General features: G+C 51.5%; 106 protein-coding genes, 3 tRNA genes and 3 rRNA genes (1 of these 112 running past the window's edge). 47 read left to right on the top strand and 65 right to left on the bottom strand.

The window, feature by feature from the left end:
- Window positions 1-136: the beginning of an SCP2 domain-containing protein gene (locus ACJHWK_RS04230; protein ID WP_001306019.1), read on the bottom strand. The gene continues 389 nt to the left of window position 1, outside the view; the window shows 136 of its 525 coding nt (coding positions 1-136); it begins with the start codon at window positions 134-136; its stop codon lies beyond the left edge, outside the window.
- A gap of 208 nt (window positions 137-344) precedes the next feature.
- Between ACJHWK_RS04230 and ACJHWK_RS04225 the strand changes: the two genes are divergently transcribed.
- The 3 genes from ACJHWK_RS04225 (at window position 345) to ACJHWK_RS04215 (ending at window position 3,315) form a co-directional block, all read left to right on the top strand.
- Entirely contained in the window at window positions 345-1,340 is a 996-nt protein-coding gene (locus ACJHWK_RS04225) for a peptidase U32 family protein (RefSeq protein ID WP_001298771.1), read from the top strand.
- An 8-nt stretch (window positions 1,341-1,348) separates the two neighbouring features.
- The gene (locus tag ACJHWK_RS04220) at window positions 1,349-2,227 is read left to right on the top strand and encodes a U32 family peptidase (protein ID WP_020233277.1); all 879 of its coding nucleotides are present in this window, start codon (window positions 1,349-1,351) and stop codon (window positions 2,225-2,227) included.
- 80 nt (window positions 2,228-2,307) lie between these two features.
- A complete protein-coding gene (locus ACJHWK_RS04215) occupies window positions 2,308-3,315 on the top strand; it encodes a luciferase-like monooxygenase (protein WP_000130415.1) in 1,008 nt (335 codons plus the stop codon).
- A gap of 117 nt (window positions 3,316-3,432) precedes the next feature.
- Here the strand turns inward: ACJHWK_RS04215 and mtr are convergent, their stop codons facing one another.
- The 12 genes from mtr to ACJHWK_RS04155 form a co-directional block, all read right to left on the bottom strand.
- Window positions 3,433-4,677 (bottom strand): tryptophan permease, encoded by a 1,245-nt coding sequence (gene mtr / locus ACJHWK_RS04210; protein WP_170886169.1) that lies wholly within the window; start codon window positions 4,675-4,677, stop codon window positions 3,433-3,435.
- A gap of 153 nt (window positions 4,678-4,830) precedes the next feature.
- Window positions 4,831-6,720 carry an ATP-dependent RNA helicase DeaD gene (gene deaD, locus ACJHWK_RS04205; protein ID WP_001295553.1) on the bottom strand — a complete coding sequence of 630 codons (1,890 nt, stop codon included), beginning with the start codon at window positions 6,718-6,720 and terminating at the stop codon, window positions 4,831-4,833.
- Complete coding sequence (gene yrbN / locus ACJHWK_RS04200; protein ID WP_010723222.1) at window positions 6,713-6,793, bottom strand: protein YrbN; 81 nt, start codon at window positions 6,791-6,793, stop codon at window positions 6,713-6,715. The genes deaD and yrbN overlap by 8 nt, the downstream gene beginning before the upstream one ends.
- A gap of 106 nt (window positions 6,794-6,899) precedes the next feature.
- Window positions 6,900-7,784: a lipoprotein NlpI gene (nlpI, locus tag ACJHWK_RS04195; protein ID WP_000802080.1), complete on the bottom strand. Its 885-nt coding sequence runs from the start codon at window positions 7,782-7,784 to the stop codon at window positions 6,900-6,902.
- 108 nt (window positions 7,785-7,892) lie between these two features.
- Complete coding sequence (gene pnp, locus ACJHWK_RS04190) at window positions 7,893-10,028, bottom strand: polyribonucleotide nucleotidyltransferase (protein ID WP_001298330.1); 2,136 nt, start codon at window positions 10,026-10,028, stop codon at window positions 7,893-7,895.
- Between the two features lie 246 nt (window positions 10,029-10,274).
- Entirely contained in the window at window positions 10,275-10,544 is a 270-nt protein-coding gene (gene rpsO / locus ACJHWK_RS04185; RefSeq protein WP_000059466.1) for a 30S ribosomal protein S15, read from the bottom strand.
- 148 nt (window positions 10,545-10,692) lie between these two features.
- Window positions 10,693-11,637 (bottom strand): tRNA pseudouridine(55) synthase TruB, encoded by a 945-nt coding sequence (gene truB, locus ACJHWK_RS04180; RefSeq protein ID WP_001521393.1) that lies wholly within the window; start codon window positions 11,635-11,637, stop codon window positions 10,693-10,695.
- The gene (rbfA, locus tag ACJHWK_RS04175) at window positions 11,637-12,038 is read right to left on the bottom strand and encodes a 30S ribosome-binding factor RbfA (RefSeq protein WP_001040205.1); all 402 of its coding nucleotides are present in this window, start codon (window positions 12,036-12,038) and stop codon (window positions 11,637-11,639) included. Before rbfA ends, truB begins: the two co-directional genes overlap by 1 nt.
- A 158-nt stretch (window positions 12,039-12,196) precedes the next feature.
- Window positions 12,197-14,869: a translation initiation factor IF-2 gene (gene infB / locus ACJHWK_RS04170; protein WP_000133044.1), complete on the bottom strand. Its 2,673-nt coding sequence runs from the start codon at window positions 14,867-14,869 to the stop codon at window positions 12,197-12,199.
- 24 nt (window positions 14,870-14,893) lie between these two features.
- Window positions 14,894-16,381: a transcription termination factor NusA gene (gene nusA / locus ACJHWK_RS04165; RefSeq protein ID WP_001031055.1), complete on the bottom strand. Its 1,488-nt coding sequence runs from the start codon at window positions 16,379-16,381 to the stop codon at window positions 14,894-14,896.
- A 27-nt stretch (window positions 16,382-16,408) separates the two neighbouring features.
- Complete coding sequence (gene rimP / locus ACJHWK_RS04160) at window positions 16,409-16,861, bottom strand: ribosome maturation factor RimP (RefSeq protein ID WP_001300397.1); 453 nt, start codon at window positions 16,859-16,861, stop codon at window positions 16,409-16,411.
- A 206-nt stretch (window positions 16,862-17,067) separates the two neighbouring features.
- Window positions 17,068-17,144, bottom strand: a tRNA-Met gene (locus ACJHWK_RS04155).
- Window positions 17,145-17,491: 347 nt separating this feature from the next.
- Between ACJHWK_RS04155 and argG the strand changes: the two genes are divergently transcribed.
- Complete coding sequence (gene argG / locus ACJHWK_RS04150; RefSeq protein WP_000207680.1) at window positions 17,492-18,835, top strand: argininosuccinate synthase; 1,344 nt, start codon at window positions 17,492-17,494, stop codon at window positions 18,833-18,835.
- Between the two features lie 7 nt (window positions 18,836-18,842).
- Here the strand turns inward: argG and ACJHWK_RS04145 are convergent, their stop codons facing one another.
- The 7 genes from ACJHWK_RS04145 to rlmE all read right to left on the bottom strand — a co-directional run bounded on the left by ACJHWK_RS04145 (window position 18,843) and on the right by rlmE (window position 26,517).
- Complete coding sequence (locus tag ACJHWK_RS04145) at window positions 18,843-20,468, bottom strand: phosphoethanolamine transferase (protein ID WP_001445829.1); 1,626 nt, start codon at window positions 20,466-20,468, stop codon at window positions 18,843-18,845.
- Between the two features lie 456 nt (window positions 20,469-20,924).
- A tRNA-Leu gene (locus ACJHWK_RS04140) sits at window positions 20,925-21,011 on the bottom strand.
- Between the two features lie 14 nt (window positions 21,012-21,025).
- Window positions 21,026-21,358, bottom strand: coding sequence for a preprotein translocase subunit SecG (gene secG, locus ACJHWK_RS04135; protein ID WP_001295556.1), 333 nt, complete (start codon window positions 21,356-21,358; stop codon window positions 21,026-21,028).
- 227 nt (window positions 21,359-21,585) lie between these two features.
- Window positions 21,586-22,923, bottom strand: a complete 1,338-nt coding sequence (gene glmM, locus ACJHWK_RS04130; protein ID WP_000071137.1) for a phosphoglucosamine mutase — start codon at window positions 22,921-22,923, stop codon at window positions 21,586-21,588.
- Window positions 22,916-23,764, bottom strand: coding sequence for a dihydropteroate synthase (gene folP, locus ACJHWK_RS04125; protein ID WP_001603854.1), 849 nt, complete (start codon window positions 23,762-23,764; stop codon window positions 22,916-22,918). Before folP ends, glmM begins: the two co-directional genes overlap by 8 nt.
- Window positions 23,765-23,853: 89 nt before the next feature.
- Window positions 23,854-25,788 carry an ATP-dependent zinc metalloprotease FtsH gene (gene ftsH / locus ACJHWK_RS04120; protein WP_001107467.1) on the bottom strand — a complete coding sequence of 645 codons (1,935 nt, stop codon included), beginning with the start codon at window positions 25,786-25,788 and terminating at the stop codon, window positions 23,854-23,856.
- 99 nt (window positions 25,789-25,887) lie between these two features.
- Complete coding sequence (rlmE, locus tag ACJHWK_RS04115; RefSeq protein ID WP_000145975.1) at window positions 25,888-26,517, bottom strand: 23S rRNA (uridine(2552)-2'-O)-methyltransferase RlmE; 630 nt, start codon at window positions 26,515-26,517, stop codon at window positions 25,888-25,890.
- 125 nt (window positions 26,518-26,642) lie between these two features.
- On the opposite strand from rlmE, the gene yhbY reads away from it, so the two are divergent.
- Window positions 26,643-26,936, top strand: a complete 294-nt coding sequence (gene yhbY / locus ACJHWK_RS04110; RefSeq protein ID WP_001054420.1) for a ribosome assembly RNA-binding protein YhbY — start codon at window positions 26,643-26,645, stop codon at window positions 26,934-26,936.
- A 155-nt stretch (window positions 26,937-27,091) separates the two neighbouring features.
- Here yhbY and greA read toward each other — a convergent pair whose 3' ends face one another.
- Entirely contained in the window at window positions 27,092-27,568 is a 477-nt protein-coding gene (gene greA, locus ACJHWK_RS04105) for a transcription elongation factor GreA (RefSeq protein ID WP_001148001.1), read from the bottom strand.
- A 247-nt stretch (window positions 27,569-27,815) separates the two neighbouring features.
- On the opposite strand from greA, the gene dacB reads away from it, so the two are divergent.
- Entirely contained in the window at window positions 27,816-29,249 is a 1,434-nt protein-coding gene (dacB, locus tag ACJHWK_RS04100; RefSeq protein WP_001212619.1) for a serine-type D-Ala-D-Ala carboxypeptidase, read from the top strand.
- Between the two features lie 39 nt (window positions 29,250-29,288).
- On the opposite strand, the gene cgtA is transcribed toward dacB, so the two are convergent.
- From cgtA to rplU, 4 genes are all read right to left on the bottom strand, one after another.
- Window positions 29,289-30,461 (bottom strand): Obg family GTPase CgtA, encoded by a 1,173-nt coding sequence (cgtA, locus tag ACJHWK_RS04095; protein ID WP_000673561.1) that lies wholly within the window; start codon window positions 30,459-30,461, stop codon window positions 29,289-29,291.
- Window positions 30,462-30,476: 15 nt separating this feature from the next.
- Window positions 30,477-31,442, bottom strand: a complete 966-nt coding sequence (locus ACJHWK_RS04090) for a DMT family transporter (RefSeq protein ID WP_000813037.1) — start codon at window positions 31,440-31,442, stop codon at window positions 30,477-30,479.
- A gap of 126 nt (window positions 31,443-31,568) precedes the next feature.
- Window positions 31,569-31,826: a 50S ribosomal protein L27 gene (gene rpmA, locus ACJHWK_RS04085; protein WP_000940595.1), complete on the bottom strand. Its 258-nt coding sequence runs from the start codon at window positions 31,824-31,826 to the stop codon at window positions 31,569-31,571.
- Between the two features lie 20 nt (window positions 31,827-31,846).
- Window positions 31,847-32,158: a 50S ribosomal protein L21 gene (gene rplU / locus ACJHWK_RS04080; RefSeq protein ID WP_000271401.1), complete on the bottom strand. Its 312-nt coding sequence runs from the start codon at window positions 32,156-32,158 to the stop codon at window positions 31,847-31,849.
- A gap of 258 nt (window positions 32,159-32,416) precedes the next feature.
- Between rplU and ispB the strand changes: the two genes are divergently transcribed.
- Both ispB and sfsB read left to right on the top strand, forming a co-directional pair.
- Window positions 32,417-33,388 carry an octaprenyl diphosphate synthase gene (gene ispB, locus ACJHWK_RS04075; RefSeq protein WP_001047336.1) on the top strand — a complete coding sequence of 324 codons (972 nt, stop codon included), beginning with the start codon at window positions 32,417-32,419 and terminating at the stop codon, window positions 33,386-33,388.
- A gap of 227 nt (window positions 33,389-33,615) precedes the next feature.
- On the top strand, window positions 33,616-33,894 hold the full coding sequence (gene sfsB / locus ACJHWK_RS04070) for a DNA-binding transcriptional regulator SfsB (protein WP_000445407.1): 279 nt from the start codon (window positions 33,616-33,618) through the stop codon (window positions 33,892-33,894).
- A gap of 47 nt (window positions 33,895-33,941) precedes the next feature.
- Here sfsB and murA read toward each other — a convergent pair whose 3' ends face one another.
- The 7 genes from murA to mlaF all read right to left on the bottom strand — a co-directional run bounded on the left by murA (window position 33,942) and on the right by mlaF (window position 38,772).
- A complete protein-coding gene (murA, locus tag ACJHWK_RS04065; RefSeq protein WP_000357259.1) occupies window positions 33,942-35,201 on the bottom strand; it encodes a UDP-N-acetylglucosamine 1-carboxyvinyltransferase in 1,260 nt (419 codons plus the stop codon).
- Window positions 35,202-35,255: 54 nt separating this feature from the next.
- Window positions 35,256-35,510: a BolA family iron metabolism protein IbaG gene (gene ibaG, locus ACJHWK_RS04060; RefSeq protein ID WP_000429656.1), complete on the bottom strand. Its 255-nt coding sequence runs from the start codon at window positions 35,508-35,510 to the stop codon at window positions 35,256-35,258.
- Between the two features lie 159 nt (window positions 35,511-35,669).
- Window positions 35,670-35,963, bottom strand: a complete 294-nt coding sequence (mlaB, locus tag ACJHWK_RS04055) for a lipid asymmetry maintenance protein MlaB (RefSeq protein ID WP_000004488.1) — start codon at window positions 35,961-35,963, stop codon at window positions 35,670-35,672.
- Entirely contained in the window at window positions 35,963-36,598 is a 636-nt protein-coding gene (mlaC, locus tag ACJHWK_RS04050; protein WP_000476487.1) for a phospholipid-binding protein MlaC, read from the bottom strand. The genes mlaB and mlaC overlap by 1 nt, the downstream gene beginning before the upstream one ends.
- A gap of 18 nt (window positions 36,599-36,616) precedes the next feature.
- Window positions 36,617-37,168, bottom strand: coding sequence for an outer membrane lipid asymmetry maintenance protein MlaD (gene mlaD / locus ACJHWK_RS04045; RefSeq protein ID WP_001296448.1), 552 nt, complete (start codon window positions 37,166-37,168; stop codon window positions 36,617-36,619).
- 4 nt (window positions 37,169-37,172) lie between these two features.
- Window positions 37,173-37,955, bottom strand: coding sequence for a lipid asymmetry maintenance ABC transporter permease subunit MlaE (mlaE, locus tag ACJHWK_RS04040; protein ID WP_000925795.1), 783 nt, complete (start codon window positions 37,953-37,955; stop codon window positions 37,173-37,175).
- 7 nt (window positions 37,956-37,962) lie between these two features.
- Window positions 37,963-38,772, bottom strand: coding sequence for a phospholipid ABC transporter ATP-binding protein MlaF (gene mlaF, locus ACJHWK_RS04035; RefSeq protein WP_000438245.1), 810 nt, complete (start codon window positions 38,770-38,772; stop codon window positions 37,963-37,965).
- Window positions 38,773-38,981: 209 nt separating this feature from the next.
- Here mlaF and ACJHWK_RS04030 point away from each other — a divergent pair, with 209 nt between their 5' ends.
- The 12 genes from ACJHWK_RS04030 (at window position 38,982) to yrbL (ending at window position 47,790) form a co-directional block, all read left to right on the top strand.
- Window positions 38,982-39,959 (top strand): calcium/sodium antiporter, encoded by a 978-nt coding sequence (locus tag ACJHWK_RS04030; protein WP_000922873.1) that lies wholly within the window; start codon window positions 38,982-38,984, stop codon window positions 39,957-39,959.
- A 13-nt stretch (window positions 39,960-39,972) separates the two neighbouring features.
- On the top strand, window positions 39,973-40,959 hold the full coding sequence (gene kdsD, locus ACJHWK_RS04025) for an arabinose-5-phosphate isomerase KdsD (protein ID WP_001295557.1): 987 nt from the start codon (window positions 39,973-39,975) through the stop codon (window positions 40,957-40,959).
- Window positions 40,960-40,979: 20 nt separating this feature from the next.
- On the top strand, window positions 40,980-41,546 hold the full coding sequence (gene kdsC / locus ACJHWK_RS04020; RefSeq protein ID WP_000030006.1) for a 3-deoxy-manno-octulosonate-8-phosphatase KdsC: 567 nt from the start codon (window positions 40,980-40,982) through the stop codon (window positions 41,544-41,546).
- Window positions 41,543-42,118 (top strand): LPS export ABC transporter periplasmic protein LptC, encoded by a 576-nt coding sequence (lptC, locus tag ACJHWK_RS04015; RefSeq protein WP_000030537.1) that lies wholly within the window; start codon window positions 41,543-41,545, stop codon window positions 42,116-42,118. The genes kdsC and lptC overlap by 4 nt, the downstream gene beginning before the upstream one ends.
- Window positions 42,087-42,644: a lipopolysaccharide ABC transporter substrate-binding protein LptA gene (gene lptA, locus ACJHWK_RS04010; RefSeq protein WP_000669785.1), complete on the top strand. Its 558-nt coding sequence runs from the start codon at window positions 42,087-42,089 to the stop codon at window positions 42,642-42,644. Before lptC ends, lptA begins: the two co-directional genes overlap by 32 nt.
- A gap of 6 nt (window positions 42,645-42,650) precedes the next feature.
- Complete coding sequence (lptB, locus tag ACJHWK_RS04005; RefSeq protein WP_000224099.1) at window positions 42,651-43,376, top strand: LPS export ABC transporter ATP-binding protein; 726 nt, start codon at window positions 42,651-42,653, stop codon at window positions 43,374-43,376.
- 47 nt (window positions 43,377-43,423) lie between these two features.
- Window positions 43,424-44,857, top strand: coding sequence for an RNA polymerase factor sigma-54 (gene rpoN / locus ACJHWK_RS04000; protein ID WP_000809051.1), 1,434 nt, complete (start codon window positions 43,424-43,426; stop codon window positions 44,855-44,857).
- A 22-nt stretch (window positions 44,858-44,879) separates the two neighbouring features.
- Window positions 44,880-45,167, top strand: a complete 288-nt coding sequence (hpf, locus tag ACJHWK_RS03995) for a ribosome hibernation promoting factor (protein ID WP_001176599.1) — start codon at window positions 44,880-44,882, stop codon at window positions 45,165-45,167.
- A 117-nt stretch (window positions 45,168-45,284) separates the two neighbouring features.
- Window positions 45,285-45,776, top strand: coding sequence for a PTS IIA-like nitrogen regulatory protein PtsN (gene ptsN / locus ACJHWK_RS03990; protein WP_000183676.1), 492 nt, complete (start codon window positions 45,285-45,287; stop codon window positions 45,774-45,776).
- Window positions 45,777-45,821: 45 nt separating this feature from the next.
- A complete protein-coding gene (gene rapZ, locus ACJHWK_RS03985) occupies window positions 45,822-46,676 on the top strand; it encodes an RNase adapter RapZ (RefSeq protein ID WP_000243741.1) in 855 nt (284 codons plus the stop codon).
- The gene (npr, locus tag ACJHWK_RS03980) at window positions 46,673-46,945 is read left to right on the top strand and encodes a PTS phosphocarrier protein NPr (protein WP_000216791.1); all 273 of its coding nucleotides are present in this window, start codon (window positions 46,673-46,675) and stop codon (window positions 46,943-46,945) included. Before rapZ ends, npr begins: the two co-directional genes overlap by 4 nt.
- Window positions 46,946-47,157: 212 nt before the next feature.
- Window positions 47,158-47,790, top strand: coding sequence for a PhoP regulatory network protein YrbL (yrbL, locus tag ACJHWK_RS03975; RefSeq protein ID WP_000620396.1), 633 nt, complete (start codon window positions 47,158-47,160; stop codon window positions 47,788-47,790).
- Here the strand turns inward: yrbL and mtgA are convergent.
- The 4 genes from mtgA to ACJHWK_RS03955 form a co-directional block, all read right to left on the bottom strand.
- Window positions 47,787-48,515 (bottom strand): monofunctional biosynthetic peptidoglycan transglycosylase, encoded by a 729-nt coding sequence (gene mtgA / locus ACJHWK_RS03970; RefSeq protein WP_020233285.1) that lies wholly within the window; start codon window positions 48,513-48,515, stop codon window positions 47,787-47,789. The two genes, yrbL and mtgA, sit on opposite strands and share 4 nt — an antisense overlap.
- Window positions 48,512-49,165 (bottom strand): isoprenoid biosynthesis glyoxalase ElbB, encoded by a 654-nt coding sequence (elbB, locus tag ACJHWK_RS03965; protein WP_001300411.1) that lies wholly within the window; start codon window positions 49,163-49,165, stop codon window positions 48,512-48,514. Before elbB ends, mtgA begins: the two co-directional genes overlap by 4 nt.
- A 229-nt stretch (window positions 49,166-49,394) precedes the next feature.
- On the bottom strand, window positions 49,395-51,731 hold the full coding sequence (gene arcB / locus ACJHWK_RS03960) for an aerobic respiration two-component sensor histidine kinase ArcB (protein WP_020233286.1): 2,337 nt from the start codon (window positions 51,729-51,731) through the stop codon (window positions 49,395-49,397).
- A gap of 95 nt (window positions 51,732-51,826) precedes the next feature.
- A complete protein-coding gene (locus ACJHWK_RS03955; RefSeq protein WP_001521402.1) occupies window positions 51,827-52,756 on the bottom strand; it encodes a TIGR01212 family radical SAM protein in 930 nt (309 codons plus the stop codon).
- Between the two features lie 674 nt (window positions 52,757-53,430).
- On the opposite strand from ACJHWK_RS03955, the gene gltB reads away from it, so the two are divergent.
- The 3 genes from gltB to ACJHWK_RS03940 all read left to right on the top strand — a co-directional run bounded on the left by gltB (window position 53,431) and on the right by ACJHWK_RS03940 (window position 60,618).
- Window positions 53,431-57,891: a glutamate synthase large subunit gene (gene gltB / locus ACJHWK_RS03950; RefSeq protein WP_000965039.1), complete on the top strand. Its 4,461-nt coding sequence runs from the start codon at window positions 53,431-53,433 to the stop codon at window positions 57,889-57,891.
- A 12-nt stretch (window positions 57,892-57,903) separates the two neighbouring features.
- Window positions 57,904-59,322, top strand: a complete 1,419-nt coding sequence (gene gltD, locus ACJHWK_RS03945; RefSeq protein WP_001521405.1) for a glutamate synthase subunit GltD — start codon at window positions 57,904-57,906, stop codon at window positions 59,320-59,322.
- Window positions 59,323-59,505: 183 nt separating this feature from the next.
- The gene (locus ACJHWK_RS03940; RefSeq protein WP_001521407.1) at window positions 59,506-60,618 is read left to right on the top strand and encodes a YhcG family protein; all 1,113 of its coding nucleotides are present in this window, start codon (window positions 59,506-59,508) and stop codon (window positions 60,616-60,618) included.
- A gap of 59 nt (window positions 60,619-60,677) precedes the next feature.
- On the opposite strand, the gene nanQ is transcribed toward ACJHWK_RS03940, so the two are convergent.
- The 6 genes from nanQ to nanR all read right to left on the bottom strand — a co-directional run bounded on the left by nanQ (window position 60,678) and on the right by nanR (window position 66,153).
- A complete protein-coding gene (nanQ, locus tag ACJHWK_RS03935) occupies window positions 60,678-61,142 on the bottom strand; it encodes an N-acetylneuraminate anomerase (RefSeq protein ID WP_000979887.1) in 465 nt (154 codons plus the stop codon).
- The gene (gene nanK, locus ACJHWK_RS03930) at window positions 61,139-62,014 is read right to left on the bottom strand and encodes an N-acetylmannosamine kinase (RefSeq protein ID WP_000209000.1); all 876 of its coding nucleotides are present in this window, start codon (window positions 62,012-62,014) and stop codon (window positions 61,139-61,141) included. The genes nanQ and nanK overlap by 4 nt, the downstream gene beginning before the upstream one ends.
- Complete coding sequence (locus ACJHWK_RS03925; protein ID WP_000054239.1) at window positions 62,011-62,700, bottom strand: N-acetylmannosamine-6-phosphate 2-epimerase; 690 nt, start codon at window positions 62,698-62,700, stop codon at window positions 62,011-62,013. Before ACJHWK_RS03925 ends, nanK begins: the two co-directional genes overlap by 4 nt.
- A gap of 47 nt (window positions 62,701-62,747) precedes the next feature.
- Window positions 62,748-64,238, bottom strand: coding sequence for a sialic acid transporter NanT (nanT, locus tag ACJHWK_RS03920; protein WP_001521408.1), 1,491 nt, complete (start codon window positions 64,236-64,238; stop codon window positions 62,748-62,750).
- A gap of 108 nt (window positions 64,239-64,346) precedes the next feature.
- Window positions 64,347-65,240 carry an N-acetylneuraminate lyase gene (gene nanA / locus ACJHWK_RS03915; protein ID WP_000224714.1) on the bottom strand — a complete coding sequence of 298 codons (894 nt, stop codon included), beginning with the start codon at window positions 65,238-65,240 and terminating at the stop codon, window positions 64,347-64,349.
- A 121-nt stretch (window positions 65,241-65,361) separates the two neighbouring features.
- Window positions 65,362-66,153 (bottom strand): transcriptional regulator NanR, encoded by a 792-nt coding sequence (gene nanR, locus ACJHWK_RS03910; RefSeq protein WP_000523844.1) that lies wholly within the window; start codon window positions 66,151-66,153, stop codon window positions 65,362-65,364.
- 379 nt (window positions 66,154-66,532) lie between these two features.
- On the opposite strand from nanR, the gene dcuC reads away from it, so the two are divergent.
- On the top strand, window positions 66,533-67,900 hold the full coding sequence (dcuC, locus tag ACJHWK_RS03905) for an anaerobic C4-dicarboxylate transporter DcuC (RefSeq protein ID WP_000466989.1): 1,368 nt from the start codon (window positions 66,533-66,535) through the stop codon (window positions 67,898-67,900).
- 43 nt (window positions 67,901-67,943) lie between these two features.
- Here the strand turns inward: dcuC and sspB are convergent, their stop codons facing one another.
- The 5 genes from sspB to zapE form a co-directional block, all read right to left on the bottom strand.
- Window positions 67,944-68,441, bottom strand: a complete 498-nt coding sequence (gene sspB, locus ACJHWK_RS03900) for a ClpXP protease specificity-enhancing factor (protein ID WP_000366126.1) — start codon at window positions 68,439-68,441, stop codon at window positions 67,944-67,946.
- A gap of 5 nt (window positions 68,442-68,446) precedes the next feature.
- Complete coding sequence (gene sspA, locus ACJHWK_RS03895) at window positions 68,447-69,085, bottom strand: stringent starvation protein SspA (protein ID WP_000257293.1); 639 nt, start codon at window positions 69,083-69,085, stop codon at window positions 68,447-68,449.
- A 394-nt stretch (window positions 69,086-69,479) separates the two neighbouring features.
- The gene (gene rpsI, locus ACJHWK_RS03890; protein ID WP_000829818.1) at window positions 69,480-69,872 is read right to left on the bottom strand and encodes a 30S ribosomal protein S9; all 393 of its coding nucleotides are present in this window, start codon (window positions 69,870-69,872) and stop codon (window positions 69,480-69,482) included.
- A 15-nt stretch (window positions 69,873-69,887) separates the two neighbouring features.
- Complete coding sequence (rplM, locus tag ACJHWK_RS03885) at window positions 69,888-70,316, bottom strand: 50S ribosomal protein L13 (protein ID WP_000847559.1); 429 nt, start codon at window positions 70,314-70,316, stop codon at window positions 69,888-69,890.
- Between the two features lie 218 nt (window positions 70,317-70,534).
- Window positions 70,535-71,662 (bottom strand): cell division protein ZapE, encoded by a 1,128-nt coding sequence (zapE, locus tag ACJHWK_RS03880; protein WP_001521409.1) that lies wholly within the window; start codon window positions 71,660-71,662, stop codon window positions 70,535-70,537.
- Between the two features lie 193 nt (window positions 71,663-71,855).
- Here zapE and zapG point away from each other — a divergent pair, with 193 nt between their 5' ends.
- The 3 genes from zapG to degS all read left to right on the top strand — a co-directional run bounded on the left by zapG (window position 71,856) and on the right by degS (window position 74,932).
- Entirely contained in the window at window positions 71,856-72,254 is a 399-nt protein-coding gene (gene zapG / locus ACJHWK_RS03875) for a Z-ring associated protein ZapG (RefSeq protein WP_001295270.1), read from the top strand.
- A 153-nt stretch (window positions 72,255-72,407) separates the two neighbouring features.
- A complete protein-coding gene (gene degQ / locus ACJHWK_RS03870; protein ID WP_001295271.1) occupies window positions 72,408-73,775 on the top strand; it encodes a serine endoprotease DegQ in 1,368 nt (455 codons plus the stop codon).
- A gap of 89 nt (window positions 73,776-73,864) precedes the next feature.
- Window positions 73,865-74,932: an outer membrane-stress sensor serine endopeptidase DegS gene (gene degS, locus ACJHWK_RS03865; protein ID WP_000497723.1), complete on the top strand. Its 1,068-nt coding sequence runs from the start codon at window positions 73,865-73,867 to the stop codon at window positions 74,930-74,932.
- A 62-nt stretch (window positions 74,933-74,994) separates the two neighbouring features.
- On the opposite strand, the gene mdh is transcribed toward degS, so the two are convergent.
- Window positions 74,995-75,933, bottom strand: coding sequence for a malate dehydrogenase (gene mdh, locus ACJHWK_RS03860; protein WP_001521411.1), 939 nt, complete (start codon window positions 75,931-75,933; stop codon window positions 74,995-74,997).
- 434 nt (window positions 75,934-76,367) lie between these two features.
- On the opposite strand from mdh, the gene argR reads away from it, so the two are divergent.
- Window positions 76,368-76,838, top strand: a complete 471-nt coding sequence (gene argR, locus ACJHWK_RS03855; protein WP_001257846.1) for a transcriptional regulator ArgR — start codon at window positions 76,368-76,370, stop codon at window positions 76,836-76,838.
- Between the two features lie 364 nt (window positions 76,839-77,202).
- On the top strand, window positions 77,203-77,466 hold the full coding sequence (gene yhcN, locus ACJHWK_RS03850) for a peroxide/acid stress response protein YhcN (RefSeq protein WP_000695690.1): 264 nt from the start codon (window positions 77,203-77,205) through the stop codon (window positions 77,464-77,466).
- Between the two features lie 55 nt (window positions 77,467-77,521).
- Here the strand turns inward: yhcN and ACJHWK_RS03845 are convergent, their stop codons facing one another.
- The 4 genes from ACJHWK_RS03845 to aaeX form a co-directional block, all read right to left on the bottom strand.
- Window positions 77,522-77,794 (bottom strand): barstar family protein, encoded by a 273-nt coding sequence (locus ACJHWK_RS03845; protein ID WP_001029005.1) that lies wholly within the window; start codon window positions 77,792-77,794, stop codon window positions 77,522-77,524.
- Between the two features lie 91 nt (window positions 77,795-77,885).
- Window positions 77,886-79,853, bottom strand: a complete 1,968-nt coding sequence (aaeB, locus tag ACJHWK_RS03840; RefSeq protein ID WP_001521412.1) for a p-hydroxybenzoic acid efflux pump subunit AaeB — start codon at window positions 79,851-79,853, stop codon at window positions 77,886-77,888.
- Window positions 79,854-79,858: 5 nt separating this feature from the next.
- Window positions 79,859-80,791, bottom strand: coding sequence for a p-hydroxybenzoic acid efflux pump subunit AaeA (aaeA, locus tag ACJHWK_RS03835; RefSeq protein WP_000854033.1), 933 nt, complete (start codon window positions 80,789-80,791; stop codon window positions 79,859-79,861).
- Between the two features lie 7 nt (window positions 80,792-80,798).
- Window positions 80,799-81,002 (bottom strand): p-hydroxybenzoic acid efflux pump operon protein AaeX, encoded by a 204-nt coding sequence (aaeX, locus tag ACJHWK_RS03830; RefSeq protein WP_000051841.1) that lies wholly within the window; start codon window positions 81,000-81,002, stop codon window positions 80,799-80,801.
- 182 nt (window positions 81,003-81,184) lie between these two features.
- On the opposite strand from aaeX, the gene aaeR reads away from it, so the two are divergent.
- Window positions 81,185-82,114 (top strand): HTH-type transcriptional activator AaeR, encoded by a 930-nt coding sequence (gene aaeR / locus ACJHWK_RS03825; RefSeq protein WP_000440317.1) that lies wholly within the window; start codon window positions 81,185-81,187, stop codon window positions 82,112-82,114.
- A gap of 127 nt (window positions 82,115-82,241) precedes the next feature.
- Here aaeR and tldD read toward each other — a convergent pair whose 3' ends face one another.
- The 8 genes from tldD to csrD form a co-directional block, all read right to left on the bottom strand.
- Window positions 82,242-83,687, bottom strand: a complete 1,446-nt coding sequence (gene tldD, locus ACJHWK_RS03820; protein WP_000055909.1) for a metalloprotease TldD — start codon at window positions 83,685-83,687, stop codon at window positions 82,242-82,244.
- Window positions 83,688-83,842: 155 nt separating this feature from the next.
- Window positions 83,843-87,643, bottom strand: a complete 3,801-nt coding sequence (gene yhdP, locus ACJHWK_RS03815) for an AsmA2 domain-containing protein YhdP (RefSeq protein ID WP_001521413.1) — start codon at window positions 87,641-87,643, stop codon at window positions 83,843-83,845.
- Window positions 87,644-87,710: 67 nt separating this feature from the next.
- A complete protein-coding gene (rng, locus tag ACJHWK_RS03810; protein WP_000123197.1) occupies window positions 87,711-89,180 on the bottom strand; it encodes a ribonuclease G in 1,470 nt (489 codons plus the stop codon).
- Entirely contained in the window at window positions 89,170-89,763 is a 594-nt protein-coding gene (yhdE, locus tag ACJHWK_RS03805) for a nucleoside triphosphate pyrophosphatase YhdE (protein WP_000203103.1), read from the bottom strand. Before yhdE ends, rng begins: the two co-directional genes overlap by 11 nt.
- 8 nt (window positions 89,764-89,771) lie before the next feature.
- Complete coding sequence (gene mreD, locus ACJHWK_RS03800) at window positions 89,772-90,260, bottom strand: rod shape-determining protein MreD (protein ID WP_000179409.1); 489 nt, start codon at window positions 90,258-90,260, stop codon at window positions 89,772-89,774.
- A complete protein-coding gene (gene mreC / locus ACJHWK_RS03795) occupies window positions 90,260-91,363 on the bottom strand; it encodes a rod shape-determining protein MreC (RefSeq protein ID WP_000802511.1) in 1,104 nt (367 codons plus the stop codon). The genes mreD and mreC overlap by 1 nt, the downstream gene beginning before the upstream one ends.
- A gap of 65 nt (window positions 91,364-91,428) precedes the next feature.
- Window positions 91,429-92,472 (bottom strand): rod shape-determining protein MreB, encoded by a 1,044-nt coding sequence (mreB, locus tag ACJHWK_RS03790; RefSeq protein WP_000913396.1) that lies wholly within the window; start codon window positions 92,470-92,472, stop codon window positions 91,429-91,431.
- 304 nt (window positions 92,473-92,776) lie between these two features.
- Window positions 92,777-94,717 (bottom strand): RNase E specificity factor CsrD, encoded by a 1,941-nt coding sequence (gene csrD / locus ACJHWK_RS03785; protein WP_001521414.1) that lies wholly within the window; start codon window positions 94,715-94,717, stop codon window positions 92,777-92,779.
- Between the two features lie 151 nt (window positions 94,718-94,868).
- On the opposite strand from csrD, the gene ACJHWK_RS03780 reads away from it, so the two are divergent.
- The 10 genes from ACJHWK_RS03780 (at window position 94,869) to ACJHWK_RS03735 (ending at window position 104,185) form a co-directional block, all read left to right on the top strand.
- The gene (locus ACJHWK_RS03780) at window positions 94,869-95,843 is read left to right on the top strand and encodes an MDR family oxidoreductase (protein ID WP_001148473.1); all 975 of its coding nucleotides are present in this window, start codon (window positions 94,869-94,871) and stop codon (window positions 95,841-95,843) included.
- A gap of 977 nt (window positions 95,844-96,820) precedes the next feature.
- The gene (gene accB / locus ACJHWK_RS03775) at window positions 96,821-97,291 is read left to right on the top strand and encodes an acetyl-CoA carboxylase biotin carboxyl carrier protein (protein ID WP_000354622.1); all 471 of its coding nucleotides are present in this window, start codon (window positions 96,821-96,823) and stop codon (window positions 97,289-97,291) included.
- A gap of 10 nt (window positions 97,292-97,301) precedes the next feature.
- Window positions 97,302-98,651 (top strand): acetyl-CoA carboxylase biotin carboxylase subunit, encoded by a 1,350-nt coding sequence (accC, locus tag ACJHWK_RS03770; protein ID WP_000884639.1) that lies wholly within the window; start codon window positions 97,302-97,304, stop codon window positions 98,649-98,651.
- A gap of 108 nt (window positions 98,652-98,759) precedes the next feature.
- Window positions 98,760-99,002 carry a YhdT family protein gene (locus ACJHWK_RS03765; RefSeq protein WP_000381170.1) on the top strand — a complete coding sequence of 81 codons (243 nt, stop codon included), beginning with the start codon at window positions 98,760-98,762 and terminating at the stop codon, window positions 99,000-99,002.
- Window positions 98,992-100,443 (top strand): sodium/pantothenate symporter, encoded by a 1,452-nt coding sequence (gene panF, locus ACJHWK_RS03760; protein ID WP_001521415.1) that lies wholly within the window; start codon window positions 98,992-98,994, stop codon window positions 100,441-100,443. Before ACJHWK_RS03765 ends, panF begins: the two co-directional genes overlap by 11 nt.
- 11 nt (window positions 100,444-100,454) lie before the next feature.
- Window positions 100,455-101,336, top strand: coding sequence for a 50S ribosomal protein L11 methyltransferase (gene prmA, locus ACJHWK_RS03755; protein ID WP_001145827.1), 882 nt, complete (start codon window positions 100,455-100,457; stop codon window positions 101,334-101,336).
- A gap of 328 nt (window positions 101,337-101,664) precedes the next feature.
- On the top strand, window positions 101,665-102,630 hold the full coding sequence (gene dusB / locus ACJHWK_RS03750) for a tRNA dihydrouridine synthase DusB (protein ID WP_001219652.1): 966 nt from the start codon (window positions 101,665-101,667) through the stop codon (window positions 102,628-102,630).
- A 25-nt stretch (window positions 102,631-102,655) separates the two neighbouring features.
- Window positions 102,656-102,952, top strand: a complete 297-nt coding sequence (fis, locus tag ACJHWK_RS03745) for a DNA-binding transcriptional regulator Fis (RefSeq protein ID WP_000462905.1) — start codon at window positions 102,656-102,658, stop codon at window positions 102,950-102,952.
- Between the two features lie 85 nt (window positions 102,953-103,037).
- Window positions 103,038-103,922 (top strand): adenine-specific DNA-methyltransferase, encoded by an 885-nt coding sequence (gene yhdJ, locus ACJHWK_RS03740; protein WP_001258942.1) that lies wholly within the window; start codon window positions 103,038-103,040, stop codon window positions 103,920-103,922.
- Between the two features lie 83 nt (window positions 103,923-104,005).
- Window positions 104,006-104,185: a DUF2556 family protein gene (locus tag ACJHWK_RS03735; protein WP_001295275.1), complete on the top strand. Its 180-nt coding sequence runs from the start codon at window positions 104,006-104,008 to the stop codon at window positions 104,183-104,185.
- A gap of 2 nt (window positions 104,186-104,187) precedes the next feature.
- On the opposite strand, the gene acrS is transcribed toward ACJHWK_RS03735, so the two are convergent.
- Window positions 104,188-104,850, bottom strand: a complete 663-nt coding sequence (acrS, locus tag ACJHWK_RS03730) for a multidrug efflux transporter transcriptional repressor AcrS (RefSeq protein ID WP_001521417.1) — start codon at window positions 104,848-104,850, stop codon at window positions 104,188-104,190.
- A gap of 398 nt (window positions 104,851-105,248) precedes the next feature.
- Here acrS and acrE point away from each other — a divergent pair, with 398 nt between their 5' ends.
- The 7 genes from acrE to ACJHWK_RS03695 all read left to right on the top strand — a co-directional run bounded on the left by acrE (window position 105,249) and on the right by ACJHWK_RS03695 (window position 114,580).
- The gene (gene acrE, locus ACJHWK_RS03725; protein ID WP_000160348.1) at window positions 105,249-106,406 is read left to right on the top strand and encodes a multidrug efflux RND transporter periplasmic adaptor subunit AcrE; all 1,158 of its coding nucleotides are present in this window, start codon (window positions 105,249-105,251) and stop codon (window positions 106,404-106,406) included.
- 11 nt (window positions 106,407-106,417) lie between these two features.
- Window positions 106,418-109,522 (top strand): multidrug efflux RND transporter permease subunit AcrF, encoded by a 3,105-nt coding sequence (gene acrF / locus ACJHWK_RS03720; RefSeq protein ID WP_001521419.1) that lies wholly within the window; start codon window positions 106,418-106,420, stop codon window positions 109,520-109,522.
- Window positions 109,523-109,774: 252 nt separating this feature from the next.
- On the top strand, window positions 109,775-109,996 hold the full coding sequence (locus ACJHWK_RS03715; protein ID WP_000825639.1) for a membrane protein: 222 nt from the start codon (window positions 109,775-109,777) through the stop codon (window positions 109,994-109,996).
- 430 nt (window positions 109,997-110,426) lie between these two features.
- Window positions 110,427-111,452 carry an amino acid ABC transporter substrate-binding protein gene (locus ACJHWK_RS03710; protein WP_410234795.1) on the top strand — a complete coding sequence of 342 codons (1,026 nt, stop codon included), beginning with the start codon at window positions 110,427-110,429 and terminating at the stop codon, window positions 111,450-111,452.
- A 67-nt stretch (window positions 111,453-111,519) separates the two neighbouring features.
- Window positions 111,520-112,701, top strand: a complete 1,182-nt coding sequence (locus tag ACJHWK_RS03705; protein WP_000019674.1) for an amino acid ABC transporter permease — start codon at window positions 111,520-111,522, stop codon at window positions 112,699-112,701.
- Window positions 112,702-112,710: 9 nt separating this feature from the next.
- A complete protein-coding gene (locus ACJHWK_RS03700) occupies window positions 112,711-113,814 on the top strand; it encodes an amino acid ABC transporter permease (protein WP_001308990.1) in 1,104 nt (367 codons plus the stop codon).
- Between the two features lie 7 nt (window positions 113,815-113,821).
- The gene (locus ACJHWK_RS03695; RefSeq protein ID WP_000078344.1) at window positions 113,822-114,580 is read left to right on the top strand and encodes an amino acid ABC transporter ATP-binding protein; all 759 of its coding nucleotides are present in this window, start codon (window positions 113,822-113,824) and stop codon (window positions 114,578-114,580) included.
- 230 nt (window positions 114,581-114,810) lie between these two features.
- On the opposite strand, the gene rrf (ACJHWK_RS03690) is transcribed toward ACJHWK_RS03695, so the two are convergent.
- The 4 genes from rrf (ACJHWK_RS03690) to ACJHWK_RS03675 form a co-directional block, all read right to left on the bottom strand.
- Window positions 114,811-114,926: ribosomal RNA gene (rrf, locus tag ACJHWK_RS03690) — 5S ribosomal RNA — on the bottom strand.
- A gap of 39 nt (window positions 114,927-114,965) precedes the next feature.
- Window positions 114,966-115,041 (bottom strand) — tRNA-Thr (locus tag ACJHWK_RS03685).
- A 14-nt stretch (window positions 115,042-115,055) separates the two neighbouring features.
- A 5S ribosomal RNA gene (rrf, locus tag ACJHWK_RS03680) occupies window positions 115,056-115,171 on the bottom strand.
- 94 nt (window positions 115,172-115,265) lie between these two features.
- A 23S ribosomal RNA gene (locus ACJHWK_RS03675) occupies window positions 115,266-115,343 on the bottom strand; the annotation flags it as partial.

Raw genomic sequence — 115,343 nt, 5'->3', positions numbered from 1 at the left:
CCAGCGCCTGACGGAATTGCCAGCTTAAGACCTGCTCAAGAACCTGGCGTTTTAGCGCAAATGGCGTCAGTTTTACCGGTACACTCAACAGAGATGGCCCCAAATGCACAATACGGGAACGCAGTTTATCCAACACGAGTTTTACTCCCTGTTTCAACAATCATCCTATTTTGCCATATCAGAAAAATAACATAGCGGTATAAATCAACAATTCCATATGAAATTGCTGCTACCACCAATACAACTTTAACTGCCTTAAATCAAAAATTGTCGCAGCAAGGTTAACTAAAATCCCAGTTCGTTAACATTTTTGCGCTTTGATAGCGCAACCTTCAGGAAAAATTATGGAGCTGCTCTGCCCTGCCGGAAATCTCCCGGCGCTTAAGGCGGCCATCGAAAACGGCGCAGATGCTGTTTATATCGGGCTAAAAGATGATACTAATGCCCGTCACTTCGCCGGCCTTAACTTTACCGAGAAAAAATTGCAGGAAGCGGTGAGTTTTGTCCATCAACATCGCCGCAAACTTCACATCGCGATTAACACTTTTGCGCATCCGGACGGTTACGCCCGCTGGCAGCGCGCCGTGGATATGGCGGCGCAGCTGGGTGCCGACGCGCTGATCCTCGCCGACCTCGCCATGCTGGAGTACGCCGCCGAGCGTTACCCGCATATTGAACGTCACGTATCGGTGCAGGCTTCGGCGACCAATGAAGAGGCGATTAACTTTTATCATCGCCATTTTGACGTTGCACGCGTGGTGCTGCCGCGCGTGTTGTCGATTCATCAGGTGAAACAACTGGCGCGGGTCACGCCTGTACCACTGGAAGTATTCGCTTTCGGCAGCCTGTGCATTATGTCGGAAGGCCGTTGCTATCTGTCGTCGTATCTGACGGGTGAGTCGCCCAACACTGTGGGTGCGTGTTCTCCGGCCCGTTTCGTGCGCTGGCAGCAAACGCCGCAGGGGCTGGAATCCCGCCTGAACGAAGTGCTGATCGACCGTTATCAGGACGGCGAAAACGCAGGTTATCCGACGCTGTGTAAAGGGCGTTATCTGGTGGACGGCGAGCGCTATCACGCGCTGGAAGAACCCACCAGTCTCAATACCCTGGAACTGCTGCCGGAGTTAATGGCGGCGAATATCGCTTCGGTGAAAATTGAAGGCCGCCAGCGTAGCCCGGCGTATGTCAGCCAGGTGGCAAAAGTCTGGCGTCAGGCTATCGACCGTTGTAAGGCCGATCCGCAAAACTTCATACCGCAAAGCGCGTGGATGGAGACGCTCGGGTCGATGTCCGAAGGCACGCAGACCACCCTTGGCGCGTATCACCGTAAATGGCAGTGAGAAGAGCAATGAAATATTCCTTAGGGCCAGTGCTGTGGTACTGGCCAAAAGAGACGCTGGAAGAATTTTATCAGCAGGCCGCCACCAGCAGCGCCGACGTGATTTATCTTGGTGAAGCGGTCTGTAGCAAGCGCCGGGCAACCAAAGTTGGCGACTGGCTGGAGATGGCAAAATCGCTCGCCGGAAGTGGTAAGCAGATTGTGCTCTCCACGCTGGCGCTGGTGCAGGCATCCTCCGAACTGGGCGAACTGAAACGCTATGTTGAGAACGGTGAGTTTCTGATTGAAGCCAGCGATCTCGGCGTGGTGAATATGTGCGCTGAACGCAAACTGCCGTTCGTCGCCGGGCACGCGCTGAACTGCTACAACGCGGTGACACTGAAAATATTGCTCAAACAGGGCATGATGCGCTGGTGTATGCCGGTGGAGCTATCCCGCGACTGGCTGGTGAATCTGCTTAATCAGTGCGATGAGCTGGGCATTCGCAACCAGTTTGAAGTGGAAGTCCTGAGCTACGGTCATCTGCCGCTGGCCTACTCCGCCCGCTGCTTTACCGCGCGTTCGGAAGACCGCCCGAAAGATGAGTGTGAAACCTGCTGCATTAAGTATCCGAACGGGCGCAACGTGCTATCGCAGGAAAACCAACAAGTGTTTGTACTCAATGGCATTCAGACCATGAGCGGCTACGTTTACAACCTCGGTAACGAGCTGACATCCATGCAGGGGCTGGTCGATGTGGTCCGCCTGTCACCGCAGGGTACTGACACTTTCGCGATGCTCGACGCCTTCCGCGCTAATGAAAATGGCGCGGCACCACTGCCGTTGACGGCAAACAGCGATTGTAACGGCTACTGGCGGCGGCTGGCCGGGCTGGAGCTGCAAGCGTAAGTATATAGCTCACTTTGTTAACAACTTTAACTACTCTTTAATGCAGTATTAAAGATTAATCGGTAACAAAGTGAGCTGTTATGACTGATAAAACCATTCCGTTTTCGCTACTCGATCTGGCCCCTATTCCCGAAGGTTCTTCAGCGCGAGAAGCGTTCTCCCACTCTCTCGACCTCGCCCGTCTGGCTGAAAAGCGCGGCTATCATCGCTACTGGCTGGCTGAACACCACAATATGACCGGTATTGCCAGTGCTGCAACATCAGTATTGATTGGCTATCTGGCGGCGAATACCACTACGCTGCATCTGGGGTCTGGCGGCGTGATGTTGCCTAATCACTCACCATTGGTGATCGCCGAACAGTTCGGCACGCTTAATACGCTCTATCCGGGGCGAATCGATTTGGGGCTGGGTCGTGCTCCGGGTAGTGACCAGCGAACCATGATGGCTCTACGTCGTCATATGAGCGGCGATATTGATAATTTCCCCCGCGATGTCGCGGAGCTGGTGGACTGGTTTGACGCCCGCGATCCCAATCCGCATGTGCGCCCGGTACCGGGCTATGGCGAGAAAATCCCCGTGTGGTTGTTAGGCTCCAGCCTTTACAGCGCGCAACTGGCGGCGCAGCTTGGTCTGCCGTTTGCGTTTGCCTCACACTTCGCGCCGGATATGTTGTTCCAGGCGCTGCATCTTTATCGCAGCAACTTCAAACCGTCGGCACGGCTGGAAAAACCGTATGCGATGGTGTGCATCAATATTATCGCCGCCGACAGCAACCGCGACGCTGAATTTCTCTTTACCTCAATGCAGCAAGCCTTTGTGAAGCTGCGCCGTGGCGAAACCGGGCAACTACCGCCGCCGATTCAAAATATGGATCAGTTCTGGTCACCGTCCGAGCAGTATGGCGTGCAGCAGGCGCTGAGTATGTCGCTGGTGGGTGATAAAGCGAAAGTGCGTCATGGCTTGCAGTCGATCCTGCGCGAAACCGACGCCGATGAGATTATGGTTAACGGGCAGATTTTCGACCACCAGGCGCGCCTGCATTCGTTTGAACTGGCGATGGATGTTAAGGAAGAGTTGTTGGGATAGTGTGTCTTAACGCGGGAAGCCTTATCCGAGCTGGCAACGCTGTCCTACGTAGGACTGATAAGCGAAGCGCATCAAGCATTGTGTAGGCAGCAGAAATGTCGGATAAGGCACCGCTGATTACTGATACACCGGCAGCAAATTAAAGCTCGATAAAATATGCACCAGTGCGTTGCCGACGCCAAATACCAGAATCAGCGCAATCATCGGCTTGCCGCCCCAGACGCGGAATTTCGGGCTGCCAAAGCGTTTACGCGATGCGCGGGCCAACAGCGCCGGTACAATTGCCGCCCAGATAGTAGCTGCTAAGCCAGCATAGCCAATGGCGTACAGGAATCCGTTCGGGAACAGAAGTCCCCCAACAACAGGCGGGGCAAAGGTCAGCAACGCTGTTTTCAAGCGGCCCATAGCCGAGTCATCGAAACCAAACAGATCTGCCAGATAGTCAAACAAACCCAGCGTTACGCCGAGGAACGAACTCGCTACCGCAAAGTTTGAGAAGACGACCAGCAGCAGATCCAGGCTACGGCTGTTCAGCACGCCGCTTAACGCCTGTACCAGCACATCAATATTACCGCCCTTCTCGGCGATGCCGATAAACTCCGGACGAGGGATGTTGCCCATCGTCGCCAGCAACCAGATGGTATACAGCGCCAGCGCCATCAGCGTACCGTACACCAGGCATTTCACGATGGTTTTCGGATCTTTGCCGTAATACTTCATCAGGCTCGGCACGTTACCGTGATAACCAAACGATGCCAGACAGAATGGCAGTGTCATCAGCAGATACGGCGCATAAGACGCATTGCTTTCGACGACGTTGAACAATGTCGCAGGCTGTACATGCCCCAGCAGGCTGCCGAAGGTGAGGAAGAAAGTAATGACTTTCGCCCCCAGCACAATTGCTGTCATCCGGCTGACAGCTTTCGTACTCAACCACACCACGAACGCTACCAGCAGTGCAAAACCAAATCCAGCTGCCCGTGCAGGGACGTTCAGCGACATCTCCGCGAAGGTGTGATGCAGAATCGAACCGCTGGCAGAAATATAGGCGTAAGTCAGGATATAGAGCACAAAGGCAATGGAAATGCCGTTGACTACGTTCCAGCCTTTGCCCAGCAAATCTTTGGTGATGGTGTCAAAGCTAGAACCGATTCGATAATTCAGGTTAGCTTCCAGAATCATCAAGCCGGAATGCAGCATACAGAACCAGGTAAAGATCAGCGCCGCCATTGACCAGAAGAACCACGCCCCGGACATGACCACAGGCAGAGAAAACATCCCTGCGCCAATAATGGTGCCGCCGATGATCACCACGCCGCCAAGCAGCGACGGTGACGTTTGGGTGGTGGTTAGTGTTGCCATGAGGGCTTCTCTCCAGTGAAAAATAGTGCGACTGCGTTGTTATGCACTGCACTGTACCAGTACACGAGTACAAAAGACAGAAAAAAAGCCCCGATGGTAAAAATCGGGGCTGTATATATTATTTTACAGATTGTGTTCGCTGTTTAGCGAAGATTACGCATCACCACCGAAACGACGACGACCGGTAGAGTCATCACGACGCGGAGCGCGGCCTTCACGACGTTCGCCGCTAAAACGACGACCATCACCACGACCACCTTCACGGCGTTCACCGCTGAAGTTACGACCGCCTTCACGACGTTCGCCACCGAAACCACGACCACCGCCACGACGCTCACCGCCAGTATGCGGCTGTGCATCGCCCAGTAACTGCATGTTCATCGGCTTGTTGAGAATGCGAGTGCGCGTAAAGTGTTGCAGCACTTCACCCGGCATACCTTTCGGCAGTTCGATGGTGGAGTGAGAAGCAAACAGCTTGATGTTACCAATGTAACGGCTGCTGATGTCACCTTCGTTAGCAATCGCGCCAACGATATGACGAACTTCAACACCATCATCGCGGCCCACTTCAATGCGGTACAGCTGCATATCGCCAACATCACGACGTTCACGACGCGGACGATCTTCACGGTCACCACGCGGGCCACGGTCGTTACGATCGCGCGGACCACGATCATCACGGTCACGGAATTCACGTTTCGGACGCATCGGCGCATCTGGCGGAACAATCAGAGTACGTTCACCCTGTGCCATTTTCAGCAGTGCGGCGGCCAGAGTTTCGAGATCCAGCTCTTCACCTTCTGCCGTCGGCTGAATTTTGCTCAGCAGTGCACGGTATTGATCCAGATCGCTGCTTTCCAGCTGCTGCTGTACTTTAGCGGCGAATTTTTCCAGACGACGTTTGCCCAGCAGTTCTGCGTTCGGCAGTTCAACTTCCGGAATGGTCAGCTTCATGGTGCGTTCAATGTTACGCAGCAGACGACGCTCACGGTTCTCAACGAACAGCAGCGCACGGCCAGCACGGCCCGCACGACCGGTACGACCGATACGGTGAACGTAAGACTCAGAATCCATCGGGATATCGTAGTTAACCACCAGGCTGATACGCTCAACGTCCAGGCCACGGGCCGCAACGTCGGTCGCAATCAGGATGTCCAGACGACCGTCTTTCAGGCGTTCCAGAGTCTGTTCACGCAGCGCCTGGTTCATGTCACCGTTCAGCGCGGCGCTGTTGTAGCCGTTACGCTCAAGAGCTTCAGCCACTTCCAGAGTCGCATTTTTGGTACGAACGAAGATAATCGCCGCATCAAAATCTTCCGCTTCCAGGAAACGTACCAGTGCTTCGTTTTTACGCATACCCCAGACAGTCCAGTAGCTCTGGCTGATGTCAGGACGGGTAGTCACGCTGGACTGAATGCGCACTTCCTGCGGCTCTTTCATAAAGCGGCGGGTAATGCGACGAATCGCTTCCGGCATGGTTGCAGAGAACAGAGCGGTCTGATGACCTTCCGGGATCTGCGCCATAATGGTTTCAACGTCTTCGATGAAGCCCATGCGCAGCATTTCGTCAGCTTCATCCAGAACCAGACCGCTCAGTTTAGAGAGGTCCAGAGTGCCACGTTTCAGGTGGTCCAGCAGACGGCCCGGAGTACCGACAACGATCTGCGGCCCCTGACGCAGGGCGCGTAATTGCACGTCATAACGCTGGCCGCCGTACAGGGCAACCACGTTTACGCCGCGCATGTGTTTAGAGAAATCCGTCATTGCTTCAGCAACCTGTACCGCCAGTTCGCGGGTCGGTGCCAGCACCAGAATCTGTGGTGCTTTCAGCTCAGGATCAAGATTCTGCAGCAGAGGTAAAGAGAATGCTGCAGTTTTTCCGCTCCCCGTCTGGGCCATACCCAGAACGTCGCGGCCATTCAGCAGATGTGGAATACACTCTGCCTGAATTGGAGATGGTTTTTCGTAACCCAGATCGTTAAGGGCTTCAAGGATAGGAGCCTTCAGGCCCAGATCTGCAAAAGTGGTTTCGAATTCAGCCATGTAGTACGTGTGCCTCAAAATTAATGGCGGCCAGTCTACATAACTCATCATGAAATTGATCAGCAATTTTCATTGAAAAGTGTGAACCGGCTCAAAGTAGGTGTATTAACGAACAACAACGCCCTCACCCGTTAAGGTGATGGCAATCAAAAAAGATTACGGGCTGATGTGTACGTCAGCTATTGCTGGTCCGATTCTGCCAGGTCATCTTGGTCCTGGCCCAGGAGCGATAATTCCAACAATGCGTATCGGTGCTCAACAAAGTTATGAACGTTGTTGGCAACCGCCAGTTTGAACAGTGCCGTGGCGCTGTCCAAATCCCCCAGACTTAGGTAGTACTTACCTAAATAGAAGTTGGTTTCACTGAGATGCTCAGCGAGCGAGGTGTTATCCGTTGCGTCCGCCTTGAGCCTTTCCATTAACGTTTGTTCGCTAATGTTGCCCAGGTAGAACTCGACAATGTTCCATCCCCACTGTTCCTTATCCGATTTTTCGAAGTGCTGTTTCAACACTTCTTTAGCCTGCTTCTCATCGAGCTTCTGCTCGGCGAGATAAAGCCACAGACTACGGAAAGGATCATTGGGATCGTCTTGATAAAACGCCAGCAGATCATCTTGCGCTAACTTGTCACGACCGCCGTAATATAATGCGATCCCGCGATTCAAGTGCGCGTAGTTGTAAGTTGGATCAAGCTCAAGTACAGAATCAAACGCTTCATAGGCAGCATCAAAATTGCCTGCCTGCGTTAAATATATGCCTAAGTAATTGAATACTTCAGGCATATCCGGTCGGATTGCCAGCGCTTGCGAAAAATCGTTACGCGCTAATGCCCTCAGACCGAGACTATCATACAACACTCCGCGCTCATATAAAAGCTGTGCGCGTTCGTCATCGGTTAAAGCCCGACTGGCAAGGATTTGTTCCATACGTGCCAGAATCACTTCCTGCTGTAAAGTCGGTTGCAATGGTACCGCGAGGACTTCACTTTTACGCCAGGAAGTATTACTGCATCCTGCAAGCGTAAGTGCTGTCGCAACGAAACACCAGCGCAAAAAAGGCTTCATTTCCCACTCCCGAAGACCACGGTTGAATGAACGTCCTGTTCCCGGTTGCTAACAAGGCGTCCTGCCCGGTTAAAAGCCCCCCGCCGCAGCGGAGGGCAAATGGCAACCTTACTCGCCCTGTTCAGCAGCCGGAGCTTCCGGTGCTGCAGCAGGTTGAGACTGCTCAGTCGCTTCTTTAATGCTCAGACGGATACGGCCCTGGCGATCAACTTCCAGAACTTTCACCGGTACTTCCTGACCCATCTGCAGGTAATCGGTCACTTTCTCAACGCGTTTGTCAGCGATCTGAGAGATGTGTACCAGACCTTCTTTACCGCCGCCGATGGCAACAAATGCGCCAAAGTCAACGATACGGGTCACTTTACCATTGTAGACGCGGCCCACTTCGATTTCTGCAGTGATCTCTTCGATACGACGAATAGCATGTTTCGCTTTCTCGCCGTCGGTCGCTGCGATCTTCACAGTACCGTCATCTTCGATTTCGATGGTGGTGCCAGTTTCTTCGGTCAGGGCACGGATAACAGAGCCGCCTTTACCGATAACGTCTTTGATCTTGTCCGGGTTGATCTTGATGGTATGGATACGCGGAGCGAACTCAGAGATATCGCCACGTGGCGCGTTGATTGCCTGTTCCATTACGCCCAGGATATGCAGACGCGCACCTTTAGCCTGATTCAGCGCAACCTGCATGATCTCTTTGGTGATACCTTCAATTTTGATATCCATCTGCAGTGCAGAGATACCGTCGCGGGAACCCGCAACTTTGAAGTCCATATCGCCCAGGTGATCTTCGTCGCCCAAAATGTCAGACAGTACAACGTAGTTGTCGCCTTCTTTCACCAGACCCATTGCGATACCCGCAACAGCAGCTTTGATTGGCACACCTGCGTCCATCAGCGCCAGGGACGCGCCGCACACGGAAGCCATAGAAGAAGAACCGTTGGATTCGGTGATTTCAGACACCACACGTACGGTGTACGGGAATTTGTCCATATCCGGCATGACTGCCAGCACACCGCGCTTCGCCAGACGACCGTGACCAATTTCACGACGTTTCGGAGAACCGACCATGCCGGTTTCGCCTACGGAGTACGGAGGGAAGTTGTAGTGGAACAGGAAGGTGTCAGTACGTTCGCCCATCAGTTCATCAAGAACCTGCGCGTCACGTGCAGTACCCAGCGTTGCGGTAACCAGCGCCTGGGTTTCACCACGGGTGAACAGCGCAGAACCGTGAGTACGCGGCAGCACGCCAGTACGCACATCCAGACCACGAATCATATCTTTTTCACGACCGTCGATACGCGGTTCGCCTGCCAGTACGCGGCTACGAACAACGTTTTTCTCGATAGCGTGCAGAATTTCACCCAGTTCGTTTTCGTCCAGGGTTTCATCTTCAGCAAGCAGCGTCGCGATGGTTTCAGATTTGATGACATCAACCTGCGCATAACGCTCTTGTTTGTCGGTGATGCGGTAAGCATCGCTCAGACGAGCTTCAGCCAGTGCAGCAACGCGCGCGTTCAGCGCTTCGTTTACCGGCTCCGGCTGCCAGTCCCAACGCGGTTTACCGGCTTCTTTCACCAGTTCATTGATGTTCTGAATAACAACCTGCTGTTGTTCATGACCGAACACTACTGCGCCCAGCATCTGGTCTTCGCTCAGCAGTTCAGCTTCAGATTCAACCATCAGTACAGCGGCTTCAGTACCGGCAACAACCAGATCCAGTTTGCTCTCTTTCAGCTCGTCCTGAGTCGGGTTCAGTACGTACTGGTCATTGATGTAACCTACGCGGGCAGCACCAATCGGACCATTGAACGGAATACCAGACAGAGACAGTGCTGCGGAAGCACCAATCATCGCGACGATATCCGGGTTAACCTGCGGGTTAACAGAAACCACGGTGGCGATAACCTGAACTTCGTTGACGAAGCCTTCCGGGAACAGCGGGCGAATCGGGCGGTCAATCAGACGCGCGATCAGGGTTTCGCCTTCGCTTGGGCGGCCTTCACGACGGAAGAAGCTACCCGGGATACGACCAGCAGCGTAGGTACGCTCCTGATAGTTAACGGTCAGTGGGAAGAAGTCCTGACCTGGTTTGGCTTTTTTCTGTCCAACAACGGTAACGAATACCGCGGTGTCATCCATGCTAACCATAACAGCGGCAGTAGCCTGACGAGCCATCATGCCGGTTTCCAGAGTCACGGTGTGTTGGCCGTACTGGAATTTACGAACGATCGGATTAAGCAATGTAATATCCTTTCTCTTTCTTAGACAGTACCTTACGGCACTGGTGTTAATACCCGATCTTCTGCGCATCCTCGCGACTAATGACAACCCTAACCCAGCCCAATGTGGGTAAAGCCTCTCATTAGCCGCGCGAACCTCTGCAACGGAAGATCATTCATAGCAACAATACATTAGTTTCCAGTGAATTGCTGCCGTCAGCTTGAAAAAAGGGGCCTCTCAGGCCCCCTTTTCTGAAACTCGCAAGAATTAGCGACGCAGACCCAGGCGCTCGATGAGCTGGGTGTAACGTGCTACGTCTTTACGTTTCAGGTAGTCGAGCAGTTTACGACGCTGAGAAACCATGCGCAGCAGACCACGACGGCTGTGGTGATCTTTTTTGTGCTCTGCAAAGTGGCCCTGCAGGTGGTTGATCTGTGCAGTCAGCAGTGCTACCTGAACTTCGGTAGAACCGGTGTCGTTTGCGTCACGACCAAACTCAGAAACGATTTTAGCTGTTGCTTCAGTACTTAGAGACATTTTAAAACTCCAAAGTATATAGAATGAAAGGACGCCGATCTCTAATTCAGCGATCCCAGTGTACGTTACGCAAAGTGTTAAACAATTTACGCGACGTTAAGCGGCAGTATTCTACTCGTAGCGACCTGTTATCGCAAGACGGTTAACATTACGCCGGGTATTCAACCACCAGGCGACGAGGCGCGACGCGGCCTTCATCGTCAATTTCGCCCATACCGATAAACTTGCCGTTCTCACCTTCTGTAACGCGAACCAGTCCTTCCAGCGGCGCACCGGATGTACGAACCGGGTTACCATTTTTGAAGTAAACAGAAGACGTTAACGGAAGATTCACCACCGGGTAGTCCGAAGCTGGACTGTCCATTGGCATCAGTAATGGATCAAGTAACTCCGCGGCTGGAATATCCTGCTGTTCGGCTTGTTCAACCAGTTCACGCAGATGTTCCAGGGTCACCATCCGTTCAACCGGATATTTACTTACCGCCAGACGACGCAGGTAAATAACATGCGCGCCACAACCGAGTTTTTCACCCAGGTCATCAATGATGGTGCGGATATAGGTCCCTTTAGAGCAATGAACTTCCAGCTCCAGTTCATTGCCTTCATGGCGAATAAACAGCAATTCATAAACGGTAATCGGGCGTGCTTCACGCGGAACTTCAATGCCCTGACGCGCATATTCGTACAGTTTTTTGCCCTGGTATTTCAGTGCTGAATACATCGATGGGATCTGTTCGATATCGCCACGGAAAGTATCCAGTGCCGCCGCCAGTTGCTCTGTGTCAAAGGTTACCGGACGTTCTTCAACGATTTGTCCATCGGCGTCAGACGTATCGGTACGCTGTCCAAGACGCGCAATCACCCGATAGCGTTTGTCGGAGTCCAGCAGATACTGGGAAAACTTCGTCGCTTCCCCGAGGCAAATTGGCAACATGCCAGTTGCCAGCGGGTCCAGCGCACCGGTATGCCCGGCACGGTTGGCGTTATAAATCCGTTTCACTTTTTGCAGCGCATCATTGCTGGACATACCCTGCGGTTTATCCAGCAACAAAACGCCGTTAATGTCGCGACCGCGACGACGAGGACGACTCATTAGTCCTCCTTGCTGTCGTCCGGGTTAACACGACGTTCTTCGTCATGTTTGACCACGCTGGTCACCAGGTTTGACATGCGCATCCCTTCAACTAGCGAGTTGTCGTAGAAGAAGGTCAGTTCCGGCACGATACGCAGGCGCATCGCTTTCCCCAGCAGGCTGCGGATGAAACCAGAAGCTTCCTGCAACGCTTTGATGCCCGCTTTAACCGCGTCTTCATCTTTGTCGTTGAGGAACGTTACATATACTTTGGCATACGCCAGGTCGCGAGACATTTCGACACCGGAAACGGTGGTCATCATGCCCAGACGAGGATCTTTAATTTCACGCTGCAGGATGAGAGCGATCTCTTTTTGCATTTCCTGCGCTACGCGCTGCGGGCGACCAAATTCTTTCGCCATAATAAATTCTCCTGACAAAAAAGGGGCCATAGCCCCTTTTAAAATTAATCTCAGGTGGAAAGGGCTGTGTAGGCCTGATAAGACGCGCGAGCGCCGCATCAGGCAACGGCTGCCGGATGCGGCGTAAAAGCCTTATCCGGCCTACAACCCAGACAACCTTAAGCGATGGTACGTTGGATTTCGATGATTTCGAATACTTCGATCACATCGCCAGTGCGGACGTCGTTGTAGTTCTTAACGCCGATACCACATTCCATACCGTTACGGACTTCGTTAACGTCATCTTTGAAGCGGCGCAGGGACTCCAGCTCGCCTTCGTAGATAACCACGTTGTCGCGCAGAACGCGGATCGGGTTGTGACGTTTAACCACACCTTCGGTAACCATACAACCTGCGATGGCACCAAATTTCGGTGATTTGAATACGTCACGAACTTCCGCCAGACCGATAATCTGTTGTTTCAGTTCCGGAGACAGCATACCGCTCATTGCCGCTTTCACTTCGTCGATCAGGTTATAGATGACGGAGTAGTAACGCAGATCCAGGCTTTCCGCTTCAATCACTTTACGTGCAGAGGCATCAGCACGTACGTTGAAGCCAACCAGGATGGCGTTGGACGCCGCAGCCAGGGTAGCGTCGGTTTCGGTGATACCACCTACGCCAGAACCGATGATCTTCACTTTAACTTCGTCAGTAGACAGTTTCAGCAAGGAGTCGGAGATAGCTTCCACAGAACCCTGTACGTCTGCCTTCAGGACGATATTCACTTCGTGAACTTCGCCTTCGGTCATGTTGGCGAACATGTTCTCGAGTTTAGATTTCTGCTGACGCGCCAGTTTAACTTCGCGGAATTTACCCTGACGATAGAGTGCAACTTCACGCGCTTTCTTCTCGTCACGTACAACGGTAACTTCATCACCCGCAGCCGGAACGCCGGACAGGCCGAGGATTTCCACCGGAATGGACGGACCCGCTTCCAGCACTTCCTGACCCAGTTCGTTACGCATCGCACGAACACGACCGTATTCGAAGCCACACAGAACGATATCGCCCTTGTGCAGAGTACCTTCACGTACCAGAACGGTAGCAACCGGACCACGACCTTTATCGAGGAAGGATTCGATAACCGCACCGCTCGCCATGCCTTTACGTACCGCTTTCAGTTCCAGAACTTCCGCCTGCAGCAGGATAGCGTCCAGCAGCTCATCGATACCAGTACCCGCTTTCGCAGACACATGTACGAACTGGCTTTCACCGCCCCACTCTTCCGGCAGGATGCCGTACTGGGAGAGTTCGTTCTTAACGCGATCCGGATCGGCTTCTGGTTTATCGATCTTGTTCACTGCAACCACCACCGGAACCTGCGCCGCTTTCGCGTGCTGGATTGCTTCGATGGTCTGCGGCATTACGCCGTCGTCGGCAGCAACAACCAGGACTACGATGTCCGTTGCCTGCGCACCACGAGCACGCATTGAAGTAAACGCGGCGTGCCCCGGGGTGTCCAGGAAGGTGATCATGCCGTTTTCAGTTTCAACGTGGTATGCACCAATGTGCTGGGTAATGCCGCCCGCTTCGCCAGAGGCCACTTTCGTTGAACGAATGTAGTCCAGCAGAGAGGTTTTACCGTGGTCAACGTGACCCATGATGGTCACAACCGGCGCGCGCGGTTCCGCCGCTGCCCCCGTGTCACGGTCGCTCATTACCGCTTCTTCCAGCTCGTTTTCACGACGCAGGATAACTTTGTGGCCCATCTCTTCAGCAACCAGCTGTGCGGTTTCCTGATCGATAACCTGGTTGATGGTTGCCATTGCGCCCAGTTTCATCATCGCTTTGATGACCTGAGAGCCTTTAACAGCCATCTTGTTCGCCAGTTCGCCAACGGTGATGGTTTCGCCGATCACAACGTCACGGTTAACGGCCTGAGCAGGCTTCTGGAAGCCTTGCTGCAGCGAAGAACCTTTACGTTTTCCGCCTTTACCGCCACGTACTGCTGCGCGTGCTTCTTCACGATCAGCTTTTGATTCAGCGTGTTTGTTGCCTTTCTTCGGACGCGCAGCTTTCGCGTTACGACCACGGCCACGGCCGCCTTCGACTTCACGATCGCTTTCGTCTTCTGCCTGGCGAGCATGTTGAGAAGTAGTGACGTGATAATCGCTGGAATCTTCAGTCGGTTCCGCGTTATCAGTCCATTTGTTTTCTTCCGCCATACGACGTGCTTCTTCAGCAACGCGACGTGCTTCTTCTTCGAGTTTACGACGCGCTTCTTCTTCGGCTTTACGCTTGAGCTCTGCAGCTTCCTGCTCACGGCGGGCTTTTTCAGCCTGGGCGTTTTTAGTCATATCGTCTTGTTGATTGCTCACTTTGTCTTTTTCCGCAGCTTCACGTTTCGCTTGTTCAGCAGCTTCACGCTTAGCTTGTTCTGCGGCCTCACGTTCAGCTTTTTGTTGCGCCTCACGTTTGGCCGATTCTTCTGCCTCACGACGGGCTTGCTCTTCCGCTTCACGCTGCGCTTGCTCTTCCGCAGCAAGGCGTTCAGCCTCTTGCGGATCGCGTTTCACAAAGGTGCGTTTCTTGCGGACTTCGATTTGTACCGATTTGCTTTTTCCACCGGTACCAGGAATGTTAAGGGTGCTGCGTGTTTTACGTTGCAGCGTCAATTTGTCCGGGCCTGAATTTTTCTGATTCAGGTGGTCAATCAAAGTCTGTTTCTCTTGTGCGGACACAGAGTCGTCAGCAGACTTCCGGATACCTGCATCAGCAAATTGCTGTACCAGGCGTTCCACGGAGGTCTGTCGCTCTGCGGCCAGCGTTTTAATCGTTACATCTGTCATGCTGTTCCTTCCTGCTACAGTTTATTACGCTTCGTCACCGAACCAGCAAATATTACGGGCAGCCATAATCAGTGCTCCGGCTTTTTCGTCGGTCAACCCTTCGATATCAGCCAGATCATCAATGCCCTGTTCGGCGAGATCTTCCAGCGTACAAACGCCACGGGCGGCCAGTTTGAATGCCAAATCACGATCTATCCCTTCAAGGTTCAGCAGATCGTCAGCCGGTTTGTTATCACCGAGGCTTTCTTCCTGGGCCTGTGCAATGGTGGCCAGTGCATTTTTAGCACGCTCGCGCAGTGCTTCAACGGTCGGCTCATCAAGGCCTTCGATTTCCAACAGCTCTTTCATCGGCACATAGGCCAGTTCTTCCAGCGTCGAGAAGCCTTCTTCTACCAGAACAGTCGCGAAGTCTTCGTCGATGTCGAGATATTTGGTGAAGGTGTCGATCGCTGCGTGCGCTTCCGCCTGATGCTTAGCCTGCAGGTCGTCAACGGTCATCACGTTGAGTTCCCAACCGCTCAGCTGCGAAGCCAGACGCACGTTCTGACCATTACGGCCAATCGCCTGCGCCAGGTTACCGGCTTCAACGGCGATATCCATGGTGTGTTTATCTTCATCCACCACGATAGAAGCAACGTCTGCCGGTGCCATTGCGTTAATCACGAACTGCGCCGGGTTATCATCCCACAGGACGATATCGATACGCTCGCCGCCCAGTTCAGTAGAAACCGCCTGAACACGTGCGCCACGCATACCTACGCAAGCACCTACCGGATCGATACGTTTATCGTTGGTTTTCACCGCGATTTTCGCACGAGAACCCGGGTCGCGAGCCGCTGCTTTAATTTCAATCACTTCTTCGCCGATTTCTGGCACTTCAATACGGAACAGTTCGATCAGCATTTCCGGCTTGGAACGAGTGACGAACAATTGCGCACCACGCGCTTCCGGGCGAACGGAATAGAGCACGCCACGAACACGGTCGCCAGGGCGGAAGTTTTCACGCGGCAGCATATCTTCGCGCAGGATCACGGCTTCAGCGTTGTTGCCCAGATCCAGAGAGATGTTGTCGCGGTTTACTTTTTTCACCACGCCGGTGATGATTTCACCTTCATGTTCACGGAACTGATCAACCACCATCGCACGTTCGGCTTCACGCACTTTCTGCACGATAACCTGTTTTGCCGTCTGGGTGGTGATACGGTCAAAGGTAACAGACTCAATCTGATCTTCAACGTAATCGCCCAGATTCAGGCTTTCATCTTCATAACGTGCGGCTTCAAGGGTGATTTCCTTGGTCGGCTGGGTGACTTCATCAACAACTAACCAGCGACGGAAGGTGTCAAAATCACCGCTTTTGCGATCGATCTGTACGCGGACGTCGATCTCTTGTTCATATTTTTTCTTTGTTGCTGTCGCCAGCGCGCTTTCCAATGCTTCGAAAATCTTCTCGCGAGGTAGCGCCTTTTCATTGGATACGGCTTCAACTACAGCCAAAATTTCTTTGTTCATCGCGGGCTTTTCACCTCATCCAGACTATTAAAAGTGGGGAACCAGGTTCGCCTTCTGGATATTACTCAGCGCGAACACTTCATCTTTACCTTCGACGGTAACTGTGATCATTTCACCGTCTACCGCTTTGATAACGCCCTGCCATTTACGACGGTTTTGTACCGCCATGCGGAGAACCAGAGTCACCTCTTCTCCGACGAAACGGGCGTAGTGTTCAGCCGTGAACAGTGGGCGATCGAGACCCGGTGAGGAGACTTCCAGGTTATAAGCAACGGTGATGGGATCTTCAACATCCAGCACAGCACTTACCTGGTGGCTCACATCAGCACAATCATCAACATTGATGCCATCTTCACTATCAATATAGATGCGCAGTGTGGATGTGCGACCGCGAATAAATTCGATGCCAACCAGTTCAAAACCCAGGGCCTCAACTGGCGCAGTAATCATCTCTGTTAATTTTTGCTCTAATGTGGACAAGCCCACCCCCAAGACATAAAAAAAGGGCCTAAAGCCCAGTTATTCTGTAGTCAGATAACAAAAAACCCCGATAAATCGGGGCTTTATATAACTGAACCCTATAACCGCAACTGCGGTCTGGAGCACTTTCCAGAAGGATTTTTTCAAATCCCACTACGAAGGCCGAAGTCTTCACAGTATATTTGAAAAAGGACTCTAAGGGAAAGTGGTTGCGGGGGCCGGATTTGAACCGACGACCTTCGGGTTATGAGCCCGACGAGCTACCAGGCTGCTCCACCCCGCGCCTGAAACGTGGCAAATTCTACTCGTTTTGGGTAAAAAATGCAAATACTGCTGGGATTTGGTGTACCGAGACGGGACGTAAAATCTGCAGGCATTATAGTGATCCATGCCACATTTTGTCAACGTTTATTGCTAATCACGTGAATGAATATCCGGTTCACTTTCATTTGTTGAATACTTTTGCCTTCTCCTGCTCTCCCTTAAGCGCATTATTTTACAAAAAACACACTAAACTCTTCCTGTCTCCGATAAAAGATGATTAAATGAAAACTCATTTATTTTGCATAAAAATTCAGTGAGAGCGGAAATCCAGGCTCATCATCAGTTAATTAAGCAGGGTGTTATTTTATGACGACGATTCTCAAGCATCTCCCGGTAGGTCAACGTATTGGTATCGCTTTTTCCGGCGGTCTGGACACCAGTGCCGCACTGCTGTGGATGCGACAAAAGGGAGCGGTTCCTTATGCATATACTGCAAATCTGGGCCAGCCAGACGAAGAGGATTATGATGCGATCCCTCGTCGTGCCATGGAATACGGCGCGGAGAACGCACGTCTGATCGACTGCCGCAAACAACTGGTGGCCGAAGGTATTGCCGCTATTCAGTGTGGCGCATTTCATAACACCACCGGCGGCCTGACCTATTTCAACACGACGCCGCTGGGCCGCGCCGTGACTGGTACCATGCTGGTTGCTGCCATGAAAGAAGATGGCGTGAATATCTGGGGTGACGGTAGCACCTATAAAGGAAACGATATCGAACGTTTCTATCGTTACGGTCTGCTGACCAATGCTGAACTGCAGATTTACAAACCGTGGCTTGATACTGACTTTATTGATGAACTGGGCGGCCGTCATGAGATGTCTGAATTTATGATTGCCTGCGGTTTCGACTACAAAATGTCTGTCGAAAAAGCCTACTCCACGGACTCCAACATGCTTGGTGCAACGCATGAAGCGAAGGATCTGGAATACCTCAACTCCAGCGTCAAAATCGTCAATCCAATTATGGGCGTGAAGTTTTGGGATGAGAGCGTGAAAATCCCGGCAGAAGAAGTCACAGTACGCTTTGAGCAAGGTCATCCGGTGGCGCTGAACGGTAAAACCTTTAGCGACGACGTAGAAATGATGCTGGAAGCTAACCGCATCGGCGGTCGTCACGGCCTGGGCATGAGCGACCAGATTGAAAACCGTATCATCGAAGCAAAAAGCCGCGGCATTTATGAAGCCCCTGGGATGGCACTGCTGCACATTGCGTATGAACGTTTGTTGACCGGTATTCACAACGAAGACACCATTGAGCAGTATCACGCGCATGGTCGTCAGTTGGGCCGTCTGCTGTACCAGGGACGTTGGTTTGACTCCCAGGCGCTGATGCTGCGGGACTCTCTGCAACGCTGGGTTGCCAGCCAGATCACTGGTGAAGTTACTCTGGAGCTGCGCCGCGGGAACGATTATTCAATCCTGAATACCGTCTCAGAGAACCTGACCTACAAGCCAGAGCGTCTGACGATGGAAAAAGGCGACTCGGTGTTCTCGCCAGATGATCGTATCGGTCAATTGACCATGCGTAACCTGGATATCACCGATACCCGCGAGAAACTTTTCGGTTATGCCAAAACTGGCCTCCTCTCCTCCTCTGCCGCTTCAGGCGTGCCGCAGGTGGAGAATCTGGAAAATAAAGGCCAGTAATTCGACATCAACCCTGCCCTTCAGGGGTGGGGTTACCTTGCTTATCCTCTGTAAACTCCTTTCTGAGCATCACATAATCGAAAACATCATGGTTTGCATCCACAACCCGTGAGTCTCCTTTATAGTGTGCAATCACTTCCTCCAGCGTTTTCGGCTGTTCCGGCTTTGTTACCCCCATCCACGCATTAATAAGGTAATTATTGTACGCAGTGGAAAAGATATCGTTTTCCGTTGTACGATCAACGCCATCCCCAAGAACGGGGCTATACCAGATAAACATCGGGACATGATATGCCTGCTGGCTGGCCTCCCTGCCTCCATGAAAATAGACGTTCTTCTTCGTAGGGTCGCGTTCCAGGCCGTGGTCGGCAAAATACATGACCGAGGCGCGGCGATCTTTTAATAATTCAAAAATCTGACCTAGCAAACTATCTGTGTAATGAATGGAGTTGTCATAGCAGGCATCCTGATCGTCCTGCGGTTGAAACACGGCGCTGGATTGCGGATAGGCGCTACAAGCCGGTTCATGGCTTCCATTTAAATGAAGAACAATCAGTTTCTTTTGCTGCGTCTTTTGCTGTAACGCTTGCGATAAATGCGGCAACAACAATTCATCAAATCCTCTGACATAGACTGTTTCCATGGCGCGCATGGCGATACTGGTAACTGCTGTACCATTCTGCCGAAAAGCGGATTGCGAGCTTAGCCAGAAAGTCTGAAATCCTGCTTGATTAGCCATATTAATAATGTTGTCCGGGTAATTATGAATGTCATGACTCAAAACAGAATCAGCAGTTAAAGAAAGGGGAACCGACAGCGCAGTGTAAGGTGCACCGCTTATTGCTTGATTAAACAGTTTGATCTGTTTTCTTTGTGCTTCGACTTGCGGTGTCGTAGAGCGTGTGTATCCATACAAAGACATATTGTCGACACGTACAGACTCCCCCACAATCAACACGTAGGTATCAATACCTGTATCCCTGACTGATAATTGAAAATATGGCACCGTGTTTGCAATTGAGAGTAATCTTTGATGCTCTTTCGCTGCTAAAGCAAAATAATTGAGATTGAAAAACGGCGTATAGGTAGCAAATCGCGACGCTAGTATATATGGACTGAACGCTTTTTTATTTTTTGCATCTTTATAAGCAAATTGACAAGCGGAAAATAAACTGCCCGAAATGACAATCAGCAATAATATTCCTGTCACTTTTTTCGTCGGCAAGGAAACATCATATTTTATTATTACTGCCAAAAAAAGAAGGGATAAAAAGGCAAAAGCACATAGATAAGGGATATACATCCCCAGCATTTTGACAACTTCATCCGGATCACTCTGCAGCACACTAATCGCAAATCCATCATTGAAAGTTGTACCAAAGGTACACCATGAATAGAGGCTAATACTCATGTCTGCCGCTGTCAGTAACACAAATGGTGCGGCAACAAGCAGGCGAAGCGGAAGGGATGATATACGTTTAACAACCAGGATGGTCAGAACGAAGAACAGCAATCGCTGAACCATATGCGCTCCGGAAGAGGCGACTAAGTTCGTAATACCAAAAACAATAACACAAAGATACAACAACCAATGAGATTTAAAACTTCTAACAAATTTGTTGAATACTGTCATCCAGAAATCCAAGTTCACAACCAATATAAACAATTATCAACAATGTTCAATTTTATATCAGACATGTTTTTCAACTCTGATCCATATCAGACCGAAACACTGTTAGTTTTTTCTTTTTAAATGATGCGGCCATTGTTCTCAGTAATTAAATAACATTATCAATGCGTCTCTAAACATTACGCAGAACGTAGCCATCAGTAGTTATACTGACAGGAGCAGGATGGTTTATCGAGAAGTAAACATATCCGTATTCGTACCGGAACTGGAGTTGACACAATAAAGTGCCAATTATGTCAGCAGAAGGGAAAAGTTTATAACTAAGGCGTACCGGCACCATCGTTTCAAAGTACCAGCTACGAGTAAAGCAACTGGACGAGATACAGATACCTGACAACCATTCCTCAGATCAGGACCAAAACGAAAAAAGACGCTTTTCAGCGTCTCTTTTCTGGAATTTGGTACCGAGGACGGGACTTGAACCCGTAAGCCCTATTGGGCACTACCACCTCAAGGTAGCGTGTCTACCAATTCCACCACCTCGGCACGGATACTACTTTTTAGTTCGGGATATCGCTGGTCGGCTTAGCCGGAGCAGCTGGCTGAGTTTGTTCGGTTTTGGCCGGCGCACTCAGGTTTTCCCATTCGCTACCTTTATTGGTTTTGTTGCTATTGATGTTACCCAGTACCAGACTGATGATGAAGAATAACGTTGCCAGCAGCGCCGTCATGCGGGTCATGAAGTTACCAGAACCACTTGAACCAAACAGCGTAGCGGAAGCGCCTGCTCCGAAGGAGGCTCCCATATCAGCGCCTTTACCTTGCTGCAGCATGATCAGACCAACAAGGCCAATTGCCACAATAAGGAAAACTACCAAAAGAGCTTCGTACATAATCAACCTGTTCCTTGCGGAGTTGCCGCGTACCAATGCTTCAACCAATAAAGCGGGAGTTTTTAATCTTTCCCACTGAAGCGGGTGTGAATACTAACCAAAGCGAATGACCTTCGCAAGGGCAATTTTATCGCATTGTATCAACTGCGGAAAAAAACAGCAAAACCGATGTGTTCGCCGAGAAAAAAGGCGACAATCGCCGCCTTTTTAGCCAGTCATCTAACGCTTTAAACGGCTTTTACTGCATCGGCGATACGGTGTGCAAATTCAGTTACCTGCGCTTCGTCTTCACCTTCTACCATCACGCGAATTAACGGCTCGGTGCCAGATTTACGCAGCAAAACGCGTCCACGGCTACCCAGCGCCGCTTCAACTTCTGCGGTCACAGCTTTGACTGATTCATGCTCCAGCGGATCGCCGCTACCTGCGGTGTAACGCACGTTAACCAGAATCTGCGGGAACATTTTCATGCCGCTGCAAAGGTCGTGCAGGCTCATATGATTACGTGCCATCGCCGCCAGCACCTGCAAGCCAGCAACGATGCCGTCACCGGTAGTGGTTTTATCCAGCAGGATCACATGACCGGAGTTCTCTGCACCGATACGCCAGCCTTTCTCCTGCATTTTTTCCAGTACGTAGCGGTCACCCACTTTCGCGCGCGCAAATGGAATACCTAACTGTTTCAGCGCCAGTTCAAGCCCCATGTTGCTCATCAATGTACCCACCGCGCCACCACGCAGCTGGCCCTGACGAAGACCTTCACGCGCGATGATATACATGATCTGATCGCCATCGACTTTATTGCCTTCATGGTCAACCATAATCACGCGATCGCCGTCGCCGTCGAAGGCAATACCGAGATCCGCTTTTTCAGCCAGCACACGAGCCTGGAGCGCGCGAACGTCGGTAGCCCCCACTTCGGCATTGATGTTTACACCGTTCGGCTCACAACCGATAGCGATAACGTTCGCCCCCAGTTCGCGCAGCACGTTCGGCGCGATGTGATAAGTCGCACCGTTTGCGCAATCCACCACAATCTTCAGTTCACTGAGGCTAAGTTCGTTCGGGAACGTGGCTTTGCAAAACTCGATATAGCGACCCGCAGCATCAACGATACGGCTGGCTTTACCCAGTTCTGCCGAATCAACACAGCTGATCTCTTTTTCCATTTCCGCTTCGATGGCTTCTTCAACTGCATCCGGCAGCTTAGTACCGTCAATAGAAAAGAATTTAATGCCGTTATCGTAGAATGGGTTATGCGATGCAGAAATTACAATCCCGGCCTCTGCGCGGAAGGTACGCGTCAGATAAGCCACGGCAGGTGTAGGCATCGGGCCTGTAAAGAGTGCGGAAAGGCCCGCAGCCGCCAGACCCGCTTCCAGTGCTGACTCCAGCATATAGCCAGAAATACGCGTGTCTTTACCAATAATGATCTTACGGGAGCCGTGGCGCGCCAGCACTTTACCCGCGGCCCAACCCAGCTTAAGCACAAAATCAGGGGTGATCGGCGCATCCCCTACACGACCACGAATCCCATCGGTACCGAAATATTTACGATTACTCATAGCGTTTGTTTTCCTTTGCAGACAGAGTGGCTTCCACCACCCGCATCGCTTCTACGGTTTCTTTGACGTCATGAACACGAATGATATGCGCGCCTTGCATAGCGGCAATGACCGCACAAGCCAGACTACCGCTCAGACGCTCAGATGGCCCCACGTTCAGCAATTGCCCAATCATCGATTTTCGTGACATACCCACCAACAGCGGCAGGTTGAAATGATGAAATTCAGCCAGGCGCGCCAGTAATGAATAGTTATGGGAGAGATTTTTACCGAAACCGAATCCGGGGTCGAGCAACAATTTCTCTTTTGCGATACCCGCCTGCTCGCAACGTGCTATTTGCTCAATAAAGTAGCGATTCACTTCTGCAAAGACATCGTCATACTTCGGGGCTTCCTGCATGGTTTTTGGATTTCCCTGCATATGCATCAGACAAACCGGTAAACCGGTTTCTGCAGCCGCCTCCAGAGCGCCAGGTTCGGAAAGGGAGCGGATATCGTTAATAATGTGAGCGCCAACTTTCGCTGACTCACGGATGACTTCTGGTTTGGATGTATCTACCGAGATCCAGACTTCGAAGCGTTGAGCAATTGCCTCAACCACAGGAATAACACGTTGCAACTCTTCTTCAACGCTAACTTCCGCCGCCCCTGGGCGCGTGGACTCACCACCAACGTCAATGATCGTCGCGCCAGCGTTGATCATCAGATTCGCATGTTTCACCGCATCTATCAGCGAGTTATGCGTGCCGCCATCCGAAAAGGAATCAGGCGTGACGTTGAGGATCCCCATTACGTGAGGATGGCTAAGGTCCAGTGAAGTGCCCTGGGCATAGAGTTTCATGGTGTTATCCCTAGTATGAATTGATAAGAAAAAACCCCGGAGCACGCCCCGGGGTTTTCGGTACAAATACAGTCATCTGATGCGGGAACTTACTTGTCGCCTAACTGCTCTGACATGGTGTTACCCGGGTTCGGCGTACGCGGTTCATCAACCGGACGTGGAGCCTTTGGACTACCATTGTCGCCAGAATTGTTAGAAGCGCCTGGTTCTTCCCAGCCCGCTGGCGGACGTACATCGCGACGTGCCATCAGGTCATCAATCTGCGGTGCGTCGATAGTCTCATATTTCATGAGAGCATCTTTCATCGCATGCAGAATATCCATATTGTCGGTCAGAAGCTGACGCGCACGATTATAGTTACGCTCAATCAGTGCTTTCACTTCCTGGTCGATGATACGTGCAGTTTCATCGGACATATGTTTCGCTTTCGCTACGCTACGGCCGAGGAACACTTCACCTTCTTCTTCCGCGTACAGCAGTGGACCCAATTTCTCAGAGAAGCCCCACTGAGTCACCATGTTACGTGCCAGGTTGGTCGCAACTTTAATATCGTTGGACGCACCGGTAGAAACATGTTCCGGCCCGTAGATGATCTCTTCTGCCAGACGACCACCGTACAGCGTAGAAATCTGGCTTTCCAGTTTCTGACGGCTGGCGCTGATTGCGTCGCCCTCAGGCAAGAAGAAAGTCACACCCAGCGCACGACCGCGTGGGATAATCGTCACTTTGTGCACCGGATCGTGTTCCGGCACCAGGCGACCGATAATCGCGTGACCCGCTTCGTGGTAAGCCGTCGATTCTTTCTGCGCTTCCGTCATCACCATGGAGCGACGTTCCGCACCCATCATGATTTTGTCTTTCGCTTTCTCGAACTCAACCATCGACACAACGCGTTTGTTGCCACGAGCAGCGAACAGTGCCGCTTCGTTCACCAGGTTCGCCAGGTCAGCACCGGAGAAACCTGGAGTACCACGGGCAATGATTGCCGCGTCGATATCGGGTGCCAATGGTACACGACGCATGTGAACTTTCAGGATCTGCTCACGACCGCGAACATCTGGCAAGCCAACCACAACCTGACGGTCGAAACGGCCAGGACGCAGCAGCGCCGGGTCGAGAACGTCCGGACGGTTAGTTGCGGCGATAACGATGATACCTTCGTTACCTTCGAAGCCATCCATCTCAACCAGCATCTGGTTCAGAGTCTGTTCACGTTCATCGTGACCACCGCCCAGGCCTGCGCCACGCTGGCGGCCTACGGCGTCGATTTCATCGATAAAGATGATACACGGTGCCGCTTTCTTCGCCTGTTCGAACATGTCACGAACACGGGATGCACCCACACCGACGAACATTTCGACGAAGTCAGAACCGGAGATAGTAAAGAACGGAACTTTCGCTTCGCCTGCAATCGCTTTCGCCAGCAGCGTTTTACCGGTACCCGGAGGACCGACCATCAGAACGCCTTTCGGGATCTTACCGCCGAGTTTCTGGAAGCGGCTCGGCTCGCGCAGATACTCAACCAGTTCAGCAACTTCTTCTTTTGCTTCGTCGCAGCCCGCAACGTCAGCAAAGGTCGTTTTGATCTGATCTTCAGTCAGCATGCGCGCTTTGCTCTTACCAAACGACATGGCACCTTTGCCACCGCCGCCTTGCATTTGACGCATGAAGAAGATCCAGACACCAATCAGCAACAGCATCGGGAACCAGGAGATGAAGATAGAAGCCAGCAGGCTTGGTTCTTCAGGCGGTTCACCGACAACCTTGACGTTCTTGGTCAACAGGTTATCCAGTAATTTCGGATCCTGAACCGGAATGTAAGTGGTATAACGGTTACTATCTTTCTTGGTAACGTTGATTTCACGTCCGTTGATACGCGCTTCACGAACCTGGTCGTTATTGACCTCTTGTAGGAAGGTAGAGTAATCCACCTTACGGCCATTAGACTCGCTGGGCCCAAAGCTCTGGAATACTGACATCAGCACAACGGCAATGACCAGCCAGAGTATTAGGTTTTTCGCCATGTCACTCAAGGGATTAACCTCTTATTACAACTGTGTTAAAAACAGCGTCAGGATACTCTATATCCAGCATCTTTCAAACTTTCGTCTGAAATCTCCCGGTTAGGGTTTACGCCCGGTCGCTACAATATACACTTCCCGCGAACGTGCACGAGAAGAGTCCGGCTTACGAACTTTGACCTTCGTAAACAGGGAGCGAATTTCCCTTAGATACTCATCGAAACCTTCGCCCTGGAACACCTTCACTACAAAACTGCCACCTGGCGCTAATACATCACGACACATTTCTAGCGCCAGTTCCACCAGATACATGGCACGGGGGATATCCACCGCCGGTGTTCCGCTCATGTTTGGTGCCATATCGGACATGACAACCTGGACTTTGCTGTCGCCAACGCGCTCCAGCAGTGCTTTCATCACCAGTTCATCACGAAAATCGCCCTGAAGAAAGTCCACACCAACGATAGGATCCATAGGTAAAAGATCGCAAGCGATGATGCGGCCTTTGCCGCCAATTTGGGTGACCACATATTGTGACCAACCACCCGGAGCAGCACCAAGGTCGACAACCGTCATTCCCGGTTTAAAGAGTTTGTCACTTTGCTGTATTTCATCAAGTTTAAACCAGGCACGGGAACGTAACCCCTTTTTCTGTGCCTGTTGAACATATTTATCGCTAAAGTGTTCCTGAAGCCAGCGGCTGGAGCTGGCAGAACGCTTCTTACCTGTCATTTAACTTTCCCATGGGGATAACTCATCGTAACCAATTGCGTAAATTTTTACGCGCCTATTTGGTGATATATGGGAGATGGCGGTAGAATGACCCGTTTTCAATCCCAACGTAAGCAAAAAATACGATGAATCTGAGTACTAAACAAAAACAGCACCTGAAAGGTCTGGCACATCCGCTCAAGCCAGTTGTTCTGCTTGGCAGTAATGGTTTGACCGAAGGGGTGCTGGCCGAGATTGAACAAGCGTTAGAGCACCATGAACTCATCAAGGTGAAAATCGCCACCGAAGATCGCGAAACTAAAACCTTGATCGTGGAAGCTATCGTGCGCGAAACCGGCGCCTGTAATGTACAGGTCATCGGTAAAACGCTGGTGCTTTATCGCCCAACTAAAGAACGTAAAATCTCGCTGCCACGCTAAGATTATCCTAAAGTTACACACATTTGCTGTGTAAAACGAGGGGTTTTCCGCAGGCAGGAGAGCAAAATGCCACGCTCTGTTCGTTGATAAAAGGCCGCATAGCGGCCTTTTTCCTTTCTTTACAATACATCAACATCTTGAGTATTGGGTAATTCTTACAGGTATTCCACCTTAATTACTTCAAATTCTACTTCGCCGCCCGGCGTTTTGATGACCACAACATCATCTTCTTCTTTGCCGATCAGGCCACGAGCAATAGGCGAGTTTACAGAAATCAGGTTTTGTTTAAAGTCAGCTTCGTCATCGCCAACGATGCGATAAGTCTGTTCTTCGTCAGAATCGAGATTCAGCACCGTTACGGTAGCACCAAAAATAACGCGCCCATTGTTGGGCATTTTGGTGACATCAATCACCTGCGCGTTCGACAGCTTGGCTTCGATGTCTTTGATACGGCCTTCGCAGAAGCCCTGCTGTTCACGAGCTGCGTGGTATTCGGCGTTTTCTTTCAGGTCGCCATGCTCACGCGCTTCCGCGATAGCAGCAATGATTTCAGGACGGCGCACAGATTTCAGAAAATCCAGCTCTTCGCGTAATTTTTCAGCGCCGCGTAAGGTCATCGGAATAGCTTGCATTTGTTATACCTCTTGAATATTCCTGATGGGGCAAGTCTTCACCCACCCCGGCTGTTCGGCCTGCCCGGCATAACTCCTCACCGGGACCAGAAGCAAAAAAATACCGACCCGGGTACAAGTCCCAGGTCAGCTACAATTCACATTTTGATAGTCATTTTACCCTGAAGTTCCCGAAGGGTCATCGTTTACTTTATAGGGCGTTGCGCCGTAGTATGACGGCTCGATTCCAGGTTGTTAGCGCGAGATTATGCGATTTTCCAGATTTATCATCGGATTGACCAGCTGTATAGCGTTCAGTGTTCAGGCCGCAAATGTTGATGAGTATATTACTCAACTCCCCGCTGGTGCCAACCTTGCCCTGATGGTGCAAAAAGTCGGCGCGTCGGCCCCCGCTATTGATTACCACAGTCAGCAGATGGCGCTGCCCGCCAGTACGCAGAAAGTGATTACAGCGCTAGCGGCGTTGATTCAACTCGGCCCCGATTTTCGTTTTACCACGACGCTTGAAACCAAAGGTAATGTGGAAAACGGCGTACTTAAGGGTGACTTAGTGGCGCGATTTGGTGCCGATCCGACGTTAAAACGTCAGGATATTCGCAATATGGTCGCGACTTTGAAAAAATCTGGCGTCAACCAAATCGATGGCAATGTGTTGATAGATACCTCCATTTTCGCCAGCCACGATAAAGCCCCCGGCTGGCCATGGAATGACATGACACAATGCTTTAGCGCTCCGCCTGCCGCCGCCATAGTTGACCGCAACTGTTTCTCCGTCTCGCTCTACAGTGCCCCAAAACCTGGTGATATGGCTTTTATACGCGTGGCATCTTATTACCCCGTTACGATGTTCAGCCAGGTACGCACCCTCCCCCGTGGTTCTGCCGAAGCGCAATACTGCGAACTGGATGTCGTACCAGGCGACCTGAACCGCTTTACGCTGACGGGATGCCTGCCGCAACGTTCTGAGCCGCTCCCGTTGGCTTTTGCCGTGCAGGATGGAGCCAGCTATGCCGGGGCAATTCTGAAAGATGAGTTAAAACAGGCGGGTATCACCTGGAGCGGAACACTGCTGCGCCAGACTCAGGTTAACGAACCTGGAACGGTAGTTGCCAGTAAACAGTCGGCCCCGCTGCACGATCTGCTTAAGATTATGCTGAAAAAGTCGGACAACATGATCGCCGATACGGTTTTCCGCATGATAGGCCATGCGCGCTTCAATGTGCCTGGAACATGGCGGGCCGGGTCGGACGCCGTGCGTCAGATCCTGCGCCAGCAAGCCGGTGTCGATATTGGAAACACCATTATTGCCGATGGTTCAGGGCTTTCGCGGCATAACCTGATTGCCCCCGCCACCATGATGCAGGTGCTGCAATACATTGCCCAACACGACAATGAACTTAACTTTATCTCCATGCTGCCGCTGGCGGGCTATGACGGCTCTTTGCAGTACCGTGCAGGTCTGCATCAGGCGGGCGTGGATGGCAAAGTCTCAGCGAAAACCGGTTCGTTGCAGGGGGTATATAACCTGGCGGGATTCATTACCACAGCGAGCGGGCAACGAATGGCATTTGTACAATATCTTTCTGGCTATGCAGTAGAACCCGCGGATCAGCGTAATCGCCGTATTCCGTTAGTGCGTTTTGAAAGCCGTTTGTACAAAGATATTTATCAGAACAATTAGTCAAAAAGAAACCCCGGCGCATGGCCGGGGTTTTGCTGATTAACGCTTGTAAATGAACTCAACGCCTTCTTCGTCGTCTTCGTCCCAATCGTCATCCCAGTCTTCATCATCCTCTTCAGCAATCTCTTCAAGCTGCTGGCGGTGATAATCATCCCACATGAATTCGACTTTCTCTGGCTGTTTCGCTTCTTCAGCCTGCACGACCGGGTTTTCAATGATAAAGGTCATCACATCCCAGCAGAGATCTTTCACGCCCAGTCCGCTCGCCGCAGAGATCAGATAATATTTATCTTCCCAGCCCAACGCTTCAGCGATCGCTTTCGCTTTCTCTTCGGCTTCTGCCTTATCCAGCAGATCGATCTTGTTGAAGACTAACCAACGCGGTTTCGCCGCCAGATCCTGGCTGTATTTTTCCAGCTCGCTGATAATAATACGCGCGTTTTCAACCGGATCGGTGCCGTCAATCGGATCGATATCGATGAGGTGCAACAGGACGCGGCAACGTTCCAGGTGCTTCAGGAAGCGAATGCCCAGACCTGCGCCTTCCGCAGCGCCTTCAATCAGTCCTGGAATATCGGCAACAACGAAGCTCTTTTCGTTGTCCATTCGTACCACACCCAGACTTGGCACCAGAGTGGTAAACGGATAATCCGCCACTTTCGGTTTAGCCGCCGATACCGCGCGAATAAAGGTCGATTTACCCGCGTTTGGCATCCCCAACATACCGACGTCAGCCAGCAGCATCAGCTCCAGCAGCAGCTCACGCTTATCGCCCGGCGTACCGTTAGTTTTCTGCCGTGGTGTACGGTTAACTGACGATTTGAAACGGGTATTGCCCAGACCGTGCCAGCCGCCCTTGGCAACCAGCAGACGCTGACCGTGTTTGGTCATATCGCCCATGGTTTCACCGGTACCCTGGTCGATAACACGCGTACCTACCGGCACTTTAATCGTCACGTCTTTACCGCGCTTACCGGTACAGTCGCGGCTTGCGCCATTCTGACCACGCTCTGCGCGGAAAGATTTTTCAAAACGATAATCGATAAGCGTGTTCAGGTTCTCGTCGGCTTCCATCCATACGTCACCGCCGTCACCGCCGTCGCCGCCATCCGGGCCGCCTTTCGGAATATACTTTTCGCGGCGGAAGCTCACGCAACCATTACCGCCATCACCTGCAACGACCAGAATCGATGCTTCATCAACAAACTTCATTTTATTCTCCGTAAATCATTCGCCTGCGCGGGGTTGCGATACCACCGTTGTATGCTTACGTAATCCGCCCCAAATACGATGACCAATGGCGGAATACATCGCGCCCGCAACCACGACAAACGCACCGAGATAACCTAAAAGGTTTAACATCGGTCTGGCGAAGAAATCGGGCCAGGCCAGTGATAAAAGATCTGAAAAAAACAGCGTAAACAGTGGGGTGAGCGTAATGATCGCGCTCACCTGCGCTGCCTGCCAGCGAGCCATCGCTTCCGCCAGGGCGCCATATCCTACCAATGTATTCAGTCCGCAAAAAATTAAACATGCGAGCTGCCAGTGGCTAAGCTGCGCTATCACTCCAGGCTTTGCCAGAGGGAAGAGCGCAATTGTACATAAAGTGTACAGTAAAAACAGAATCTGCGGTGAGGCCAGCCGACGCAATAAAACCTTTTGCGCCACGCCATAACTCACCCAAACCGTCGCAGCACCGACCCCAAAGATAACTCCCCAGGTGTAATCGGTGAGCTTTGTAAATATCTCGACCAGACTGGTGTTAAAAAACATCACCAGGCCGCTCAGGAGCATCAATGCCCCTACAACCTGAGTGCTGCGCATTTTCTCTTTCAGGATAAATACGCTGGCAACCATCATGCCAACTGGCGAGAGTTGCCCAATCACCTGCGAAGCGGTCGGACTCAGGTATTGCAAGGATGAGCTGAACAGGATGAAGTTCCCAAACAGCCCGGCGGTCGCCACTGCCAACAAAATCAACCAGCGTGGCTTACGAAACACGCGTAATGGCGGCAACCTCTTCTTCACCGCAAGAATGGCACCAAGGCCAATACTCGCCATCAAGAAACGGTAAAACACGATTGTCGGAGGTTCCATCACCTCCAGCACCTGCTTCATTGCGATTGGCAACGCCCCCCAGCAAATTGCTGTGGTGAGCGCCAAAAGAATGCCAATGCCTGCCTGCTGCTTCATACCGTATTCCCTGCAAAGCGCATTTGCGAATTAACGTCGCACCATGCGCATTTTTACCGGTTATCGAATGTAAAAAGCCCCGCAACGTGTTGCGGGGCTTTCATCCGTTACCAGGACGCGAAAAACTTATTCAGCTTCGATGCTGATAAATTTACGGTTTTTCGGGCCTTTAACTTCGAATTTCACTTTACCGTCTGCTTTAGCAAACAGAGTGTGGTCACGACCGCAACCTACGTTAGCGCCAGCGTGGAATTTGGTACCACGTTGACGAACGATGATGCTACCCGCCAGAACGGATTCGCCACCGAAACGCTTAACGCCCAGGCGTTTAGCTTCTGAATCGCGACCGTTACGTGTGGAGCCGCCAGCCTTTTTATGTGCCATTTGAAATCTCTCCTCAGGTCTTAGGCGCTGATGCCAGTAATTTTCACATCAGTGAACCACTGACGATGGCCCTGCTGCTTACGATAGTGTTTACGACGACGAAACTTAACGATTTTAACTTTCTCGCCACGACCGTGAGCAACAACTTCAGCTTTGATTACGCCGCCATCAACGAAAGGAACGCCGATTTTGACTTCTTCACCGTTTGCGATCATCAGCACTTCAGCGAACTCAACAGTTTCGCCAGTTGCGATGTCCAGCTTTTCCAGGCGAACGGTCTGACCTTCGCTTACTCGGTGTTGTTTACCACCACTTTGGAAAACCGCGTACATATAAAACTCCGCTTCCGCGCACACCTTTTCAATGATTCAGAGTGCGCTATAAATATTCACAATAGGGCGCGAATATTACGCAAAACGCACGCCTTTGACAAGTGCTACAGTCAATACACGAAGAAAAAAAACACAACTTGTACGGTAACGTTTATCTGTGCCATTTTTTCAGTACAATCACCCTATATTCCTAACCATAAACCCTAAGTTGCCTTTGTTCACAGTAAGGTAATCGGGGCGAAAAGCCCGGCTTTTGCGATGAATTTAGAAAAAATCAATGAGTTAACCGCGCAAGATATGGCGGGTGTTAATGCGGCAATCCTTGAGCAGCTTAATTCCGACGTCCAACTGATCAATCAGTTAGGCTATTACATCGTCAGCGGCGGCGGTAAACGTATTCGTCCGATGATTGCTGTACTGGCTGCACGAGCTGTTGGCTATGAGGGAAATGCGCATGTCACCATTGCTGCCCTGATCGAGTTTATCCACACGGCGACTCTGCTGCACGACGACGTTGTGGATGAATCAGATATGCGCAGGGGTAAAGCTACCGCCAACGCCGCATTTGGCAATGCCGCCAGCGTGCTGGTAGGCGATTTTATTTATACCCGCGCGTTCCAGATGATGACCAGCCTCGGCTCGCTCAAAGTGCTGGAAGTCATGTCAGAAGCCGTAAACGTCATCGCAGAAGGTGAAGTTCTGCAACTGATGAACGTTAACGATCCGGACATCACTGAAGAAAACTACATGCGCGTTATCTATAGCAAAACCGCGCGTCTGTTTGAGGCTGCCGCGCAGTGTTCCGGTATTCTGGCTGGCTGTACGCCGGAGGAGGAGAAAGGCCTGCAGGATTATGGGCGCTATCTCGGCACTGCTTTCCAGTTGATCGACGATTTACTCGATTACAATGCCGATGGCGAACAGTTAGGTAAAAACGTCGGCGACGATCTGAACGAAGGTAAACCGACGCTGCCGCTGCTGCATGCAATGCATCATGGCACACCAGAACAGGCACAGATGATTCGTACCGCCATCGAACAGGGTAACGGTCGCCATCTTCTGGAACCGGTTCTGGAAGCAATGAACGCTTGTGGATCTCTTGAATGGACGCGTCAGCGTGCCGAGGAAGAAGCAGACAAAGCCATCGCAGCGTTACAGGTGCTCCCGGACACCCCGTGGCGAGAAGCACTCATCGGCCTCGCGCACATCGCTGTTCAACGCGATCGTTAATCCCCTCCCCGCATCCCGCGCAGTGCGTGGGATGATTCCAATAAGTTCCATAAAAACACTTATTCAGCTCTATAGCACCTGAAAAATAGGGCTGTACATCTTTATATATTCTGAATATTCACACTCTTTACAGGAACTTTTTAGAGCAATAGGCCATCAGGAGTATAGTGATGCTCGACAGAAGAAGTGTTCTGAATGAAAGCGACTAACTTAAGGAGTGAGGAAAGATGGAAAGTAATTTCATTGACTGGCATCCCGCTGACATCATTGCGGGTTTGCGCAAGAAGGGAACGTCAATGGCGGCGGAATCTCGCAGAAATGGTTTGAGTTCCTCAACGCTGGCGAACGCATTATCGCGCCCCTGGCCGAAAGGAGAGATGATTATTGCGAAAGCCCTGGGAACTGACCCCTGGATTATCTGGCCATCTCGCTACCATGATCCGCAGACCCATGAGTTTATCGACAGAACACAGTTGATGCGTAGCTACACTAAACCGAAAAAATGAGTGGTCTGGCGGTAGCCCCGCGAACGGGGCTGCCAGCTCTCAGACAATTACTCGCCTTTCACACGCTCAATATTTGCACCTAAAGCGCGCAGTTTGTCTTCAATGCGTTCGTAGCCACGATCGATGTGATAAATACGATCAACTACCGTCGTCCCTTCCGCAATACAGCCAGCCAGCACCAGGCTTGCTGATGCACGCAGATCGGTTGCCATAACCTGTGCGCCAGAAAGTTTTTCAACACCGTGACAAATAACGGTATTGCTTTCGATTTCGGCGTGCGCGCCCATACGGCTCAGCTCTGGCACATGCATAAAGCGGTTTTCAAAGACCGTTTCGGTGATGAAGCCGGTCCCTTCTGCCACCAGGTTCAACAGCGTGAACTGGGCCTGCATATCGGTCGGGAATGCCGGATGCGGCGCGGTACGTACGTTAACAGCCTTCGGACGTTTGCCATGCATATCCAGGCTAATCCAGTCTTCGCCGACTTCGATGTCTGCTCCAGCGTCACGCAGTTTCGCCAGCACGGCGTCGAGAGTATCTGGCTGCGCGTTACGGCAGATAATTTTGCCGCGAGAGATCGCCGCCGCCACCAGGAAAGTACCGGTTTCGATACGATCCGGTAGCACGCGATAGACACCGCCGCCTAAACGTTCCACACCTTCGATGACGATACGATCGGTGCCCTGACCGCTAATTTTCGCACCCAGCGTAATCAGGAAGTTCGCAGTATCGACGATTTCCGGTTCACGCGCTGCGTTTTCAATAATCGTGGTGCCTTCCGCCAGGGTTGCAGCACACATGATGGTCACCGTTGCGCCAACGCTGACTTTATCCATCACGATATGTGCGCCTTTCAGACGACCATCGACGGAAGCTTTAACGTAACCTTCTTCCAGTTTGATGGTCGCGCCTAATTGTTCGAGGCCAGAAATGTGTAGATCAACCGGACGTGCACCGATCGTACAACCGCCAGGCAGTGAAACTTGCCCCTGACCAAAGCGCGCTACCAGCGGCCCCAGTGCCCAGATAGAAGCACGCATGGTTTTAACCAGATCGTAAGGTGCGCAGAATACATTAACGTCGCGGGCATCAATATGCACAGAACCATTACGTTCTACTTTCGCACCCAGCTGGCTTAGCAGCTTCATTGATGTATCGACGTCTTTCAGTTTCGGGACGTTCTGGATCTCTACCGGTTCTTCCGCCAGTAGTGCGGCAAAAAGGATAGGCAGAGCAGCATTTTTAGCGCCGGAAATTGTGACTTCGCCCTGGAGCTTCGTTGGCCCCTGAACACGAAATTTATCCATTTAGTTTGTTCTCAGTTAACAATTCATATCCGCTACCGGCGAATCGCCCATAGCTCAAAAGCCGTTCAGTTTGCGATCGCGCGCCCACTCCGCAGGGGTATACGCTTTGATCGACACAGCATGAATGCGGTTATCCGCAATATATTCCATCAGCGGGCCATAGACCGTCTGCTGTTTTTTAACCCGACTCATGCCGTCAAACAACTCACCCACGGCAATAACCTGAAAGTGGCTGCCATCGCCGGAAACGTGGACTTCCTGGAGGGAGAGAGCGTTCATCAACACGCTCTGAATTTCATTATTTTCCATGGGATCTTCAATCATCAGTTAATAAACCAGCGAAACATCTTAGAGCAAAGTTGCGCTGGCATAAATAAGCAAAAAGCCTCGCTGATAAATCAGACAAGGCTCGACTTGCAGGCAGGTTTGCCGGACAGGCGGTTAACGCCATATCCGGCCTGAAAAAATTTAACGAGGCAGAACATCAGCAGGCAAATTATACAATTTCGCCAGGGTATACACTTTATCGTTTACCCCCTGAAGCGTCACGTTGTTGCCCTGCTTTTTCGCCAGATCGATAAGATGGAGCAGCAGTGCCAGTCCACCCGTATCCACGCGGGACACACGGCTAAGATCGATGCAGGTAATCCCCTTCACCGCTTCCTCACGCATTTCCCAAAGCGGTAGCAGAACGTCCTGATCCAGCTCTCCGGATAGCGCCAGCGTGTCACCCGTCTGCATCCAGCTCAGTGACTCGCTCATTATTTTTTCTCTTCCAGAGTGATTTTCTGTTGAGAAATCGATTTCAGTTGCGCAGTCAGGCCGTCGATACCTTTGGTACGCAGCAGCGTTCCCCACTCGTTTTGTTTGGTGGTGATCATACTGACGCCTTCAGCAATCATGTCGTAAGCCTGCCAGTTGCCCGTCTGGGAGTTTTTACGCCACTGGAAGTCCAGACGCACCGGCGGGCGACCATTCGGGTCAATAATGGTAACGCGAATAGGCACAATGGTTTTATCACCCAGCGGCTGTTCTGGCGCAATCTGATAGGTTTGACCGTGATACATCGCCAGCGCCTGACCGTAAGCCTGCTTCAGGTACTCACGGAAAGCGGCAAAGTAGGCTTCACGTTGAGCTGGGGTCGCACTCTTGTAATACTGGCCCAGCACCAGCGCACCGGCGTATTTCACCTGTACGTATGGCAGCAGTTCCTGATCGACAATGGTACGCAGATAATCCGGGTTGGCCCGAATTTGCGGTTGCTCATTCTTCAGGCGATCGAACGTTTTCTGCGCCGCCTCGTCCATCAGCTTATACGGATTGGTCTGGTCTGCCGCGGTTGCCGCACTCAGCGGTGCAATCACCAGCAAAGCGACCATCATTAAACGTTTAAACATGCGTCGGTTCTCCTGAAATTATTTCGTTGTACCCACAGGTTCAGTGGTTTCATTATTACCTGGCGCAGCAGCTGGCGCATCGCCACTATTCTTATTGTCATCGCCTTTACTACCGTAAAGGAACTGACCAATAAGATCTTCCAGCACCATCGCAGACTTGGTGTCCTGAATTGTATCGCCATCCTTCAGGATAGCAGTCCCCAGTTCCGGGTCTTCAAAACCGACGTTTAATGCCAGATATTGTTCCCCCAGCAGGCCGGAAGTACGAATGCTCAGCGAACTGGTATCAGGAATGTGGTTATAACGTTGTTCAATTTCCAGCGTTACGCGCGGCAGATAGGTTTTCGGGTCCAGCGTAATATCCGCCACCCGGCCCACAACAACACCACCAATGCTGACCGGAGAGCGCGCTTTCAGGCCGCCAATGTTATCGAACGTCGCATAAAGCGTGTAGGTCGGTTCAGTACGTATGGACGTCACGTTCGCCGCCTTCAGGCAAACAAACAGCGCCGCCAGTAGTGCTGCTAATAAAAAGATACCCACCCAAATTTCATTTTTTTTCGTTTGCATGAACTCAATTCCCAAACATCAATGCGGTCAGCACAAAATCCAGCCCCAGAACAGCCAGAGACGAGTGGACAACGGTGCGAGTGGTTGCCCGGCTAATCCCGGCAGACGTCGGGATGGCGTCGTAGCCGTTAAACAACGAAATCCACGTCACCGTGATGGCGAACACCACGCTCTTAATCAGACAGTTGACCAGATCCATACGCCAGTCGACGGCATTTTGCATTGCCGACCAGAAGAACCCGCTATCAATGCCTTTCCAACTGACGCCGACCAGAGATCCGCCCCAGATCCCCACGGCGACGAAAATAACCGTCAACAGTGGTAATGAAATAACCCCAGCCCAGAAACGGGGAGAAATAACCCGACGCAGCGGATCCACCGCCATCATCTCCATACTGGAGAGTTGCTCTGTAGCGCGCATCAGGCCGATTTCTGCGGTTAGCGCCGAACCAGCACGCCCGGCAAACAACAACGCGGCAACCACCGGCCCCAGTTCACGCAGTAGCGATAACGCCACCAGCATACCCAGACTGGTTTCCGCACTATAAGTGGTCAGAACCAGATAACCTTGCAGCCCCAACACCATTCCGATGAACACGCCAGAAACTACAATAATCAGCATCGACAGGACGCCGACATTATAGAGCTGGCGCACCAGCAGCGGCGCATGTTTGCGAAATTCCGGTTTGCCGACCAGCGCATTGAATAACATTAACCCGGCCCGCCCGAACGTTCTCAGGGTTTTAATCCCTTTATGTCCGAGCGACGCCAGCGCATTTAACAGCATGAGTGGCTTAACTCCCTGGTAAAAGATCAGCGTGATAATCGCCGGCAGGATAGCGGAACGGAACAGGCCCGTCAGCTATCCCGTCCAGAAACTGACGTACGCGTGGATCAGGATTCGCCTGCAACGCCTGGGCACTGCCATGAGCGACAATTTTTTTGTCCGCCAGGATCCAGGCGTGATCGGCAATACTTAACACTTCCGGCACATCGTGAGAAACCACCACACAAGTCACACCCAGCGCGCTGTTCAGCTCAGAAATCAGCTTCACCAGTACGCCCATGGTGATGGGATCTTGCCCAACAAAGGGTTCATCAAACATGATGAGATCCGGCTCCAGCGCAATCGCACGCGCCAGCGCTGCACGCCGCGCCATCCCACCGGAAAGTTCAGAAGGCATTAGTTTAGCCGCTCCACGCAGCCCCACGGCCTCCAGCTTCATCATCACCGTACTATGCAACAATGGCGCGGGAAGTTGAGTATGTTCGCGCAGTGGATAGGCGACGTTGTCAAATACGTTCATATCAGTGAACAACGCCCCGGACTGAAATAACATGCTCATCCGTTTGCGCACTGTATACAGGCGCGAACGAGACATCGCCGGAATATTCTCACCATCGAAAAGAATCTCACCATGATCTGGTGCGATTTGCCCGCCAATCAGACGGAGTAGCGTCGTTTTACCGATGCCCGATGGCCCCATGATCGCCGTGATCTTCCCTCGCGGCACGGTCAGGGAAATATTATCGAAGATGCAGCGATTGCCACGCGTAAAACTGACATCGCGCATATCGACTAAATTCGCCACAGACTGCTCCATAATTCACCCTTCGTCTTGCGTTGATTTTCTAAGCATGGCGCTCAATTTAACCTTGAACCCAACATATTTACAGAATATTACCCGCCGTGGTTAGCGAAAGCTGGCATTTGTTTTACTTTTTAGCCGCATAAAGTCAAAATTAAGAATCCGTTACGGCTTTCTGAAAATCTTCAGCGGACCGGCGAGTATACCTGAAGAAAGGACGTTAGATGCTTTTAGCTACGGCACTGTTAATTGTTGGTTTACTTTTGGTCGTTTACAGTGCCGACCGCCTGGTTTTTGCCGCGTCTATTCTTTGCCGAACCTTTGGCATCCCGCCGCTGATCATCGGCATGACGGTGGTCAGTATTGGTACATCGTTACCAGAAATCATCGTCTCGCTTGCCGCGTCTCTGCACGAACAACGCGATTTAGCCGTTGGTACAGCCCTCGGCTCAAACATTATCAATATATTGCTGATCCTCGGTCTGGCTGCGCTGGTTCGTCCTTTTACCGTCCATTCTGATGTTCTACGCCGTGAATTACCCTTAATGTTGTTGGTCAGCGTGGTGGCCGGTTCCGTACTCTATGACGGACAACTTAGTCGCAGCGATGGTATCTTTCTCCTCTTTCTGGCTGTGCTATGGCTGCTGTTCATTGTTAAACTTGCACGTCAGGCTGAACGTCAGGGGACTGACAGCCTGACCAGAGAGCAGCTTGCAGAGCTGCCTCGTGACGGCGGATTGCCCGTCGCGTTTTTATGGCTCGGCATTGCGCTTATCATCATGCCAGTGGCCACGCGGATGGTGGTTGATAACGCCACGGTGCTGGCGAATTACTTTGCCATCAGCGAGTTGACGATGGGTCTGACGGCAATTGCTATCGGAACCAGCCTGCCGGAACTGGCAACCGCAATAGCGGGGGTTCGCAAAGGTGAAAACGACATTGCTGTCGGAAATATCATTGGCGCAAACATTTTTAATATTGTCATCGTGTTGGGTTTACCCGCGCTGATAACGCCAGGAGAGATTGATCCACTGGCGTACAGTCGTGACTACAGCGTGATGTTGCTGGTGAGCATTATTTTTGCGTTGCTGTGCTGGCGGCGCTCCCCGCAATCGGGCCGTGGTGTAGGGGTATTATTAACAGGCGGATTTATCGTATGGCTGGCGATGTTGTACTGGTTATCGCCAATACTCGTTGAATAACTGGAAACGCATTATGTCGCACGTAGAGTTACAACCGGGTTTTGACTTTCAGCAAGCAGGTAAAGAAGTCCTGGCGATTGAACGTGAATGCCTGGCGGAGCTTGATCAATACATCAATCAGAATTTCACGCTTGCCTGTGAAAAGATGTTCTGGTGTAAAGGGAAAGTTGTCGTCATGGGGATGGGGAAATCGGGGCATATTGGGCGCAAAATGGCGGCAACGTTTGCCAGCACCGGTACACCTTCATTTTTCGTCCATCCTGGTGAAGCCGCGCATGGTGATTTAGGCATGGTCACCCCACAGGATGTGGTGATTGCTATCTCTAACTCAGGTGAATCCAGCGAAATCACGGCCTTAATTCCAGTGCTTAAGCGTCTTCACGTACCGTTAATCTGCATCACCGGTCGCCCGGAGAGCAGCATGGCGCGCGCCGCAGATGTGCATCTGTGTGTTAAAGTAGCGAAAGAAGCCTGTCCGTTAGGGCTGGCACCGACCAGCAGCACCACCGCCACGCTGGTTATGGGCGATGCCCTCGCTGTCGCGCTGTTAAAAGCACGCGGCTTTACTGCTGAAGATTTTGCGCTCTCACATCCAGGCGGCGCACTGGGTCGTAAACTTCTGCTGCGCGTAAACGATATTATGCATACGGGCGATGAGATCCCGCATGTTAAGAAAACGGCCAGTCTGCGTGACGCATTGCTGGAAGTTACCCGCAAAAATCTTGGTATGACTGTCATTTGCGATGACAATATGATGATTGAAGGCATCTTTACCGACGGTGATTTACGCCGTGTCTTCGATATGGGCGTGGATGTTCGTCAGTTAAGTATTGCCGATGTGATGACGCCGGGGGGAATACGTGTGCGCCCTGGCATTCTGGCCGTTGAGGCACTGAACTTAATGCAGTCCCGCCATATCACCTCCGTGATGGTTGCCGATGGCGACCATTTACTCGGTGTGTTACATATGCATGATTTACTGCGTGCAGGCGTAGTGTAAAGATTCAAGGATAAACAACAATGAGCAAAGCAGGTGCGTCGCTTGCGACCTGTTACGGCCCTGTCAGCGCCGACGTTATAGCAAAAGCAGAGAACATTCGTCTGCTGATCCTCGATGTCGATGGCGTACTGTCAGATGGCCTGATTTATATGGGCAATAATGGCGAAGAGCTGAAAGCGTTCAATGTTCGTGACGGTTATGGCATTCGTTGTGCGCTCACCTCTGATATTGAAGTCGCTATCATTACCGGGCGAAAGGCTAAACTGGTAGAAGATCGTTGTGCCACATTGGGGATCACTCACTTGTATCAGGGGCAGTCAAACAAACTGATCGCCTTTAGCGATTTGCTGGAAAAACTGGCGATTGCCCCGGAAAATGTGGCTTATGTCGGCGATGATCTCATCGACTGGCCGGTAATGGAAAAAGTGGGTTTAAGCGTCGCCGTGGCCGATGCGCATCCACTGTTGCTCCCGCGCGCCGATTACGTGACGCGCATTGCTGGCGGTCGTGGTGCAGTGCGTGAAGTTTGCGACTTATTACTCCTGGCGCAGGGCAAACTGGATGAAGCCAAAGGGCAATCGATATGAGTAAAGCCAGACGTTGGGTTATCATTGTGCTATCACTGGCGGTTCTGGTGATGATCGGCATTAATATGGCCGAAAAAGACGATACCGCCCAGGTGGTCGTCAACAACAATGATCCCACCTATAAAAGCGAGCATACGGACACGCTCGTCTATAACCCAGAAGGGGCACTAAGCTATCGATTGATTGCTCAACATGTTGAATATTATTCCGATCAGGCCGTTTCGTGGTTTACGCAGCCGGTACTTACCACGTTTGATAAGGATAAAATCCCGACATGGTCCGTAAAAGCAGATAAAGCCAAGCTGACCAATGACCGGATGCTCTATTTATATGGACACGTTGAAGTCAACGCACTTGTGCCGGACTCTCAACTTCGCAGAATCACGACGGATAACGCGCAGATCAATCTGGTGACGCAGGATGTTACCTCTGAAGACCTCGTCACGTTATACGGAACAACATTTAACTCCAGCGGTCTGAAAATGCGCGGCAACTTACGCAGCAAGAACGCCGAGCTGATTGAAAAGGTTAGAACATCCTATGAAATTCAAAACAAACAAACTCAGCCTTAATCTTGTGCTTGCCAGCTCACTTCTGGCCGCCAGCATTCCGGCATTTGCCGTAACCGGAGACACTGATCAGCCGATCCACATTGAATCGGACCAGCAATCTCTTGATATGCAAGGCAACGTGGTTACCTTTACCGGTAATGTCATCGTCACCCAGGGCACCATCAAAATTAATGCCGACAAAGTGGTCGTTACCCGGCCGGGCGGCGAACAAGGTAAAGAAGTGATTGACGGCTACGGTAAACCGGCAACGTTCTACCAGATGCAGGACAATGGTAAACCCGTTGAAGGTCACGCTTCCCAGATGCACTACGAACTGGCAAAAGATTTTGTCGTTCTGACGGGTAATGCTTATCTGCAGCAGGTCGATAGCAACATTAAGGGCGATAAGATCACTTACCTGGTGAAAGAGCAGAAAATGCAGGCTTTCAGCGACAAAGGTAAGCGCGTAACCACCGTTCTGGTGCCGTCGCAGCTGCAGGACAAAAACAACAAAGGCCAGACCCCGGCACAGAAGAAGGGTAATTAATTCGTTATGGCAACATTAACTGCAAAGAACCTTGCAAAAGCCTATAAAGGCCGTCGCGTGGTAGAAGACGTCAGCCTGACCGTCAACTCCGGGGAAATTGTCGGTCTGCTGGGGCCAAACGGTGCCGGTAAGACCACCACTTTCTACATGGTTGTAGGCATTGTGCCGCGCGATGCGGGCAACATCATTATTGATGATGACGATATCAGTCTGCTGCCTCTGCATGCACGCGCGCGCCGCGGTATCGGCTATCTGCCACAGGAAGCCTCCATTTTCCGTCGCCTCAGCGTTTACGATAACCTGATGGCGGTACTGCAAATTCGTGACGACTTGTCTGCTGAACAACGTGAAGACCGCGCGAACGAGCTGATGGAAGAGTTTCACATTGAGCACCTGCGTGACAGCATGGGGCAGTCACTCTCCGGGGGTGAACGTCGCCGTGTAGAAATTGCCCGCGCACTGGCTGCGAATCCGAAATTTATTCTGCTCGACGAACCGTTTGCCGGGGTTGACCCGATCTCGGTTATCGACATTAAACGCATCATTGAGCACCTGCGCGACAGCGGCCTGGGCGTACTGATCACTGACCACAACGTGCGTGAAACACTGGCGGTTTGTGAACGCGCTTATATCGTCAGTCAGGGGCATTTGATCGCCCACGGCACGCCTACGGAAATCTTACAAGACGAACACGTTAAGCGTGTATACCTTGGGGAAGACTTCAGACTCTGATAGGGTAGAAGTTTGCGACGTTTTAGCAGGAGAGTACGATTCTGAACATGAAGCAAGGTTTGCAACTCAGGCTTAGCCAACAACTGGCGATGACGCCACAGCTCCAACAGGCAATTCGTCTGTTGCAGTTGTCGACGCTGGAACTTCAGCAGGAGCTACAGCAGGCGCTGGAGAGTAATCCGCTGCTTGAGCAAATCGACACTCATGAAGAAATCGACACCCGCGAAACGCAAGACAGTGAAACGCTGGACACCGCCGACGCGCTCGAACAAAAAGAGATGCCGGAAGAGCTGCCGCTCGATGCCAGTTGGGACACCATTTACACCGCTGGTACACCATCCGGCACCAGCGGTGACTACATTGACGACGAGCTGCCGGTCTATCAGGGCGAAACGACGCAGACCTTGCAGGATTACCTGATGTGGCAGGTCGAGTTGACACCGTTTTCTGACACTGACCGCGCTATTGCTACCTCTATCGTCGATGCCGTTGATGACACCGGTTATCTGACTGTCCCACTGGAAGATATTCTCGAAAGTATGGGCGATGAAGAGATTGACATCGACGAAGTTGAAGCCGTCCTTAAGCGGATCCAACGGTTTGATCCGGTCGGTGTGGCAGCAAAAGATCTGCGTGACTGTCTGCTGATCCAACTCTCCCAATTCGATAAAACCACGCCATGGCTGGAAGAGGCCAGACTGATCATTAGCGATCATCTCGATCTGTTAGCCAATCACGACTTCCGCACTTTAATGCGCGTCACGCGTCTGAAAGAAGATGTGCTGAAAGAAGCCGTCAATCTGATCCAGTCGCTCGATCCGCGCCCCGGGCAGTCGATCCAGACGGGCGAACCTGAGTATGTCATTCCAGATGTGCTGGTGCGTAAGCATAACGGTCACTGGACGGTAGAACTCAACAGTGACAGCATTCCGCGTCTGCAAATCAACCAGCACTACGCCTCGATGTGCAATAACGCGCGCAACGATGGTGACAGCCAGTTTATCCGCAGCAATCTGCAGGATGCCAAATGGTTGATCAAGAGTCTGGAAAGCCGTAACGATACGCTACTGCGCGTGAGTCGCTGTATCGTTGAACAGCAGCAAGCCTTCTTTGAGCAAGGCGAAGAATATATGAAACCGATGGTACTGGCCGATATCGCCCAGGCTGTCGAAATGCATGAATCGACGATATCTCGCGTGACCACGCAAAAATACCTGCATAGTCCACGAGGCATTTTTGAACTGAAGTATTTCTTTTCCAGTCACGTCAATACCGAGGGCGGCGGCGAAGCTTCCTCCACGGCGATTCGTGCGCTGGTTAAGAAATTAATCGCGGCGGAAAACCCAGCGAAACCGTTGAGCGACAGCAAGTTAACCTCTTTGCTGTCGGAACAAGGTATCATGGTGGCACGCCGCACTGTTGCGAAGTACCGAGAGTCTTTATCCATTCCGCCGTCAAACCAGCGTAAACAGCTCGTTTGACCCAACCGATAAGGAAGACACTATGCAGCTCAACATTACCGGAAATAACGTCGAGATCACCGAGGCACTGCGCGAATTTGTTACAGCCAAATTTGCCAAACTTGAGCAATATTTTGACCGAATCAACCAGGTCTATGTTGTTCTGAAAGTGGAGAAAGTCACCCACACCTCAGATGCAACACTGCATGTAAACGGTGGTGAAATTCATGCCAGCGCGGAAGGTCAGGACATGTACGCTGCCATTGATGGCTTAATTGATAAGCTGGCACGCCAGTTGACCAAACATAAAGATAAACTGAAACAACACTAATTGTCCGGGCAATTAGCATGTGCATGGCGGCCTGTTGTGCGGCACAACGGGCCATTTGTACGGTTAATGCTCCGAGCCTGTTCCACTGTTTGAGTGGGCAGGTTCTTAGGTGAAATTATGACAAATAATGATACAACTCTACAGCTTAGCAGTGTTCTTAACAGGGAATGTACGCGAAGCCGCGTCCACTGTCAGAGCAAAAAACGCGCCCTGGAAATCATCAGCGAGCTGGCGGCGAAACAACTTAGTCTGCCGCCTCAGGTGGTTTTTGAAGCTATCCTGACGCGGGAAAAAATGGGCAGTACCGGTATCGGCAATGGTATTGCCATTCCGCATGGCAAACTGGAAGAAGATACTCTGCGCGCCGTTGGCGTTTTCGTTCAGCTCGAAACGCCTATAGCTTTCGATGCCATCGACAACCAACCGGTGGACTTACTTTTTGCCCTGCTGGTGCCGGCAGACCAAACTAAAACGCACCTGCATACTCTGTCGCTGGTGGCGAAACGTCTGGCGGACAAAACCATCTGCCGCCGTTTACGCGCAGCCCAGAGCGATGAAGAGCTGTATCAAATCATTACGGATACCGAAGGTACTCCGGATGAAGCGTAGTTATTCGGTAATGTCTCTTTTAGACGTTGTGAGGAGAAACAGTACATGGTACTGATGATCGTCAGCGGACGTTCAGGTTCAGGTAAATCTGTCGCCCTGCGTGCGCTGGAAGATATGGGTTTTTACTGCGTGGATAACCTTCCCGTAGTGTTGTTACCCGATCTGGCTCGAACCCTGGCCGATCGCGAGATTTCTGCCGCCGTCAGCATTGATGTTCGTAATATGCCGGAGTCACCAGAAATATTCGAACAGGCGATGAGTAACCTGCCTGACGCTTTCTCACCGCAACTACTGTTCCTGGATGCCGACCGTAATACCTTAATTCGTCGTTACAGTGACACGCGCCGACTGCATCCGCTTTCCAGCAAAAACCTGTCGCTGGAAAGTGCTATCGACAAAGAAAGCGATTTGCTGGAGCCTCTGCGTTCGCGAGCGGATCTGATTGTCGATACCTCAGAAATGTCCGTTCACGAGCTGGCTGAAATGCTGCGTACCCGTCTGCTGGGTAAACGTGAACGCGAACTGACCATGGTCTTTGAGTCTTTCGGCTTCAAACACGGTATCCCTATCGATGCAGATTACGTCTTTGACGTGCGCTTCTTGCCGAACCCGCACTGGGATCCGAAACTGCGTCCAATGACAGGTCTTGATAAACCTGTCGCCGCGTTCCTCGACCGCCACACAGAAGTACACAATTTTATCTACCAGACGCGAAGCTATCTTGAGCTATGGTTACCTATGCTGGAAACCAACAACCGTAGCTACTTGACGGTCGCCATTGGTTGTACCGGCGGGAAGCACCGTTCGGTGTATATTGCAGAGCAACTGGCAGACTACTTCCGCTCGCGCGGTAAAAACGTCCAGTCACGCCATCGTACGCTGGAAAAACGTAAACCATGACCGTCAAGCAAACTGTTGAAATCACAAACAAGCTGGGCATGCATGCCCGGCCTGCAATGAAGCTGTTTGAATTAATGCAAGGTTTTGACGCAGAAGTGCTGTTACGTAATGACGAAGGTACCGAGGCCGAAGCCAACAGCGTTATTGCACTGCTGATGCTGGATTCTGCCAAAGGACGGCAGATTGAAGTTGAAGCGACCGGTCCACAGGAAGAGGAAGCACTGGCCGCCGTTATCGCCCTCTTTAATTCTGGTTTTGATGAAGATTAATCTTCATCACTTTGACATTCAAATCCCTTCAAGCTCCCCCGACAATAAGAAAAGCGCGTACTGAAATCGTTCTCAATCAACGTCATTTGTACATTTCGTGCGCTTTTCACTTTCAGAAGAACATTAAGAAAACCTTAAGAAGCATTGTTTAGGTTTCGTTTAAGTTAATCGACCATACTGGAGATCGTCAGAAAATATTTCCAGGAGATGGCATGATTCGCTTATCTGAACAAAGTCCCCTGGGCACCGGAAGACATCGGAAATGTTATGCGCATCCGGAAGATGCCCAACGCTGTATCAAGATTGTCTACCATCGTGGCGATGGTGGCGATAAAGAGATCCGCCGTGAGTTAAAGTACTACGCGCATCTTGGTCGCCGGTTAAAAGACTGGAGTGGAATACCGCGCTATCACGGTACCGTTGAGACGGATTGCGGAACCGGTTATGTCTACGATGTGATTGCAGATTTTGACGGCAAACCCTCCATTACGCTGACCGAATTTGCTGCACAATGCCGTTACGAAGAAGACATTGCACAACTGCGCCAGCTACTGAAACAGCTGAAGCGTTATTTGCAGGATAACCGTATCGTGACGATGTCGCTGAAGCCGCAGAATATCCTCTGTCACCGCATCAGTGAGTCAGAGGTTATCCCCGTCGTCTGCGACAACATTGGTGAAAGCACATTGATTCCACTGGCGACCTGGTCGAAGTGGTGTTGTCTGCGTAAGCAAGAGCGGTTATGGAAACGATTTATCGCCCAACCGGCGCTGACTATTGCCCTGCAGAAAGATCTGCAACCTCGTGAAAGCAAAACGCTGACCCTCACTTCGCGCGAAGCTTAATCCAGCTGGTGTTGTTGCATAAACGACTCACCGCCTAACTGATACATCTGCCGTAAAATCCACGCCTGACGGCTACGCACGTAGCCCGATGGCGCGGAGACTTTGAAACGAAGTGGATTAGGTAATACAGCTGCCAGTAATGCAGCTTCCGACCGGGTAAGCTTGCTCGCGGGTTTGTGGAAATAACGTTGTGCCGCAGCTTCGACGCCAAACACACCGTCGCCAAATTCGGCGATATTCAGGTAAACCGTCAGGATACGCTTTTTGCTCCAGACCGTTTCTATCCCCAGCGTTAATCCGGCTTCCAGCCCTTTTCGAACCCAGCTACGCCCATCCCATAAAAAGAGATTTTTGGCCGTCTGCTGAGAAATCGTTGATGCACCGCGAATACGGTTTTCATTGCGTTCGTTGTGCGCCAGGGCTTGCTCAATGGAAGTGACATCAAAGCCCCAGTGCTCAGGAAACTTCTGATCTTCTGCGGCAATCACCGCCAGTCCCATCCACGGCGAGATTTGATCCATGTTGACCCAGTCAGAATGTGCCACGTAACGAAAATTGCCATGCAGCCAGGCGCTGACTTGCCGCTCGACCATTACCGCAGAGAAAGGAACAGGCGCAACGCTAAACAACGCAATGCCCCCACCCCAGAAAACGGCGAGGACAACCATTAACCGCAGAAGAAAACGGCGAATGAAACTAAACACCGTTAAGCGGCTTTTACTCATTCCGCCAGGACCAGCACGCGGGAAACCAGCTTATCAATGCCGCTCGCCGCTTCTGCAATGTTCTGCGCCAGCATATATGCCGGGGTGGTGACAATCTTATTGTCTTCATCAACCACGATATCATCGACAGGACACGGCACATGCTCCGCGCCCATCTCTTCCAGCACTTCTGCGGTATCGATATCAGTACCGATGGTCAAACGCAGCGGGAAATCGAAAATTTTCGGCAGCATCGCCGGGGCAATACACATAAAACCAAGCGGTTTTCCGGCCTGATGCATCGCTTGTGCCAGCGCCTTTAATTCACGGTCAACGGTGCATTCGCTACCAAGACTGGCAAAATTGCTTAAATTCTTCGCCGCGCCAAAACCCCCCGGCACAATCAACGCATCCAGTTCAGCGGCATCGGCCTGGGCCAGAGGACGGATTTCACCGCGCGTTATTCGTGCCGCTTCAATCAGCACATTGCGCGTTTCCGTCATCGCTTCGCCCGTTAAATGGTTGATAACATCAACCTGCTGCTTATCCGGTGCAAAGCAGACCGCCTGCGCACCGCTGCGTGAAATAGCTAACAACGTCAACACCGCTTCATGAATTTCAGAACCGTCATAGACGCCGCATCCGCTCAGAATTACGCCAATTTTCTTCATTGTGATCATCCTTTCGCAATTGACTGAAACACATTAATTTTTTTAATAAAAATGCTACGCATCACACATTTAACTGATTCATGTAACAAATCATTTAAGTTTTGCTATCTTAACTGCGTGCGGCCTGAAAAACAGTGCTGTGCCCTTGTAACTCATCATAATAATTTACGGCGCAGCCAAGATTTCCCTGGTGTTGGCGCAGTATTCGCGCACCCCGGTCTAGCCGGGGTCATTTTTTAGTGGCTTTTGCCACCCACGCTTTCAGTACTTCTACGTCGTGACGCCACTCTTCTTTCATCTCTTCAATCCATTCACCGACGTTATCTTCCCAGGCGGGAAGGTCAGGAGACTGAATTTGCTGACCCAGCTGTTGCAGATGGCGTAACCCCACTGACCCCGCCGCACCTTTAATTTTATGTCCTTCCTCAACAATGCCTTTTTTATCCTGCGCCGTCAGATTCGACTCCAGCACGCTGACATAGCCCGGCATCATCTTCTCAAACACCGCTAACCCGTCGGTGATCAGCTTCGGTCCTACAAGTTCGAGATACTGTTCCAGCATGGGAATATCGAGCAATGCTTCTGATTTACTGTTCTCTTCTGTCGTCACCGTACTCTCCTCATCATCCTGGGTATCCCAGAATTTCTTGATCATCGCGGTTAGCACCGGAACAGAAAGCGGCTTACTCAGCACATCATCCATTCCAGCATTGAGGTACTCTTGTTTGTCTTTCAACACGTTAGCGGTTAAGGCCACCAGCGGCGGTAAATCCTCGCGCGGATAACGCTTCGTCAGTTCACGAGAGATATCCAGCCCGGTCATATCTGGCAACTGAATATCCAGCAATACCAGGTCGTATTCGCCCGGTTTAAACATCTCCAGCGCCGCCTTGCCGGTCATGGCGACATCAACGCTGTTACCTAATTTTTCCAGCACAGAACGCGCGACAATCACGTTCAGTTCAATGTCTTCCACCAGCAGCACATTCAGCGCCGGTAAAGGCATATCGTCTTCATCAAACGCATCATCGACCTCTTCAGCCACCGACGGTGCGTGGATCGTCAACGTAAAGGTTGAACCTTTGCCCTGTTCGCTGGTAACCGTAATATCGCCGCCCATATTTTTCGCCAGACGACGAGAAACGGCCAGACCAATACCGGTGCCGGTGGCAGGTTTACCGCCATGACTGTCTTTCACCTGGTAATACATGGCAAAGATTTTATCCAGCTCATCCTGCGGAATGCCGATACCAGAGTCTTCCACTTCAAAATGCAGCATATCGCCTTCATCGTAGCGCACGCGCACGGTAACCTGGCCTTGCTGGGTGAATTTGACGGCGTTACTGATGAGGTTCCACAGGATCTGCCGTAAACGCGTCCCGTCGGTAATGACCTGATGCGGTAATGGCAGCGTAGGCTCCAGATTAAAGCGCAATCCTTTTTGTTGCGCCTGCAATGCGGAGAGATTTTCCAGATCGGCAAGGAAGCTGGTGAAATCAACCGGCTGATTATCAAGCTGGACCTTACGCCGTTCCATCTTATCCATGTCGATAATATCGTTGAAGATATTCCCGAGCGTGACGGCCGAAACATGGATGGTTTTGAGATATTTTTCCTGCTCGGCGGTGAGTTCGGTATCCAGCAGAATGCGGCTCAGGCCGACGATACCATTCAGCGGCGTACGCAATTCGTGACTGATGGTGGAGATAAACGTCGTTTTGTCGCGGCTGGCCCGTTCAAGCGCATCCTGATACCGCTTACGCTCGGTAATGTCGCGACCAAAGCCCATCAAACCGTGACGTTTACCCACGCGGTCGTAGTACGGCACTTTACGGATTTCAAAGCAGGCTTTGCGCCCGTCCGGGTAATCCAGCCACTGTTCATAGGTCAGTGACACATTATGACGGAACACTTTTTCATCGGTTTCAATGACTTTTGCGGCGGCTTCCGGTGAGTAAACATCAGCAGGTTTCAGGTGAACCAGTTGTTTTTCGCTTTTTCCGGTCAGCAGCTCCATCGCGCGGTTACAGCCAGAAAACTCTTTATCTTCGTTACGATAAAAAACCAGGTCGGGTGAAGCATCAAGGAAGGAACGTAAGAATGAGGATTGCTGTTCGAGCTGAATTTGTGTCTCTTCACGCTCTTTAATTTCAATTTTCAGTTGGCCGAAGGTTTCCTGCAGTTCTGCTTCCGCTTTTTCACGAACGGCGATTTCCTGATTTAGCTGGGCAATATTATCTTTTAACTGAACGTTGAGGCTCAAATCGCGCTCGCGCATCTCCTCCAGTTTTTGCACCAGCCGTGACAGACGTTGTCGTGACTCCTCCAGTTGCTCGACGACCACCGATAGAAAGTAGACCGCCCACGGCGTAATCAGCAAACCAAAGAAGATAGAACGAATAACATCAATGCTTTCGACCTGACCATGCAGCACCATGGTTACCGCCATTTGTACCACAATGGCAAGAACGACGAGGGCCAGCGCCAGCAACATTGAGAAGCGCACCAGACCTAACTTCATCATCAGGTCAACATAATACTGCGCCAGCAGACGAATTTGCTTCATTAGGGAATTCCTTCACGACAACCTGCCCCAATAATACCCAATTCTGACAGTTACGTTATAAATTGTGTGAGAAATGCGGAATTCCCCTCAATGGTCTACTCCGTTGGAGGTAGCCACGGACGTCCCAGCGCCGATCCCTGTACGCCATGTTCATTCAGATAGCGATCCAGCTCGACCATTCCCGTCCATCGATTTTCGCACCACAGCGGAGCAAGCAGCGTCGGGCGACGGGCGCTGGCGGAAATGCGGTGGTAGATCACTTCCGGTGGCGTATGGCGAATCATTTCTCCGGCAGTGAGCGTGTAATCCTCCAGTTCAATACCGTTCAAACGCCCCGCTTCCCAGGCTTTCGCCATAATGCTGCCTTTCACAATATGCAGCGGATGCAGCTTTATGCCGTCCACGCCAGTTTCAACCACTCGCTCCAGCGTTTGCAAACATTCAGCCTGCCCTTCGCCAGGCAGGCCGACAATTAAGTGAGAACACACCTTCAGCCCACGCTCACGCGCCAGCTGCGTCGTGCGCTGATAACAGGCAAAATCATGACCGCGATTGATGCGATGCAGCGTTTTGTCGTTGGCGGTTTGTAGCCCCAGCTCCAGCCACACTTCGTAACCCTGGTCCTTATATTCGCAAAGCAGATCCAGCACCGCATCCGGCACGCAGTCCGGGCGGGTACCAACACACAAACCGACAATATTGGCCTGGCTCACCGCCTGCTGATACATAGAACGCAGCACCTGAACTTCCGCAAAGGTGCTGGTATACGCCTGAAAGTAGGCCAGATAGCGTTTAGCGCGGTTAACTAAATTCGCCTGGTGCGCCAGTTGTTCGGCAATGGAACGATGTTGCTGCGCTTCATCGGCAAACGAGGCCACATTACAGAATGTGCAGCCACCACGCCCGATGGTACCGTCACGGTTAGGGCAGCTAAAACCGCCGTGCAGCGTCAGCTTATGCACCTTTTGCCCATAACGACGGGTGAGATCACCACCAAACATATTGACTAATTTCTGTAACTGCATAATCTGATAGACCGCGCCTTGAAAAGAGGCCAAAGCCTGCCATTTTTAGCTCAATTCGGCGATGACCTGGATCAATCGTCCCGGCCTGCTTTTATCAACTGCATAATCAATCAAAATTACCGAAATTTCATGCATAATCACATAAATCACTTTTGCTTATCTTGTGTCAGATTTTTTTATCTCCTTATGGATTTTAGGCAAAAACAGTAGCATGAAACGTCATTACCAATTAAGGCAGTATAAAATGCTGGTTTTCTCGTCAGTTCAAGGCAGGATAAGGGTTAACACGCCTTTATGACAGTCAGGAATTGACTGTTTCTCTAACGACTCCCCTTTTAGCCTTAAAGATAAAATCCACTTTAATTTCAGCCATTTAATAAAGAATTTTGCGCTAAAGCACATTTCTGTACCAATAAGCTTGCCATTTGACCTGTATCAGCTTTCCCGATAAGTTGGAAATCCGCTGGAAGCTTTCTGGATGAGCAGCCTGCTCATCATATTTATGCAGTAATTGAGATCCCCTCTTCACCGTATTAACCGATGCGAAAAGGACAACAAGGGGGCGAATGCGAGGCGCGCGTATGACACGCAAACCCCGTCGCCACGCTCTTTCTGTGCCCGTGCGCAGCGGTTCGGAAGTGGGGTTCCCGCAGAGCCTGGGGGAGGTTCACGATATGTTGTACGATAAATCCCTTGAGAGGGATAACTGTGGTTTCGGCCTGATCGCCCACATAGAAGGCGAACCTAGCCACAAGGTAGTGCGTACTGCAATACACGCACTGGCCCGCATGCAGCACCGTGGCGCGATTCTCGCCGATGGTAAAACCGGTGACGGTTGCGGCTTGCTGTTACAAAAACCGGATCGCTTTTTTCGCATCGTTGCGCAGGAGCGCGGATGGCGTTTAGCAAAAAACTACGCTGTCGGGATGCTCTTCCTGAATAAAGATCCTGAACTCGCTGCTGCCGCACGCCGCATCGTTGAAGAAGAGCTGCAACGCGAAACGTTGTCGATTGTGGGCTGGCGTGATGTCCCCACTAACGAAGGCGTGCTGGGTGAAATCGCCCTCTCCTCTCTGCCACGCATTGAGCAAATTTTTGTGAACGCCCCGGCAGGCTGGCGTCCGCGCGATATGGAGCGCCGTCTGTTTATCGCCCGCCGCCGCATTGAAAAGCGTCTCGAAGCCGACAAAGACTTCTACGTCTGTAGCCTGTCGAATCTGGTCAATATTTATAAAGGTCTGTGTATGCCGGCGGATCTGCCGCGCTTTTATCTGGATCTTGCGGACCTGCGTCTGGAATCGGCCATTTGCCTGTTCCACCAGCGCTTCTCCACTAACACCGTACCGCGCTGGCCGCTGGCGCAGCCGTTCCGCTACCTGGCGCATAACGGTGAAATCAACACCATCACCGGTAACCGCCAATGGGCGCGCGCACGTACCTATAAATTCCAGACGCCGCTGATCCCTGACCTGCACGACGCCGCGCCGTTCGTCAACGAAACCGGCTCTGACTCCAGTTCCATGGATAACATGCTGGAACTGCTGCTGGCAGGTGGGATGGATATCATCCGCGCCATGCGTCTGTTAGTACCACCCGCCTGGCAGAACAATCCGGATATGGACCCGGAACTGCGTGCCTTCTTTGACTTTAACTCCATGCATATGGAGCCGTGGGATGGCCCGGCGGGCATCGTGATGTCTGACGGTCGTTTTGCCGCCTGTAACCTCGACCGTAACGGTCTGCGTCCGGCACGCTATGTCATCACCAAAGATAAGCTCATCACCTGCGCCTCTGAAGTTGGTATCTGGGATTATCAGCCTGACGAAGTGGTCGAAAAAGGCCGCGTGGGGCCAGGCGAACTGATGGTTATCGACACCCGCAGTGGGCGCATTCTGCACTCGGCAGAAACCGATGACGATCTGAAAAGCCGTCATCCATATAAAGAGTGGATGGAGAAAAACGTCCGCCGACTGGTACCGTTTGAAGACCTGCCCGATGAAGAAGTAGGTAGCCGCGAACTGGACGACGACACACTTGCCAGTTACCAGAAACAGTTTAACTACAGCGCGGAAGAGCTGGACTCCGTAATTCGCGTACTGGGCGAAAACGGTCAGGAAGCGGTCGGTTCGATGGGCGACGACACCCCATTCGCCGTGCTCTCCAGTCAGCCGCGCATTATTTACGACTACTTCCGCCAGCAGTTTGCCCAGGTGACTAACCCGCCAATCGACCCGCTGCGTGAAGCGCATGTTATGTCGCTCGCCACCAGCATTGGTCGTGAAATGAACGTCTTCTGTGAAGCAGAGGGCCAGGCGCACCGTTTAAGTTTTAAATCGCCGATTCTGCTCTACTCCGATTTCAAACAGCTCACGACGATGAAAGAGGAGCACTACCGCGCAGATACACTGGATATCACCTTTGACGTCACCAAAACCACGCTCGAAGCGACGGTCAAAGAGCTGTGCGACAAAGCTGAAAAAATGGTACGTAGCGGCACTGTGCTGCTGGTGCTCTCCGACAGGAATATCGCTAAAGATCGCCTGCCGGTTCCAGCCCCGATGGCGGTTGGCGCGATCCAGACCCGTCTGGTCGATCAAAGCTTGCGTTGCGATGCCAACATCATCGTCGAAACCGCCAGCGCCCGCGATCCGCACCATTTCGCCGTGTTGCTGGGCTTCGGTGCGACGGCTATTTATCCGTACCTTGCCTATGAAACGCTGGGCCGCCTGGTAGACACCCACGCGATTGCCAAAGATTATCGTACCGTGATGCTCAACTACCGTAACGGCATCAACAAAGGCTTGTACAAAATCATGTCCAAAATGGGCATCTCCACCATCGCCTCTTACCGCTGCTCGAAACTGTTTGAAGCGGTCGGTCTGCACGATGATGTCGTAGGCCTGTGCTTCCAGGGCGCGGTCAGCCGCATTGGCGGGGCAAGCTTTGAAGACTTCCAGCAGGATCTGCTGAATCTGTCGAAACGTGCCTGGCTGGCGCGTAAGCCCATCAGCCAGGGCGGCCTGCTGAAATATGTGCACGGCGGCGAATACCACGCCTACAACCCGGACGTGGTGCGCACGCTGCAACAGGCGGTACAAAGCGGCGAGTACAGCGACTATCAGGAATACGCGAAGCTGGTTAATGAGCGTCCGGCAACCACGCTGCGCGATCTGCTGGCAATTACGCCGGGTGAAAACGCGGTCAACATTGCTGATGTTGAACCGGCAAGCGAACTGTTTAAACGCTTCGATACCGCTGCGATGTCTATCGGCGCGTTAAGCCCGGAAGCCCACGAGGCGCTGGCTGAAGCGATGAACAGCATCGGCGGCAACTCTAACTCCGGTGAAGGCGGCGAAGATCCGGCACGCTACGGCACCAACAAAGTGTCGCGCATCAAGCAGGTGGCTTCCGGTCGCTTTGGGGTTACTCCGGCGTATCTGGTCAATGCCGACGTCATTCAGATTAAAGTCGCCCAGGGCGCGAAGCCGGGCGAAGGCGGTCAGTTACCGGGCGATAAAGTCACGCCTTACATCGCCAAACTGCGCTATTCGGTGCCCGGAGTGACGCTGATCTCCCCGCCGCCGCACCATGATATCTACTCTATCGAGGACTTAGCGCAGCTTATTTTCGACCTCAAGCAGGTTAACCCGAAAGCGATGATCTCCGTGAAGCTGGTTTCCGAACCGGGAGTAGGCACCATCGCGACTGGCGTGGCGAAAGCTTATGCCGATTTAATCACCATCGCAGGCTATGATGGCGGCACCGGCGCAAGTCCGCTTTCATCGGTGAAATACGCAGGCTGTCCGTGGGAGCTGGGGCTTGTTGAAACCCAACAGGCGCTGGTTGCCAATGGTCTGCGTCATAAGATCCGTTTGCAGGTTGATGGCGGCCTGAAAACCGGCGTTGATATCATCAAAGCGGCGATTCTCGGCGCAGAAAGCTTCGGCTTCGGCACTGGCCCGATGGTGGCGCTCGGCTGTAAATATCTGCGTATTTGCCATCTGAACAACTGCGCGACGGGTGTTGCAACTCAGGATGACAAACTGCGTAAGAATCACTATCACGGCCTGCCGTTCAAGGTGACGAATTACTTTGAGTTTATCGCACGTGAAACCCGCGAGCTGATGGCACAGCTGGGGGTAACGCGTCTGGTGGATCTGATTGGTCGCACCGACCTGCTGAAAGAGCTGGACGGTTTCACCGCCAAACAGCAGAAACTGGCGCTGTCGAAGCTGCTGGAAACTGCCGAGCCACATGCAGGTAAGGCACTCTACTGCACCGAAAACAACCCGCCGTTTGATAACGGCCTACTGAACGCGCAGTTGCTGCAACAGGCAAAACCGTTTGTCGATGAACGCCAGAGCAAAACCTTCTGGTTCGATATCCGCAACACCGACCGTTCTGTCGGCGCATCGCTTTCAGGCTATATCGCCCAGACGCACGGCGATCAGGGGCTGGCTGCCGATCCGATCAAGGCGTACTTCAACGGCACCGCAGGCCAGAGCTTCGGCGTGTGGAACGCGGGCGGCGTGGAACTGTACCTGACCGGTGATGCCAACGACTATGTCGGTAAAGGCATGGCGGGCGGCTTAATCGCCATTCGCCCTCCGGTTGGCTCAGCCTTCCGCAGCCATGAAGCAAGCATTATCGGCAACACCTGCCTGTATGGCGCGACCGGAGGTCGTCTGTATGCCGCAGGCCGCGCGGGTGAACGTTTCGGCGTACGTAACTCCGGTGCTATCACCGTGGTAGAAGGCATTGGCGACAATGGCTGTGAATATATGACGGGCGGTATTGTCTGTATTCTGGGTAAAACCGGCGTGAATTTCGGCGCGGGTATGACCGGAGGCTTCGCTTACGTTCTCGATGAAAGCGGCGATTTCCGCAAACGCGTTAACCCGGAACTGGTCGAGGTCTTAAGCGTTGACGATCTGGCGATCCATGAAGAGCATCTGCGTGGTCTTATCACCGAGCATGTTCAGCATACTGGCTCTCAGCGTGGTGAAGAGATTCTGGCGAACTGGTCAACCTTCGCCACTAAATTTGCGCTGGTTAAACCGAAGTCCAGTGATGTAAAAGCACTGCTGGGTCACCGTAGTCGTAGCGCAGCAGAGTTGCGCGTGCAGGCGCAGTAAGGGGTAGCAACAATGAGTCAGAATGTTTATCAATTTATCGACCTGCAGCGCGTTGATCCGCCAAAGAAACCGCTGAAGATCCGCAAAATTGAGTTTGTTGAAATTTACGAGCCGTTTTCCGAAGGCCAGGCCAAAGCGCAGGCTGACCGCTGCCTGTCGTGCGGCAACCCATACTGCGAGTGGAAATGCCCGGTACACAACTACATCCCGAACTGGCTGAAGCTCGCCAACGAGGGGCGTATTTTTGAAGCGGCGGAACTGTCGCATCAGACCAATACCCTGCCGGAAGTGTGCGGACGTGTCTGCCCGCAAGACCGTCTGTGCGAAGGTTCCTGCACCCTGAACGATGAGTTTGGCGCAGTGACCATCGGCAACATTGAGCGTTATATCAATGATAAAGCGTTCGAAATGGGCTGGCGTCCGGATATATCTGGCGTGAAACAGACCGGTAAAAAAGTAGCGATTATCGGTGCAGGCCCGGCGGGTCTGGCGTGTGCGGATGTGCTGACGCGCAACGGCGTAAAAGCGGTTGTCTTCGACCGTCATCCGGAAATTGGCGGATTGCTGACCTTCGGTATTCCGGCTTTCAAGCTGGAAAAAGAGGTAATGACGCGCCGCCGTGAAATCTTCACCGGCATGGGTATTGAATTCAAACTCAATACCGAAGTGGGCCGCGACGTACAGCTGGACGATCTGCTGAGTGATTACGATGCCGTGTTCCTTGGCGTCGGGACTTATCAGTCAATGCGCGGCGGGCTGGAAAACGAAGACGCCGATGGCGTGTACGCAGCGCTGCCGTTCCTTATCGCCAACACCAAACAGTTAATGGGCTTTGGCGAAACCCGCGAAGAACCGTTCGTCAGCATGGAAGGCAAACGCGTGGTGGTACTTGGCGGTGGCGACACTGCGATGGACTGCGTGCGTACGTCTGTACGCCAGGGAGCGAAGCACGTTACCTGTGCCTATCGTCGTGATGAAGAGAACATGCCAGGTTCCCGCCGCGAAGTGAAAAACGCGCGGGAAGAAGGTGTAGAGTTCAAATTCAATGTCCAGCCACTGGGGATTGAAGTGAACGGTAACGGCAAAGTCAGCGGCGTAAAAATGGTGCGTACCGAAATGGGCGAACCGGATGCCAAAGGCCGTCGCCGCGCAGAGATCGTGGCAGGGTCAGAGCATATCGTTCCTGCAGATGCGGTGATCATGGCGTTTGGCTTTCGCCCGCACAGCATGGAATGGCTGGCAAAACACAGCGTCGAGCTGGATTCCCAAGGCCGCATCATCGCTCCGGAAGGCAACGACAACGCTTTCCAGACCAGCAACCCGAAAATCTTTGCTGGCGGCGATATCGTCCGAGGTTCCGATCTGGTGGTGACCGCTATTGCCGAAGGTCGTAAGGCGGCAGACGGCATTATGAACTGGCTGGAAGTTTAATCCCTGCTCCAGCGCCGCCTCCTCAGAAAAGAGTCGGCGCTGAAATTCTCCTTTCGTTCTGGAAAGCGCCTCGCATAATCTGAAGAAAACCAATGTAATACGCATATCTGGATTGTTACCGGCAGATGCCCGGCGTATAGCTGATTCCATTATTCAACACTGCGCCATATTAAGGGACAGATAATGGAATCGCTCTCAGAAGGAACCACAGCAGGCTACCAGCAAATCCACGACGGCATTATTCATCTGGTCGATAGCGCCCGAACGGAAACGGTACGTAGCGTTAACGCGTTAATGACCGCGACGTACTGGGAAATTGGCCGACGAATTGTCGAATTTGAACAAGGTGGCGAGGCCAGGGCTGCGTATGGTGCGCAGCTAATCAAGCGACTATCAAAGGATTTAAGTCTAAGGTATAAGCGTGGATTTTCCACCAGGAATTTATGGCAGTTTAAGAATTTTTATATTTGTTTTCAAAGAATTGAAATTGTGCAGACACTGTCTGCACAATTCACCCCCACAATTCTCCAGACTGTGTCTGGAGAATCTTGCCATTTAGCGCAACTCGCCAAATCCTTCCCCCTGCCCTGGTCCACTTACGTCCGTTTGCTTTCTGTTAAAAAAGCTGATGCTCGCAGCTTTTATGAGAAAGAGACACTCCGCTGTGGCTGGTCTGCTCGTCAGCTCGAACGACAAATTGCGACCCAGTTTTATGAGCGGACACTACTGTCACATGACAAATCAGCCATGCTGCAACAACACGCTCCTACCGAGACGCATATTCTTCCGCAGCAGGCGATACGCGATCCCTTTGTGCTCGAATTTCTGGAATTGAAAGATGAATACTCAGAATCCGATTTTGAGGAGGCGCTGATCAACCACCTGATGGATTTCATGCTGGAACTTGGGGATGATTTTGCCTTTGTTGGTCGACAGCGAAGGTTACGCATTGATGACAACTGGTTTCGTGTCGATCTGCTGTTTTTCCACCGCCGTTTACGCTGCCTGCTAATCGTCGATCTAAAAGTGGGCAAATTCAGCTATAGCGATGCCGGACAGATGAATATGTATCTCAACTACGCCAAAGAGCACTGGACGCTACCGGATGAAAATCCGCCCATCGGTCTGGTTCTCTGTGCAGAGAAAGGAGCCGGAGAAGCACATTATGCTCTGGCAGGTTTGCCTAACACCGTTCTGGCGAGCGAATATAAGATGCAACTACCTGATGAAAAACGACTCGCGGATGAACTCGTTCGAACACAGGCGGTGCTAGAGGAAGGCTATAGACGCCGTTAATTTCAGCGGTTTCGAATTCTGCAGACAGTGTCTGCAGAATCTTTAAAACGAACTAAGTTTTAAGCCATTAAATCAGCCTTAACCTTCACCACAACCTTTTTAATCTCATCAGGTTCGCCGACAACGCATCCTGGTTTATGCGGTTCTCCCGGCATAAACACGGCGAACATTCCCGGTTTTAAGATGATGGCTTGCTCGTTCTCAATGGCGCTGCAAAGCTGGTAATCATCCTCATGGTGGAACTCTTCACACTGACGCGCAGTGCCTGCCGTGCCAAACAGAATCCGTTCCTCACCGTTTAACAACAGCTGGATATCAATGTATTGCTCGTGCAATTCCGCTTTTTTCTCGACGGGCGATTGAGTGTTAAACGTCATGACATTCATAAAGATATTGTCGCCCTGTAATTCGTAACGACCCGGTGCTTTTTCTTGCGGCCTGGCGGCTAAGGCTAGTGTTAACGCGTCCTGTAACGCAGGATGCAATCCGGCAGACGGTAATGACTGTACTTCACCCATCATCATAATTTTTCTCCCTGGGCCAACAGCGCAGCCCCAAGTAAACCTGCATCGTGGCGGTAGTGCGCCGCCAGTAAATCAACATGAAATGCCGCTGGCTCCTGCGCCAGATACGTTTCCACCAGCGCCAGATACCCCTCTGCCAGACCAACGCTGCCACCGACCACCACGCACTGGCAATCAGTTGTGGCTTTAATATCAGCGATCAGCCTTGCAAGCGTACGTGCGGAACGGTGAATCAGTTGCTGTGCCTGCTCATCGCCCTGCCCGGCATGCGTGAAAATAGTTTTCGCATTCGCACCAGCCAACTCCCCTTGCGCCGCCGCCGCAATGCCGCGACCAGAAGCAATCGCCTCCACGCAACCTGTGCGTCCACAGCCGCAGACTGGACCATGCGGATCGGCAAGCGTATGCCCGATGTGCCCCGCCAGACCTCCAGGGCCGGTAAGCAGTTTGCCGCCGCTCACTACACCGCCGCCGACGCCAGTGGAAACAGTGATAAACACCATCTCGGTTATATCGCCTTCCAGCGCCTGATACTCCGCCCATGCTGCGGCCTGCGCGTCGTTAATGGCAATGGTCGGCAAATCGGTAAGTTGCTCCAGCGTTTTGACTAACGGAAAGTGTAGTAATCCACCGAGATTATGCGGATTAAGCGCCAGCAAACTGCCGTCGCGAATAATTCCGGTTGAAGCGATGGCAACCCGCTGCGCATGAGCTTGCAACGGAGAGACTAATGCGGATAAGGCATCACGCAAGGCTTCTGGTGTCTGGCTGGCTGGCGTAGGAAGTTCACGACGATCGCGGATCTGCCCATCAGCGCCAATCAGCGCGGCGGCAAGTTTAGTACCGCCGATATCAATCGCCAGTGTGGTCATAGCACCGCCTTTTTCATCGCTGTGTTGTACCACTGACAAATGTGTTCAAGACGCGTAATGGCAGAACCGACCGTCACCGCCCACGCGCCGTGGCGCATCGCATCTGCCGCCTGAGCAGGCGTGTTGTAACGCCCTTCGGCAATCACCCGACATCCGGCGTCGCTCAACGTTTTCACCAGCGCCAGATCCGGCTCTTCTGGCGTTTCAGGCGTGGTATAGCCAGAAAGCGTAGTGCCAATAATTTCGGCTCCCAGCTTTTGGCATGCCAGGCCGTCTTCCGGCGTTGAGCAGTCGGTCATCGCCAGTAAACCGTGATGGTGAATACGTGCCAGCAACGTTTCAACAGGCACCGGACGCGGGCGGTCGGTGCCGTCAATGGCGATAATGTCCGCGCCCGCCTGCGCCAGCGCATCAACATCTTCAATATAGGCCGTGATGCGTACCGGAGAATCCTCCAGATCGCGTTTCACAATCCCGATAATTGGCACGCTCACCACCGCACGCGTGGCTTGCAGATTTGCCACACCTTCAATGCGAATGGCAACCGCGCCCGCCTGCTCTGCAGCTAATGCCATGGCAGCGACGATTTCGGGTTTATCGAGCGGGCTGTCAGGGACCGGCTGGCAGGAGACAATCAGGCCACCGTTAGCAGCGATTTTTTGATCCAGTTGTGCAAGTAACGACATACATCTTCCCTTAGCGAAAGGCCCGGTACAGAGACCGGGCAACAGGATTAACTTTTGGTTTTGACTAAATCGTTTTTGGCGCGGCCAAATGGCACGGCACCGCTAAATGGTTTGCCGTCGATAGCGTCATGAGTACGCAATGCTTCCGGGCGCAGCCAACGTTGAACGCGGGAAGGCATATCCAGACCAATCAGCAGGATCACCACAAATGTCAGACTGAACGAGAGCGATGCCAGCGCAGTACCCAAATCCAGACGTTGAGCGATCAACGCGCCGATGATTGGGGCCAGTGCACCGCCCAATGCGCCGACGTTGTAGGTAAAGCCCAGGCCCGCTGCACGCTGGTCGGTATCGAAATAACCGCCAATCAGTTTCGGTAAGATCCCGGCGATCCCTTGTCCAAGCATTTGCTGGAAGAACAGTAACAGACCGAGCACCCAGACGTTTGCGCCGCCAATCGCAAATACCGGAATAATCAGCAGCTGCGAGGCCAGCAGGCTACAAACGTACGCTTTGCGGGTTCCCAGCCAGTCACCGAGGAAGCCACCTACGCAGCATCCCACCGCCGCGCCAAAGCCACTAAAGAACAGCACGTTGGCGACAGTATGCGGGTTATAAGCCAGATCGGTTTTCAGATACGTTGGCAGCAGCGCCTGAATCGGCCATGAGTAGAGGAAAGCAAACAACACGACCACCATCAGCATTACGCCCGTTGGCCAGCGTTTGCCCGTACTTTGCACCATAAAGCTGATAAAGATTGCGGCGCATAACAGCCCAAGAACAGCGACGATCACGGCATTTTGCAGGTTACCGGCGAAGCAAAACCACAGCGCAGTAGCCGCCGCCAGTGTCATTACGATATTGGCAATGCGATGTTCACCACGGTAGAGAATATCTACCATCGTGCGTACTGGTGCTTTACCAGCATGTTTCTCTTTCCAGTCTTCCGCTTCCGGGATGTTTTTACGCAGCCAGAGAGCAAAGATGATTGGCAAAATGCCGATAAAGAACAGCGCACGCCAGCCCCAGACCGGAACCACCAGGCTATAGACCTGAGCGGCAACGACGGCCCCCACAGAGAAGCCGGAAATCAGAAAACCACTGGCTTTATTACGCAGATGTTTTGGCCAGCTTTCAATGACATAGGTGGCGCTGGAACCGTATTCACCCGCCATCCCCATGCCGATGACCAGACGAGCGATAAACATGGTGATGTAGCCTGGCGCAAAGCCGCAGGCCAGCGTCCCGGCCGAGAAGAGAACGATGCTGGTGACCATTGCCAGACGACGCCCGTAGCGGTCACCCATAGCGCCGAGCATCAGGCCGCCGAACCAGCGAGAGATAAAGGCTGCGGAGATCAGACTTGCCGCCTGCACCGTCGTCAGCCCGAATTCACCTTGTACTTCGGTGAGTACCAGGGCGATTAAAACGAAATCAAAACCGTCAAGCAGATATCCCAACCAGGCAGCGGAAAATGCCCGCCATTGTGCACGATTGAGATGGCGATACCACGGGATATTCTGGGTTGTAGTACTCATTGTGAGTCTCCCGCGGTGGGCGATGCCCACACGCTTTGGTATGAAAATTGTAGGGTACAGATGCGTTTATTTCCCCTCACCCGGTAGGGGCGAGCGAGGGGAAACAACTCACCCGCGCTCTTGCATCAACTGCTGGGCCAGCGCCTTCAGTTCTGGCAGATACTTTTCATCGACCGGACCAAACGGTTTGCGGCACAGCGGCACAGAAACGACATCCATATAATGCAGGACCGTTTTCAGGCCGCGGAATACGCCCGTTTTGATCAGTAAATCAATGACTTTATTACATTCGGTTTGCAGCTTCTGCGCGGTCTGGATATCGCCTTCTTTCAGCGCCTTCACAATCCCCTGATAACGCCAGCCCATGATGTTGTAAGTACTACCGATACCACCATCAGCGCCCGCCAGAAGACCAGAGGCGAAGATTTCGTCGTAACCGTTATAGAGCACCAGATCAGGATGTTCACGACGGATCTGTTCCATCTGATAGAGATCGCCAGAGGTCTGTTTCAGCGCGCCGACACCAGGCAGCGTAACCAGGGTGTTGATCTGATCCAGGGTTAGTTTTACCCCGCTCAGGGCAGGAATGTTGTACACCACCATCGGCAAACCATCCGCCGAATCAATAATTGCCCGATAGTGATCGCAGTGTTCTTCAAAGCTGAAAGGATAGTAGAACGGCGTGACGGCGGAGACGGCATCGAAGCCATAACGTTTAGCCGATGCCGCAAGTTGTTGGCTTTCGGCGGTGCTGACGCAACCGACGTGGGCGATGAGTTTAATCTTACCTTTCGCCTCTTCGGCGACGATTTCCAGTACCTGTTCACGCTCGGAAAGGCTTTGTACAAAGGCTTCGCCGGTCGAACCACCCACGTATAAACCGTCAATGCCCTGCTGAATATTGAACTGAACCAGGCGACGCAGACTCGCTTTATCCAGTGCTTGTTGTTGATCAAAAGGAGTCAGGAGTGCAGCCATTACGCCACGTAAATTCGTTGCCATAAATACCTCTGAAGTGATGCTTGTCTGATAAACGATATACCTTTATACCTGTTATACCAGATCAATTAAGCAACACCCCATACAGAAAGCTTATAATGCGATCTGCTTCACTAAAGTGGCATTATTTCTTTTTGTTGGTGGTCTGACCGAAGGCGTGCCAGGTAGCAGAGACGCTGTTGAGATGCGATTGCAACGCACGATCGGCTTCGTCAGGATCATGACGCCGGATCGCGTCAACGATCGCAATATGCTGTTGATAGCTAACGTTGTTATGCTCGTGCAGAGCCTGATCAGCCACGGTTGGACGTGCGGCGATCAGCCAGTCGAGCAGGGCAACGTGGATCGCCATGAAGATTGGGTTACCGGGGATCTCCGCCAGAACGCGGTGGAAATCAACGTCTGAGCGAATGAATGCCGCGTTGTTATCCAGCGACTGACTGTTGATTTCCAGTGCTTTTGCCAGCAAATCGATTTGTTCATCGGTGGCGTGTTCAGCCGCATAGCGCACCAGGCTGGATTCAAAGAACAGACGTAATTGTTCGAAATGGGCAATCCCGCCAGGATGAGAAAGGAAATCTTTCGCCATGCCGGAAAGCTCGCCGATGATGGTGTCCGCAGAAGGACGTGAGACGCGAGCGCGTTCGCCGTTGTTTATCTGCACCAGACCTTTGCGTTTTAACGCTGCCAGCGCTTCGCGCACCGAAGGACGCCCGACGTTAAAGAACGCCATCAGTTCGCGTTCAGACGGTAATTGTTCACCTTCGCCAAATTCACGACGGCGGATCATCTGTTCCAGCTCTTCTTCCACCATTTCGGAGAGTTTTTTACGCGCCAGCGGGCGGCTGCGTAAGTTGCGGCCAATTGCAGGTGAAGAATCTTCGGTTTGCGAATCAAATGCGTTCATAAGGCCCATTCTGTAAGGTCAGTGTGATTAACATCATCAGTGACATCCTATCACAGGATTGAAAGTAGGGGGAAATGGCGGGGTTTTCTCTTTGTGCCTCATCATTACCATAATTAACGGAATAATTAACTATTGCGAAAAATTAATGTAACGCAGATAAAAACATCCCGATTGAATTATTCATAAGACTATTAACAAGTATTATGAATATTATGAATATGTTCTTACAAAATAATCATAAGCGCATATTTTTTAATGAAAAATCACCTCACCTACAATTAAAAACACGACATCCGCACCATAAATGGCCTTGCAAAAAATATAACATCATTGTTTTCAATCTGCCGTTTATGGGATTGACCGTTTTCTTTTGACACGGAGTTCAACAATGTTCGGCATAATTATATCTGTCATCGTATTAATTACGATGGGCTATTTGATCCTGAAAAACTACAAACCTCAGGTGGTGCTGGCTGCCGCAGGTATCTTCCTGATGATGTGCGGTGTCTGGTTAGGGTTCGGTGGTGTGCTCGATCCCGCCAAAAGCAGCGGCTACTTGATCGTCGATATTTATAATGAAATCCTGCGCATGCTGTCCAACCGCATTGCCGGATTGGGGCTGTCGATTATGGCAGTGGGCGGTTATGCCCGCTATATGGAGCGCATAGGGGCAAGTCGCGCGATGGTGAGCTTGTTAAGCCGCCCGTTAAAACTCATTCGCTCGCCGTATATTATTCTGTCGGCAACTTACGTCATCGGCCAAATCATGGCGCAGTTTATTACCAGCGCCTCCGGTCTGGGTATGTTGCTGATGGTCACCTTATTTCCGACGCTGGTGAGTCTGGGAGTAAGTCGCCTCTCTGCGGTGGCGGTTATCGCAACCACGATGTCCATTGAGTGGGGGATTCTGGAAACGAACTCCATTTTTGCTGCCCAGGTCGCAGGAATGAAAATTGCCACTTACTTCTTCCACTACCAGCTTCCGGTCGCCTCTTGCGTCATTATCTCGGTGGCGATCTCCCACTTTTTCGTGCAACGCGCTTTCGACAAAAAAGATAAAAATATCAATCACGAACAGGCAGAGCAAAAAGCTCTCGATAATGTCCCGCCGCTCTATTACGCCATTTTACCGGTGATGCCGTTAATCCTGATGCTCGGCTCGCTGTTCCTTGCCCACGTCGGGCTGATGCAGTCAGAACTGCATCTGGTGGTGGTGATGTTACTGAGTTTGACGGTGACGATGTTTGTTGAGTTCTTCCGCAAGCATAACTTGCGCGAAACAATGGATGATGTGCAGGCGTTTTTTGACGGCATGGGTACGCAGTTTGCCAACGTGGTAACGCTGGTGGTCGCGGGTGAAATATTTGCGAAAGGCTTAACGACGATTGGCACTGTCGATGCGGTTATCAGGGGTGCGGAGCATTCTGGTCTGGGCGGTATTGGCGTGATGATTATTATGGCGCTGGTCATTGCCATTTGTGCCATTGTGATGGGCTCAGGCAATGCGCCGTTTATGTCATTTGCCAGTCTTATTCCGAATATCGCAGCCGGACTACATGTGCCAGCGGTTGTAATGATTATGCCGATGCATTTTGCCACGACGCTAGCGCGCGCTGTTTCGCCGATTACTGCGGTGGTGGTCGTTACGTCAGGAATTGCAGGCGTTTCGCCTTTTGCGGTAGTGAAGCGGACAGCGATCCCCATGGCAGTCGGTTTCGTGGTGAATATGATTGCCACAATCACGCTATTTTATTAAGTCATTAAAAAGACAAAACAGGCCGCCAGGGCCTGTTTTAGTATTACTTCACAACGCGTAATGCTGGTCGACCACCACGTGGTGGCTGCGGTGGTTCATCGTCAGGATGAGTGTCATCATCGTGATCTGGCTTGTCGCCATCAATAACCGACATAACGGTTTCGTTGTCTGCCGATGCCTCTTCATCATTCATGATGCTGGCATCTTCATCGTAGGCAGCTTCAGGTTCAAACATCGTGCCTGCGCCATTTTCACGGGCGTAGATAGCCAGCACGGCAGCCAGCGGCACAGAAACCTGACGCGGAATGCCACCAAAGCGCGCGTTAAAGCGCACCTCATCATTCGCCAGTTCCAGATTGCCGACAGCACGCGGCGCAATATTGAGTACGATTTGCCCGTCACGCGCATATTCCATAGGAACCTGCACGCCAGGGAGCGTCACATCCACCACCAGGTGCGGCGTGAGCTGGTTATCCAGCAACCACTCATAGAATGCACGCAGCAGATAGGGACGACGTGGTGTTAGCTGTGACAAATCCATACAGATTAACTCCGGCCCAGACGCATTTCACGTTCAGCTTCAGTTAAAGAAGCAAGGAAAGAGTCACGCTCAAAGACGCGGGTCATATAGCCTTTCAGCTCTTTCGCACCCGGGCCGCTGAACTCGATACCCAGTTGCGGCAGACGCCACAGCAGCGGAGCAAGGTAGCAATCGACCAGGCTGAACTCATCGCTCAGGAAGTACGGCTTCTGACCGAAGACCGGCGCAATCGCCAGCAGTTCTTCGCGCAGTTGCTTACGTGCGGCATCTGCTTCAGAAGCTGAACCGTTGATGATGGTGTTCATCAGCGTGTACCAGTCTTTTTCGATGCGATGCATGTACAGACGGCTTTCACCGCGAGCTACCGGGTAAACAGGCATCAGTGGCGGATGCGGGAAACGCTCATCCAGATATTCCATAATGATGCGAGATTCCCACAGGGTCAGCTCACGATCCACCAGGGTCGGAACGCTCTGATTCGGGTTGAGGTCAATCAGATCCTGAGGCGGATTGTCCTTTTCCACGTGTTCGATCTCGAAACTTACACCTTTCTCAGCCAGCACAATGCGGACCTGATGGCTATAGATGTCAGTAGGACCGGAAAACAGCGTCATTACCGAACGTTTGTTGGCAGCGACAGCCATGAAAACCTCCAGGTATAGTCAGAATTTTTACTGCTACCAGCCACCAGGTGGCCAGTCAGAAGTTGTGTTACCCAGTAAGGAACGACTCTCTTTGTTCGAAAATCAAACAAAAAATGAGCAATACCCGACATTTGGGCAGAAAATTGGATGATAGTTTACCAGATTTTGCGACCTTTGTGGTGAGTCGATGCCGGAAATGGGGAAAAAGAGATGCGCTTTAGTCTGAAATAGTTGACTTAGTCCCTTATTGGCGATGTGGTTTTTGTTTTGCCTGTCTGTCAGACGGCAGCAAAAAGCAACTTTCCATTTTTTACGCTGATTCAGAATTTAGCCATAAAAAAACCCGCCGAAGCGGGTTTTTTCGCAAATTGTTTTCTGCCGGAGCAGAAGCCAATTAACGTTTGGAGAACTGCGGACGACGACGTGCTTTACGCAGACCGACTTTCTTACGTTCAACCTGACGAGCGTCACGAGTAACGAAGCCAGCTTTACGCAGTTCAGAACGCAGGGACTCGTCGTATTCCATCAGAGCGCGGGTGATACCGTGACGGATCGCACCAGCCTGACCAGAGATACCACCACCTTTAACGGTGATGTACAGGTCCAGTTTCTCAACCATGTCGACCAGTTCCAGCGGCTGACGAACTACCATGCGGGCAGTTTCACGACCGAAGTACTGTTCCAGAGAACGTTGGTTGATTACGATTTTACCGTTGCCCGGTTTGATGAAAACGCGAGCTGCGGAACTTTTGCGGCGACCAGTGCCGTAGTATTGATTTTCAGCCATTGCCTATAATCCCGATTAGATGTCAAGAACTTGCGGTTGCTGTGCCGCGTGGTTGTGCTCGTTACCCGCGTAAACTTTCAGTTTACGGAACATAGCACGACCCAGCGGGCCTTTTGGCAACATGCCTTTAACCGCGATTTCAATCACACGCTCAGGACGGCGAGCAATCATCTCTTCAAAGGTCGCTTGTTTGATACCACCGATGTGGCCGGTGTGGTGATAGTACACTTTGTCAGTACGCTTGTTGCCGGTTACAGCAACTTTGTCAGCGTTCAGAACGATGATGTAATCACCGGTATCTACGTGCGGAGTGTATTCCGCTTTGTGCTTACCGCGCAGGCGACGAGCCAGTTCAGTAGCCAGACGGCCCAGAGTTTTACCGGTCGCGTCAACAACATACCAGTCGCGTTTTACGGTTTCTGGTTTAGCTGTAAAAGTTTTCATTAAAAGCTTACCCAATAAATAGTTACACGTTGGTGAACACCCAAACGTCTTCAATTGTTGAGGTTCACACGACAAAGTCCGGCAAACCTACCCCTTCGAATAGCCTATGCCAGCACACAAAAAGTTTTGGGAAAAAAACTTTCTTGTAACGTGGGGTCGCAGGATTATAGAGAAGTCGGGGTCAAAGATCGACCCCTTTTTGTGATTTGTGGCAGGTTTTAACCCGCTAAATGCTCGCGCTTCAGATACTCTTCGCTTTGCATCTCTTGCAGACGTGACAGGCAACGCTGGAACTCAAACTTCAGCCGATCGCCCTGATAAATTTCATACAGCGGCACTTCTGCACTCACCACTAATTTGACATGGCGCTCGTAAAACTCATCCACCAGCGCAATAAAGCGCCGCGCTTCGCTCTCCATCAACCGCGTCATAACTGGTACATCAAACAACATGACCGTGTGAAAGAGGCGTGAGAGCGCAATATAGTCATGCTGACTGCGGGCGTCGACGCACAGCGTAGTAAAAGAGACCGCCAGCGTCTGGTTCTCGACGCCCATTGTCGCCAATGGCCGATGGTTGATTTCTAACGTCGGTGAATTTTCTCGTTTCGCCCCCGCCAGCGCCAACCATAGTTTATCCATTTGCGCCCGGGTTTCATCGTTGAGGGGCGAAAGCCACAGATGCGCCTGAGTGAGTGTACGCAGTCGATAATCAACACCAGCGTCCACGTTCATTACATCACAATGCTGTTTAATAGCATCGATTGCAGGCAAAAAACGCGCACGTTGCAGGCCATTTCGATAAAGTTCGTCCGGCGGAATATTTGACGTCGCTACCAGCGTTATTCCGCGAGCGAACAGGGCTTTCATCAGGCCGCCAAGTAGCATGGCGTCGGTAATATCAGAAACAAAAAATTCGTCAAAACAGAGCACGTCAGTTTCTGCTTTAAAGCGATCGGCAATAATTTCCAGCGGATCGGTCTGCCCCTGCAAAGCAGTTAGCTCTTCATGTACCCGCAGCATAAAACGGTGAAAGTGCAGACGCTGTTTCCGCTCTCCCGGCAGGCTTTGATAGAAAAGGTCCATCAGCCAGGTTTTCCCGCGTCCTACACCGCCCCACATATATAAGCCACGCACTGGCGTATGCTTTGTGTCTTCGCGTTTACCCCACAGCTTACCGACCCGCGCCATTAGCCCACTCGTCCTGGGGGCTGGAGGCGTGCTATTGATGAGTTCCTGATAAATAATTTCCAGGCGGCTGACGGCCTCTTTTTGAACGTCGTCGGGTTGATGGCTGCCTTCATTGAGCGCCTTCAGGTATTGCGATGTTGGGGTAATGCTTTGCATGATCTTATTGTTATTCCTTGAATAATCGGTGCGCCGTTGTTCACGGTTGACGAAAAAAAGGCCGTTCTACACTACGCGATATGCAGTCGGGATTCCACTTCTGTGGAATTAACGGTTATAGTGGCATAATCAGCCGCAGGCATGGAGCCTGAAGCCAACACCCTACGGAAACAAAAGACAACGGGAGATGTTCATGACCTGGGAATATGCGCTAATTGGGTTAGTCGTCGGCATCATTATTGGTGCTGTGGCCATGCGTTTTGGTAATCGTAAACTACGCCAGCAACAGGCGTTGCAGTACGAACTGGAAAAGAATAAAGCTGAACTGGACGAGTACCGCGAAGAGCTGGTTAGCCACTTTGCCCGCAGCGCGGAATTACTGGATACCATGGCGCACGACTATCGCCAGCTGTATCAACACATGGCGAAAAGCTCCAGCAGCCTGCTGCCGGAACTGTCTGCTGAAGCAAACCCGTTCCGTAATCGTCTGGCAGAGTCTGAAGCCAGCAACGATCAGGCACCGGTGCAGATGCCTCGCGACTATTCTGAAGGCGCGTCAGGCCTGCTGCGTACTGGCGCGAAGCGCGACTAATTTATTTTTCGGGCGCAGCCATTGCGCCCTCCTCTTCTTTCCCTCCCCGTCTATCATTTAATCTGGTGTCTCATTGTTAGCCGTCTGAAAATTCAATAACATCAAACTGTTTTGAATCTCTTTTCTTATCATTCAGGTACGAGAGCAGGAATAATGAAAAAACAAACCCAGCTGTTGAGTGCATTAGCGTTAAGTGTCGGGTTAACTCTCTCGGCGTCATTTCAGGCCGTTGCGTCGATTCCAGGCCAGGTTGCCGATCAGGCCCCTCTCCCCAGTCTGGCCCCAATGCTGGAAAAAGTGCTTCCGGCAGTGGTGAGCGTACGGGTGGAAGGAACGGCCAGTCAGGGACAGAAAATCCCGGAAGAATTCAAAAAGTTTTTTGGTGATGATTTACCGGATCAACCTGCACAACCCTTCGAAGGTTTAGGCTCCGGTGTCATCATCAACGCCAGTAAAGGCTATGTGCTGACTAACAACCATGTGATTAATCAGGCACAGAAAATCAGTATTCAGCTCAATGATGGGCGCGAGTTTGATGCAAAACTGATTGGTAGCGATGACCAGAGCGATATCGCCCTGTTGCAAATTCAAAACCCGAGCAAATTAACGCAAATCGCTATTGCCGACTCCGATAAATTGCGCGTCGGTGATTTTGCCGTGGCGGTCGGTAACCCATTTGGCCTTGGGCAAACCGCCACCTCTGGCATTGTGTCAGCATTAGGCCGCAGTGGGTTGAATCTTGAAGGTCTGGAAAACTTTATCCAGACAGATGCTTCCATTAACCGCGGTAACTCCGGCGGTGCACTGTTAAATCTTAACGGTGAGTTAATTGGCATCAACACGGCAATCCTTGCGCCTGGTGGCGGGAGCGTCGGGATTGGATTTGCCATCCCCAGTAATATGGCGCGAACACTGGCGCAGCAGCTTATCGACTTTGGTGAAATCAAACGCGGTCTGTTAGGCATCAAAGGCACAGAGATGAGTGCCGATATCGCCAAAGCCTTCAACCTTGACGTGCAGCGTGGCGCGTTTGTCAGCGAAGTGTTGCCAGGTTCTGGCTCGGCAAAAGCGGGCGTCAAAGCGGGCGATATTATTACCAGCCTCAACGGCAAACCGCTGAATAGCTTTGCTGAGTTGCGCTCTCGTATCGCAACCACCGAGCCGGGCACGAAAGTGAAGCTTGGCCTGCTGCGTAACGGCAAACCACTGGAAGTAGAAGTGACGCTCGATACCAGCACCTCTTCGTCGGCCAGCGCTGAAATGATCACGCCAGCGCTTGAAGGTGCAACGTTGAGCGATGGTCAGCTAAAAGATGGCGGCAAAGGTATTAAGATCGATGAGGTTGTCAAAGGAAGCCCAGCTGCTCAGGCAGGCTTGCAAAAAGACGATGTGATCATTGGCGTCAACCGCGATCGGGTGAACTCGATTGCTGAAATGCGTAAAGTGCTGGCGGCAAAACCGGCCATCATCGCCCTGCAAATTGTACGCGGCAATGAAAGCATCTATCTGCTGATGCGTTAATGTCGTAAACCGGGCATCAGGCTGACGTGTGATGTCCGGTTAACTCGTGGTATGCTGCTGCCGTTCCCTTTTTTAATGACGCCTCCATCATGTTTGTGAAGCTCTTACGTTCCGTTGCGATTGGATTAATTGTCGGCGCTATTCTGCTGGTTGCCATGCCTTCGCTGCGCAGCCTTAACCCGCTTTCCACTCCGCAATTTGACAGTACCGATGAGACGCCTGCCAGCTATAATCTGGCGGTTCGCCGCGCCGCACCAGCGGTGGTTAACGTTTACAACCGTGGTTTGAACACCAACTCTCACAACCAGCTTGAGATCCGCACCCTGGGATCCGGTGTAATCATGGATCAACGCGGTTATATCATCACCAATAAACACGTCATCAACGACGCCGATCAGATCATCGTCGCCTTACAGGATGGGCGTGTATTTGAAGCATTGCTGGTGGGATCTGACTCTCTAACCGATCTGGCGGTACTTAAAATTAATGCCACTGGCGGTTTACCTACCATTCCAATCAATGCACGTCGCGTACCGCACATTGGCGACGTGGTACTGGCGATCGGTAACCCGTACAACCTCGGGCAGACCATTACCCAGGGGATTATTAGTGCCACGGGTCGAATTGGTCTGAACCCAACCGGGCGGCAAAACTTCCTGCAAACTGATGCTTCCATTAACCACGGTAACTCTGGCGGCGCGCTGGTGAACTCGCTGGGCGAACTGATGGGCATTAACACGCTATCGTTTGATAAGAGTAACGATGGCGAAACGCCGGAAGGCATCGGCTTTGCGATTCCTTTCCAGTTAGCAACCAAAATTATGGATAAGCTGATCCGCGATGGTCGCGTGATCCGCGGCTACATTGGTATCGGCGGACGTGAGATCGCACCACTGCACGCGCAGGGCGGTGGTATAGATCAACTGCAAGGGATCGTGGTTAATGAAGTGTCACCTGACGGCCCGGCGGCGAATGCGGGTATTCAGGTCAATGATTTGATTATTTCGGTGGATAACAAACCGGCCATCTCTGCTCTGGAGACGATGGATCAGGTGGCGGAAATTCGCCCTGGTTCGGTGATCCCGGTTGTAGTGATGCGTGATGATAAGCAGTTAACGCTGCAGGTCACCATTCAGGAATATCCGGCAACCAATTAAGTCGTGCGCTCAAAACAAAAAACCGGAGTCTGCGCTCCGGTTTTTTATTATCCGCTAATCAATTACTTATTAACGAACTCTTCGCCCAGAGCGATATCTTTCTTCAGCGTATCCAGCATACCTTCCAGCGCGTTCTGTTCAAATGCGCTCAGGGTGCCGATAGATTTACGCTCTTCCACGCCGTTTTTACCCAGCAGCAGCGGTTGAGAGAAGAAACGTGCGTACTGACCGTCGCCTTCAACGTAGGCACATTCGACAACGCCTTGTTCGCCCTGCAGTGCGCGAACCAGAGACAGACCAAAACGTGCAGCTGCCTGGCCCATAGACAGGGTTGCAGACCCGCCACCGGCTTTCGCTTCAACCACCTCAGTACCCGCGTTCTGGATACGTTTGGTCAGATCAGCCACTTCCTGCTCGGTAAAGCTAACGCCAGGAACCTGTGACAGCAGCGGCAGAATGGTAACACCAGAGTGACCACCAATAACCGGCACTTCAACTTCGCCTGGCTGTTTGCCTTTCAGTTCCGCAACAAAGGTGTTGGAACGAATGATATCCAGCGTGGTAACGCCGAACAGTTTGTTTTTGTCATAAACACCGGCTTTTTTCAGCACTTCAGCAGCAATCGCAACTGTGGTGTTAACCGGGTTAGTGATAATACCAATGCACGCTTTCGGGCAGGTTTTCGCAACTTGCTGTACCAGGTTTTTCACGATGCCGGCGTTAACGTTAAACAGGTCGGAACGATCCATACCCGGTTTACGCGCTACACCTGCAGAGATAAGAACGACATTTGCGCCTTCCAGCGCCGGAGTCGCATCTTCACCAGAAAAACCTTTGATTTTCACAGCAGTAGGGATATGGCTCAGATCGACAGCCACACCGGGAGTCACTGGAGCGATATCATACAGAGAGAGTTCTGAACCTGAAGGCAGTTGGGTTTTTAACAGTAGTGCAAGCGCCTGGCCAATACCGCCAGCAGCGCCGAGGACTGCGACTTTCATCCTAAACTCCTTATTATATTGATAAACTAAGATATGTTGCTCCGCTGCCGCGACCTTAATCCACAAAATTGCCGTTTACAATGACCACATCTCAAGAATGTGTAGTCACGCAAGTTTAGCGTTTATGCATTTAATTGCCGTAATCAGGAACCTAACTTACGTAATTAACAGTCGCTTATGCATTAGCGCAACATTCCAACAGGTGGTGACAATATACCCTACCGTTCAGCCAAAACAACATCAATTTGATAACAATTAATTTACTTTTAAGCAGAATTTGCATGCCGTGACGCAGGCATGTTTCTCAATAACGAAATTTGATAAAATCCCGCTCTTTCATAACATTATTTCAGCCTTCTTCAGGGCTGACTGTTTGCATAAAAATTCATCTGTATGCACAATAATGTTGTATCAACCACCATATCGGGTGACTTATGCGAAGCTCGGCTAAGCAAGAAGAACTAGTTAAAGCATTTAAAGCATTACTTAAAGAAGAGAAATTTAGCTCCCAGGGCGAAATCGTCGCCGCGTTGCAGGAGCAAGGCTTTGACAATATTAATCAGTCTAAAGTCTCGCGGATGTTGACCAAGTTTGGTGCTGTACGTACACGCAATGCCAAAATGGAAATGGTTTACTGCCTGCCAGCTGAACTGGGTGTACCAACCACCTCCAGTCCATTGAAGAATCTGGTGCTGGATATCGACTACAACGATGCAGTTGTCGTGATTCATACCAGCCCTGGCGCGGCACAGTTAATTGCTCGCCTGCTGGACTCACTGGGCAAAGCAGAAGGTATTCTGGGCACCATCGCTGGCGATGACACCATCTTTACCACCCCTGCTAACGGTTTCACCGTCAAAGACCTGTACGAAGCGATTTTAGAGCTGTTCGACCAGGAGCTTTAATCTCTGCCCCGTCGCTTCTGGCGGCGGGGAAAATGTTGCTTATCCCTCTCAACCCCCTGCTTTCCCCTGCGATTAATTTAACGAATAGTGCGTTTTACTGCGACATGTCATTCACATAATGAATACATACGGTAAAAAAAGCACATTATGCAAAATTCATTATCTAATTGAAAATACTAGAATTAAAAATAAATAACCGTGTTTTTAATTCTTTTTTGTTATTAAAACTCACATTTTTAACACTTAGTATCAACTGAAACAGTTAGCATGGTATTAATTAGTTCAATAATTAGTGTATACTTGATTTTGTGATATGGGTCACGAAACAAAGGCCCAGCTAAAAGATTATGTCGAGGTAAAAATCATGAAAATCAAAACCACTGTTGCTGCATTAAGCGTACTTTCTGTTCTCTCTTTCGGTGCATTCGCTGCCGACTCCATTGATGCTGCACAAGCACAAAATCGTGAAGCAATCGGGACCGTATCCGTAAGTGGTGTGGCGTCTTCGCCAATGGATATGCGTGAAATGCTGAACAAAAAAGCAGAAGAGAAAGGCGCAACGGCCTACCAGATTACGGAAGCTCGTAGCGGTGACACCTGGCACGCTACGGCTGAACTGTACAAATAAACCCTCATCGTCTTGTCCGACGATATTGCCCCCGGTTCGGGGGCTTTTTTTTGCGCTAATGACGAACATTAAAACGCAAATGCCCTTCCAGCTCTTCCTCTGCCTCATCAAACAGCAATATTAACGCGCCAAAACGGCGACGCGTTTTCTCTCCCAGATGAACAAATTCAATCTCAAGTGGTAGCGGCAGGACATCGTTCATTAACACATCCCATAGTGAGTCGAGATCGCGTACCTTATCTTTCGCCAGACCAAAGGCTTGGCTGAAGTCGCGATAAAAATCCTCCTGACTCTCAATCTCATCAAAATCAAAGGTATAAATATTCATCTGTTGCCACCGTCACGTTTCGCGGCGAGTTCTGCCGTTCATCGCTAAGTATAGCCATGAAAAAACCGACGCTTTTGGCGTCGGTTTTGACTTAACTATCGGTCAACGCATGTTGATACTTATGCAGCATCCCCGCCAGCCGATGAACCGGTTCCGTCACCTGCGGTGGCGCTTGCCAGATGCGTAGCTTTTCCTGGTAGATTTCAAGTTCTTCCAGCAACTGGCCAAAGTACCGACGACGTTTATCATCGCTACGGGCAGATATCACATGGTCTGCTGTGCGGCGCATTTGTCGGTGAAACGCCGATAAATCCTCGTTAACCGGGATCGGCGCATCACGCAGGCGCTGGTGCGCGATAATCATCGTCAGCGCCAGGCGAAATTTCGGCAAATCCCCTGGGAACTTATTCATCAGCAAAAACAGCTGCTGATAAAGTGCCGGGAGGTGGTTCTCTTTACGACGTGCCACATTGGTAGTCATCGCGGAAACAGCGGCAGAAACAAACTGATTAAGCAGTACACGTCCGGTCCTGTCGCGCGATTTATCCCGCACCAGCAAAATAACGGTGAACGCGAGCACACAACCGACGATTTGCCCTAATGCGCTGTCGAGAAACTGACTGAAATGGAAAGTCATCGGGTTATCCAGCACGATAATATTTATGGTGCTGGCCAGTGCCCCCATCGAGCCCAGTCGCCGTTTCTGTACTTCTATACCGAGGAAGAATCCCAGCACTGCCAGGCTAATGCACAGCAGCAACATGCTCTGTTGGGTATTAGGGATAATCACCAAAAAGTAGAGCAGCCCTAACGGCAGCGCTGCCAGCGTCCCGTAGATAAAGTCGATCGCCACCATGCGTGGATTTGGCAAACGCATTGCCAGTGACGTCACTACCGCAATCATCACCATTGCACCACTGCCGGAAGTCCAGCCCGTCCACAGCCAGAAAAGCGTGCCCAGAATGCAGGAAAGTGTGGTTCGCCAGAAGTTAACCATCGCATGATGACGTTCGGCTGACTCTACTTTGACTTCCGGTTCGCCTTGCAGGATCTCTTCTTCGGTGGCGTTGATTTTTGTGTTACTGATAACGCCGCGCTTGAGAAGCTGATAACGCGTTACCGCCGCGACCCAGCTATAAATGGTGACAGGCGTTTCCCGTTCCCCGGTCCAGGCGATCACTCTCCGCAGGCGTTTGAGCTGCTTGTGGACGTCCTGCGCGGTTTCTACCGGCGTGTCAAAAAATTCGCGGAAAGTATCAGTGATCAATTCCGGGCGCGTATTCTGAATAAGATAAGTTTCGCAGGATTGGGTAATCAGCGTCAGCGATAGCGTATTGATCGCTTTTAAACGTCGATTGGCCCGCGCCCAGCGGGAAGATTCCATATTCAGGTTGCTGCGCATACCTTGTAACGCCGTAGTACGTCGCACCAGATCGCCCCAGGCTTTATCGACAACTTCACCATCGCCATGCTTGATACAGAGTTGCATTAATTGATATTGCGCAACCAGCAAACTTTCCAGCTCTCGATCCACTTCTTGTTTGATCGATCGCGGAGAAAAGAGCAAATCCGCCATAATTGCACACACAATACCGATAACGATCTCGCTACAACGTTCGACGGCAAACTGCGGCGTAAGCAATGGTTCCGGCTGAATGGTGATCACAATGATCAGCGCGGTATAACCGGCCAGCCCCCACGCATACGAGTTTTCTATTCGTACCAGCGAGGATATCCAGGTACAAAAACCGGCCCAGATACAGCACACCAGAATCATCAATAATGGTGCTCGGATCATCGCAATGATGATTACCAGTCCGGCAATACAGCCAATAAATGTGCCGATGATGCGCAAAAAGCCACGATAGCGAATAGCGCCAGAATACGGTTCACCTCCCGCAGCAAAGGCCGGACCGGCGGCAACAATCGCCGCTGTCAGTACTGCCCAGCGTGGCGTTTCCAGCTGGAAGTGAAAGCCAACAAACAGCGCCAGTACAATGGCGGTCGCCAGTTTTACCGCAAAGCGAATATGTTGGTTAGCAATGGAGAAAATACCCATCGTGATTAACCAAACTCACGCAGGCGATGGGCCATTTTACGGAAGAACGAATCCTGGCTTTCGTCGCGATCTTGTTTGCCAGTGACCACCACTGTAGCAGTGGTGCCCGCAGGCCAGATGTTCTCTTGCTGGTTGTCGAGACGAATACGAACCGGAACACGTTGCGCCAAACGCACCCATTCAAGGTTAGAGTCGATGGTCGCCATCCCTTTGTCGTCACGCGTGCTGCTGGCGTTGGTGACCCCAGCGGCAACACTATCAACAGTCCCTTTCAGCACTTTGTTACTGCCAAGCGGCGTGATCTCTGCACGATACCCAGGGCGCACCCCTTCCAGCTTAGTTTCTTCCATATAGGCCAGTACATAGAAGGAGTTCTGTTTCACCAGCGCAACCGCCGTTGATCCACGGGTAATAAACTCACCGGTATAGACGTTGAGGTTGGTCACCCAGCCATCTGCTGGCGCGCGGATCACCGTGCGTTCAAGATCCAGTTTTGCCAGATCGCGGGTCGCCTGCGCTTTCGCTAACTGATGCAGAACTGTTTGTAGTACGTTGTTGGCCTGGTCGATCTCTTCGCGAGACATCGCCTGCACACCGAGACGGTTACGACGTCCTGCCTCCTGGCGTTTCTCCTGTGCCAGTACCTGATAATAAGCAACATCGGCTTGCGCTTCCTCAAGCGCCTTTTGATAGCGCGGCTGGTCGATGGTGAACAGTACCTGTCCTTTTTTCACCAGCTGGTTATCATGAACATTCACCTGGGTGATAAGTCCAGAAACGTCCGGCGCGATCGCAACGACGTCAGCGCTAAAGCGCGCGTCACGCGTCCACGGGGATTCGGTGTAATAGACCCAGGCATTAAAAATTGCGATGAAGGCCAGAATGACTAATACGACCGTGATGGCCGTACGGGAGAATTTTCTTATTAGTGTTTTCACTTCAACCTCAAACGAACAGTCGCGATATCAAATAAAACAAGCAGCAATAGAGCGCGGTGTTGAACAACGCCGGATGCCAGACAAAGTCGTAGATACCTGTTGGCACAAGTACCCGGCGCACCAGCCAGAAAATCGCCAGTGATAAAAGCAATTCAAAAAATATCGGTGGGAAGGACAGCCCAAACACCACGATAACGGGAAACAGACTCATGTTGACCTTGGTTGTATAGAGAGAGCAGGCGTTATTATTTTCAGCATCTGTCGCCGCAGAGAAGGGCATGGAAAGCCGGGCGAGAGCAACATTGCTGTAGATTGATATTTAATATATTAGCGTAACTGTTATGCTGTTATCTATATTATGTGATCTAAATCACTTTTAAGTCAGAGTGAATAATGGAACGACTAAAACGCATGTCGGTGTTTGCCAAAGTAGTTGAATTTGGCTCTTTTACCGCCGCCGCCAGACAGCTACAGATGAGCGTTTCGTCCATCAGTCAGACGGTGTCAAAACTGGAAGATGAGTTGCAGGTAAAGCTGTTAAACCGTAGCACACGCAGCATTGGCCTGACCGAAGCCGGTAGAATTTACTACCAGGGCTGCCGTCGGATGCTCCATGAAGTGCAGGATGTTCATGAGCAACTGTATGCCTTCAATAACACCCCCATCGGGACGCTGCGCATTGGCTGTTCTTCAACTATGGCACAAAATGTTCTCGCCGGGCTGACAGCAAAAATGCTGAAAGAATACCCAGGTTTGAGCGTCAATCTGGTTACCGGAATTCCTGCCCCCGACCTGATTGCCGATGGTCTGGATGTGGTGATCCGCGTCGGCGCGTTGCAGGATTCCAGCCTGTTTTCCCGCCGTCTGGGCGCGATGCCGATGGTGGTGTGCGCCGCGAAAAGCTATCTCACACAATACGGCATACCGGAAAAACCCGCCGATTTGAGTAGTCATTCATGGCTTGAATACAGCGTGCGGCCCGACAATGAATTTGAACTGATCGCACCGGAAGGGATCTCGACTCGCCTGATCCCACAAGGAAGATTTGTGACTAATGATCCGATGACGCTGGTGCGCTGGCTGACGGCGGGTGCCGGGATCGCCTACGTGCCGCTGATGTGGGTGATCAACGAGATCAATCGTGGGGAGCTGGAGATCCTGCTGCCGCGTTATCAGTCAGATCCACGCCCGGTTTATGCGTTATATACCGAAAAAGATAAGCTGCCGCTGAAGGTACAGGTCGTGATCAACTCGCTGACGGATTATTTTGTTGAGGTCGGTAAATTGTTTCAGGAGATGCACGGGCGCGGGAAAGAGAAGTAATTAATATTATACTGTTACGTTGTACAAACCTGTGCCAACGGGTTCCCCTCACCCTAACCCCAGAGGGGCGAGGGGACCGTTCGTGCACGTAGAAGGATTAATTATCCTTCTGAAAATAGTGAAATTATTACGCGGTACCGCCAACAGTCAGGTTATCAACTTTCAGCGTTGGCTGGCCCACGCCAACCGGCAAACTTTGCCCTTCTTTACCGCAGACACCCACGCCGTTATCCAGTTTCAGGTCGTTGCCCACCATCGAAATCTGCTGCATGGTTTCGATACCGGAACCAATCAACGTCGCGCCTTTCACCGGCTTCGTTACTTTACCGTTTTCAATCAGATACGCTTCTGAAGTGGAGAAAACGAATTTGCCGGATGTAATATCCACCTGACCGCCACCAAAGTTCGGTGCATAGATACCGTACTCAACAGATTCAATAATTTCTTGCGGGGTCGATTTACCCGGCAGCATATAGGTGTTGGTCATACGCGGCATCGGCAGATGAGCGTAGGATTCACGGCGACCGTTGCCAGTCGGCGTCATCCCCATCAAACGCGCGTTGAGTTTATCCTGCATGTAGCCTTTCAGGATGCCATTCTCAATCAGCACGTTGTACTGGCCTGGCGTACCTTCGTCATCAATCGCCACCGAACCACGGCGATCGACCATCGTGCCGTCATCAACCACGGTACACAGTTCAGAAGCCACCAGCTCCCCGACCTGTCCACTAAATACTGAAGTGCCACGGCGGTTGAAGTCGCCTTCCAGACCGTGCCCCACCGCTTCATGCAACAGCACGCCCGGCCAACCTGCGCCAAGTACTACCGGCATGGTGCCTGCTGGTGCGGCGACGGCAGAAAGATTGACCAGCGCCATACGCACTGCTTCTTTTGCCCATGCATCCGCACGGACTTCACCGTCAAGATCGGCAAGGAAGAACTCATAACCAAAACGACCGCCGCCGCCACTGGCACCGCGTTCGCGTTTGCCATCTTCTTCGACCAGAACGCTCACGGAAAGACGCACCAGCGGACGGACATCCGCCGCTAGCGTGCCGTCGGTGGCCGCAACCAGAATTAATTCATAGACACCACTGAGGCTGGCAGTCACTTCCTGTACGCGCTTGTCCGCTTCGCGGGCAACCTTATCGACGCGACGCAGGATATCCAGCTTCTCTTCACGGCTCATGCTTTGCAGCGGATCTACCGAGGTATACAACGGGCTATGCTCTACCGCGCCCAGCGTCTGTACTTTGCCATCACCACTATCACGGACGATGGTGCGCGCCGCTTGCGCACTCTGTTCCAGCGCCAGCAGGCTGATTTGGTCTGCGTAAGCAAATCCGGTTTTTTCACCGCTGATTGCACGCACACCAACGCCCTGATCGATGTTGTAAGAACCATCTTTAATAATGCGGTCTTCTAAAACCCAGGATTCGTGATAGCTCGACTGAAAATAGAGATCGCCATAATCAAGGCGACGCTCGGCCAGTTGACCGAGGATCGCGAACAAGTCCTGATGTTTCAGGCCGTTCGCCGCTAGCAATTGTTCACTTACCAGGTTAAGACTCATCGTTTTTGCTACTCGTTAGTTACTGCAGTAGAGGATTTTTTACGGCTGCCGGATGCGGCGTGAACGCCCTGTCCGGCCTACGGTTATGTTCTGGCTCGTTGGCCTTTGGCAACGATTATCATATGAGATTGGGGCAATTACGCGCCCTCGTCAAATCATTGCGCTTTTTCTTTACGCGGTTGGCGCAACACTTCGTTGATTTGCGGATCGTCCAGCGGACCCGAAATGTGATAGCGCAAAATGGAGACTTTGCTCCACAGCGGCCCCAGCACTTTACTGGCGGCAAACACTGCCGCGCCAACAATGGGGTTAACCGCAAAAGCCGCAGCCACGCCCACCGTCGCAGAAATCTCTGGTGCGACAACCGCTTCCATATTCAGGTCGCGACGCACCAGATTTACCGACCCTTTCATGGCAATGTCCGCTTCCAGGCCATCCACCAGCGTGTCGTCGGTGTGCATAACGCCGTCTTTAATCCACGCGGTGCTGCGAATGGAGTCAAAATAGAACCCTTCACCAAAGGTGTCTCTGAAATCAAAACGCAGCTTACGCATCAGGGCATCAACGCTCAATAAGCGCAGCAATTGCCCGGCATGTCCGGTATTGATTTCGGTAATTTCGCCTTTGCCCAGTTGAGTATGAATGATGCCATTCAACGTCGCCTCATCTGGTTGCCAGGGTGCTTTGCGCCAGTGTAAATCGTAATCCACATTAAATGACGACTGGCGTATGGGCGTCGTGACACCAAAAAATTCTGCGGCGGCATCAATTTTCTGCCCACGCAGTTTTCCTTTCAGCGAGGTGCGTTCATTTCCCGGATTGTTAACCCATTCACCATCGGCAGTGAGCCGCGAAAAACCAGTATCAATCAGTCCATTAGTCAGCGTTAATGTATTGCCAGAAATGGTGATATCACTGTCAATGCGCCCGAATTTTTGCCCCCAGAACCAGCACTCTGCGCATCGTATTTGTGCGTCCGGCCAGCCACGGAAGCTAATGCGCTCCGTTGTCGGGAAAGGTGATGAATTCGTTGAGTCACCATGAGTTTTCGCCACGCTTGGGTTGTAATAAAGATATTTGATATTCGCCAGCCACGGCGCGTTATTACGCATCGCCAGCGTGGCGTTGATTTCACGCCCTTGCGCCTCAACCTCGGTGCCATTTGCAGTCGGTTGCGAAACAATACTCAGGTTATTCCATTGCTGATTTCCCAGCGACAACATAGGCGTACGTAACGTTATGTGTTGTGGGAAACTCGCTGCACCACCGACACTCTCCGCCGCGCCTTTCTGGAACAGGGCCAGCCACTCGGCACCATTCATCGGCGGCATATTGAGTTCAACGCCACTTTGTTCCGGCAACGGCGGGAGCGTTTTACTGTCTGCCGCCCAAATAGCACGGTCGAGCGTCAGCTTTTGACCAAGCAACCAGCGACTATTGAAATGGTTATCTGCACCAGCCTGTCCGGTTAACTCAAAGCTGTTGAGATTGCCATCAACCTTAACGTTTACCGGCAGTGGTTCACCCGCAGGTTTGGCTAACGGTGAAGGTAAGTGACTGCTCACATTCTTCAAATCGCCGTTTAGCTCTACGTTATAGGTCGCGCCAGCATGATAAGGCAGATCAATGCCCACTTTACCATCCCACGCCACGCTGCCACTTAATGCTTCGTTCACCGCTTCAGGCAAAACGCCGGTTTTCGCTGGTTGCCAGTTACCGTTGAGATTCACCGCAACCTGGTAGGCTTTTGCCCCTTCTTTGGTGGAAAAATCCACGTTCAACGGCTGATTAAACCAGCTTGCTGTCAGTGGTTCACTTTGCAGATCGCCATTGATAAAGCTGAATTTACCGCTCAAATTTTTCAGGGTGCTGTCGAGTGGTTTGATAAACAGACTGTTATTACGCAGCGTCACTTCACCTTTCGCGGTTACCAGTTCGCCGTTCAGCGGGATATCAAGATGTAAGCGAGCATTCACATCGCCGTCGAGCTGGAGTTCTTGCAGGGTTGCACCCAGAGAATCTTTCAGCGGTGTCTCATCAAAGTAAGGGCCGACGGCTTTACCCGGACCTTTAATGTCAGCGTCAATCAGCAGTTTTTCTTTCGAGTAGTCAGGGATCACTGCGGTGAGATTACTCGCGCGCACGCCGCCCAGATTAACGCCATCGGTTTTCATCCATAAACCGTCGTTAATAAAGTCCAGTTCAATATCAAGGTTAGTTAATGCAGGCCAGTCCGGCTGGAAGGCAAACTTCGCGTTGCGCAGCGGCACCAGCACTTCAAACTGACCTTCATTGTGTTTATAGGGGAAGAGTTGCGGATTGCCACCATAAACCAGCGTCGCATTATCCGCTTCACCGCCCTGAATCGCGCCACTTAAGTAATCAACCAGGTCTTTACCCATCAAGTTTTCCGGGAAATAGCGCCAGGCTTGTGAACCATCGTCGGTACTGATGCCAGCCAGAATCCCCAGCCAGGGTTCATCGTTAGCAGGTTGCAGGTAACGAAAACCGCCGCGCGCATGGACGGCTTTGGCTTTAACGTCAATATTACGTCCATCCAGCTGGAAACCTTTGTCATTGTTCAGCCAGCTTATCGTTGCCTGGCCGTCGGCGATTTCAAGTGGCGCACGGAATACCGTTTCGTAAGGCATCTTTGCCTGCTTCATCGATGCGGTAAGCAAACCATTTTCTACGCTGCCGGAAAGCGTCCCGGAGAAGTGTTCCGCACCCGGTAATAATTTCCATTGCTTCCAGGCCAGATCGCTCCACGATGCCTGAAAACGGGTCTTGTCTGCCGCCTGAAGCGGGATATCCAGCGCCAGAGTGTTAATCTTGCCGCTCGGTTGTGTGGAGCGCCAAACATCACCCAGTGCAGGTGAAAGTTTCGCGGCCAGCGGGCGTATGCCCTCCAGGCCTGCCAGCTCCAGATTACTGGCGCGAATCCGGAGTTCGTCACTGCGTTTATTGTCTTTGCCGCCAACGTCCTGTTCCGGTATCCAGGCCAGCGTCAATGCTCCGCTCGGCCAGGGTTTGCCGTCCATCGTGATCCGTGTATCGGGAATAGAGAACTGCCATCCCGGATTTTCACGCGTAATATGCGCGGTCAGATTATCCACCGACAGCGTATGCGTTTCCTTCTCGCCCAACCAGCTGGCACCGCCCTGTTTCAGCCAGACGTCGCCACCGGTTACATCGCCTTTATCGATCGTCATCCAGCCTTCAAGGGAGAACTGCGCCGTTTCCAGCGCAATATTGTCCTGCATCCATTTACCGAGCCACGGCTTCAGGTCGATGTCATCCGCCTGGAGCCAGACGCGACCATTGCTTAACAACCCCTCATCATCGCGCAAATCCATGCGCACCTGCATCACGCCGTGCTGTCCGGTAAGGCTGGAGAGGCTTACCAGGCCTTCCGCACGGTGTCGACGTGGATCGTTCAGCCAGGTGAGTTGTGGGATCGCCAGCTCGGCGCGCTGACCGGATGGCGTCAGGAAACTGACTTCACTGTCGCGGAGATCAAAATGGTCGAACTGACGAAGAAACAGATCGCTGATGTGACTGGCTTCCAGGCTATCATTACCACCGCCGCTGGTGATAGGAGTGTTGGTGCGAAAGCGCAGCTGCCAGAAAGTGAGGTCGCGAAACTGCCAGCGCATATGTAACAGGCTCTGCCAGACATCCAGCGCAAGAGTAACGCGTTTAACCGAAAATTCGCCGCCATCCTTTAGTTCTGCACGGATGTCGTGTGCTTCAAGCGTCGGGCCAAAATTCTGCCAGCTGGCTGAGAGCTGACTGGCTTCTACCGGCATGCCAGTCGCGGATTCTATTTTGTTGAGGATTTCCGGACGCCAGGCATCAAGATGCGGTAAAGCAATACGCAGGCCGCTAACCAGCAGGGCAGCGATCACAACGAGCGCGGCTCCAGTAAGCAGTAATATCCCCGGCAATCGCCTCACCCGTCACTCCTTGTCTGCTAAAAATGTGACTCAAAAACCCTTTGCCGGATGGCGGCCCAGCATCTGTTTACATCATTACGACGTCAAACTGCTCCTGGTTATAGAGCGGTTCAATTTGTACTTTAACCTGTTTGCCAACGAAAATTTCCACTTCCGCCAGCGAGTGTGACTCTTCGCCTTTCAAGGCTTCAGCTACTGCCGGAGAAGCATAGACCAGGAAACGGTCGGAATCATAAGCATGGTGTACACGAACAATCTCGCGCATGATTTCATAGCATACCGTTTCCACGGTTTTCACCGTTCCGCGACCGTGGCAGGTTGGGCATTCGTTACATAGTACGTGCTCAATGCTTTCGCGGGTGCGTTTACGCGTCATCTCCACCAGCCCCAGCGCCGAAAAACCATTAACGCTGGTTTTCACCCGGTCTTTGCTCAACGCCTGCTCCAGCGAGTGCAGCACGCGGCGGCGGTGATCTTCATTATTCATGTCGATGAAATCAATAATGATAATCCCGCCCAGATTACGCAACCGTAACTGGCGAGCGATAGCCTGCGTCGCTTCAATATTGGTATTGAAAATGGTGTCGTCCAGATTGCGATGACCGACAAACGCCCCGGTATTGATGTCTACGGTGGTCATCGCTTCGGTCTGGTCGATAATCAGATAGCCACCGGATTTCAGTTCTACTTTGCGTTCCAGCGCTCGCTGAATTTCGTTTTCGACATCAAAGAGATCGAAAATCGGCTGGCGTCCGGTGTAATGCTCCAGCTTGCTGGTCATCTCGGGAATGTACTCCGAGGTAAACTCCAGCAATGCTTCGTAAGTCAGGCGTGAGTCAACGCGAATGCGGTCGAGTTCGGCGTCGGCGAAATCACGCAGAACACGCTGCGCCAGCGCCAGTTCGCCGTACAGCTGATAACGAGTCTGCGGGCGCTTTTTACGCTCCATCACTTTGGTCCAGACGCGTTTCAGATAAGCGGCATCGGAGGCCAGTTCAGCCTCGCCAACCCCTTCAGCTGCGGTACGGATGATAAACCCGCCCTGCTCGTCGCAATACTCTGCGACCACTTTTTTCAGGCGTTCACGTTCTGATTCGCTTTCAATACGTTGGGAAACCCCAACGTGAGAAGCCCCTGGCATAAACACCAGATAGCGAGAAGGCAGCGTGATATCGGTAGTCAGGCGCGCACCTTTAGTGCCAAGCGGATCTTTCACCACCTGCACCATCAGATCTTGCCCCTGACGGACCAGTTCCGAGATGTCGCGCACCGTGAATTGCTTTTGTTCTTCACCCGCCACACATTCAGTGTGCGGCATGATATCGGATGCATGAAGAAACGCGGCTTTATCCAGCCCAATATCTACAAAAGCCGCCTGCATACCCGGAAGTACACGACTTACACGACCCTTGTAGATATTGCCTACTATTCCGCGTCGCGCCTCACGTTCAATATGAATTTCCTGCAGAATACCGCCATCAATATACGCCACTCGCGTTTCCGAAGGCGTTACGTTTACCAACAATTCAGCCGTCATGTTTATCCCTTTTCTCACGCAGTGCGTTAAAATTACTTAATAATTCATACGTTTCAACCAGCGGTAAGCCGACTACGGCGTGATAGCTGCCATTTATCTTCCTGACAAAACAGCCACCCAGCCCCTGAATACCGTATGCACCTGCTTTATCTAACGGTTCACCGCTGGCGACATAGCCCGCGATGTCTTCGTCTGTTAACGTTCTGAAAGTCACATCGGTGACCACCAGGCAATCGAGAATGTGCTGGCTGTCGGCCAACGCCACTGCCGTCATTACCTGATGGGTCTGACCCGATAATTTGCGCAACATCTGCGCCGCATGTTCTGCGTCGCGCGGTTTCTCCAGCACTTCTCCATTCAGGATAACGATAGTATCCGCACCCAGCACCGGGAGATCCTGCGCCGTGTGCGTGACACCCGCCTGTGCTTTCTCGCGCGCCAGACGCACAACATATTGCTGCGCGCTCTCCTGCGGCTGACGCTGCTCCTCAATGCCCGTAACAATACGTTCAAAGGTCACGCCAAGTTGCGCAAGTAACTCCTGACGACGCGGAGAACCGGAAGCTAAATACAGAGAAGTCATAGAAACCTTTATTGCACTGCAAACTGCTGACGGACTTTACGCATCAGCAAGAAAATCCACGGCCAGAGCACTCCATTGACTACACTACTCCAGAACACTTCCGGTCTGAAAGAGACGTTAATCACTAAAAACTCTGCCCAGAAAACAATAATATCCACCACCAGCGAAAGCAACATGACGACCAGCGCCTGCTGCCATAATGCGAGGTTGCGGAAAAGCTGATATTTCAGCGCCACCAGGTAAGCAATGATGCTCATCGCCAATACGCGTACGCCAAGTGTCGAGCCGCTGATCAGATCCAGTATGGCACCCATCACAAAACCTGTGCCCACATTTACGCGATGAGGCAAGGCCAGGATCCAATACAACAAGATGAGTAACACCCAGTTTGGCCGGAAAACAATCAGGTTATCCGGCCAGGGCATGATTTGCAGCAACAGCGCAATGAGGAAAGAGAGCCAGATTACCCAGCGTCCCTGGCTACGATAGCTCGCCACTATTGCCCTCCCGGCGCACGCGCAGGCGGTTGAGCACCACTTTGCGGCGGCGTAGCCCTTTGTGGAGAGCGATTAGCAGCGGGCTGTGTCGGCGCAGCAGGCGCAGTAGCTGCATTTCCTGTCGCCGGTTGCTGCGGAGTCGGCTGAGCGATCCCCGTTGCCGGTTCGGGTAACTTTGGCCCCATCGCGTCTGGCGAAGGCAATACCTGCGGCATCATCTGCATCAGACGTTCATTAGCAACACGATGCACCTCTTCCGGCGTCATCGGGTTAGCGCCGTTACGATCCGCGCCCCACAGCAGCAGCAGATAACGCAAACGTTGCAGTCCCGCAGTCGGACGCGCCTGAATCACAGTATAAGCGCGCTGGGTATCGAGTTTTACGGAAGAGACAACCGCGACCGGATAGCCTTCCGGGAAACGACCGCCCAGACCGGAAGTCACCAGCACATCACCAACACGAATATCCGTATTCGCTGGCAGATGCTCAAGCTGCAAATCATCCGTACAACCGTTACCGGCTGCAATTACGCGGATATCGTTGCGCAGCACCTGGATTGGCAGCGCGTGGGTCGCATCACAAATCAGCAGCACGCGACTGGTCAGTTTAGCAACGGCCACCACCTGACCAACAACACCTTTGTCACTGATGACCGGCTGGCCTTCATAAACGCCATTAACGCTACCTTTATCGATAACAACTTGATCGCTATAAGGATCGTTAACCGTGGAGATAACCTGAGTCACCATTTTCTGCTCATCCTGACGCAGCGGGGAACCCAGCAGCTCGCGCAGACGCGCGTTCTCCTGTTTGTATTGTCCAAGCATCAGCAGTTCACTGTTTTTCAGCAACAGTTCCTGACGTAACGCCCGGTTTTCAAGTTCTAGTTGGTCACGCGAGGCCAGCGTCTGCGATACGCCATCCAGCAATTCACGAGGAGCATTGGAAACAAAGTAGAAAGGACTGACGGCGGTATCCATATAAGTACGGATTTGACTGAACGTCCCCAGGCGGCTGTCGGCAATAATAATGCCGAGCGCCACCAGCACCGCCAGAATAAGGCGAATCTGTAGCGACGGGCCACGGCTAAAAATTGGCTTCATAAGTTATGCGTATTCTCGTATCAGACCAGGCAGGGTAAACAGACGCTTCCCCTGCCTGCATCCGATTACTCTTCGCTGAACAGGTCGCCGCCGTGCATGTCGATCATTTCCAGCGCTTTGCCGCCACCGCGCGCCACACAGGTTAGCGGGTCTTCAGCAACAACGACTGGAATGCCGGTTTCTTCCATTAACAAACGGTCAAGGTTACGCAGCAGTGCGCCACCACCGGTGAGCACCATGCCGCGCTCGGAGATGTCGGAAGCCAGTTCCGGCGGGCACTGTTCCAGTGCAACCATTACCGCGCTCACAATACCAGTCAGCGGTTCCTGCAGTGCTTCGAGGATTTCGTTGGAGTTCAGGGTAAAACCACGTGGAACACCTTCTGCCAGGTTACGGCCACGAACTTCGATTTCACGGACTTCATCGCCCGGGTAAGCCGAACCGATTTCGTGCTTGATACGTTCTGCGGTGGCTTCACCGATCAGAGAACCGTAATTACGACGCACATAGTTGATGATAGCTTCGTCGAAACGGTCACCACCAATGCGCACGGAAGAGGAGTAAACCACGCCGTTCAAGGAGATAACAGCAACTTCAGTGGTACCACCACCGATATCAACCACCATAGAACCGGTCGCTTCAGAAACCGGCAGGCCAGCACCAATTGCGGCAGCCATCGGTTCTTCAATCAGGAAGACTTCACGGGCACCAGCGCCCTGCGCGGATTCACGAATTGCGCGGCGTTCAACCTGGGTCGCGCCAACCGGCACACAAACCAGAACGCGCGGGCTTGGACGCATAAAGCTGTTGCTGTGCACTTGTTTGATGAAGTGCTGGAGCATTTTTTCAGTCACGAAGAAGTCGGCGATAACGCCGTCTTTCATTGGGCGAATGGCAGCAATATTGCCCGGCGTACGGCCCAGCATCTGCTTCGCGTCATGACCTACTGCAGCTACGCTTTTCGGTGAACCGGCACGATCCTGACGAATGGCCACCACGGAGGGCTCATTCAATACGATGCCTTGTCCTTTTACATAAATGAGGGTATTCGCAGTACCCAGGTCAATGGACAAGTCATTGGAAAACATGCCACGAAATTTTTTCAACATACTAAGGGATAATCCTGAAAGCTGGGGCGGAAAAGAAAATCCGCTTACTTTACCAACCACACGCAGCAGCGACAAGGCGCAAAAATCATCTGCTACGGTGAAAATTAGTGCAGTTCGTTTCCTTTGTTACAAATCTCTGCCTGAGTCCAGAAAGGCTTAATGCATCAGCAGCATTCCTCGCCTGTTTGCAACCGCGTAAGGTCATTCATCTGCATATGTGCTGCAACAATCTGGCGAGCAGACAAGCACACTCCCATGAGACGCAGCGCGCGTTATTCTACGTGAAAACGGATTAAACGGCAGGTTAAACCGAGTATCTTTGTGAATATTTTTTCACGTTAGTATCAAGTGGCTGTGAGGACGCGAAAAAATCCCCTTGCCCACCTGTAACACCGCGCTGAATCAGGGTCTGCCACTCGCTTCGCGAACGCACACCGGTGGCGTAAACCTGGGTGCTGGTCCCGGAGCAGGCTTCCACCAGGCTTTGAACCAGCAGCTGGTTCTCCGTTCGCTTCTCAATGTTTCTGACCAGCCCCGGATGGAGCTTGAGTAACTCAACATTAAGTTCTTTGATCCAACTGGTGCTTACCAGCGCCAAACCAGCCTGGTTGACGGCTACCCGTACCCCTAAAGCATTCACTAAACGAATAACAGGTTGTAAACGACTGATATGTTGACCTACATCGGCCTCTGCAAGTTCAATAATTATGCGTTTTCGTTGCGATCTTTCACATTGCATTAACGTATCGCGCAGCCAACGCTGAAAACGCGGGCGAATCAGCGACTCAACGGTAACCTGAATCGCCAGATTTTCCTCAGGCCAGTAACGCAATAGTGGAATAAGACGGCTGATTTGCAGGCGGTCATACTCTTCCGATAAGCCAAACTGCAAGACCATCGGCATATACTCCGCCGAGCTAACCTCTTCATTACCATCGAAGATGCGGCACATGAGTTCGCGATGATGAACCTGACCTTCGCGAGTAACCGCCGGTTTTTGATAAAGGCGCGGGCCGCCGCGACTCAGCATTTGCTCGATAAGCGTACGCCAGCGAACATTACCGCGTCCTTTTTCAGGCAACGAGTCATCGTAAATAGCCCAGCTATTGCCGCCCTGCAATCCCGCATTACGCGTGGCAGACTCTGCATGTTCCATTACCTGCTCGGTATCCTGACCACTACGCCAGGCGCAGATACCAATGTGGATCATATCGTCGCGATCGAGCATTTTATTGTTCGGCAAGGTATCGACGGCTTTGATTAACTGACCGGCGATGCTCTCTGCCTCTTTTAACGTCCGGTGCGGTAACAGCACAGCAAAATCACTGCGGTGGTAACGCGCCAGCAGTGCGCCAGGGTAGCGCATCATAAATGTCGATAGCAGATTCGTCAGAGAGAAGAACTGTTCTTCAACCTGGCTGTGCCCCCAGGTATCACTCAACATATTGAAATCCGGCAGACGAATCATCATCACGATCCCGTGGGTACCTACTTTCTCTTGATCTTCCAGTAACGTTGCTAACTGATTATCGAAAAAGAGTCGGTTATTGAGGCCGGTTTTCATGTCCTGGGCGGCATAAGAGCGGATCAGCGTATCAAGACGGCTGTGTTGTTCGCGTGCGTTCTGAATTTCACGAAGCAGCGTATCCAGCGCACTGCTGGTTCTGGGCGGCCATTCATAGATGGTTCCCAACACATTAGAGCCACGCTCACCGTTTAAGATACGAGTAGCCCGGGTTTCCAGCAATTCTTGCCCGGCAAGTTGCCGTTGTAACCAGCGTACCGCCAGGAAGAGCATAAGAATGATAAAGCCAATCGCCCCCGTGAGCGGCGCGGTGGTCATCAACGAATGGAAATAGTTGCCCATCGGATCCTGATAAACCAGACGCAGCGACATCCCCGGATGCTTTATCAACGGAACGCTCAGTTCGCGAAACAGATCGCTGGTGCCAACCGGACGATAACTACCATTTCTGGCGAGGGTATAAACCTGTTTATCACCATGCAGCAGGTCTACACGAACGATATCTGCTGACATCATTAATTCGGTAATTTGTGGCCTTAATGCGCTGAAGTCATTCGACACAAGATGGGTATCAATCGCCGTCGCCACCGCCTGAACGCGATGACTAAACTTATACTGAATGGCGTTGTAGAAACTTAGCGAACAGCCCAGCAAAGTCACAAAAATTGTTAACCCGGTGAGCAGCGTAACAAAGGCCGAAAATTTCGTCGTTAATCTCATCCTTGTGTTAACTCCGATAGTGAGGAAGCGGGCATACTAGCAAATCAGATTTATCTCGCAATTTATTGCGCTTCATCGGCTTTGCTTTTCCATTAGCGAGTATAGTCTTCAGAAATTATTTTCCAATCCATCATGCACATGAGGACCACTTATGCAGGCGTTACTTTTAGAACAGCAGGACGGCAAAACTCTCGCATCGGTACAGACTCTGGACGAAAGTCGCCTGCCGGAGGGCGATGTCACGGTTGATGTTCACTGGTCGAGCCTGAACTACAAAGATGCGCTGGCAATTACCGGTAAGGGAAAAATCATCCGTAATTTTCCGATGATTCCTGGGATCGATTTTGCCGGAACTGTACGCACCAGCGAAGATCCGCGTTTTCATGCCGGTCAGGAGGTGTTACTCACTGGCTGGGGCGTTGGTGAAAACCACTGGGGGGGGCTGGCGGAACAGGCGCGAGTGAAAGGTGACTGGCTGGTTGCCATGCCGCAAGGGCTGGACGCGCGTAAAGCAATGATTATCGGTACTGCCGGTTTTACCGCCATGCTGTGTGTGATGGCGCTGGAAGATGCTGGTGTTCGCCCGCAGGATGGGGAGATTGTCGTGACGGGTGCCAGTGGTGGCGTCGGCAGTACCGCCGTGGCGCTGCTGCATAAGTTGGGTTATCAGGTCGTTGCCGTTTCTGGTCGCGAAAGTACCCATGAATATCTGAAAAGTTTAGGAGCCAGCCGTATTCTCCCTCGCGATGAGTTTGCCGAATCCCGTCCTCTGGAAAAACAAGTCTGGGCTGGGGCAATTGACACCGTTGGCGACAAAGTGCTTGCAAAAGTGCTGGCGCAAATGAATTACGGCGGCTGCGTGGCGGCCTGTGGTCTGGCGGGTGGTTTTACTCTGCCAACCACGGTCATGCCATTTATTCTGCGTAATGTCCGTTTACAGGGGGTGGATTCAGTGATGACGCCACCAGCACGCCGCGCACAAGCCTGGCAGCGACTGGTCGCCGATTTACCGGAATCATTCTATACCCAGGCGGCACAAGAGATATCTCTGGCAGAGGCACCGAAGTTTGCCGAGGCCATCATTAATAACCAGATCCAGGGTCGCACGCTGGTGAAGGTTAACTAACCATTTAGCAAGGATTAATAAGAGAGGGAACTCATTTTGAAATCATTATTCAATCGGTTAACGGGAAAAGCGGTTAGCCGGACAGCTTTCGTCAAACATCTTGGTCATGAAGTTGTACAACATCATCCAAACTGGAAAGTCATGATTTCGACTGACCATAAATTGATGCGCACTGTTACTCCACTAAACAGCCATTATTGATACGCCTCCGTCGCCTGTTAGGTTTATGGTGCTTTGCCTGGGCGACGCTACGCTTAACCTGTTACTGATTTCTGGTACCATGGGGTGAATAATCTGATTTTATTTGCCTGCAAATTAACCACTCGAACGTATTTGATGCTGAGCATTGTCAGTCGGTTGATTTTGCGTGCTTTAGCATTCACATCTATCCAGACGATGAAGTGAAAATTGCGTAATCCTCAGCAACCGCTGCGTAATGTCGTCTATCTTGTCGCGATCCTGGCATCCCTACATTATTTGTGGTCTGTGAAGATTATCTCATTGCAGCCCCTCATCTTCGCAGGGCTGGCTTTACAGCTTTTCACCTTACGTTATAAGAAGTTCCGTCGATGATGGCGCTAATTTCGTGAATTGTGCGGCTTGTTGCAAATTACACGGTGTTGAAGGTTATTTACATGTTAGCTGTTGATTATCTTCCCTGATAAGACCAGTATTTAGCTGCCAATTGCTACGAAATCGTTATAATGTGCGACCTCGTCCTCCCTGACGCAGTTTTTGCGCTGCGGAAAAGGTGACATTGGCGCAACGAAGGTATATTTTGTTTTTTGCCGGAGGATAGCAGCAGATCGCTGCACAATGTCCGTCAAGTCTAACATTGACACTCTGGGGCAAAATAGACCGGCGTCCCGGCCTGCTGGAATTTATCGCTATGCATACAGCTGTCGGGGCATACGCTTTACAGACGGCGGTGAAACGCCTGTCACAATCACACTAAACAAAGAGTACGGAACCCACTCATGGATATTCGTAAGATTAAAAAACTGATCGAGCTGGTTGAAGAATCAGGCATCTCCGAACTGGAAATTTCTGAAGGCGAAGAGTCAGTACGCATTAGCCGTGCAGCTCCTGCCGCAAGTTTCCCTGTGATGCAACAAGCTTACGCTGCACCAATGATGCAGCAGCCAGCTCAATCTAACGCAGCCGCTCCGGCGACCGTTCCTTCCATGGAAGCGCCAGCAGCAGCGGAAATCAGTGGTCACATCGTACGTTCCCCGATGGTTGGTACTTTCTACCGCACCCCAAGCCCGGACGCGAAAGCGTTCATCGAAGTGGGTCAGAAAGTCAACGTGGGCGATACCCTGTGCATCGTTGAAGCCATGAAAATGATGAACCAGATCGAAGCGGACAAATCCGGTACCGTGAAAGCAATTCTGGTCGAAAGTGGACAACCGGTAGAATTTGACGAGCCGCTGGTCGTCATCGAGTAACGAGGCGAACATGCTGGATAAAATTGTTATTGCCAACCGCGGCGAGATTGCATTGCGTATTCTTCGTGCCTGTAAAGAACTGGGCATCAAGACTGTCGCTGTACACTCCAGCGCGGATCGCGATCTAAAACACGTATTACTGGCAGATGAAACGGTCTGTATCGGCCCTGCTCCGTCAGTAAAAAGTTATCTGAACATCCCGGCAATCATCAGCGCCGCTGAAATCACCGGCGCAGTAGCAATCCATCCGGGTTACGGCTTCCTCTCCGAGAACGCCAACTTTGCCGAGCAGGTTGAACGCTCCGGCTTTATCTTCATCGGCCCGAAAGCAGAAACCATTCGCCTGATGGGCGACAAAGTATCCGCAATCGCGGCGATGAAAAAAGCGGGCGTTCCTTGCGTACCGGGTTCTGACGGCCCGCTGGGCGACGATATGGATAAAAACCGCGCCATTGCTAAACGCATTGGTTATCCGGTGATTATCAAAGCCTCCGGCGGCGGCGGCGGTCGCGGTATGCGCGTAGTGCGCGGCGACGCTGAACTGGCACAATCCATCTCCATGACCCGTGCGGAAGCGAAAGCTGCTTTCAGCAACGATATGGTTTACATGGAGAAATACCTGGAAAATCCTCGCCACGTCGAGATTCAGGTACTGGCTGACGGTCAGGGCAACGCTATCTATCTGGCGGAACGTGACTGCTCCATGCAGCGCCGCCACCAGAAAGTGGTCGAAGAAGCACCAGCACCGGGCATTACCCCGGAACTGCGTCGCTACATCGGCGAACGTTGCGCTAAAGCGTGTGTTGATATCGGCTATCGCGGTGCAGGTACTTTCGAGTTCCTGTTCGAAAACGGCGAGTTCTATTTCATCGAAATGAACACCCGTATTCAGGTAGAACATCCGGTTACCGAAATGATCACCGGCGTTGACCTGATCAAAGAACAGCTGCGTATCGCTGCCGGTCAACCGCTGTCGATCAAGCAAGAAGAAGTTCACGTTCGCGGCCATGCGGTGGAATGTCGTATCAACGCCGAAGATCCGAACACCTTCCTGCCAAGTCCGGGCAAAATCACCCGTTTCCACGCACCTGGCGGTTTTGGCGTACGTTGGGAGTCTCATATCTACGCGGGCTACACCGTACCGCCGTACTATGACTCAATGATCGGTAAGCTGATTTGCTACGGTGAAAACCGTGACGTGGCGATTGCCCGCATGAAGAATGCGCTGCAGGAGCTGATCATCGACGGTATCAAAACCAACGTTGATCTGCAGATCCGCATCATGAATGACGAGAACTTCCAGCATGGTGGTACTAATATCCACTATCTGGAGAAAAAACTCGGTCTTCAGGAAAAATAAGACTGCAAAAGCGTCAAAAGGCCGGATTTTCCGGCCTTTTTTATTACTGGGGATCGACAACCCCCATAAGGTACAATCCCCGCTTTCTTCACCCATCAGGGACAAAAAATGGACACTCGTTTTGTTCAGGCCCATAAAGAGGCGCGCTGGGCGCTGGGGCTGACCCTTTTGTATCTGGCGGTATGGTTAGTAGCCGCTTACTTACCTGGCGTTGCCCCCGGTTTTACCGGCTTTCCGCGCTGGTTTGAGATGGCCTGCATCCTGACGCCGCTGCTGTTTATTGGACTGTGCTGGGCGATGGTGAAATTTATCTATCGCGATATCCCACTGGAGGATGACGATGCAGCTTGAAGTGATTCTACCGCTGGTCGCCTATCTGGTGGTGGTGTTCGGTATCTCTGTTTATGCGATGCGTAAACGGAGCACCGGCACCTTCCTTAATGAGTATTTCCTCGGTAGCCGCTCTATGGGCGGTATTGTGCTGGCGATGACGCTCACCGCGACCTATATCAGTGCCAGTTCGTTTATCGGCGGGCCTGGAGCTGCTTATAAATACGGCCTGGGTTGGGTATTGCTGGCGATGATTCAGCTTCCTGCGGTCTGGCTTTCGCTCGGTATTCTCGGCAAGAAGTTCGCGATTCTTGCGCGCCGCTACAATGCGGTGACGCTGAACGATATGCTATTTGCCCGCTACCAGAGTCGTCTGCTGGTGTGGCTGGCGAGTTTAAGTTTGCTGGTTGCGTTCGTTGGTGCGATGACCGTGCAGTTTATCGGCGGTGCGCGTCTGCTGGAAACCGCGGCGGGTATTCCTTATGAAACAGGTTTGCTGATTTTTGGCATCAGCATTGCGCTCTACACCGCCTTCGGCGGCTTTCGCGCCAGCGTGCTGAACGACACCATGCAAGGGCTGGTGATGCTGATTGGCACCATTGTGCTGCTTATTGGCGTGGTCCATGCTGCTGGCGGCTTAAGCAATGCGGTAGAGACGCTGCAAACCATCGATCCGCAACTGGTTACGCCACAAGGCGCTGACGATATTCTGTCGCCTGCCTTTATGACGTCGTTCTGGGTGCTGGTGTGTTTTGGCGTGATTGGCCTGCCGCATACTGCGGTGCGCTGTATCTCTTATAAAGACAGCAAAGCCGTACATCGGGGGATCATCATCGGTACGATTGTCGTCGCAATCCTGATGTTCGGTATGCACCTGGCCGGAGCGTTAGGTCGGGCGGTGATCCCCGATCTCACCGTACCGGACCTGGTGATCCCGACGTTAATGGTAAAAGTGTTGCCACCGTTTGCTGCCGGGATCTTCCTGGCTGCACCTATGGCTGCGATCATGTCGACGATCAATGCCCAGTTGCTGCAAAGTTCCGCTACGATCATTAAAGATCTCTATTTGAATATCCGTCCGGATCAAATGCAAAACGAGACGCGTCTGAAGCGGATGTCGGCGGTAATTACGTTAGTTCTCGGTGCGTTGCTGCTGCTTGCCGCCTGGAAGCCGCCAGAAATGATCATCTGGCTGAATTTGCTGGCCTTCGGTGGGCTGGAAGCCGTTTTCCTGTGGCCGCTGGTGCTGGGTCTTTACTGGGAACGCGCCAACGCCAAAGGCGCGCTAAGTGCGATGATCGTTGGCGGCGTACTGTATGCCGTACTCGCGACGCTGAATATTCAGTACCTGGGCTTCCACCCTATCGTGCCCTCGTTACTACTAAGTTTGCTGGCTTTCCTGGTCGGAAACCGTTTCGGTACACCCGTCCCGCAAGCTACCGTTTTGACTACTGATAAATAAAGAGTTTTGCCATGCCTTGGATCCAACTGAAACTGAACACTACCGGCGCGAACGCGGAAGATCTTAGCGATGCGCTGATGGAAGCGGGTGCCGTTTCTATCACTTTTCAGGATACCCACGATACGCCTGTATTTGAGCCGCTGCCGGGCGAAACGCGCCTGTGGGGCGACACCGATGTGATTGGTCTGTTCGACGCTGAAACCGATATGAACGACGTGGTGGCGATTCTGGAAAACCATCCGCTGCTCGGCGCGGGCTTCGCGCATAAAATCGAACAACTGGAAGATAAAGACTGGGAGCGCGAATGGATGGATAATTTCCACCCGATGCGCTTTGGTGAACGACTGTGGATCTGCCCAAGCTGGCGTGATGTGCCGGACGAAAACGCCGTCAACGTGATGTTAGACCCAGGGCTGGCGTTTGGTACGGGTACCCATCCAACTACCTCTCTGTGCCTGCAATGGCTCGACAGCCTCGATTTAACCGGTAAAACAGTCATCGACTTTGGCTGCGGTTCCGGCATTCTGGCTATCGCGGCGCTGAAACTGGGTGCAGCAAAAGCCATTGGTATTGATATTGATCCGCAGGCGATTCAGGCCAGCCGCGACAACGCGGAACGTAATGGCGTCTCTGACCGTCTGGAACTCTACTTACCGAAAGATCAGCCAGAAGAAATGAAAGCCGACGTGGTGGTCGCTAACATCCTTGCAGGCCCATTACGTGAACTGGCACCGTTAATCAGCGTCCTGCCAGTTTCAGGCGGTTTGCTGGGCCTTTCCGGTATTCTGGCAAGCCAGGCAGAGAGCGTTTGCGAAGCTTATGCCGACAGCTTCGCTCTGGACCCGGTCGTGGAAAAAGAAGAGTGGTGCCGCATTACCGGTCGTAAGAATTAACCTTCGCATCGCCGTAGGGTGACGCAGAGCGAAGTGCGAGCGATGTCACAAAAGGCACGTTAATTTGCCGATTATTTACGCAAATTTGCGTGCCAAAATTTTCATTCATAAAGAAAAATTGAGAACTTACTCAAATTTCTTTGAGTGTAAATTTTAGTCAACATTTTCTAATATGATGATTTTTATGAGTAATTATCGCGCCACGCTCATTTTAAATGCAATTCTTTGATCCATCTCAGAGGATTGGTCAAAGTTTGGCCTTTCATCTCGTGCAAAAAATGCGTAATATACGCCGCCTTGCAGTCACAGTATGGTCATTTCTTAACTCATGCGCATCGGACAATATCAGCTCAGAAATCGCCTGATCGCAGCGCCCATGGCTGGCATTACAGACAGACCTTTTCGGACGTTGTGCTACGAGATGGGAGCCGGATTGACAGTATCCGAGATGATGTCTTCTAACCCTCAGGTTTGGGAAAGCGACAAATCTCGTTTACGGATGGTGCACATTGATGAACCCGGTATTCGCACCGTGCAAATTGCTGGTAGCGATCCGAAAGAAATGGCAGATGCAGCACGTATTAACGTGGAAAGCGGTGCCCAGATTATTGATATCAATATGGGTTGCCCGGCTAAAAAAGTGAATCGCAAGCTCGCAGGTTCAGCCCTCTTGCAGTACCCGGATGTCGTTAAATCGATCCTTACCGAGGTCGTCAATGCAGTGGACGTTCCTGTTACCCTGAAAATTCGCACTGGCTGGGCACCGGAACACCGTAACTGCGAAGAGATTGCCCAACTGGCTGAAGACTGTGGCATTCAGGCTCTGACCATTCATGGCCGTACACGCGCCTGTTTGTTCAATGGAGAAGCTGAGTACGACAGTATTCGGGCAGTTAAGCAGAAAGTTTCCATTCCGGTTATCGCGAATGGCGACATTACTGACCCGCTTAAAGCCAGAGCTGTGCTCGACTATACAGGGGCGGATGCCCTGATGATAGGCCGCGCAGCTCAGGGAAGACCCTGGATCTTTCGGGAAATCCAGCATTATCTGGACACTGGGGAGTTGCTGCCCCCGCTGCCTTTGGCAGAGGTTAAGCGCTTGCTTTGCGCGCACGTTCGGGAACTGCATGACTTTTATGGTCCGGCAAAAGGGTACCGAATTGCACGTAAACACGTTTCCTGGTATCTCCAGGAACACGCTCCAAATGACCAGTTTCGGCGCACATTCAACGCCATTGAGGATGCCAGCGAACAGCTGGAGGCGTTGGAGGCATACTTCGAAAATTTTGCGTAAACAGAAATAAAGAGCTGACAGAACTATGTTCGAACAACGCGTAAATTCTGACGTACTGACCGTTTCTACCGTTAACTCTCAGGATCAGGTAACCCAAAAACCCCTGCGTGACTCGGTTAAACAGGCACTGAAGAACTATTTTGCTCAACTGAACGGTCAGGATGTGAATGACCTCTATGAGCTGGTACTGGCTGAAGTAGAACAGCCCCTGTTGGACATGGTGATGCAATACACCCGTGGTAACCAGACCCGTGCTGCGCTGATGATGGGCATCAACCGTGGTACGCTGCGTAAAAAATTGAAAAAATACGGCATGAACTAATTCAGGTTAGCTAAATGCTTGATTAAAAAGGCGCTACTCGGCATGGGGAAGCGCCTTTTTTATAGGTGTCACAAAGGGAGTGACCATGAGAACAGGATGTGAACCGACCCGATTTGGTAATGAAGCAAAGACCATCATCCAGGGTGATGCATTAACCGAACTTAAAAAGATCCCCGCCGAAAGTGTCGATCTGATCTTTGCCGACCCACCGTATAACATCGGTAAAAATTTTGATGGTCTGATCGAAGCCTGGAAAGAAGATCTGTTTATCGACTGGCTGTTTGAAGTGATTGCAGAGTGCCATCGCGTTCTGAAAAAGCAGGGCAGCATGTACATCATGAATAGCACGGAAAACATGCCCTTTATCGATCTCCAGTGCCGCAAGCTTTTTACCATCAAAAGTCGCATCGTCTGGTCATATGACAGTTCTGGAGTGCAGGCGAAAAAACACTACGGCTCCATGTACGAACCCATCCTGATGATGGTGAAAGACGCAAAGAACTACACATTCAACGGTGATGCTATTCTGGTAGAAGCCAAAACCGGATCGCAGCGCGCGTTGATCGATTATCGCAAAAACCCTCCACAGCCTTACAATCATCAAAAAGTACCGGGTAACGTCTGGGATTTTCCGCGCGTGCGTTATTTGATGGATGAATATGAAAACCACCCGACGCAAAAACCGGAAGCCTTACTGAAACGCATTATTCTCGCCTCTTCCAACCCAGGCGATATCGTTCTCGACCCGTTTGCTGGTAGCTTTACTACCGGTGCCGTAGCCGTCGCCAGTGGGCGAAAATTCATTGGTATTGAGATCAACAGCGAGTACATCAAAATGGGGCTTCGACGGCTGGATGTCGCGTCGCATTACTCTGCGGAAGAACTGGCGAAAGTGAAAAAAAGAAAGACCGGCAACCTGTCAAAACGAAGCAGGTTAAGCGAAGTTGACCCCGATCTCATTGCAAAGTAAAGGAAGTGTAAGCCTGGTTTTCAGATTATTCATTTCGTGTATATTTCCTGCCAGACTTGGTTAAACATGCACAGGCTCAGGTAATGATTCGCAAGTATTGGTGGCTCGTCGTTTTCGCTGTCTTCGTTTTTCTGTTTGATACTTTACTGATGCAGTGGATTGAACTGCTCGCAACAGAAACAGACAAATGCCGCAATATGAACTCAGTTAATCCACTAAAACTGGTTAACTGTGACGAACTGAATTTTCAGGACAGAATGTGAATTTATATGACACTTAATTCATTCGTTTTATGAATTAATTTCGTTATGTTTTCATCTGGCATGAACATTCTTAATACGTTATCGACCAGTGCGGGTGCTTGTTTATAAAGATCATAACCCGCCATATTCATTAACCAGTTTTGAACAATTCCGCTGAAGGCACCATCAATAATAATCATCACAACATCTAAATCGAGATTATTTGCTATACAACCTTGTTGCTGACATCCCTGCAATACTTCGCGGAGAGTCTGCGGATTAAAGCCCATCTTTTCGCGTATCACTCCCTCGGCCAGCATCTCATCATTAAATTCACATTTGTGATATAAGATTTTCAGCAACGCCTGCTGGCGGGGAATTTTGGCAATATATTGCAAGCCGACAATCAATTTTTCACGCAATTGTTGAAACGGGTCATGCTCTAATCCAGCCGTCAAGTGTTCCTGGATTAACTCCCGCAATGAAGGCTGTTGCAACCACATCTCATTAAACAGTTGGGTCTTGTTCTCGAAGTGCCAGTAGATAGCGCCACGCGTAACGTTAGCGGCGTCGGCAATGTCGTTGAGCGTCGTCTTGCTTACGCCACGCTGCGCAAACTGGGCGATGGCAGTTTCAATCAGTTCTTGCCGGGTCTTCAGGGCTTCAGCTTTGGTTCTTTTTGCCATGATTAATTATTCAGGAAATAAATATATTCGACACAGGATGAGAAAATAGCGAAGGTTAATCTATCACCTAATGTGTATTTATACGAGAGGCTAATATTGAGTTGCTATAAATCGTCAAATAAATAACACTTATTATTTACTTAAAATACATTCACTCTATCAATATATATTTCAATTTACGAGGATTTGATTCTACCTCTTTCAACCCGCGTCAAAATAAAACAGTAGAACATTAATCTTTTTTTGTGTTTATGTGCCTTGAGACGCCAGTATTCATAACTATTCCTTACATCGACGAATGATAATTTGTAGGATAGCGAACTGTATTTTTCTTTCTGCGAGTTAACGCGTTGCCTTTTTGGGTAAATAACGCGCTTTTGGTTTTTTGAGGAATAGTAATGACGAAACATGCCAGGTTTTTCCTCCTGCCCTCTTTTATTCTGATCTCCGCGGCTTTAATCGCCGGTTGTAACGATAAGGGAGAAGAGAAAGCTCACGTCGGTGAACCGCAGGTTACCGTTCATATTGTGAAAACGGCCCCGTTAGAAGTTAAGACTGAATTACCAGGCCGCACCAATGCTTACCGTATAGCCGAAGTTCGCCCACAGGTTAGCGGGATCGTACTGAATCGCAATTTCACTGAAGGCAGCGATGTGCAAGCAGGCCAGTCCCTGTACCAGATCGATCCCGCGACCTATCAGGCAAGTTATGACAGCGCGAAAGGCGAACTGGCGAAAAGTGAAGCCGCCGCCGCCATCGCGCATTTGACGGTAAAACGTTACGTTCCGCTCGTGGGTACGAAATACATCAGTCAGCAGGAGTACGACCAGGCCATTGCTGATGCTCGCCAGGCCGATGCCGCCGTGATTGCCGCAAAAGCCACGGTCGAAAGCGCTCGCATCAATCTCGCTTATACCAAAGTGACTGCGCCAATTAGCGGACGTATCGGCAAATCGACCGTGACCGAAGGCGCTCTTGTCACTAATGGGCAAACGACTGAACTGGCGACTGTCCAGCAGCTCGATCCTATCTACGTTGATGTGACCCAATCCAGCAACGATTTTATGAGGCTGAAGCAATCCGTAGAGCAAGGAAATTTGCATAAGGAAAACGCCACCAGCAACGTAGAGTTGGTCATGGAAAACGGTCAAACCTATCCCCTGAAAGGTACGCTGCAATTCTCTGATGTGACCGTTGATGAAAGCACCGGCTCCATAACCCTACGTGCTGTCTTCCCTAACCCGCAACATACGCTTTTGCCGGGTATGTTTGTGCGTGCACGGATTGATGAAGGCGTCCAACCTGACGCCATTCTTATCCCGCAACAAGGCGTTAGCCGCACACCGCGTGGTGATGCAACCGTGCTGATTGTTAACGATAAAAGTCAGGTGGAAGCGCGCCCTGTCGTTGCCAGTCAGGCGATTGGCGATAAATGGTTGATTAGCGAAGGTCTGAAATCTGGCGATCAAGTCATTGTCAGCGGCCTGCAAAAAGCGCGTCCGGGAGAGCAGGTTAAAGCCACTACCGATACCCCCGCAGATTCTGCATCGAAGTAAGGCAATCTGACATGGCAAACTTTTTTATTCGACGACCGATATTTGCATGGGTGCTGGCCATTATTCTGATGATGGCGGGCGCACTGGCGATCCTACAATTGCCCGTCGCCCAATACCCAACCATTGCACCGCCTGCGGTTTCTGTTTCAGCAAACTATCCGGGCGCTGATGCGCAGACCGTGCAGGATACGGTGACGCAGGTTATCGAACAGAATATGAACGGTATCGATAACCTGATGTATATGTCCTCCACCAGCGATTCCGCCGGTAGCGTGACAATTACCCTTACCTTCCAGTCCGGGACCGATCCTGATATCGCGCAAGTGCAGGTGCAGAACAAACTCCAGCTCGCCACGCCGTTGCTGCCGCAGGAAGTACAGCAGCAGGGGATCAGTGTTGAAAAGTCCAGTAGCAGCTATTTGATGGTGGCGGGCTTTGTCTCTGATAACCCAGACACCACACAGGACGATATCTCGGACTATGTGGCCTCTAACGTTAAAGATACGCTTAGCCGTCTGAATGGCGTCGGTGACGTACAGCTTTTCGGCGCACAGTATGCGATGCGTATCTGGTTGGACGCCGATCTGCTAAACAAATATAAACTGACGCCTGTTGATGTGATTAACCAGTTGAAGGTACAGAACGATCAGATCGCTGCCGGACAGTTGGGCGGAACGCCAGCGTTACCAGGGCAACAGTTGAACGCCTCGATTATTGCTCAGACGCGGTTAAAAAATCCGGAAGAATTCGGCAAAGTGACCTTGCGCGTAAACAGTGACGGCTCGGTGGTACGCCTGAAAGATGTCGCACGGGTTGAACTTGGCGGTGAAAACTATAACGTTATCGCTCGCATCAACGGTAAACCGGCGGCGGGCCTGGGGATTAAGCTGGCAACCGGCGCGAATGCTCTCGATACCGCGAAAGCCATTAAGGCAAAACTGGCGGAATTACAGCCATTCTTCCCGCAGGGAATGAAGGTTCTCTACCCTTATGACACCACGCCATTCGTCCAGCTTTCTATTCACGAAGTGGTAAAAACGCTGTTCGAAGCTATTATGCTGGTGTTCCTGGTGATGTATCTGTTCTTGCAGAATATGCGAGCAACGCTGATCCCCACCATTGCGGTACCCGTGGTGTTGTTAGGGACGTTTGCCATCCTCGCCGCTTTTGGTTACTCCATCAACACACTAACGATGTTCGGGATGGTGCTTGCCATCGGGCTGCTCGTCGATGATGCGATAGTGGTGGTGGAGAACGTCGAGCGCGTGATGATGGAGGATAAGCTCCCGCCAAAAGATGCGACGGAAAAATCAATGTCGCAAATCCAGGGCGCACTGGTGGGTATCGCGATGGTGCTGTCAGCGGTATTTATTCCAATGGCATTCTTCGGCGGTTCTACTGGGGCAATTTACCGCCAGTTCTCTATCACCATCGTTTCGGCAATGGCGCTTTCTGTTCTGGTGGCATTGATTCTTACCCCAGCGTTATGTGCAACACTGCTCAAACCCGTCTCTGCTGAGCATCACGAAAATAAGGGCGGTTTCTTCGGCTGGTTTAATACCACCTTCGATCATAGCGTTAACCACTACACCAACAGCGTCGGCAAAATCCTCGGTTCCACAGGACGATATTTACTGATCTATGCACTAATTGTTGCTGGAATGGTGGTGTTGTTTTTACGTCTTCCGTCTTCCTTCTTACCTGAAGAGGATCAGGGTGTCTTTCTGACTATGATTCAGTTACCCGCTGGCGCGACGCAAGAGCGGACGCAAAAAGTGTTGGATCAAGTGACGGATTACTATCTGAAGAACGAGAAAGCGAACGTAGAAAGTGTCTTTACGGTTAACGGCTTTAGCTTCAGCGGCCAGGCACAAAACGCCGGTATGGCTTTCGTCAGTCTGAAACCGTGGGAAGAGCGTAGTGGTGACGAAAACAGTGCGGAAGCGGTAATCCATCGTGCCAAAATGGAATTGGGCAAGATCCGCGACGGTTTTGTCATTCCATTCAATATGCCAGCCATTGTTGAACTGGGCACGGCAACGGGTTTCGACTTTGAGTTAATTGATCAGGCTGGGCTGGGTCATGATGCCCTGACCCAGGCCCGTAACCAGTTGCTTGGCATGGCGGCGCAACATCCTGCCAGCTTAGTCAGCGTGCGTCCTAATGGTCTGGAAGACACCGCGCAGTTTAAACTGGAAGTTGACCAGGAAAAGGCGCAGGCATTAGGTGTTTCACTTTCTGACATCAATCAGACCATTTCAACGGCGTTGGGTGGGACTTACGTTAACGACTTCATTGACCGTGGTCGCGTAAAAAAGGTGTATGTTCAGGCAGATGCCAAATTTCGTATGCTGCCAGAAGATGTCGATAAACTTTATGTCCGTAGCGCCAATGGCGAAATGGTGCCATTCTCTGCCTTTACCACTTCACATTGGGTGTATGGCTCTCCGCGACTGGAACGCTACAACGGTCTGCCGTCAATGGAGATTCAGGGGGAAGCCGCGCCAGGAACCAGTTCCGGCGATGCCATGGCGTTGATGGAAAACCTTGCATCACAATTACCAGCTGGCATTGGTTATGACTGGACGGGTATGTCATATCAGGAACGCTTATCGGGAAACCAGGCTCCCGCTCTGGTAGCAATTTCCTTTGTGGTTGTTTTCCTGTGCCTTGCTGCACTCTATGAAAGCTGGTCAATTCCTGTCTCGGTTATGTTGGTCGTGCCGTTAGGGATTGTCGGCGTGCTACTGGCGGCGACACTCTTTAATCAAAAAAATGACGTCTACTTTATGGTGGGCTTGCTAACGACAATTGGCTTGTCGGCTAAAAACGCTATTTTGATTGTTGAGTTCGCTAAAGATCTCATGGAGAAAGAGGGTAAAGGTGTTGTTGAAGCGACACTAATGGCAGTACGTATGCGTCTGCGTCCTATCCTGATGACCTCTCTCGCCTTTATTCTCGGCGTATTACCGCTAGCTATCAGTAACGGTGCCGGCAGTGGCGCGCAGAACGCAGTGGGTATCGGGGTAATGGGCGGGATGGTTTCTGCAACGTTGCTGGCAATCTTCTTCGTGCCGGTGTTCTTTGTGGTGATCCGCCGTTGCTTTAAAGGATAAATCAGAAACATAAAGGCACTTTCGGGTGCCTTTATTATTTTCAGTGAAACCCATAAAAATTAATAAGATATTCTTCTTCTCACTCTTTAAAAACTTTCTATAGTTCCCGCTCCCTTCACTATTTTTACAATTCACATAATTTGTCATTATTCATTCCGCAAGATTTATAACCTCCGGTGATAAAATGGCATTCAGCTCGTTAATAAGAGAGTTAACTTATTAAGCGTTAGCGTTTATTACTGAGGTAACACCATGAAAAGATTAATTCCTGTGGCATTGCTCACCGCATTGCTGGCGGGCTGTGCTCACGATTCGCCCTGCGTTCCGGTTTATGATGATCAGGGTCGACTGGTTCACACCAATACCTGTATGAAAGGCACGACTCAGGATAACTGGGAAACGGCTGGGGCTATTGCTGGCGGGGCAGCAGCTGTTGCTGGCCTGACGATGGGGATCATCGCTCTGTCGAAATAACTGCACAGGGCGCGGAGTACCGCGCTCTGTTTAACGATACAGTATCTCTCCATAAGATAAAATATTGCTATATTCTGCTGGGTAATTCCCTGCTGATTTAGCATGTTATATCGCGTTATTTCGCTGCTTTCGAAATAACGCATCAATTTAATTTTCACACTTCCTACCAGAAATATACTCACGCTAACAATCATTATTCTGCTTAGTAAAAAATGCGTAAATATTTTGCGCCAAAATGTGGCGCATGTTTCATTTTCGCACCATTGCGGGGCGCTGTTTTTATTATTTCCTGTCTACACTCAGCTTATTGCGACGCGAAATCGTGCGCAAAAACTGGCACTACTTTTGCTTATAAGAGGATGGCCACAGACAGGTAAAAGACGTTTCCCAAACGTCCTATAACGATAATTTTCGCCTCACAGGAAGCATTATGAAAAAGATGATGATAGCCACACTGGCTGCCGCCAGCGTGCTGCTTGCCGTTGCAAATCAGGCGCATGCTGGCGCGACGCTTGATGCCGTTCAGAAAAAAGGTTTTGTGCAATGCGGGATCAGTGATGGATTACCTGGGTTCTCTTATGCCGATGCTGACGGTAAGTTTTCAGGTATTGATGTAGATGTTTGTCGTGGTGTTGCGGCAGCTCTATTTGGTGACGACACGAAAGTGAAATATACCCCGCTCACTGCAAAAGAACGCTTCACGGCTTTACAGTCAGGGGAGGTGGATTTGCTCTCCCGTAATACGACCTGGACTTCATCTCGCGATGCCGGGATGGGAATGGCATTTACTGGCGTCACTTATTACGACGGCATTGGCTTCCTGACGCACGATAAAGCGGGGCTAAAAAGCGCGAAAGAACTGGATGGCGCTACCGTCTGTATTCAGGCGGGTACTGATACCGAACTCAATGTTGCCGATTACTTTAAGGCAAACAATATGAAGTACACACCAGTGACTTTCGATCGCTCTGACGAATCAGCGAAGGCACTGGAATCTGGTCGCTGCGATACGCTGGCCTCGGATCAATCACAACTGTATGCCCTGCGGATCAAATTAAGCAACCCGGCTGAATGGATTGTCTTACCGGAGGTTATCTCTAAAGAACCGCTTGGGCCGGTAGTTCGTCGTGGCGATGATGAATGGTTCTCGATTGTACGCTGGACGCTTTTCGCCATGCTGAATGCTGAAGAGATGGGCATCAATTCCCAGAACGTCGATGAAAAAGCGGCTAATCCAGCAACGCCTGATATGGCACATCTGCTGGGTAAAGAAGGCGATTACGGCAAGGATCTGAAGTTGGATAATAAATGGGCCTATAACATCATCAAACAGGTGGGTAACTACTCGGAAATTTTTGAGCGTAACGTAGGTTCAGAAAGCCCGCTGAAAATTAAACGTGGGCAAAATAATCTCTGGAATAACGGCGGTATTCAGTACGCGCCGCCCGTGCGTTAAGTCGGTGTGAGGTAACGAGCGTCGCTACGGTGGCGCTCTCTTCAGCGTTATGCTTTCCGAGGTTTCTATGTCTCATCGCCGCTCAACCGTTAAAGGCTCACTCTCCTTTGCCAACCCTACGGTTCGTGCTTGGTTATTCCAGATCCTTGCCGTTGTTGCTGTTGTTGGCATTGTTGGTTGGCTATTTCACAACACTGTGACGAATCTCAGTAATCGTGGCATTACTTCAGGTTTTGCCTTTCTGGATCGCGGCGCTGGCTTCGGTATTGTCCAGCATTTGATCGATTACCAGCAGGGTGATACCTACGGACGCGTTTTCATTGTTGGCTTACTCAATACGCTACTGGTTTCTGCATTGTGTATTGTATTCGCTTCTGTTCTGGGCTTCTTTATCGGTCTGGCGCGACTTTCGGATAACTGGCTGCTACGAAAGCTTTCCACAATTTATATTGAGATCTTCCGTAATATTCCGCCGCTGCTGCAAATCTTCTTCTGGTACTTTGCCGTGTTGCGCAATTTGCCCGGACCACGCCAGGCTGTGAGCGCGTTTGATCTGGCCTTTTTGAGCAATCGTGGGCTTTATATTCCGTCACCGCAGCTGGGAGACGGATTTATTGCGTTTATCCTGGCTGTTGTTATGGCTATAGTCCTTTCTGTTGGGCTATTCCGCTTTAATAAAACATACCAGATAAAGACCGGACAGCTGCGCCGCACCTGGCCGATCGCCGCAGTGTTGATCATTGGTTTGCCTTTACTGGCGCAATGGCTTTTTGGCGCAGCACTACACTGGGATGTCCCAGCCCTACGAGGCTTTAACTTCCGCGGCGGGATGGTTTTAATTCCTGAACTGGCAGCCTTAACGCTGGCGCTTTCGGTTTATACCTCTGCATTTATCGCCGAGATTATCCGCGCTGGGATCCAGGCAGTGCCTTATGGTCAACATGAAGCGGCACGGTCACTGGGATTACCCAACCCGGTTACGCTACGCCAGGTCATTATTCCCCAGGCACTGCGAGTGATTATTCCGCCGTTAACCAGCCAGTATCTCAACATCGTCAAAAACTCCTCTCTTGCCGCCGCGATTGGCTATCCGGATATGGTTTCGCTGTTTGCTGGCACCGTGCTGAACCAGACGGGGCAAGCCATCGAGACGATAGCCATGACCATGTCGGTCTATCTGATTATCAGCCTGACTATCTCGCTGCTGATGAATATCTATAACCGCCGCATCGCGATCGTTGAACGCTAAGGAGTCATGATGACAAAAGTATTGCTGTCTCATCCCCCGCGCCCGGCGAGCCATAACTCAAGCCGCGCGATGGTGTGGGTGCGAAAAAATCTGTTCTCCAGCTGGAGCAATAGCCTGCTGACTATTGGCTGCATATGGTTGATGTGGGAACTGATTCCACCGTTGCTGAACTGGGCATTTTTGCAGGCTAACTGGGTTGGCTCAACGCGTACCGACTGCACAAAAGCCGGTGCCTGTTGGGTCTTCATCCACGAACGATTTGGTCAGTTTATGTATGGGCTTTACCCACACGACCAACGCTGGCGAATTAACCTCGCATTACTGATTGGGCTTGTGTCGATCGCACCAATGTTCTGGAAAATACTCCCGCATCGCGGTCGCTATATTGCGGTATGGGCGGTGATTTACCCACTGATTGTCTGGTGGCTGATGTATGGCGGGTTTCTTGGTCTTGAGCGGGTTGAAACCCGGCAATGGGGCGGGCTGACGCTAACTTTAATTATTGCATCAGTTGGGATTGCGGGGGCGCTGCCGTGGGGGATCTTACTGGCGTTAGGTCGCCGCTCCCATATGCCGATTGTGCGTATCTTATCGGTCATTTTTATCGAGTTCTGGCGCGGTGTACCGCTGATTACCGTTCTGTTTATGTCTTCGGTCATGCTGCCGTTGTTTATGGCAGAAGGCACCAGTATCGACAAATTGATCCGCGCGCTGGTTGGCGTGATCCTGTTTCAGTCAGCATATGTTGCGGAAGTCGTGCGAGGCGGATTACAGGCGCTGCCTAAAGGGCAATATGAAGCGGCAGAGTCGCTGGCGTTGGGTTACTGGAAAACCCAGGGGCTGGTTATTCTGCCACAGGCGTTGAAGCTGGTGATTCCTGGGCTGGTAAATACCATCATCGCACTTTTCAAAGATACCAGCCTGGTGATCATCATCGGGTTGTTCGATCTTTTCAGTAGCGTTCAGCAGGCAACCGTTGATCCCGCCTGGTTGGGTATGTCGACGGAAGGGTATGTTTTCGCCGCGCTGATCTACTGGATCTTCTGTTTCAGCATGTCACGTTATAGCCAACATCTGGAAAAACGTTTTAACACCGGGCGTACACCGCATTGAGGACACTATGAGCCAAATTTTACTGCAACCTGCTAACGCGATGATTACGCTGGAAAACGTCAATAAATGGTATGGACAATTCCATGTTTTGAAAAATATAAATTTAACCGTGCAACCGGGAGAACGGATCGTTCTGTGTGGCCCTTCTGGTTCCGGTAAATCGACAACCATTCGTTGTATTAATCATCTGGAAGAACATCAACAGGGACGGATCGTGGTGGATGGCATCGAACTTAATGAAGATATCCGCAATATTGAGCGCGTCAGGCAGGAAGTGGGAATGGTCTTTCAGCATTTCAATCTCTTCCCTCATCTGACCGTTCTACAGAACTGTACCCTGGCACCGATTTGGGTACGCAAGATGCCTAAAAAAGAGGCTGAAGCTCTGGCGATGCATTACCTTGAGCGGGTGAGAATTGCCGAACATGCCCAGAAGTTTCCCGGACAGATTTCGGGTGGTCAGCAGCAACGCGTTGCCATAGCACGTTCACTTTGTATGAAACCAAAGATCATGCTATTTGATGAACCTACGTCGGCGCTCGATCCGGAGATGGTGAAAGAAGTGCTGGATACGATGATTGGGCTGGCGCAGTCGGGTATGACAATGTTGTGTGTAACACATGAGATGGGGTTTGCACGAACCGTCGCTGACAGGGTGATTTTTATGGATCGTGGGGAGATAGTGGAACAAGCTGCACCGGATGAGTTTTTTGCGCATCCTAAATCAGAGCGTACGAGGGCATTTTTATCGCAGGTGATCCATTAATTGAATGTTAGTTCGAAAAGCAAAAAGGCCATCCTTTCGGATGGCCTTTCGCTTGATTTGATGTCTGGCAGTTTATGGCGGGCGTCCTGCCCGCCACCCTCCGGGCCGTTGCTTCGCAAAGTTCAAATCCGCTCCCGGCGGATTTGTCCTACTCGGGAGAGTGTTCACCGACAAACAACAGATAAAACAAAAGGCCCAGTCTTCCGACTGAGCCTTTTGTTTTATTTGATGTCTGGCAGTTCCCTACTCTCGCATGGGGAGACCCCACACTACCATCGGCGCTACGGCGTTTCACTTCTGAGTTCGGCATGGGGTCAGGTGGGACCACCGCGCTACTGCCGCCAGACAAATTCTTTTCTAATGTGCCGAACTTTAACCTAAAAAGTGGTGCTGATACCCAGAGTCGAACTGGGGACCTCACCCTTACCAAGGGTGCGCTCTACCAACTGAGCCATATCAGCACGCTAAATTTGATGCCTGGCAGTTCCCTACTCTCGCATGGGGAGACCCCACACTACCATCGGCGCTACGGCGTTTCACTTCTGAGTTCGGCATGGGGTCAGGTGGGACCACCGCGCTAAGGCCGCCAGGCAAATTCTGTTTCATCAGACCGCTTCTGCGTTCTGAGTTAATCTGTATCAGGCTGAAAATCTTCTCTCATCCGCCAAAACATCTTCGGCGTTGTAAGGTTAAGCCTCACGGTTCATTAGTACCGGTTAGCTCAACGCATCGCTGCGCTTACACACCCGGCCTATCAACGTCG

The organism is Escherichia sp. WS547, from assembly GCF_046486065.1.
Taxonomy (GTDB): domain Bacteria; phylum Pseudomonadota; class Gammaproteobacteria; order Enterobacterales; family Enterobacteriaceae; genus Escherichia; species Escherichia coli.
The sequence above is the reverse complement of the archived record's forward strand: the minus strand, read 5'-3'. Positions and strand labels throughout refer to the sequence as shown.

Excerpts from the sequence above, each read along its gene's own strand:
- ACJHWK_RS04225 (WP_001298771.1), top strand. The coding sequence starts at position 345 with ATGGAGCTGCTCTGCCCTGCCGGAAATCTCCCGGCGCTTAAGGCGGCC.
- ACJHWK_RS04220 (WP_020233277.1), top strand. The coding sequence starts at position 1,349 with ATGAAATATTCCTTAGGGCCAGTGCTGTGGTACTGGCCAAAAGAGACG.
- ACJHWK_RS04215 (WP_000130415.1), top strand. The coding sequence starts at position 2,308 with ATGACTGATAAAACCATTCCGTTTTCGCTACTCGATCTGGCCCCTATT.
- mtr (WP_170886169.1), bottom strand. The coding sequence starts at position 4,677 with ATGGCAACACTAACCACCACCCAAACGTCACCGTCGCTGCTTGGCGGC.
- deaD (WP_001295553.1), bottom strand. The coding sequence starts at position 6,720 with ATGGCTGAATTCGAAACCACTTTTGCAGATCTGGGCCTGAAGGCTCCT.
- yrbN (WP_010723222.1), bottom strand. The coding sequence starts at position 6,793 with ATGAAAATTGCTGATCAATTTCATGATGAGTTATGTAGACTGGCCGCC.
- nlpI (WP_000802080.1), bottom strand. The coding sequence starts at position 7,784 with ATGAAGCCTTTTTTGCGCTGGTGTTTCGTTGCGACAGCACTTACGCTT.
- rpsO (WP_000059466.1), bottom strand. The coding sequence starts at position 10,544 with ATGTCTCTAAGTACTGAAGCAACAGCTAAAATCGTTTCTGAGTTTGGT.
- truB (WP_001521393.1), bottom strand. The coding sequence starts at position 11,637 with ATGAGTCGTCCTCGTCGTCGCGGTCGCGACATTAACGGCGTTTTGTTG.
- rbfA (WP_001040205.1), bottom strand. The coding sequence starts at position 12,038 with ATGGCGAAAGAATTTGGTCGCCCGCAGCGCGTAGCGCAGGAAATGCAA.
- infB (WP_000133044.1), bottom strand. The coding sequence starts at position 14,869 with ATGACAGATGTAACGATTAAAACGCTGGCCGCAGAGCGACAGACCTCC.
- nusA (WP_001031055.1), bottom strand. The coding sequence starts at position 16,381 with ATGAACAAAGAAATTTTGGCTGTAGTTGAAGCCGTATCCAATGAAAAG.
- argG (WP_000207680.1), top strand. The coding sequence starts at position 17,492 with ATGACGACGATTCTCAAGCATCTCCCGGTAGGTCAACGTATTGGTATC.
- ACJHWK_RS04145 (WP_001445829.1), bottom strand. The coding sequence starts at position 20,468 with ATGACAGTATTCAACAAATTTGTTAGAAGTTTTAAATCTCATTGGTTG.
- secG (WP_001295556.1), bottom strand. The coding sequence starts at position 21,358 with ATGTACGAAGCTCTTTTGGTAGTTTTCCTTATTGTGGCAATTGGCCTT.
- glmM (WP_000071137.1), bottom strand. The coding sequence starts at position 22,923 with ATGAGTAATCGTAAATATTTCGGTACCGATGGGATTCGTGGTCGTGTA.
- folP (WP_001603854.1), bottom strand. The coding sequence starts at position 23,764 with ATGAAACTCTATGCCCAGGGCACTTCACTGGACCTTAGCCATCCTCAC.
- ftsH (WP_001107467.1), bottom strand. The coding sequence starts at position 25,788 with ATGGCGAAAAACCTAATACTCTGGCTGGTCATTGCCGTTGTGCTGATG.
- rlmE (WP_000145975.1), bottom strand. The coding sequence starts at position 26,517 with ATGACAGGTAAGAAGCGTTCTGCCAGCTCCAGCCGCTGGCTTCAGGAA.
- yhbY (WP_001054420.1), top strand. The coding sequence starts at position 26,643 with ATGAATCTGAGTACTAAACAAAAACAGCACCTGAAAGGTCTGGCACAT.
- greA (WP_001148001.1), bottom strand. The coding sequence starts at position 27,568 with ATGCAAGCTATTCCGATGACCTTACGCGGCGCTGAAAAATTACGCGAA.
- dacB (WP_001212619.1), top strand. The coding sequence starts at position 27,816 with ATGCGATTTTCCAGATTTATCATCGGATTGACCAGCTGTATAGCGTTC.
- cgtA (WP_000673561.1), bottom strand. The coding sequence starts at position 30,461 with ATGAAGTTTGTTGATGAAGCATCGATTCTGGTCGTTGCAGGTGATGGC.
- ACJHWK_RS04090 (WP_000813037.1), bottom strand. The coding sequence starts at position 31,442 with ATGAAGCAGCAGGCAGGCATTGGCATTCTTTTGGCGCTCACCACAGCA.
- rpmA (WP_000940595.1), bottom strand. The coding sequence starts at position 31,826 with ATGGCACATAAAAAGGCTGGCGGCTCCACACGTAACGGTCGCGATTCA.
- rplU (WP_000271401.1), bottom strand. The coding sequence starts at position 32,158 with ATGTACGCGGTTTTCCAAAGTGGTGGTAAACAACACCGAGTAAGCGAA.
- ispB (WP_001047336.1), top strand. The coding sequence starts at position 32,417 with ATGAATTTAGAAAAAATCAATGAGTTAACCGCGCAAGATATGGCGGGT.
- sfsB (WP_000445407.1), top strand. The coding sequence starts at position 33,616 with ATGGAAAGTAATTTCATTGACTGGCATCCCGCTGACATCATTGCGGGT.
- murA (WP_000357259.1), bottom strand. The coding sequence starts at position 35,201 with ATGGATAAATTTCGTGTTCAGGGGCCAACGAAGCTCCAGGGCGAAGTC.
- ibaG (WP_000429656.1), bottom strand. The coding sequence starts at position 35,510 with ATGGAAAATAATGAAATTCAGAGCGTGTTGATGAACGCTCTCTCCCTC.
- mlaB (WP_000004488.1), bottom strand. The coding sequence starts at position 35,963 with ATGAGCGAGTCACTGAGCTGGATGCAGACGGGTGACACGCTGGCGCTA.
- mlaC (WP_000476487.1), bottom strand. The coding sequence starts at position 36,598 with ATGTTTAAACGTTTAATGATGGTCGCTTTGCTGGTGATTGCACCGCTG.
- mlaD (WP_001296448.1), bottom strand. The coding sequence starts at position 37,168 with ATGCAAACGAAAAAAAATGAAATTTGGGTGGGTATCTTTTTATTAGCA.
- mlaE (WP_000925795.1), bottom strand. The coding sequence starts at position 37,955 with ATGCTGTTAAATGCGCTGGCGTCGCTCGGACATAAAGGGATTAAAACC.
- mlaF (WP_000438245.1), bottom strand. The coding sequence starts at position 38,772 with ATGGAGCAGTCTGTGGCGAATTTAGTCGATATGCGCGATGTCAGTTTT.
- ACJHWK_RS04030 (WP_000922873.1), top strand. The coding sequence starts at position 38,982 with ATGCTTTTAGCTACGGCACTGTTAATTGTTGGTTTACTTTTGGTCGTT.
- kdsD (WP_001295557.1), top strand. The coding sequence starts at position 39,973 with ATGTCGCACGTAGAGTTACAACCGGGTTTTGACTTTCAGCAAGCAGGT.
- kdsC (WP_000030006.1), top strand. The coding sequence starts at position 40,980 with ATGAGCAAAGCAGGTGCGTCGCTTGCGACCTGTTACGGCCCTGTCAGC.
- lptC (WP_000030537.1), top strand. The coding sequence starts at position 41,543 with ATGAGTAAAGCCAGACGTTGGGTTATCATTGTGCTATCACTGGCGGTT.
- lptA (WP_000669785.1), top strand. The coding sequence starts at position 42,087 with ATGAAATTCAAAACAAACAAACTCAGCCTTAATCTTGTGCTTGCCAGC.
- lptB (WP_000224099.1), top strand. The coding sequence starts at position 42,651 with ATGGCAACATTAACTGCAAAGAACCTTGCAAAAGCCTATAAAGGCCGT.
- rpoN (WP_000809051.1), top strand. The coding sequence starts at position 43,424 with ATGAAGCAAGGTTTGCAACTCAGGCTTAGCCAACAACTGGCGATGACG.
- hpf (WP_001176599.1), top strand. The coding sequence starts at position 44,880 with ATGCAGCTCAACATTACCGGAAATAACGTCGAGATCACCGAGGCACTG.
- ptsN (WP_000183676.1), top strand. The coding sequence starts at position 45,285 with ATGACAAATAATGATACAACTCTACAGCTTAGCAGTGTTCTTAACAGG.
- rapZ (WP_000243741.1), top strand. The coding sequence starts at position 45,822 with ATGGTACTGATGATCGTCAGCGGACGTTCAGGTTCAGGTAAATCTGTC.
- npr (WP_000216791.1), top strand. The coding sequence starts at position 46,673 with ATGACCGTCAAGCAAACTGTTGAAATCACAAACAAGCTGGGCATGCAT.
- yrbL (WP_000620396.1), top strand. The coding sequence starts at position 47,158 with ATGATTCGCTTATCTGAACAAAGTCCCCTGGGCACCGGAAGACATCGG.
- mtgA (WP_020233285.1), bottom strand. The coding sequence starts at position 48,515 with ATGAGTAAAAGCCGCTTAACGGTGTTTAGTTTCATTCGCCGTTTTCTT.
- elbB (WP_001300411.1), bottom strand. The coding sequence starts at position 49,165 with ATGAAGAAAATTGGCGTAATTCTGAGCGGATGCGGCGTCTATGACGGT.
- arcB (WP_020233286.1), bottom strand. The coding sequence starts at position 51,731 with ATGAAGCAAATTCGTCTGCTGGCGCAGTATTATGTTGACCTGATGATG.
- ACJHWK_RS03955 (WP_001521402.1), bottom strand. The coding sequence starts at position 52,756 with ATGCAGTTACAGAAATTAGTCAATATGTTTGGTGGTGATCTCACCCGT.
- gltB (WP_000965039.1), top strand. The coding sequence starts at position 53,431 with ATGTTGTACGATAAATCCCTTGAGAGGGATAACTGTGGTTTCGGCCTG.
- gltD (WP_001521405.1), top strand. The coding sequence starts at position 57,904 with ATGAGTCAGAATGTTTATCAATTTATCGACCTGCAGCGCGTTGATCCG.
- ACJHWK_RS03940 (WP_001521407.1), top strand. The coding sequence starts at position 59,506 with ATGGAATCGCTCTCAGAAGGAACCACAGCAGGCTACCAGCAAATCCAC.
- nanQ (WP_000979887.1), bottom strand. The coding sequence starts at position 61,142 with ATGATGATGGGTGAAGTACAGTCATTACCGTCTGCCGGATTGCATCCT.
- nanK (WP_000209000.1), bottom strand. The coding sequence starts at position 62,014 with ATGACCACACTGGCGATTGATATCGGCGGTACTAAACTTGCCGCCGCG.
- ACJHWK_RS03925 (WP_000054239.1), bottom strand. The coding sequence starts at position 62,700 with ATGTCGTTACTTGCACAACTGGATCAAAAAATCGCTGCTAACGGTGGC.
- nanT (WP_001521408.1), bottom strand. The coding sequence starts at position 64,238 with ATGAGTACTACAACCCAGAATATCCCGTGGTATCGCCATCTCAATCGT.
- nanA (WP_000224714.1), bottom strand. The coding sequence starts at position 65,240 with ATGGCAACGAATTTACGTGGCGTAATGGCTGCACTCCTGACTCCTTTT.
- nanR (WP_000523844.1), bottom strand. The coding sequence starts at position 66,153 with ATGGGCCTTATGAACGCATTTGATTCGCAAACCGAAGATTCTTCACCT.
- dcuC (WP_000466989.1), top strand. The coding sequence starts at position 66,533 with ATGTTCGGCATAATTATATCTGTCATCGTATTAATTACGATGGGCTAT.
- sspB (WP_000366126.1), bottom strand. The coding sequence starts at position 68,441 with ATGGATTTGTCACAGCTAACACCACGTCGTCCCTATCTGCTGCGTGCA.
- sspA (WP_000257293.1), bottom strand. The coding sequence starts at position 69,085 with ATGGCTGTCGCTGCCAACAAACGTTCGGTAATGACGCTGTTTTCCGGT.
- rpsI (WP_000829818.1), bottom strand. The coding sequence starts at position 69,872 with ATGGCTGAAAATCAATACTACGGCACTGGTCGCCGCAAAAGTTCCGCA.
- rplM (WP_000847559.1), bottom strand. The coding sequence starts at position 70,316 with ATGAAAACTTTTACAGCTAAACCAGAAACCGTAAAACGCGACTGGTAT.
- zapE (WP_001521409.1), bottom strand. The coding sequence starts at position 71,662 with ATGCAAAGCATTACCCCAACATCGCAATACCTGAAGGCGCTCAATGAA.
- zapG (WP_001295270.1), top strand. The coding sequence starts at position 71,856 with ATGACCTGGGAATATGCGCTAATTGGGTTAGTCGTCGGCATCATTATT.
- degQ (WP_001295271.1), top strand. The coding sequence starts at position 72,408 with ATGAAAAAACAAACCCAGCTGTTGAGTGCATTAGCGTTAAGTGTCGGG.
- degS (WP_000497723.1), top strand. The coding sequence starts at position 73,865 with ATGTTTGTGAAGCTCTTACGTTCCGTTGCGATTGGATTAATTGTCGGC.
- mdh (WP_001521411.1), bottom strand. The coding sequence starts at position 75,933 with ATGAAAGTCGCAGTCCTCGGCGCTGCTGGCGGTATTGGCCAGGCGCTT.
- argR (WP_001257846.1), top strand. The coding sequence starts at position 76,368 with ATGCGAAGCTCGGCTAAGCAAGAAGAACTAGTTAAAGCATTTAAAGCA.
- yhcN (WP_000695690.1), top strand. The coding sequence starts at position 77,203 with ATGAAAATCAAAACCACTGTTGCTGCATTAAGCGTACTTTCTGTTCTC.
- ACJHWK_RS03845 (WP_001029005.1), bottom strand. The coding sequence starts at position 77,794 with ATGAATATTTATACCTTTGATTTTGATGAGATTGAGAGTCAGGAGGAT.
- aaeB (WP_001521412.1), bottom strand. The coding sequence starts at position 79,853 with ATGGGTATTTTCTCCATTGCTAACCAACATATTCGCTTTGCGGTAAAA.
- aaeX (WP_000051841.1), bottom strand. The coding sequence starts at position 81,002 with ATGAGTCTGTTTCCCGTTATCGTGGTGTTTGGGCTGTCCTTCCCACCG.
- aaeR (WP_000440317.1), top strand. The coding sequence starts at position 81,185 with ATGGAACGACTAAAACGCATGTCGGTGTTTGCCAAAGTAGTTGAATTT.
- tldD (WP_000055909.1), bottom strand. The coding sequence starts at position 83,687 with ATGAGTCTTAACCTGGTAAGTGAACAATTGCTAGCGGCGAACGGCCTG.
- rng (WP_000123197.1), bottom strand. The coding sequence starts at position 89,180 with ATGACGGCTGAATTGTTGGTAAACGTAACGCCTTCGGAAACGCGAGTG.
- yhdE (WP_000203103.1), bottom strand. The coding sequence starts at position 89,763 with ATGACTTCTCTGTATTTAGCTTCCGGTTCTCCGCGTCGTCAGGAGTTA.
- mreC (WP_000802511.1), bottom strand. The coding sequence starts at position 91,363 with ATGAAGCCAATTTTTAGCCGTGGCCCGTCGCTACAGATTCGCCTTATT.
- mreB (WP_000913396.1), bottom strand. The coding sequence starts at position 92,472 with ATGTTGAAAAAATTTCGTGGCATGTTTTCCAATGACTTGTCCATTGAC.
- csrD (WP_001521414.1), bottom strand. The coding sequence starts at position 94,717 with ATGAGATTAACGACGAAATTTTCGGCCTTTGTTACGCTGCTCACCGGG.
- ACJHWK_RS03780 (WP_001148473.1), top strand. The coding sequence starts at position 94,869 with ATGCAGGCGTTACTTTTAGAACAGCAGGACGGCAAAACTCTCGCATCG.
- accB (WP_000354622.1), top strand. The coding sequence starts at position 96,821 with ATGGATATTCGTAAGATTAAAAAACTGATCGAGCTGGTTGAAGAATCA.
- accC (WP_000884639.1), top strand. The coding sequence starts at position 97,302 with ATGCTGGATAAAATTGTTATTGCCAACCGCGGCGAGATTGCATTGCGT.
- ACJHWK_RS03765 (WP_000381170.1), top strand. The coding sequence starts at position 98,760 with ATGGACACTCGTTTTGTTCAGGCCCATAAAGAGGCGCGCTGGGCGCTG.
- panF (WP_001521415.1), top strand. The coding sequence starts at position 98,992 with ATGCAGCTTGAAGTGATTCTACCGCTGGTCGCCTATCTGGTGGTGGTG.
- prmA (WP_001145827.1), top strand. The coding sequence starts at position 100,455 with ATGCCTTGGATCCAACTGAAACTGAACACTACCGGCGCGAACGCGGAA.
- dusB (WP_001219652.1), top strand. The coding sequence starts at position 101,665 with ATGCGCATCGGACAATATCAGCTCAGAAATCGCCTGATCGCAGCGCCC.
- fis (WP_000462905.1), top strand. The coding sequence starts at position 102,656 with ATGTTCGAACAACGCGTAAATTCTGACGTACTGACCGTTTCTACCGTT.
- yhdJ (WP_001258942.1), top strand. The coding sequence starts at position 103,038 with ATGAGAACAGGATGTGAACCGACCCGATTTGGTAATGAAGCAAAGACC.
- ACJHWK_RS03735 (WP_001295275.1), top strand. The coding sequence starts at position 104,006 with ATGATTCGCAAGTATTGGTGGCTCGTCGTTTTCGCTGTCTTCGTTTTT.
- acrS (WP_001521417.1), bottom strand. The coding sequence starts at position 104,850 with ATGGCAAAAAGAACCAAAGCTGAAGCCCTGAAGACCCGGCAAGAACTG.
- acrE (WP_000160348.1), top strand. The coding sequence starts at position 105,249 with ATGACGAAACATGCCAGGTTTTTCCTCCTGCCCTCTTTTATTCTGATC.
- acrF (WP_001521419.1), top strand. The coding sequence starts at position 106,418 with ATGGCAAACTTTTTTATTCGACGACCGATATTTGCATGGGTGCTGGCC.
- ACJHWK_RS03715 (WP_000825639.1), top strand. The coding sequence starts at position 109,775 with ATGAAAAGATTAATTCCTGTGGCATTGCTCACCGCATTGCTGGCGGGC.
- ACJHWK_RS03710 (WP_410234795.1), top strand. The coding sequence starts at position 110,427 with ATGAAAAAGATGATGATAGCCACACTGGCTGCCGCCAGCGTGCTGCTT.
- ACJHWK_RS03705 (WP_000019674.1), top strand. The coding sequence starts at position 111,520 with ATGTCTCATCGCCGCTCAACCGTTAAAGGCTCACTCTCCTTTGCCAAC.
- ACJHWK_RS03700 (WP_001308990.1), top strand. The coding sequence starts at position 112,711 with ATGACAAAAGTATTGCTGTCTCATCCCCCGCGCCCGGCGAGCCATAAC.
- ACJHWK_RS03695 (WP_000078344.1), top strand. The coding sequence starts at position 113,822 with ATGAGCCAAATTTTACTGCAACCTGCTAACGCGATGATTACGCTGGAA.